Below are 84,945 nucleotides of genomic sequence, written 5' to 3' on the forward strand. Positions count from 1 at the left end.
CGAAGGCTGGAGGCCCGGCCTGGACTTGAACCAGGTTCAAGAGCGTTGCACCGCTCTTCGCGTCGTAGCTTCCGCCACCGGGCCGAGGGTGATCTTACCTCTCACGGCCGCGTGAGCCAGCCCGTGTTTCAGTTAACCCTAATCCAGTTGCTTGATGTTGGCAGTTGCGGCGGGCTGGTCGGCCCACGCGGTCACCCGGTTCCCGTCATCGGCCGAGCCACGAAGGTCATCCGCCAGGGATTGTGGCCGATATTCTTGGGCGCCCGGACGGCGCTGAGGTCGGCCTTCTTCAGTCTCGCCAGGATCTCGGCCTCGCTGTAGTGCTGCAGGCCGACCTTGGTGCGCAGTTGCCGGTAATCCGACAGCGCCGTGGCGACCAGCCCGACCAGGGCATCCTTGAGGAAGCCGTCCCGTGCGGCGAACATCAGCAGCGCGAGCACGTCACGGCCCATGCCAACGTCCGGACGCAGGACGTCGCCGAGGATGAACTTTCCCGACGGCTTCAGCAGCCGCCTGATCACGGCCAGGGCCGCGTCGAATTCCGCCTCGCTCATGTACTGCGCCACGGAGTTCATGACGACGAGGTCGATCGAGCCTTCCTGCATGTTGCGCAGCTCGTCCAGCGACCGCACGCGGATCTTGGTGTTGGGCGCGAAACGCGCGATCAACCGGCCGCGCACGCCCGGCGCCGGCTCGGCCAGGATCAGCGTCATGCATGCGTCGGCGACCTTGGCGGCTGATAAGGCCTCTCCGCAGGAATAGTCGAGAACGACCGCGTCGGGCGAGGGAATATACCCGACGATGTCACGCGCAATCCCCTGGAAGTGCAGGTCGCGATGCAGCTTGCTCGCATAGATCGTGTGCGTGGAATCGTAATAGTCGATCCAGTCGTCCATGGCGTGTTCCGGCAAACACAGTTCCTTGATCGGAACTGGAGGGGTCAGCGAGCGTTAACGGGTCCGATCACCCGTGTCCATCGCTGCTTCTAACAGGAAGGTTAGGCCGTGAGTAAAGCAAAGACCGACAAGACCGCCCCCGAGCTCGATACCCCGACCGATCTGTCGCCGGACGCCGTAAACAAGATCTCGACAGCTTTGAACACGCTGCTTGCCGACGCCTTTGCGCTCTATCTGAAGACCAAGAACTTCCACTGGCACGTCAGCGGACGGCATTTCCATGACTACCATGAGATGCTGGACGAGCAGTCGGACGCGATCTTTGCCACCACGGACCAACTGGCCGAGCGGGTGCGGAAGCTCGGCGGCACCACGCTGAAATCGATCAGCCAGATCAGCAAGCTGCAGACCATCAAGGACAACAACGAGGAGTATGTGCCGCCGCGCGAGATGCTGCGGGAGTTGATGGAGGACAACAAGCACGTCGCGGCTGCGATGCGGAAGGCGCACGGGCTGTGCGACGACAATGACGATCCGGCCACCGCGGGATTGCTGGAGACCTTCATCGACGAGACCGAACGCCGCACCTGGTTCTTGTTCGAAGCGAGCCGCCAGGAAGGCAGCAACGCGGCATAAGCGGGCCCGCGTTGAGTTGAGCTCCGGGCGCGCTGCGAGGACGTGGGGCGCCCGTTCGGCCTCGATGCTGGCTCCGGCTCATATCCACGCCGCACTATCCGGAGTGGCCGAGTGCCGACCAACTCCGATAGATCATGTAAGCCGCCACCACGAACACCACGGTGGCAAACACCTTGTTCAGGGTGCCGCGCGTACTGGACAGGCGAGCGGCCAGCTTCGCACCGACCAGGCCACCGGCGATGCCGGCGACGAGAAAGGTCGCCGCCAGCGCCCAGTCGACCAGTCCCGACAGCGCGTAGTTTGCTGCGGTCGTCAGTCCGAACGCCGTGACGGAGACGAGCGAGGAGCCGATCGCGTAGAGGATCGGCATGCCTGTCGCAAACATCAGAGCCGGAACGATCAGGAAACCGCCGCCGATGCCGAAGAAGCCGGACAGCATTCCCGTGCCGAAGCCGAATGCCACTAGCGGCAACAGATTGTCGCGTGAAAGCTTGACGTCCAGCTGGCTGTCCGTGCCGCGCTTGCGCAGCATCAAGAGGCCGATCACGATCATGACCAGGGCGAACAGCAGCAGCAGCTTCTGGCCGTCAACCATCTTGCCGAGCGTCGAGCCCGCGAAGGCGCCGACCACGCCCGTTGCAGCAAACACCAGCGCGCAACGCCATTTGACGTTGCCGGAGCGGGCATGATTGGCGAGATTGGCCGCCGCGTTGATCGCCACGGCGACCGCGCTCGTGCCGATCGCCACGTGGGGATTGCCGACGCCCACCAGATACACCATGAGCGGCACGGCCAGCACCGATCCGCCCCCGCCGATCAGGCCGAGCGTGAATCCGACGAAAGAGCCGGACAGCGAGCCGAGCGCAAGCTCGGCAGCGGACAACGTCATCCTGTGATGCTCCGGCGTGGCATGCCGCGCCGGGGTGCGTGGACGCGGCCAAATGGGAAAGCCGAGCCGCGACGTCTGCCGCGTGCTCGGCGGGGCGGAGGGGGGTCTTAGAGCGTGTTGAGCGGCACTTTCAGGAAGCGCCGGCCGTCCTGATCGGGCGTCGGCAGCCGTCCCGCCTTCATGTTCACCTGCAACGACGGGATGATCAGCTTGGGCATGTCCAAGGTGCGGTCGCGCGCCTCGCGGGCGGCGACGAACTGATCCTCGGTGATGCCGTCGCGGACGTGGATGTTGTGCGCGCGCTGCTCGGCCACTGTCGTTTCCCAGCGAATGTCGCGGCCGTTTGGACCGTAGTCGTGGCACATGAACAGCCGCGTCGCGTCAGGCAGCTCCAGCACCCGGCGGATCGAGCGATACAGGGTGCGGGCGTCGCCGCCAGGAAAGTCGGCGCGTGCCGAGCCGCCGTCCGGCATGAATAGCGTATCGCCGACGAAGGCGGCGTCTCCGATTACATGAGTCATGCAGGCCGGTGTGTGCCCCGGCGTATGCATGGCGAAGGCAGTCATTGCGCCGATCCGGTAGGTATCGCCATCATGGAACAGGCGGTCGAACTGGCTGCCGTCGCGCTGAAACTCGGTGCCTTCGTTGAAGATCTTGCCGAACGTCTCCTGCACCATCCTGATATTGGCGCCGATGCCGATCCTGCCGCCCAGCCTTGACTGGATGTAGGGCGCCGCCGACAGATGGTCGGCATGGACATGGGTCTCGATCAGCCAGTCCAGTTGCCAGCCGCGATCCTCGATCAGGCGAATGATCTTGTCGGCGGAATGGGGCGCGATGCGACCCGAGGCATAGTCGATGTCCATGACCGAATCGATCACGGCGCAGGCCCGCGAGCCTGGGTCCTTGACCACGTAGCTGACGGTGTTGGTGGCGGGATCGAAGAACGGTGTGACCTCGGGTTTCACCGACAGGTCGACCGGATGTGGAATGCCGGACATTCAAGCCTCCCTCATTCTGAAGCGACCGCGGCGAGCGAGGGCCGGCGGCTCGCGAGAATGCGGGCTGCGGCCATTCCGATCATCATGGCCGTGACAAACAGGACGATGGTAGGCGAGCCGTAGCCGAGCGCTACGAAGGCCGGGCCCGGGCAGATGCCGGCGAGGCCCCAGCCGATGCCAAAGACGGCAGGGCCGGTTGCGATCCGCCAATCCAGCGTCTGCGAGGATGGCAGGTGGAATTGGTCACCGAGGACGGGACGCCGGCGCCGGAAAACCAATCGAAAGCCGGCGAAGGTGACCCCGACCGCTCCAGCCATCACGAGGATCAGGCTCGGATCCCAGCCGCCGGAGCGGATCGCCGCGAAATCGAGGAAGTTGAGCACCTTCTCCGGATTGGACATGCCCGAGAGCAGCAACCCGAGACCGAAGACGAGGCCGACGATGAACTGGATGAAGATGATCATGGCGTCTCACAGCACGTGGCGAACGAGGAAGGTGGTCGCGACCGCGGTGGCCATGAATATCAGCGTGGCGACGATCGAGCGCGGCGACAGGCTGGCGATGCCGCAGACGCCATGACCCGAGGTGCAGCCGTTGCCCCAGACCGCCCCGAAGCCGACCAGCAGTCCGGCTGCAACCATATCTATCGGACCGACCTCCAGCTTCAGCGGCGGCAGGCTCCCGCTCACGATGCGGACTGCAAGGGCGGCCGCGACCAGCCCTCCTATGAAGGCGAGCCGGCCAGCGAGCGCGCCGTCCCAGGGCGGCAACAGCCGCGCGGCAATGCCGCTGACGCCGGCGATGCGGCCGGTCAGGCCCATCAGCATGACGGCTGCAGCGCCGATGAGGGCGCCGCCTGCGAGCGCCGTAACCGCCGTATACTCCGTGATCATATCGTCCCTTGATTCCCTCGTCGGGCGCATGTTGCAATCGGCTATCATGTGCATTATTGCATATATACGAAATTGAAGAAGTAACAATGATGACAACACAGGCCAGGCGCAAAACCCGCGAGACCATGGTGGCGGCGCTCGACGACAAGGCGGAGGAGGCGGCCGGCCTGCTCGCTGCCATGGCGAATTCGAAGCGCCTCATGGTGCTCTGCAACCTCATCGACGGCGAGCGCGCAGTCGGCGATCTCGCCGAGCAGGTCGGGTTGCGACAGGCGGCGCTGTCGCAGCATCTCGCCAAGATGCGCGCGCTCGATCTCGTCGCCACCCGGCGCGATGGCCAGACCATCTACTATCGGCTGGCGAGCCGGGAGGTCCGCGAGATCCTGCAGACGCTGTATCGGCTGTATTGCGCCTGATCAGCGCGCCTGCTGCCACAGGCGCGTGAGTAGGCCACCCGCGCCGAGCATGGGATCGGTCGCGGGCATCGGCACCTCCGGAATGGTTTTCGATGCGCGGGCGTGGTTCTCCGGCGTCGGCCGCGTGATCTGCATCTTCGGTCCGGGCGGATAGGCGCCGACGATGCAGAAATCGCTGCTGGCAGCGATGCATTGATGTCCGGTGCCGGCCGGCAGGATGGCGACGTCGCCGGGCCTGAGCTCCAGCTCCCGACCGCGATCGCCGCCGAAGCGGACACGCGCGGTTCCGCTGGCAACCCCCAGCGCCTCGTGCACCGTCGCATGATAGTGCAGATAGTCGTAGACGCCGTTGCGCCACATGCTGCCCCAGCCACTGGCGGCGGACACGCGCTCGATGTCGGCCGCCGGATCGGCGCCACCCAGATCGATGACGACCTTGTAGACCAGGAACGGCATCGGATTATTGGGCACCAGGCCGTCATCCGCGAACACGATGCTGAGCGGTTCGATCGACTTGACGCGGGGCGAGGGGGCGGCAGGCATGGCGACCTCGGAACAAAGGATGGGGCCTCGCCCTATCAACCGGCCTGCGCGGCCGCCGTTCCAGGCTCAAGCCTTGGGCAGTTCGAACACCAGGCAAGTCGTGGTGGCGTGCGCCAGCAGGCGCCCTTGCGAATCGGCGATGCGTGCCTCGGCGGTCGCGGCGCGGCGTCCGAACGATAGCGTCCTGCCCTCCGTTCTCACGATGCCGGTGGCCTCGGTCATTGCCTTGATGAAGGAGACCTTGAATTCCAGCGTGGTGTAACCGCTGCCCTGCGGGCACATCGTGTGGACGGCGAGCCCCATCGCGGAATCCAGCAGGATCGCGGCGTAGCCGCCATGCACCGAACCGATCGGATTATAATGCCGCAAGGCCGGCACGCTGTGCATGACGACCTGGCCGGGCTCGGCGCTGCAGTCGAACGGCGCGACCGTCTGCATGATCGGCGGCTGCGGCAAAGTCCCGGCAAAGATGCCGCGCACGAAATCGAGCCCGGGCATCGAGGCCAGTGCCGCCAGGGGCACCACGCCGAATTCAGCGCGCGAATCCGTCTCGCTCATGTTGTCGACCTCCAATGAATGATGGTCATCATATGAATACGATGCGAAAAGATCGAGGGCAAAAGAGACGCAGGCGATCACAAGATTGCGGACTAAAAAATGCCCGGGACCAGCCCGGGCAGTTCGCTTCTTCTCAAGCTGCCGGCCTCAGGCCGCGCTACGCTTCTTCTCGCGCATCGAGGGGGCTTGGCAGTTTCGGCTCGACTGCTCAGGTTGACTCGGACTATTTGAACAGATCATCCAGAAAGCCGCCTCCCTTGTTTTTCAACCAAGAGAAAAGCGAATCTCTCGCGACAGAGGCCGTAACGCCGAGAGCTGCTTTTCCAAAGCGGGCAATAAGAATCATCAATGGCTTGACTGCAAATTCCCTAATATAGATCCAGGAAATTTGTGAGTCTTCTTTGAGTCGTTTCGTGACGCTGGCGATTGCATCTTGAACGAATGCCTTTTCCTCTGGGTGAGCAACTGCGTATCCATTGTCGCCGCGCAGTTCCTTAAGAGTGCGCTCCAGCGCTTCAACAGCCGTCTGCTGAAGTTTATCGGTGCGCTCTAGTGGGATCGGAGCCCAAGACTCCTCACCAAAATCGTCTGAAGACGACGCTTCGTCGTCGTCTTCTTGGTCAGTCTGTGTTTGGGCGCTTTTTATCTGCTCACCGATGTTCTCTAGAGCTTTGTGCAGCCAGGAAGCGCGTCCCTCCCCCGCAAGTTTATATCTGTTGAAAACAGTATCTCGTTTTCCAAGTAGTCCATCGAAGTTCGTGTCAAAATCTTCGTGTCTGATGATCAACTGAGGAGCGAATTCGTCAGTTATCAGGCGGACAATGCGCTCCCCTTCAAGGAACTGTAGAGCAGTTTCAATGATGGATTGGTCACTCAGCAAGTAATAATAGTCAGTAAACGAAGATTGTACCTGGCTACTCTCATAAAGATCGTCTAAAGTCAGGGTAGTTCCCGGTGCGACCAGTTTTTGGCAGATATAGCAGGCGTAGTAGGGCAAAGCCCTATTCTGGATCTCAGAGAGAAACATCCAAGCCCCATTTTTCTATTCACTTGCGCTTCTTCTCGCGCATCAGCTCGGCGAAGCGCTGAAACAGATAGTGCGAGTCGCGCGGGCCGGGCGACGCTTCCGGGTGGTACTGCACGGAGAACACCGGCTTGCCCTCGAGCTGGATGCCGCAATTCGAGCCGTCGAACAGCGAGATGTGAGTCTGCGTCGCGCCCGATGGCAGCGTGTCCTGGTCGACCGCGAAGCCATGGTTCATCGAGGTGATCTCGACCTTGCCGGTGGTCTCGTCCTTGACCGGATGATTGGCGCCGTGATGGCCCTGATGCATCTTCTTGGTCTTGGCGCCAACCGCAAGCCCGAGCATCTGATGGCCGAGGCAGATGCCGAAGGTCGGCGTGCCCGACGAAATCACCTGCTGAATGACCGGCACGGCATATTTGCCGGTCGCCGCGGGATCACCCGGTCCGTTCGACAGGAACACGCCGTCCGGCTTCATCGCGAGGATGTCCTCGGCGGGCGTCGTCGCCGGCACTACGGTCACCTTGCAGCCGACGCCGGCGAGCAGGCGCAGGATGTTGCGCTTGATGCCGTAGTCGATCGCGACGACGTTGAATTCCGGATTGGTCTGTTGGCCGAAACCCACGTTCCATACCCAGGGGGTCTCGTCCCAGGTGAAGCGCTGGGCGGAGGTCACCATCGGCACCAGGTCCATGCCCTCCAGGCCCGGCCATTCCCGCGCTTCCTTCTTCAGGGCGTCGAGGTCGAAATTGCCGTCCCTGGCATGCGCGATCACAGCGTTCGGCATGCCCTTGGAGCGGATCAGCGCGGTCAGCGCCCTTGTGTCGATGCCGGACAGCCCGATGATCCCGCGCGCGCGCAGCCACTGGTCGAGATGGCGCGTCGCGCGATAATTTGAGGGGTCGGTGATCGCGGTGCGCAGGATCACCCCGCGCGCGCCCGGCGTCGCCGCCATGTTCACCGTCTCGATATCCTCGTCGTTGGTGCCGACATTGCCGATATGCGGGAAAGTGAAGGTGATGAGCTGGCCGGCATAGGAAGGATCGGTGAGGATCTCCTCGTAGCCGGTCATTGCGGTGTTGAAGCAGACCTCACCCACGGCGTGGCCCTCGGCGCCGAGGCCGTAGCCTTCCAGCACCGTTCCATCGGCGAGCACGAGGAGCGCGGTCGGTTTATGGTCCGGCCAGGCGGCGTCAGTATCGATGTGTGTCATGAGGCCTCTACATAGTGCCCCTGGCGCGCGGCGTCAAAGCGGGAAGCGGCCGATTCACACGCGATATCGGTCAATTTGGCTGGAGTTTCGAGTCATCCGACCGGAACGGATGCGGAACTGTGTTGTTTCGGGTGGGCGAACCGCCTAGACCAGCGCCAATGGATTTGAGAGGGCGAGATCATGCTGCGCGACGACATCAACAATGCGGTCAAGGAGGCGATGAAGGCCAAGGACGAGCGCAAGCTGTCCACCCTTCGCATGGTGAACTCGACCTTGAAGAATGCCGACATCGCGGCGCGCGGCGAAGGCAAGCCGCCCTTGACCGACGCCGACGTGCTCGCCGTGCTGCAGAAGATGATCAAGCAGCGTCAGGAGTCGGTCGAGCTGTATGAAAAGGGCGGCCGCGCCGAACTCGCCGCGGGTGAGCGCGAGGAGATCGCGGTCATCTCGGCCTATCTGCCGAAGCAGATGAGCGACGATGAGGTGAAGTCGGCCATCTCCTCCGCCGTTGCTGAGACCGGCGCCGCCGGCATGAAGGACATGGGCAAGGTGATCGCCGTGCTGAAGGCGAAGTACACGGGACAGATGGATTTTGCCAAGGCGAGCGCACTGGTGAAGGCGGCGCTGTCGGGCTAGGCCGCGCGAAGCGCCGAGCCATCCCCAAATCGTCATGCCCGGGCTTGTCCCGGGCATCCACGTCTTTAAGACTATCATCAAGAGTAAAGACGTGGATGGCCGGGCCGTCGCCGCGCCGGAGGGGCTTCGGCCCCGCAGGCGGGTCTTCGCCCGGCCATGACGGAGAGAACAATGCTCAAGGAAACGTCCGACTACGACCAGCTCACTCGCGACTTCCGCTGGGACATTCCGGCGCAGTTCAACATCGCGGTCGCGACCTGCGATCGCCACGCCGACGGCTCCGCCCGCCTCGCGCTGGTCGTCGTCGAGGAGGACGGCGCCGCCCGGCGCGTCTCATTCGATGAGCTGCGCGATTACTCCTGTCGCTTCGCCAACGTATTGAAGGCCGATGGTCTCGCGCAGGGCGACCGCGTCGCGGTGTTCCTGTCGCAGTCGCTGGAGCTGCCGATCGTCCATCTGGCGGCGTTCCGCGCCGGTCTCGTCTCCGTGCCGCTGTTCACGCTGTTCGGCGAGGACGCGCTGCAATTCCGGCTGCAGAATTCCGGCGCCAAGGTCGTCGTCACCGACGCCACGGGCCTTGCGAAGCTTGCGCGCATTCGCGACCACCTGCCGGAGCTCAAGACGATCTATGTCACTGACGGCGACGGCCTCGGCGCCCGAGCCTTCTGGCCGACGCTGGAGCGCGCCTCGGATCAATTCCCGACTGTCGCCACGTCGAGCGACGACCCTGCCATCATCATCTACACCTCGGGTACGACCGGAAATCCCAAGGGCGCGCTGCACGCCCATCGCGTACTGCTCGGCCACCTGCCCAATGTCGAGATGGTGCACGGCTTCCTGCCGAAGCCCGGCGACGTCATGTGGACGCCGGCGGATTGGGCGTGGATCGGCGGCCTGTTCGACGCGCTGTTTCCCGCATGGTATCACGCGATCCCGGTGATCGGTTATCGCGCCAGGAAATTCGAGCCGCAGGCCGCAATGCAACTGATGGCGGACTACGCCGTCCGCAACGTGTTCCTGCCCCCGACCGCGCTGAAGTTGATGCGCCAGGCCAATGTCAAGCACGAGGGCGTCAAGCTGCGCAGCATCCTCACCGGCGGCGAGTCGCTCGGCGCCGAGCTGCTCGACTGGGTGCGCGCGACCTTCGGCATCGATGCGCACGAGATCTACGGCCAGACCGAATGCAATCTCGTCGTCGGCAACAATGCGAGGCTGTTTCCGATCCGGCCGGGCTCGATGGGCAAGGCGACGCCGGGCTTCCAGGTTCTGATCGTGAACGACAAGGGCGAGGAGCTGCCGCGCGGAGAGAGGGGCATCATCGGCGTGCGCCAGCCCAATCCCTGTACCATGATCGAATACTGGCGCAATCCGGAGGCGACGCAGAAGAAGTTCGCTCGTGACGTGCTGCTGACCGGCGATCTCGGCACCCAGGATGACGACGGCTATTTCTGGTATGCGAGCCGCGAGGACGACGTCATCACGTCGGCCGGCTATCGCATCGGCCCGGCGGAGATCGAGGACACGCTGCTCAAGCACCCGGCAGTCGCGTTGGCGGCCGTCGTCGGCATTCCCGACCCGGTGCGCACCGAGGCCATCAAGGCGTGGATCGTGCTGCGGCCCGGCTTCGTTGCAAATGACACTCTGTCGCGAGACATCCAGGACTTCGTCAAGGTCAAGCTCGCTGCGCATGAATACCCGCGCCACGTTGAATTCACCGACACCCTGCCGATGACGGCGACCGGCAAGGTGCTGAGGCGCGAGTTGCGGGCGCGGGGGTAGGGCGAGCTTGCTGCCGTGCGAGCCCGATGGCGCGGCTTGCGAGGCTCCCCCCGCTCGGTGACGAGCACGAGTCCAACAACATGCGTCGGATGTGGCCGCGCCTGATCCCAGCTCTCGCCCGGTAAGGACGGGGGAGAGGACCTGCGGCGCCGCGCGGCTTCGCATCTCGCCTCACGGGACGCCACGGCTTAGACCCTGTCCGCTGCCTACAAGTTGAAATTGAAATCCTCGCCCTACCGCTGTTAGCATCATCGCCAACAAGAACAGTCAGGAGGGTACGCCGATGACCGCATCCGTCTCGGGACGATCCGATCCCGTGGTGCGCCGCATCACGACGGCCGATATCGCCGAAGCCTTGACGCAAGGCCTCCGTGATTTTCAGGCTCAGCCCATGTTCGGCCTTGCTTTCGGGCTGATCTACGTGCTCGGCGGCATCAGCATCGTGCTGTGCGTCACCGCGTTCGGCATGGTCTACCTGGCCTATCCGCTGGCCGCGGGCTTTGCGCTGATCGGCCCGTTCGTCGCGATCGGTCTCTACGAGGTCAGTCGCCGCCGCGAGCTCGGCCAGCCGATCACCTATGGCGCGATCTGGCGCACGATCACGTCACGCGGCGAGATTGCCTGGATGGCGTTCGTGACGCTATTTTTCTTCATTATCTGGATGTACCAGGTGCGCCTCCTGATCGCGCTGCTGCTCGGGCTCAATGCCTCGTTCTCCAGCATCAAGGAGTTCATGACGGTGGTGCTGACGACCAACGAGGGTCTGCTCTTCCTGGCGATCGGCAATCTCGACGGCGCCGCCCTGTCGCTGGTGCTGTTCTCGCTCACGGTCGTATCGTTTCCGCTGCTGCTGGAGCGCGACGTCGATTTCGTGACGGCGATGATCACCAGCGTGCGCGCGGTCGTGACCAGTCCCGGCCCGATGATCGGCTGGGCCGCCGTCATCACCGTGCTGCTGATCATCTCGGCATTGCCGTACTTCCTGGGGCTGCTGGTCACTGTGCCGGTGCTGGGCCATGCGAGCTGGCATCTGTACCGCCGGATCGTAGCTCCGGCGTAAGGCCAGGACTGCCGCGACGATCGCACGGGTTTGGTTCGAACCGCGGCTCGCCAATGGTCGGCCGGTCCCAATGTCGGAGAAGGATGATGCCGGATAACGTCGCCTTGTTTGCCGCGATCGTCCTATTGCTGCCGATGTTCTATCTGCTGCTGGCCGCGCCGGCGTTCCTGCTGGTGCGGCTCGACATCGTGCCGGTCACCCGGCTCCTGCGCGGCATGTTCGACTCCTACTTCGTGGCGCTTTCGATCGCCGGCGGCATCGGCACACTCGCCGTGCTGGCCGACGGCCGTCCCGTTCTGGGGCTGGGCATTGGCTTGATCGCGGCGTTCGCGCTGGTCTCGCGCCGCTGGTTTCTGCAGCAGATGGACGCGCGCATCCGCGACAGGGATTCCGGCGATACGACGGCCGTGCGCCGGCTGCGGTGGCTGCATTGGGGGGGCATGCTGGGCAATGCGGTCCAGGTCGGCGCCGTCCTCGCCAGCATCCCACAGATCGCCGCGGTGTCGTAGCAGGCCTTGTCGTTTAAGGCACTGCAATCCCCATCGCCTTCAGGGCCGCCAGCATGCGCGTCGGCGGTGTCATCTTCACCGCGAGCGGCTTGCCCGTCTCGAGCACGCTCTTGAGGCTCGACAGGATGGCCGGCCAGCCCTGGCGTCCGCCGGACAGGATGTCGTCGGAGAGCGGCCGCTCGTGCGCTTCAGTCATCGTGAGACGGACGGCGTCGCCGGCCGGTTCGATCTCATAGGTCACGAGCGTGCGGCCCAGTGCCTCGACGAGGCCGGGCCAGTTGACGTCCCACGTGACGATCAGCCGGTGCGGCGGCTCGCAGACGATCACCTGGCTGCTGATGTGTTCGGAGCCGTCCGGCGCGCGCACGATGAAGGCGCCACCCGCCCTCAGCTCGGCTTCAACCGCGAAGCCGAAGAAATATTGCCGGCTGAACTCGGCCGAGGTCAGCGCCTGCCACACCTTCTCAGGGCTGGCGGCGATGTAGATCGTGTAGACGGTGGCGGGCCTGAACTTTGCAAGATCCATCGCTCAGACTCCTTTGCCGAGCGCTGACATCGGGATCGCCAGCGCCGTTCCGGTCTCCAGCAGACTTTTTAGGCCGGACAGGATCGCGGGCCAGCCGTTGGAAACCGCATCGAGCAATCTCCCCGCTCCTTCGAAGCCTTCATGCGTCAGGGTCAGCTTGACGGAGTTGCCGTGCTGTTCGATCGCGAACACGACCTTGGTCGGCTGCTCGTTGCGAAACTCGTCTTTCAGGACGTGCTGGAAAGTGTAGGAGAGCCGGCGTGGCGGATCGAACTCCAGAATCTGGCCGACATCCGTTGTCATCCCGTCGGTCACCAGCGCGAACGGCGAGCCGACGCGCCAGTCGGAATGCAGTTCGGTGCCGAACCAGTAGCGCTTCGCGAATTCGTTTGATGTCAGCGCTTCCCACAATTTCTCGGGCGTCGTCGCGATATACGTGACGTAGACGAATTCGGGCTTACTCATCGCGCTCCTCCAATTGCCGCTTCAACTCGCTGAGCGCGGCGAGCTTGCCGCGCTCGAATTTCTTGATCCAGCGCTCCCCGATGTGATGGATCGGCACCGGATTGAGATAGTGCAGCTTCTCGCGGCCATGCCGGATCGTCGCGACCAGATTGGCCGCTTCCAGAATGGCAAGGTGCTTGGTCACGGCCTGTCGCGTCATCGCGAGGCCGTCGCAGAGCTCGGTCAGGGTTTGCCCGTTCCGCGCGTGGAGCCTGTCGAGCAGGGCGCGTCGTGAGCCGTCCGCAAGCGCCTTGAAGACATCATCCATGATCTCGAGAATAGGCAACCAAATGGTTGCGTGTCAAGCCAGCAGTATTCGGCTTCTATGGTGCTGGAGCGGGGCTTCCATCGGTCGACATGTCGTGCATTAGTGAGCGCCTCATTCGCATCGAGGCGCCTCATGTCCCTGCAAGTCTATCTCGCCTTCGTCGCCGCCTGCATCGGGCTCGCGCTGCTGCCGGGTCCCGTCGTGACGCTGCTGATCGCCAACGGTCTGCGCCACGGGACCCGCGCCGCGCTCATCAATATCGCCGGTGTGCAGACCGGGCTGGCGATCGCGATCGGCATCGTCGCTGTCGGCCTAACGTCGCTGATGGCCACGATGGGCTATTGGTTCGAATGGGTGCGGCTGATCGGTGCGGCCTATCTGGTGTGGCTCGGCATTCAGCTCATCCGCTCGCCGATCGAGGGGATCTCTGCAGGCGAGGCGCCGCCACCGCCGCCGCGCGGCGGCTTTTTCCTGCAGGGGCTGCTGGTGCTGCTCTCGAACCCGAAGGTGATGGTGTTCTTCGGCGCGTTCCTGCCGCAGTTCATGGACATGAGCCGGGATCACGTGCCGCAGGTCGGTTTGCTCGGCGTCACCTTCATGTTGATTGCGGGTCTCACCGACGCGATCTATGCGCTGCTCGCGGGCCGTGCGCGAAAACTGTTCTCGGCCAGGCGGACGCGGCTGGTGTCGCGCATCTCCGGCGGTTTCATGATCGGCGGCGGCGTGTGGCTGGCGCTGACGCGAGCACGGTGAGCACGCGTTTGGCCCCGCGGCCGCATCGCGGTCTGCTGACGCGCGTTACGGGCTGATCGTTCCCTTCACCACCGGCGCGACGTCGCCGCCGATCCAGATCGTCTCGCCGTCCTGCGCGACATGGACGCGGCCGGCGCGGCCGAGAACCGTGCCCTGGGAGGCGACATATTGCTTCGGAGCAATTCCGGCTCCGATCAGCCATTGCGCCAGACTTGCATTGAGGCTGCCCGTCACCGGGTCCTCGCCGCCGCCCCACATGAAGCCGCGGACCTCGTAGTCGGCCTCCGGGCCATCCTGCGCCCGATCCCATGGCGCAACCACGCCGATCGGCTGTTGCGGCAGCGCCGCCGGATTGAAGCGGATGTCGAGCAGCGCGCGGCGCGAGTCGATCAGCACGCCGATCCAGCCCGGGCCGTTGTCGACCCACTGCACGGCGCGCACCGTGCTCGATTGGATGCCGAGCGCTGCTGCGATCTTGCTCGTCAGCTCGGCATCGACGGTGCCGGAGCGCTTGAGCGGCGGGGCTGCGAAGGCGAGCCGGTCTCCGTCACGCTTGATGCGCACGAGACCCGCGCCGCATTCCTGCACCACATGCTCGCCCTTCGGCCTGCCGCCGAGCGCGAGCCATACGTGGCACGAGCCGAGCGTCGGATGGCCTGCAAAAGGCAGCTCGCGCTGCGGGGTGAAGATGCGCACGCGATAATCAGCGCCCGGATTCTGAGCGCGTGACAGGAAGGTCGTCTCGGACAGATTGGTCCAGTTGGCGATCGCCCGCATCGCCGCATCGTCGAGGCCGTCGGCCTCGGCGATCACGGCAAGCGGGTTGCCCTTGAAGGCGACCTTGGAGAACACGTCGACTTGATGGAACGGAAGCATCGGCATGGCTGTGTCCTCCCAGGTCTCGTTGTCAGTCGCGCCAGAACGGCTTGTTGGCCTCTTCCTGGACGATCGCCGGATCAAGGCCGCAATCACGCATCTGTTCGCGATCGAGCATCGCCAGTTCGGACCGCCAGAACAGGCGCTGCAGCCAGAGTTGCGGCACCCCGAGCAAATTGCTCTTTCCATGGGCAACTTGCGGAGTTGCCCAACGCTGCGCCAGGGAATATGCCATGAGTCACCTATTGCTCTTCAATTGCGTTGTTCGAAGAGCAATCGCGCAGTACATATCTCGGTGCAATCGAAACATTGCTCTCGGTGCAATATAGCATGAATGCTTCGTATACGGTCCTGGTGGACGACATCGCCGAGGACATCGCCAACGGCAGGCTGAAGGCCGGCGACCGGCTGCCGCCGCAGCGCCAGTTCGCCTACGAGCGAGGAATTGCCGCCTCCACGGCAGCCCGTGTCTATGCCGAATTGTTGCGCAGGGGCCTGGTCGTGGGCGAGGTCGGGCGCGGCACTTTCGTCGCAGGAGAGGCGGTGCCGGTGCCGTCCTCGCTGCGGCTGGAGCCGTTCGACGGCCGCATCGATCTCGAGTTCAATTTTCCGACACTGCCCGACCAGGCGGCCATGATCGCGAAATCGATGGCGGTCTGGCAGCGGCCGGAGAAGCTCGCGCCGGTGCTGGCGCCGATCACGCAGCGCCGGCTGGCCGAGGCCGGGCGCACCGCCGCGGCCTTCTTCGCGAGCGAGCGCTGGCGCCCGCGCGCGGAGAACTTTGTCTTCGCCGGCAGCGGACGGCAGTCGCTGGCTGCGGCGATCTCGGCGCTGGTGCCGGTCGGTGGCCGGCTCGGCGTCGAGGCCGTGACCTATCCGATGATCAAGGGCATCGCGGCGCGGCTCGGCGTGACCCTGGTGCCGCTCGCGATGGACGGCGAGGGCGTCCGCCCGGACGCGTTGACCAAGGCGCATCGCAGCAGTGCGCTCAACGCGATCTACATCCAGCCGGTGATGCAGAATCCGCTCGGCCTGACGATGAGCGAGGCGAGGCGCGAGGAGATCGTGCGTCTGGTGCGCAAGCACGAGCTGATGATCATCGAGGATCTGGTCTACGGCTTCCTCAGCGATCAGGTCTCGCTGGCGACGCAGGCCGAGGAGCGCGTCGTCGTGGTCGACAGCCTTGCCAAGCGGCTGGCGCCGGGCATCGCCGTCGGCTTCCTGTACGTCCCCTCGACCATGCGCGAGAAATTCGCCGCCACGGTGCGCACCGGGGCGTGGTCGGTGACGTCGCTGGCGCTGGCCGCCGGCATGGGGCTGCTCGCCGACGGCACGGCGGCCGAGATCACCAGGCGCAAGCGTGCCGATGCGCTGGTGCGGCAGGCGATCGTCGCCGAGTGCCTCGCCGGTCATCACATCGAGGCTGATCCGCGCTCCTACCATGTCTGGCTACATCTGCCGGAGGGCTGGCGCGCCGAAGCCTTGACCGCCGTGGCCGCGCGCGCCGGCATCGCGATCACGCCTGCGAGCGCGTTTGCGGTGGCACACGGCCATTCACCGAACGCGGTGCGGCTCGCGCTCGGCCTGCCGAGCCATGACGATCTGCGGACAGCGCTGTGGCGGCTTGCCGGCCTGCTCGCGCATCACGACGCCTCTGACATCACGGAGTAGCGAGCTACGCGAGACCCTTGCTGCGCAGCTCGACCTCTATCTCGCCGAGAATGCGGATCAGCCGCTCGGCCCAGCGCTGCTGGCCCTCGGGCTCGGCGATTTCGTTCTGACGAATCTCGATGCCGGAATTGATCAGCCCGCGCGCCTCGCCATGCACGGGGATGGTGTAGTCGGTGCCGTCGCCGACCGCATAGGGCTGGTTGTCGCCCACCACGAGATCGGGCTCGGCCCGCAGCGCCTTCAACAGCAGCGGCGGCAGCACGCGGTCGTGCTGGTACAGCGTGCCGATGTGCCAGGGCCGCGCGATGCCGGCATAGACTGGCGTGAAGCTGTGCAGCGAGACGAGGATGGTCGGCCGGCCGGCGGCCTTGCGCGCATCGAGCACGTCAGTGATCCGGTCGTGATAGGGATCGAAGATGACGCGCCGCCGCAGGTCGGCGTCCTCATGCGTCAGGCCCTCATTGCCGGGGATCGTGGTGCGCTCGCTGATCATCGGAATCGAGTTCGGCGCCTTCGGTGACCTGTTGCAGTCGATCACCAGACGCGAATAGCGCTGCGCCACCAGATGCGCATCGAGTGCCCGCGATACTTGCTCCGCGACCTCGGCAATGCCGATGTCCCAGGCGATGTGCCGCTCGAGCTCGCTTTCGGGCAGGCCGAGATCGCCGAGTGCGCGCGGCAGCAGGCGGCCGTAGTGATCGCACGTGAAGAACAAGGCCGACGCGCCACCGGCGTTGCGCTCGAGCACAGGCGGAACTTCGTCTGGCTGAAGGAGTAGATGAGTGTTGCTCGTGCCGGACACGGTCATGCTGCCTCTCGTTGCTTCATGAAGCGGCAGACCGATCTCGGATTGGGCAGACAGATGAGGATTTGGCCGGCGGACATCATGATGGTCGCCCAAACGATGCTGATTCTGGCGATCATTCACAAGACAGAAGTTCGCAATCGGCCTACGGTCCGGGCTGGATGAGGCTGGCGCATCGTGCCGCCCGAACGAGGCAGGGAGGCTTCATGCTGATCAAGGTTGGATTCGAGATCGCCTATGCGGCCCCGGCGGCGACGCCGATGGTGATCATGCTGTCGATCCATCCGTCGCGCTTTCCGGACATCGTCGGCACCGAGACGATCACGACAGAGCCGAAGGTGCCGATCAAGTTCTACAACGACAGCTTCGGCAATCTCTGTGGACGCCTGGTGGCGCCGGCCGGCGGGGTCACCTTCCATGGCAGCGCCATCGTCCGCGACAGTGGGCGGCCGGACGCCATCGATCCCGGCGCCCAGCAACTGCCGATCGAACAATTGCCCGATGAGCTTCTGCTGTATCTGATGCCGAGCCGCTATTGCGAGACCGACAAGCTGGCCGAGGTCGCGTGGTCGTTGTTCGGCCGTGCGCCGGCGGGATGGGCGCGCGTGCAGGCGATCTGCGACTTCGTGCACAGCCACGTCACCTTCGGCTATGAGCACGCCCACGCCATGAAGTCGGCGCACGACGTCTATCAGCAGCGCGCCGGCGTCTGCCGCGACTTCGCCCACCTCGCGCTGACCTTCTGCCGCTGCATGGGCATTCCGGCGCGCTATTGCACCGGCTATCTCGGCGACATCGGCGTGCCGCCGGACCCGGTCCCGATGGATTTCTCGGGCTGGTTCGAGGTCTATCTCTCGGGCCGGTGGTACACGTTCGATGCCCGCCACAACGTCCCGCGCATTGGTCGCATCCTGATGGCGACCGGACGGGACGCCGCCGACGTCGCGCTGTCGACCTCGTTTGGCCTGATGACCCTGACCAAATTTCACGTCGTCAGCGACGAGATCATGGCTGCCTGAGCGGAGCAGGGCGCGGCCGGGCGCTTCGCATCACCGGCGATCGCCGCTATAGACGGGCCATGACTGATCTTCTCTTCGTCTACGGCACCCTGATGCGCGGCTTCGACCATCCGATGGCGCGGCTGCTGTCAGCCAATGCCGATTTCGTCGCCGAGGCCAGCTGCCGCGCCCGGCTCTACCGCATCCAGCATTATCCCGGCCTGGTGCTGTCCGATGACGCGGCCGATCTCGTCCATGGCGAGCTGTTCCGGCTGCGCCAGCCCGAGCCGATGCTGCGCGAGTTCGACATGTACGAGGCCTGCGGCGAAGGCTTCGCCGCGCCGACCGAATATCTGCGCCGGTGCCTCGCCGTGACGCTGGCCGACGGCAGCGTCAGCCAAGCCTGGACCTATGTCTACAACTGGGCGGTGGACGAAGCCGGCCGCATCGTCTCGGGGCGCTTCCTGGCGCCGTGACCCGGTCTCTCCACGCGGTCATTCCGGGCTCGCCCTGCGGGCGCCCCGGAATGACCGGAGGATCGATCCGGCCTGTGAATAGCCCGGACAAGCCGGAGGAAGTTCACATTTCGTACGCGGGTGCCTATATGCCTAGGCCTTCACCACAGGACCTCCGCCCCGCTCATGGCCCGCTTCACGCCGGAATTTCTCGATGAGCTGCGCGCCCGGCTTCCGGTCTCGGACGTCGTCGGCAAGCGCGTCAAGCTCAAGAAGGCAGGGCGCGAGTGGAAGGGCCTGTCGCCGTTCCAGCAGGAGAAGACGCCGTCCTTCTACGTCAACGACCAGAAGGGTTTTTATCACGACTTCTCGTCCGGCAAGCACGGCAACATCTTCGACTTCGTGATGGAGACCGAGGGCTGCAGCTTCCCCGAAGCCGTCGAGCGGCTGGCGGGGGTCGCCGGCTTGGCGCTGCCGGCGGTGACGCCCGACGCGGCGCGCCAGGAGCGCCAGCGCAAGACGCTGTATGACGTGATGGAGCTGGCGACGAAGTTCTTTTCTGACACGCTGGCGTCCCGTCATGGCGCGCGCGCCCGCGGCTATCTTGCCGATCGCGCGATCCTGCCGCAGACGCAGCTCCAATTCCGGCTTGGCTACGCGCCGCCGGATCGGTTCGGCTTGAAGGAATATCTCGGCGCCCAGGGCGTGCCGGCGGCCGACATGGTCGAGGCGGGATTGCTGGTCGGTGGCGACGACATTCCGGTGCCCTACGACCGCTTCCGCGACCGCGTGATGTTCCCGATCACCGACCTCCGCGGACGCGTCATCGCCTTCGGCGGCCGCGCGCTGCAGAAGGACGTGCCGGCGAAATATCTCAACTCGCCGGAGACGCCGCTCTTCCACAAGGGCGACAACCTCTACAACCTGCCGAGCGCCCGCCAGGCCGCGCATAATGGCGCGCCGATGATCGTGGTCGAGGGCTATGTCGACGTCATCGCGCTGGTGGCGGCCGGTTTCGCCGGCGCCGTGGCGCCGCTCGGCACCGCGCTGACCGAGAGCCAGCTTTCGCTGATCTGGAAGATGGTCGACGAGCCGATCCTGTGCTTCGACGGCGACCGCGCCGGCCAGAAGGCGGCCTATCGTGCCGCGGACCTTGCTTTGCCGCATCTCAAGCCCGGCAAGAGTCTCCGCTTCGCGCTGCTGCCGGAAGGACAGGATCCCGACGACCTCGTCCGCTCCGGCGGCCGCGGCGCGGTCGAGGAGGTGCTCAAAGTCGCAAAGCCGCTGGCCGAGGTGATCTGGTCGCGCGAGGTCGAGGGCGGCAGCTTCAACACGCCGGAGCGCCGCGCCGCGCTGGAGGCGCGGATCGGCCAGCTCACCGGCGGCATCGCCGACGAGGTGGTACGGCGCTACTACAAGCAGGACCTCAGCGATCGGCTGTACCGGGCGTTCGCCCCAGACGGCGGCCGGGGCTTTGGCCGCGGCTACGGTGCCGAATCAGGACGGCGGTTTAGCCCCCGCAGTCCCGGTTCCGGACAATCGGGGCGGTTATCCACAGGGGGCGGCCGCCGCGGCGGACCGCCATCCACAGGCCCGGCGATGGCCCGCGGCCCCTACCAGGCGGCCAGCCCGCAGCTCGCCATGAGCCCGATCATGCGCGGCCAGCGCTCGGCGATCTCGCGCCGGGAGGCCCTGATCCTGCAGTGCCTGATCAACCACCCTTGGCTCCTGCACGATCACCTGGAGGAGGTCGCCGCGCTGGAGCTGGCCCATCCCGAGGCGCACAAGCTCCGCGCTGCCGTCATCGCCGCCTTCGCCCACGACCACCACCATTCGCCGGACCCGGACGAGCAGGCCGAGAAGATGCGGGCCGATCTGGAGAAGTCTGGCTTTTCTGAGCTTCTTCAACGGGTTGAGCGGGCGATCACGACCGCGGCGGTGTGGGCGACCAAGTCGGGGGCGGCGCGCGATGACGTTCTTGCGACCTGGCATCAGCTCGTTGCCTTGCATCGGCAATGGCACTCCTTACTTAGGGAATTGAAGGATGCCGAGCTGGCGCTGGGCGAGGAGCCGAGCGAGCCGAACATGGGCTGGTTGAGGGACGTGAAGGCCAGGATGGCCGAGATGGACGGCACCGAAGCGCTGATCGAAGGCTTCGGGGAACTGTCCGGACGTACCAACCGCAACGTGTAGACTGGACGCCCGGCGCCCAGTCGCCAGTTGAGCACATTTCGGCCCGGTCCGCCCGCGCGGGGTCCGGTCCGCGCGAAAAGACTCGCCAAATCCATGGTTTGGCTGCAAAAACAGGGTTAATCGAAGTTTAAGAGGTCCGGGGCATTTTCTGCAGCAGATGGGTTGGTTTCGCTGTCGGACACCGCGCTTGCATGTCGGGTGCCGGATTCGATTGCAAAACCGGTATCGCTTTTGCAAGAAACGCGCGCCGGTCCGAAAACGGGACGACACCAGCGACAGACTTCAGGGGGTGGCGACGTTAAAAGTGCGCCGCCCTTTCCGCGTCGAGAACAGTTTGAGTAGAGCAGGCGGGCGCCGCGATGCCAAGGGCGAAGATGCCATGGGCGGAGCGGGCGCGTTTCGGGAGCAATGAATGGCCACGAAGGCAAAGACGCTGCAGGTGAAGGACAAGGAAAAGGACGACAAGGCGGCCGACGCTCCCGAGAAGGACGCCGCCGATGCGCCTTCGCCGTTGCTCGACCTGTCGGACGCCGCCGTCAAGAAGATGATCAAGCAGGCCAAGAAGCGCGGCTTCGTGACCTTTGATCAGCTCAACGAGGTCCTGCCTTCCGACACCACCTCGCCGGAACAGATCGAAGACATCATGTCGATGCTCTCCGACATGGGCATCAACGTGACCGAGGCCGAGGAGGCCGACGACTCCGACGAGAAGGACGACGGCGAGGACGAGACCGACAACGAGCTCGTCGAGATCACCCAGAAGGCCGTCACCGAGGTCAAGAAGTCGGAGCCCGGCGAGCGCACCGACGATCCCGTGCGCATGTATCTGCGCGAGATGGGCACCGTCGAGCTCCTGTCGCGCGAGGGCGAAATCGCCATCGCCAAGCGCATCGAGGCCGGCCGCGAGGCGATGATCGCGGGCCTCTGCGAAAGCCCGCTGACGTTCCAGGCCATCATCATCTGGCGCGACGAGCTCAACGAAGGCAAGATCTTCCTTCGCGACATCATCGATCTCGAAGCCACCTATGCCGGCCCTGAGGCCAAGGGCGGCATGAATCCGCAGATCGCCGCGCCCGTGAATGGCGAGGGCGCTCCGGCCGAGGGCGGCGACGTCCAGGCCGCGGTGGCGCCGCCGGCCGCCCCGCAGCAGCCGACCCCGTTCCGTGCCGCGCCGAACGGCGCGCCCGCCGAGGAGAAGGACCCCGGCGAGGCGGCGGCCGAAGCCGACATGGACGACGACGAATTCGAGAACCAGATGTCGCTCGCCGCCATCGAGGCCGAGCTGAAGCCGAAGGTCGTCGAGACCTTCGACAAGATCGCGTCCGAGTACAAGAAGCTGCGCCGCTTGCAGGAGCAGGACATCGCCAACCAGCTGCAGAGCGAGTCGCTGTCGCCGTCGCAGGAGCGCAAGTACAAGAAGCTCAAGGACGAGATCATCGTCGAGGTGAAGTCGCTGCGCCTCAACCAGGCCCGCATCGACTCGCTGGTCGAGCAGCTCTACGACATCAACAAGAAGCTAGTCTCGTTCGAGAGCCGGCTGATGCGCCTGGCCGACTCCCACGGCGTGGCGCGCGAGGACTTTCTGCGCAACTACCAGGGCTCGGAGCTCGATCCGCGCTGGCTCAACCGCGTCTCCAAGCTCTCCGCCAAGGGCTGGAAGAACTTCGTCCACTACGAGAAGGACCGCATCAAGGACCTGCGCCAGGAGGTGCAGGCCATGGCTGCGCTCACCGGTCTCGAGATCGGCGAGTTCCGCAAGATCGTGCACTCGGTGCAGAAGGGCGAGCGCGAGGCCCGTCAGGCCAAGAAGGAGATGGTGGAAGCCAACCTCCGTCTGGTGATCTCGATCGCCAAGAAGTACACCAACCGCGGCCTGCAGTTCCTTGACCTGATCCAGGAAGGCAACATCGGCCTGATGAAGGCGGTCGACAAGTTCGAGTACCGCCGCGGCTACAAGTTCTCGACCTACGCCACCTGGTGGATCCGGCAGGCGATCACCCGCTCGATCGCCGATCAGGCCCGCACCATCCGCATCCCCGTGCACATGATCGAAACGATCAACAAGATCGTCCGCACCTCGCGCCAGATGCTGAACGAGATCGGCCGCGAGCCGACCCCGGAGGAACTCGCCGAGAAGCTCGGCATGCCGCTCGAGAAGGTGCGCAAGGTCCTGAAGATCGCCAAGGAGCCGCTCTCGCTCGAAACCCCCGTGGGTGACGAGGAGGACTCTCATCTCGGCGACTTCATCGAGGACAAGAACGCGATCCTGCCGATCGACGCCGCGATCCAGTCGAACTTGCGCGAAACCACCACCCGCGTGCTGGCCTCGCTCACCCCGCGCGAGGAACGCGTCCTTCGCATGCGCTTCGGCATCGGCATGAACACCGACCACACGCTGGAAGAAGTCGGCCAGCAGTTCTCGGTGACGCGCGAACGTATCCGTCAGATCGAGGCCAAGGCGCTGCGGAAGCTGAAGCATCCGAGCCGGTCAAGGAAGCTGCGGAGCTTCTTGGATAACTAATTGACGTTCGATCTTTGTCGTCATTGCCGGGCTTGACCCGGCAATCCATAGAGACATCAACGGCGGGCCGAAAGGCCCGTCTTTTTGTTTGTTCTGCTCATGGTTCCAGCGCACGAAAGAAGAGCTTCCGATGTCCTCGACTCTGTTCGCGACCATGCGCCTGCTCGACAAACTCGGCCTTCACTTCTTCATTGAACGAACGCGCCCCGATACGATCCGCCTGTCGGTGACGTTGGTAGGCGAGCGGCTCGAGATCGATGTGTTCGAAGATGGCCATCTCGAATTCAGCCGCTTCCGCGGCGACGAGAGTGTAGAGGGCGGCTACGAAGAGCCGATGCTCTTTTTGCAGTCTCAAGGGGAGTGAGCATGCGCATCCAATTGTCGCTGGACGCGGTGCCCGCGTAGTTCGTGTTGCATACTTTAGTTGTCGGTCATTGCGAGCGAAGCGAAGCAATCCAGGGCTGCGCGCACGACTCTGGATTGCTTCGCTTCGCTCGCAATGACGAAGGGCGGCGTCGAGGTGTCACGGTTGGGCCGACACGACGTGTTGTCCGCAAATGTCCGGATCCTTGCCGCAATTGGCCGAACTTTGCGCACACGGCGTTGGGCGATCGACTGCTAGGAATTGGCGTCTCACCGGAAGCCGATTCCCATGCATGACGACGAGTTTTCATCGGCCGCAGCGCGCGCCAGCGCCGCCGCCATCTGGGTGCCGCTGCGTCCCTTCATCGCCGCTGAAGCACGTCTCGCCGCGCGCGCAGCTGAAACGCCCTCGACCACCTTCCTCTACGAATTCCTCCGCTTCGGCGTGAAGCAGGGCTGGGCCTGCTTGTTTGGCGGCATCGCGGTGGCGCTGATGCTGTTGACGTGGCAGTTCTATCCGGCGACCGCGCCGCTCGCGCGCTATGATTTCCTCTTTCTCTGCATGCTCGGTGTTCAGGCCGCGCTGCTCGCCACAAGGCTCGAGACCTGGGAGGAGGCGAAGATCATCCTGATCTATCACCTCGTCGGGACAGTGATGGAGCTGTTCAAGACCGCGACCGGCTCCTGGATCTATCCCGAGCCGAGCCTGATCCGGCTCGGCGGTGTGCCGCTGTTCTCCGGCTTCATGTATGCCTGCATCGGCAGCTATCTCTGCCGCGTCTGGCGCCTGTTCGACTTCCGCTTCACCGGCCATCCGTCACGGCGTTGGCTGATCGGCTTGAGCGCGGCGGTCTACCTCAACTTCTTCACCGACCATTACGGGCTCGATCTGCGGCTGGTGCTGTTCGGCTGGGCGGCGCTGCTGTTTGCGCCGGCGACGGTTCACTTCAAGGTCTGGCGCGTGCACCGCGCGATGCCGCTGCTGCTCGGGCTTTTCCTGGTGTCGCTGTTCATCTGGCTATCGGAGAACGTCGGCACCTTCACGCGGGTCTGGCTCTATCCGCAGCAGGCGCATGGCTGGACCATGGTGTCGCCGGCCAAGCTCGGCTCGTGGTTTCTGCTGCTGATCATCAGCTACACGCTGGTCAGTCTGATCAACCGGCCGAGGGAGATGGACGCTGGCGACAGCGCTCTGTTGCGGGAGCGCCAGAAGCAAGCGGCATAGCGCACTGCCGTAGGGTGGGCAAAGGCGCTGGCACGGTGGTTAGGCTGGGGACGATGTGGCGCGCCGTGCCCACCGAGTGTCGCGGCAGGCACCTGATGGTGGGCACGCGCTGCGCGCTTTGCCCACCCTACGGCGGCGCGGCTGATCTACTTCTTCTTCGCCCCGACGCGCTCCAGCGACTTGATCTGAAGCGGCGGGCGGCCGGATTTTTCGGCGATGTCGCGGTCCTGCTCCATGATGAAGCCGCGGGCGGGCTCGTCGCCGTCGAGGCCGCCGAGCAGCTCGGCCGGGACGCGGCGGTTGGAGCGCTGCGAGCCGTCCTCGTAGGTCACGTTGAAGAAGGCGAATTCGCCTTTGGGATTGGAGCCGGGTTTTTTCGCCATGGATGGCGCTTTACGGCGGCGGGGCCGGTCCGGTCAATGCCAGAAAATGCTTATCCGCTGCCCGAATTTGACTTTTTTGTCATATGGTTTTCGCGGAATCGGCGGGGCAGCCAGAGCGATCACGGACCGGCCGGCGGGATCCCGAAACTCCTCGATTTTGCCGGATGAAAGTGCGTTCATCGTGGACGTCTCACCCCGCCGCGAATGCAGCCCATGTCGATGCCCCAACTCACCATCTGGTACAACACGCGCTGCCCGGTCTGCGACGCCGGCATCGACTGGCAGCGCAACAAGCTCCTGGCGCTGGTGAAGTCGGGGCGGGTCGCGTTCAAGGACATCAACGAGGAGCCGCAGGCGCTGGCTGAGTTCGGTGTCGACGTCGACGACGTCCGCCGCCGCCTGCACGCCACCGACGAGGAGGGGCAGCTGATCACCGGCGCCGACGTGGCGCTCTTGCTGTGGGCGCTGACGCCGGGCGAGGGCTGGCTGGCGACGTTGTTCGGCAACCGCCTGGTGCGCCCGCTGACGCGCTTCGGCTATGACCGGTTTGCCGATGTGCTGTTCGCCTGGAACAAGCGCAGGGGGCATTGGTGAGGCGACGATTGAGAGGATCTCGCGCCGAGCTCAGCTTTTCACCTCTCCCCGCAAGCGGGGCGAGGGAGCGCACCGTCTGTGCAGCAACAGTTCGACTCTAACGCCGCCGCACCTTGACCTGGGCATGCACCCGGGTGCCGCCGCTCGGACCGTCCTCATCATCACTGCGGCCGAGCGCCATGATGGCGGTGCCCATCGCGGTCGAGCCGAAGGTGACGAAGAACGAGCCGAGCAAGAGGCCGATGGCGACGCCGGGCGAGTGGTCGGCGAAGATCAGGTGACGCAGGCCCCAGGGATCGAGCAGCAGCAATCCGCCGACCAGCACCACGGCCATGCCGAGGCCGAGCGCGAGGTTGATCGCGAGCAGGCGGAACAGAGGGATCTGGAGCAATCGGCGCTGGCGTTGATTGTGCTGCATCGGCGATCTCCCGATGGGATCGTGAACGACAATGATATCGTAGCATCGACGGCGGCAGGCTCAAGGCCCGAGCCGCCTGGGGCGGACATGGCTGTGTCGCGGCGAGGGCGCGTCGTTTCGGGACAGGCAGGCTGACCTCGTCGGGATACGAGCCGTGATCTCACCTCATGCCGTCAATCCGGGACGCTCGCGCCAGCGAGCGAACCCGGAATCTCGAGCTTGGTATGCAGATGCGTTCCTCAGCTCCGGATTCCGGGTTCGCTCTCTCCGCAGCAAATCAGCTTTGCTGATTTGCTGCGGAGAGAGCGCCCCGGAATGACGGAACAAGGCGCCATGCTCAACACCACAGACTCAAATCGACGGCCGTCTCTGTCGCGTAGCCTCGGCCCACCGCAGCCCTCACGCCGCCTCGCCCTCCGCCACGCCATGCTGCCTGGCGATCACGCTCTGCCAGACGCTGGCGATGGCACGTTGCGTCTCCGGCGCGATCAGGCAGTGGCCCTCATTGTCGAAGCCGCAGAAGCGCACCGAGGGATCGTGCCTCACCTCGATCAGCGCCTTGTTGATCATCTCCAGCGACGCCATCACCTGGCCGATGTTCTGCAGCCGCGTGTGATGCAGGATGTCGATCAGGCGGAACATCATGATCGGCGGCTGGCCCATCGCAATGCCCGGCCGGCCGAACTCGAAGAACACGTTCACCGCCGGCAGCGCGCTCTGGATCTGCGCCAGGACCTTCGCCGCATCCTCGACGCTGCAGGCGACGAGATGCGTGCTCTGGGCGGGGAGGGCAGGCGTCGGCGGCGCCTCCGGGCCGAGCCCGAGGCCCGACAGCACCTGATGCTCGATCCAGCGCCGCACCTCCGGTGGCGCCGAGCGGATCTGGTCGGCAGATAGCGTAATCCCGATCATGGCGTCGTCTCCATTTCGGCCGTGGAGCCTAGGGAGTCATGATGGCGCGGTGTTGACGAGGATCAAGCGGGGGTGATGGAAGCTGCAGGCAGGGGGTGATCATGCATCTTGCCGCGTGCGCAGTGTACACCTCCCCGCTTGCGGGGAGGTCGCATCGCATCGGAAGATGCAATGCGGGTGGGGGATTTCCCTCCGCGTGCACCGCCGTTGCGGCTGCCCCACCCCAACCCTCCCCCGCAGGCGGGAGAGGGAGCGCACCGGCTCCGTGATCGGCGCTTTGCGGCACGCCGCCGCAGTTTTGACGCGAGCATTTCGCCCGTGCCATGATCGCGCTGCACTTGGAATCACGAAGCTCTGAACTGACGAAGGATCCCGCATGCTCTTGCGTCGTCTTGCCGTGCTGCTCGCGGCCTCGTTCTCGGCCCTCTCAGCGGCAAGCACCGCGCAGGCGGCGCGCTGCGGCGGCGACTTCAATACCTTCATCGCGGGCGTCTCGGCGGAGGCGCAGAGCGCCGGCGTCTCGGGCGGCACGATCAGCCAGGCGCTGTCGGGCGTGACGCTCGATCCGGCCGTGCTCGCCTTCGACCGCCGCCAGCGCTACACCTTCAACAAGAGCTTCGAGCAGTACGTCTCGACCCGCGTCGGCGCGGGCCGCATCAATGGGGGCCGCGCCATGCTGCAACGGCACGCGGCGCTGCTGTCGCGCATCGAGCAGCAATATGGCGTGCCGCGCCAGATCCTGGTCGCGATCTGGGGGCTGGAGACTGATTTCGGCAAGGGTGACATGGGCAAGCTGCCGGTGATCCGCACGCTCGCGACCTTGGCGCATGACTGCCGCCGCACCGAATTGTTCCAGGGCGAGTTGCTGGCGGCGCTGAAGATCGTCCAGCGCGGCGATCTCACTCTGCGCGACCTCGTCGGCGCGTTCGCCGGCGAGATCGGGCAGACCCAGTTCCTGCCGTCGTCCTACATCAAATACGGCGTCGATTTCGATGGCGACGGCCGCGTCGATCTGCGCCACTCCACCGCCGACGTGCTGGCCTCGACCGCCAACCTGCTGCACAGCAACGGCTTCAAGATGGGCGCGCCCTATGACGAGGGCTCGGCGAATTTCGAGGCGATGCGCGAGTGGAACAGGGCGGTGATCTACCGCAAGACCATCGGCTACTATGCCGATCAGTTGATCGGGCGGTAGCGCTATCCGTCGCTCGCCCCTTGCTCTCAGGTCCCGTGCATGCGCGGTGAGTGACGAGGATCGCTTCAGAGGAGACGGGTCTTGTCGCAATCGTCGCCCCGACCGTTCGCCGCGTTCGATGCCCAGGTCCAGCGCCAGAGCGGGCTGCGCGCTGCGATCACCTCGGCGTATCGCCGCGCCGAGCCGGAATGCATCGCCCCGCTGCTCGATCTCGCCGCGCTGCCGGAGGCAGCGTCGGCGCGGGCTGCCGGTCTGGCGCGGGATCTCGTGCTGCGTCTGCGCGGCAAGGCGCAATCCGGCGGCGTCGAGGCACTGATCCACGAATATTCGCTGTCGAGCCAGGAGGGCGTGGCGCTGATGTGCCTGGCCGAGGCGCTGCTGCGGATTCCGGACACCGCGACGCGCGATGCGTTGATCCGCGACAAGATCGCGACCGGCGACTGGCGCGCCCATATCGGGCACAGCCCGTCGCTGCTGGTGAACGCCGCGACCTGGGGCCTCATCGTCACCGGCACGCTGACGGCCGCTGCCAGCGAGGACAGCCTGGCCTCGGCGCTGACGCGGCTCATCGCCCGCGGCGGCGAGCCGATCATCCGCAAGGCCGTGACGCTCGCCATGCGCCTGTTGGGCGAACAGTTCGTCGCGGGGCAGACCATCGACGAGGCGCTGTCCAACGGCCGGCCGTGGGAAGCGCAGGGCTTCCGCTACTCCTATGACATGCTCGGGGAGGCGGCGACGACGGCGGACGACGCCGCGCGTTACTTCGCGGCCTACGAGACGGCGATCCATGCGATCGGGCGGCACTCGGCCGGTGCCGGCATCTACGAAGGGCCGGGCATCTCGATCAAGCTCTCGGCGCTGCATCCGCGCTATGTCAGCATCAAGCGCGACCGCGTCATGGGCGAGCTGCTGCCGCGGCTGAAGCAGCTGGTGCTGCTCGCGCGGCGCTACGACATCGGCCTCAACATCGACGCCGAGGAAGCTGACCGTCTCGATTTGTCGCTCGATCTGCTCGAGGCGTTCTGCCGCGATCCGGACCTCGCCGGTTGGAACGGCATCGGCTTCGTCATCCAGGCCTATCAGAAGCGCTGCGCCTTCGTCGTCGATTGGCTCATCGACCTCGCGCGGCGCTCGCAGCGCCGGCTGATGGTGCGCCTCGTCAAGGGCGCCTATTGGGACAGCGAGATCAAGCGCGCCCAGGTCGATGGCCTGGAGGACTTCCCGGTCTTCACCCGCAAGAGCCATACCGACGTGTCGTACCTCGCCTGCGCCCGCAAGCTGTTGCGCGCGCCGGACGCCGTGTTCCCACAGTTCGCGACGCATAATGCGCGAACCCTGGCATCGATCGTCGAGATGGCCGGCCCCACCTACGAGCGCGGCCAGTACGAATTCCAGTGCCTGCACGGCATGGGCGAGCCGCTCTATGAGGAGGTCGTCGGGCCGGCACGGCTCGGCCGCCCGTGCCGCATCTACGCCCCGGTCGGCTCGCATGAGACGCTGCTGGCCTATCTGGTGCGCCGGCTGCTGGAGAACGGCGCCAACACCTCCTTCGTCAACCGCATCGCCGATCCCGCCGTCTCCGTCGACGATCTGATCGCAGATCCGGTCGCTGTCGTTCGCAATTCGGAACGTCCGGGCGCAGCCCACGACAAGATCAGGCGTCCGCCCGACCTGTTCGGCCCGGGCCGCGTGAACTCGGCCGGCTTCGATCTCTCCGATCAGCGCGCGCTGGCGCGTCTCGGCGAAGGCCTGGTCACGAGCGCGAGCCTCGATTGGACGGCTGCGGCGCCCGGAGCGACCACCAGCGAAGGCGCGCGCCGCATTCGCAATCCCGCCGATCGCCGTGACGTCGTCGGCGCGGTCAGGGATGCCGCGCCTGCCGAGATCGAGGCGGCGCTGTCGCGTGCGGCGAAGGCCGCGCCGGCCTGGGCCGCGACCAGCCCGCGCGCGCGCGCCGCATGCCTGCGTGCCGCGGCCGAGGCGATGGAGGCGCGTCGTCTCGTCCTCATCGGCTTGATCGTCCGCGAGGCCGGCAAGACCTTTGCGAACGCCGTCGGCGAGGTGCGCGAAGCCGTCGATTTCCTGCGCTATTATGCAAGCGAGATCGAAGCGCTGCCCGACGGCGACATTCCCAGGCCGCTCGGCCCCGTGGTCTGCATCAGCCCGTGGAATTTTCCGCTCGCGATCTTCACCGGCCAGGTCGCAGCCGCACTCGCGGCCGGCAATCCGGTGCTGGCGAAACCTGCCGAGGAGACGCCGCTGATCGCCGCCCAGGCGGTGCGCATCATCCATGAGGCGGGCGTGCCGGCGGATGTCCTGCAATTGCTGCCGGGCGACGGCCGCGTCGGCGCCGCGCTGGTCGGCGATCACAGCGTGCAGGGCGTGATGTTCACGGGATCGACCGACGTCGCGCGGCTGATCCAGAAACAGCTTGCCGAGCGCCTCACCGTCCATGGACAGCCCGTGCCGCTGATCGCCGAGACCGGCGGCCAAAACGCGCTGATCGTGGATTCCTCGGCGCTCGCAGAGCAGGTTGTCGGCGATGTCATCGCTTCCGCCTTCGACTCCGCTGGCCAGCGCTGTTCGGCGCTGCGCATCCTGTGCCTGCAGGACGACGTCGCCGACCGCATCCTGTCGATGCTGCGTGGCGCCATGGCCGAGCTCGAGCTCGGCGATCCGAGCCTGCTGTCCGTCGACGTCGGGCCGGTGATTTCCGACGAGGCACGCGACACCATTTCCGCTCACGTCGCGTCGATGCGCGCCCGCGGTCATGCGGTGGACGAGCTGCCGCTGCCGCCGCAGGCGGCGCACGGGACCTTCGTTGCGCCGACCATCATCGAGATCGCCAACATCTTCGATGTCGAGCGCGAGGTGTTCGGCCCCGTCCTCCACGTGCTGCGCTACCGTCGCGAGCAGCTCGCTGACCTCATCGACGCGATCAATCTCACCGGCTATGGCCTGACCTTCGGCATCCACTCGCGGATCACGGAGACAATTGCGCGGGCGTCGGGCCGCAGCGCGGCGGGCAACATCTACGTCAACCGCAACGTCATCGGCGCGGTGGTCGGCGTGCAGCCATTCGGCGGCTCCGGCCTGTCGGGGACCGGGCCGAAGGCCGGCGGTCCGCTGTATCTGCGCCGGCTGTTCGCGATGCCGCCGCGCCAGCGGCTCATGGCGTCGCAGTCTGACGCGGTCTTGCGCTCTTACCTCGACGGGTTGCGCGCCAGCGGACATGCCGAGGCGGCGCTGGCGTGCGAGGCGCATGGGCCCCAGGTGCTGGCCGGCCTCGAGATCGAGTTGCCAGGACCCGTCGGCGAACAGAACATCTATCGCATCACCGCGCGCGGCGTCGTCGCTGCACTGGCGAGAAGCGAGCAGGCGTTGCTGGTCCAGATCGGCGTCATTCTGATGACCGGAAACGACGCGTTCGTCGAACGCGCCAGCCCTGCTTGTGCCGTGTTGGGACCGCTCACCAGCCGGCTGCGCGGCCGCCTGCGGATCGTCGACAGCTGGCGGGCTCTCCGCGATCTGCAGGCCGTGCTTTCCGACGGCGAGGCGGATGAATTGATCGCGCTCGGCCGCGACCTCGCCACGCGCCCCGGACCGATCGTCCCGCTCGTCACGCCGCGCGCCAGCGACGGCTGCTACGATCTCGACCGGCTGGTCACCGAGGTCAGTCTCTCCACCAACACCGCGGCCGCCGGCGGCAATGCCAGCCTGATGTCGATCGGCTGAGAAGACAGGTATTCCGTCCCGAGCTGGCTCGAGGCCGCAGGACAGGATAGGGGAGAACACCGTCATCGTCGGCCCGCTCCGCCCGCTGACGCACGCTTCGCTCCGATCGAGGACATCCGATGTCGACCATCCTGTTCAAGAATGCCGCTCTGCTCGACCCGCTGCAGCCGGAGCTGCGCGAAGGCCATCACGTGCTGGTCGAGGACCATCTGATCAAGGAGGTGTCTGACAAGCCGCTGCAGACCAGCGTCGACCAGACCATCGATCTCCAAGGCAAGACGCTGATGCCGGGGCTGATCGACCTGCACGTCCATGCGATCGCGGTCGAGCTCAATCTCGCCCAGCAAGTGCAGATGCCGAACGTGCTGGTCACCCTGCGCTCGGCGCTGCTGCTGAAGGGCATGCTGCGGCGGGGTTTTACCACGGTGCGTGATGCCGGCGGCGCGGGCTATCCGTTGAAGCAGGCGGTCGACACCGGCCTCACCGAAGGCCCGCGGCTGTTCGTCTCCGGCCGGGCGCTCAGCCAGACCGGCGGCCATGGCGACATGCGGGCGCGCACGGATTTCCTGTCCGACAACGCGCCCTGTCCCTGCTGCGTGCGCGTCGGTGCGTTGGCCCGGGTGGCCGATGGCGTCGATGCGGTGCGCAAGGCGGTGCGCGAGGAACTGCAGATGGGCGCCGACCAGATCAAGATCATGGCGTCCGGCGGCGTGGCGTCGCCGACCGATCCTGTCGGTGCGTTCGGCTACTCGGAGGACGAGATCCGCGCCATCGTCGCCGAGGCCCGCGCGCGGCAGACCTACGTCCTTGCGCATGCCTACACGGCGGAAGCCATCGCCCGCGCCGTCCATTGCGGCGTGCGCACCATCGAGCATGGCAATCTGGTCGACCTTCCGACCGCGCGCCTGATGGCCGAGAAGGGCGTCTATGTCATCCCGACGCTCGTCACCTATGAGGCGCTCGCCAACGAAGGCGCGCAGTATGGCTTGCCGCCGGAGAGCGTCGCCAAGATCGCCGATGTCCGCGATGCCGGTCTGCGCTCGCTCGGCATCTACCGCGACGCCGGCGTCAAGATGGGCTTCGGCAGCGATCTCCTGGGGCCGTCCCAGCGCCTGCAGAGCGATGAATTCCGGATCCGCGCCGAGATCCTCGGGCCCCGCGAGGTCATTGCCAGCGCGACCGTGATCGGCGCCGAGGTGCTCGGCATGGAAGGCAAGCTCGGCCGGATCGTGCCCGGCGCCTTCGCCGACCTGCTCGTGGTCGCGGGCAATCCGCTGCGCGACGTCTCGTGTCTGCTCGGCCAGGGCGATCACATTCCGCTGGTGATGAAGGCCGGCAAGGTGCACATCGACCGGCTGAACGCCTGAGGCAGTTCGGCGCCGAAATCCATCGGGCCAGTGGTCGACAGTCCTGGCGTCTGTGCGCGCTGTCATGCGGGACGTCCATCGTCTCTGCGCCGCCTCGACGCTGGGGGCGCCGACATCTGCGGCGGGGTGTTTCTGAGAACGCAATCACTCGGCCTCGCGGCGCTCCGTGCGTCCGAGTTGTGCGGGTCGTTTCGCCCTCATCGACGAAGAGGGCGCAGGGAATGCCGGGAGCTGGCCGCCCCCATGGCCCGCCTGCGAAAAAAATGCAGGCGGCAGGTACCACAGGTTCAGCCGAGACATCCCGGCATTCCCCGCGCGATGGTTGGGCGGCTTATACGTCCTCTCCCCGGGGACCGGCTGTCTTGCCCCCGTCACGGACGGATCATCATCCCCGTCCGCTTGGCCTCAGCACCGGGAGGCCAGGACCCTACGATTTCGCCGGCGCATCGGGCTCGTTCGTCCGCACGATTGCTCGCGCTGCGATCCAATGCACCCACCGCATCCCGCACCCACGTCTCGTGACGATCGCGAAGCGCCCCTCATGGCGGGACGGGATGCGCATAGTCAATCATGTTTTTCTGAAAAACGAAAGTAGAATATTTTCCGTGGGGAGGACTGGACAAGGGTGATGTGCTTGAGGCGGTGAGCAAAATCAGATTTTGGGCGCATCGCATCAGAGGTTGACTTGTCGGTCGTGCGCGCCTGGCTCCGGGCCCGCACGAGTCTCGAGAAGCATATCCGCTCAAGCCCAGCAGGCCGACGTCTTTGGCGGCGTCCGGAAGGTCCGAGAAGGGCGAATTGCGGACGTGACAGGGCCGCCGGACCGTACCCTGAATAGCCCCGGAGGCTGCCGACTTGCGGCGCTGCATCAAGTCGGCAACTATCCGAGGTACACCGGCCGTGACGCTAGCTCGTTCGGGACGGCAGCAAGTGACCCAAAGCGGACCTGCCGACAAGGTCCTGCGGCCTCCGGCCGTCTAGCTCTTTTTAACAAAATGACAATACTGGTTGGCAGCACAGAAGGTAGGCGGAAAGCGTGACTTAGCAGTTGGGTGATCTATGTCTCATCAGACGGAGGAACCATATGATGCGCAGATGTGGACGTATCGACAGCATCTCCGCAGCTTGAACCGCCGGCTGGCCGAGGAGTACGCTCTCCAGAACGGTCATCTTATGGTTTCTGCCATCGAGGCGTTGGCTCAGGCTGCGCCAGTTACTCTTGCGATAGCCCAGTTGCACGATGCAATTCGTCGGTCGTCTGCGAAAAATTTCTGGCCCATCATCCGCAAAACGAAGGGAGTGCTATTCGTTCGATCGTCTGACGCCGGGCAGGATTGCCCATCGCCTTGGCGGCGCACACACTCCGGTAACATGCGCTACGAGCTTCCAGGCCATCTGCTTTTTTCGCCGTGGCCTCCGAACGTTCGTCGTAGGGTCCGAAACCGCACAATCCAGCTTCAACAGGTGATCCACAATCTAACAATGCCTAATACAAGCGACTTCCTTTTCGGAATTTTTGCAGGTTCGATCCGGCGTACGACGTGGCAAGCCGCTAGGCTTGTTGAGGAGATAAAGGCGCTGCAGGGGATTGCGATGCCTGACAGCATTGCGGCTCTGGATCGATGGTCAGACGCGTCGTCGTCCGGCTGGAACATTACTTTGCGTATTTCGCGGGGAGTACTTGTTTATCGCAACGGGGCGGACCGTTGCGAGATCGAAATTCCTGCCGCGCTTTCCAGTCCTCTCCGTGTCCCCTCGGGTCCTGGCATCTCGTTAGAAAAGCATTGTGTCCGAGCCGGTGGGCGATCTTACGATCCTTGAGCAATGGTCCGCCACTGGCCCATGGCTGCCGACTTACGGCGCTGCGGCAAGTCGCCTGTTATCTGGGGTACACCGGCCATAGCGCCACCCCATTTCGGAGGACAGCCCATGGCCCGGCAGAGAAAGGCCGTCAGGGCTTTGCCACGTCGGTTATTCGAGGTTGTGCAGAAGAGATCTACTCGGCATGAGAATTTCAGTCTTTGACCCGAAGCGGACGCCGGACGCTTGTGATTTATGGAGCAACCTTGTTGGTGTCGACTGCCTCCCGAATGGCCTTGCGCACGTCTATGAGTAAAAGGTTCTCGGCTTCGTGCGGCTTCTCGGCTTGACCAACAAATGGCATTTTGGGCAAGACAACGGTAAGGGCACGTACGATGGCCGTTTGCTCTTTCTCGTAAATTTCGAGGTCAGGCTCCGCGATTGCGGCCATTTTCTTCATTATCTCCCAGACACCGGGAGAGTAACTCTCTAAGGCCGTGATAGCTTCGAGGATTTGTTCGTCTGTATAGAACGTACCCACGGAATTCCCTTGCCTAGCTATTGCCGGCCCGCACCCTAGCCGCCTAACCGATAACAGAAGGTATTGCGACCCAGAACGGGATTGCAACCCGGATGTCAGCTTCTGGCCCATGGCTGCCGACCTTCGATGTCCGCGCTGACGGTCGCGACCGGAGGTAACCCGGACAGAGTGATCCAGCCCGGTTCGATCGTGAATACCAGCAGCCCTCCACGTCCGTAATGGGCTGAATGCGGACGCACGTAACTCGGTCGCTAAGATCTGCAGTCAGCCAGTGGACAAGCTCGTCAACACGGGTCGGAAGTTAATCTCCTTGATCCGGCCCGCACGGTGAAGCGTCGAGCAGCCACGTGCGGCGAACGTCGCGGACGTCTAACGCCCAAGATCAGCTCGCCGCGACATCTCCGCGGGCGTGCACGCCGCGCGCAAACCGGCCGAAGCGCAGCGCCAGCGTCGGCAGCACCAGCAGGTTGAGCGCCATCGAGGTCAGGAGTCCGCCGAGGATGACCACGGCCATCGGTCCCTCGATCTCGCGGCCCGGCTCGCCGGCGCCGAGCGCGAGCGGCAGCAGGCCGAGGCCGGTCACCAGCGAGGTCATCAGGATCGGCACCAGGCGGTCGGCGGCCCCAGTGATCGCGGTCTCCAGATTCCAGGCGCGGCCTTCGACGACGACCAGATGCTCGTAATGCGAGATCATCAGGATCGAGTTGCGCAGCGCAATCCCGAACAGCGTCACGAAGCCGACCATCGAGCCCAGCGACAGCACGCCGCCGGTCAATGCGACGGCGATGACGCCGCCGACGAAGGCGAACGGCAGGTTGATCAGCACCAGCACCAGGTTGCGCCAGTGCCCGGTGACGAAGGACAGCAGCAGCACGATGCCGATCGCCGCCAGCAGCGAATTCACCAGCAGGTCGCGCCGCGACTTGGCCTGCGCCTCGGCCGCGCCGGTGAACTCGACATGCGCGCCCGGCGGCAGTTTGACCTCCTTGGCGATCTTCCGTTTGGCCGCGGCCACGAAGGATTCGAGATCGCGCTCGGCGACATTGGCGGTCACGGTCTGAACGCGCTGCCCATTGCGATGAAGCACGACGTAGCGCCCCGCGGTGCCGTAGATGTCCGCGACCTGCTTCAGGAGAATGTAAGCGCCGCTCGGCGTGCGGATCGGCATGCTGCCGATCTCGGTCGGGCGGGCGCTCGCATCGGGGTCGAGCTTGACGATGACGTTGAAGACCACGTTGCCTTCATAGGCCTGTCCGACGACGTCGCCCTGATAGGCGGTGCGGATCAATTCCAGCACCTCCACCGCATCCAGGCCCCAGGATTGCAGGTCGGTCGGGCGCAGGGTCACGTTGACCTGCGGCATGCCTGGCGGCGACTGCTGCTGGATGTCGATCGCGCCCCAGACCTCGCCGAGCTCGCGCGCGATGTCGCGCGCCGCACGCTCGAGATCGTCGAGATCGGGGCCGAACACGTTGATGACCACGGCGGCGTTGAAGCCGGACAGGGTCTCCTCGATGCGCTCGGTCAGGTAGGTCTTGATCGACAGGTTGATACCGGCGAAGTTGGCGAGCGCGGCGCGGATGCGCTGTTGCGCCAGCTCCTGCTGTTCGCCGGACAGGCCCGGCTTCAGGTCGACCTCGATCTCGCTCGAATGCGTGCCCGCGGTATCGACGCCGGCTTCGGCGCGGCCGGCATGCTGCGCCACGCTGCGGACCTCCGGCACGCCCTGCAGGGCCTCGGCGATCAGCGTGCCCAGCCGCAGCGATTCGTCGAGTGAGGTGCCTGGCAGCGTCGAGACGTGGAGGATCAGGTGGCCTTCCTTCAGGTCGGGCAGGAAGGTGCCGCCGAAGAACGGCACCAGGCTTGCGCCGGCGGCGGTCACCAGCACGGCCGTCGCCATGACCGATTTGGGAAAGCGGCCGAGCTGCCGCAACAGCGTCTCGTAGGAGCCGCGCGACCAGCGCACCAGTGGCGGCTCGCGTTCCTCGCGCGGCTTCCGGCCGGCCAGCAGCAGCATCGATAGCGCCGGTGTGACCGTCAGCGCGACGATCAGCGAGGCCACCACGGCGAGGATGTAGGCGATGCCGAGCGGCCCGAACAGCCGGCCGGCGAGGCCCGGCAGCGCAAGGATCGGCACGAACACCAGGAGCACGGCGAAAGTCGCATAGGCGACCGCGCTGCGTACCTCGAGCATGGCATCGTAGACCACGTGGGCTTCGCTGCGCGGCGACGGCAGGCCGCGGTTCTCGCGCAGCCGGCGGACCACGTTCTCGACGCCGATCACGGCATCATCGACGACCTCGCCGATCGCGATGGCGAGGCCGCCGAGGGTCATCGTGTCCAGGCTCTGTCCCATCCACTGCAGCGCCAGCACGGCCGATAACAGCGACAGCGGGATCGCGGTGCAACTGATGACGGAGGTGCGCCAGTCATAGAGGAACAGCAACAGCACGATGATGACCAGGGCGCCGCCGATCAGCAGCGCGTACAGCACGTTCTGCGTCGCTGCGTCGATGAAGGTCGCCGGACGAAACAGATCGGCGTGCAGCCTGACCTTCTCGCTGTCGAGCGCCGGGCGCAGCTCCCGCAGCGCGGCCTCGACGCGCGCCGCGACGTTGCGGGTGTTGGCGCCGAACTGCTGGCTGATCATCATCATGATGCCGGGCTGGCCGTTGATCAGCGCGCCCCCGATCGGCGGCTCCGGCGCGTTCACGACCGTCGCGACGTCGCCGAGCACCACGCTGGCGCCGCCCTGGTGCAGCAGGACCGTCCGGGCCAGCTGCTCGGGTGTGAGCGACTGGCCCTGTGTCTGCAGGATGACCCGTTGATTGGCGGTGTCGACGAAGCCGGCACCGCGCACGCCGGTAGCCTTGCGCGCGGCGGCGACGACGTCGTTCATGCCGACGCCGAAGCGGACAAGGTCGTCGGACCGCACCTGCACCTGCAGCGACCGGATGTCCCGGCCATAGGTCGTGACCTGCGCCACGCCCGCGACGGCCAGCAGCCGCCGGCTCACGGTCCAATCGGCGATCGTGCGCAGATCCATCAGCGAGCGCTGCTCGGAGGTCAGCCCGATCGCCAGCACGGTGCCGGCCGCCGGCACCAGCGGCGTCATCGATGGCGCCCGCACGCCCTGTGGCAGGCTGCCGGCAACGACCGCGAGCCGCTCGGTCACCAGTTGCCGCGCCCGGAACACCTCGGTGCCGGGCTGGAAAATGACCGAGATGACCGACAGGCCCTGGATCGACGACGACCTCATGCTCTCGACGCCCGCGAGACCGTTGATCGCGGTTTCGATCGGCTGCGTGACCAGCACCTCGACCTGTTCCGGACTGAGCCCGGGGGCCTCAGTCTGGATCGAGACCTGCGGCGGCGCGAATTCGGGAAAGACCGCATAATTCGCGCCGCCCAGCGAGAAGATGCCATACGCCAGAACAGTGCAGGCCAGCGCCAGCACGATGCCGCGGAAGCGGATGGCAAACGAGATCAGCGCCGCCTGGGGACCGGCTGCGGCGCCGCGAACGCCGTCAATCATCATCGCCGCCGCCGCGAAGCTCGCTCTTGGCCTCCTCCGACAACAGCACCTGCGCGCCGCGCAGGACGATCTCGGAGCCCGACGGAATGTCCTGCACGACATAGTCGTCGTCGGACACCGGCTGGTCGGTGCGGATCGGATGGCGCTTGAAGAGCTCGGGACCGGCGCGCAGATAAACCCACGAGCGGCCCTGCCATTGCACGATCGCCGTGTCCTCGACGAAGACGCCGTCGAACGACTTGCCCGAGGGCACGTAGGCGGTGGTGTTCATCCCCGGCAGCAGCCCGCTGTCGCCGGCGGCGACGAAGTAATAGCTCACGCCCTGGATGCGCGGATCCGTTCGCGGCGCAGCCGACAAATAGCGCAGATCGATGTTGGCGCTGCGGGTGGGCGCCTGCGCCAGCGCGCCGCGCGGCGGCCCGGCCAAGGTCACGCCGGGCGGCAGCGTGACCTGCACCAGCAGCTGCTCGCGTTCGATCAGTTGCACGACCTGCGGCGAACGCTCGATGATGCCCTTTCCGATGACGGCGCCCCACTCCTGCCGCGCCGTCGCCGTCAAGGTTTTCACTTGGGATTCCGCCGCGGCCAGGGAGGCTTGATCAGTCCGGAACGTGCCCTCCGCCGCTTCGGCGTCCTTCCGCGGCATCGCCGCCGACTGCACGAGGTCGCGGGCGCGCTCGAATGCGAGCCTCGCGACGTCGAGTTTCGCTTGCGCCGTCTGCAGCTGCGCCTGGGCATTGGCGTAGTTGTTGGTCAGGTCGGTCAGCCTGGCGACGTCCAGCACCGTGCCGTAGGCGCGAAACTGCTCGGGATGGGATTCCGCCGCCAGGACGGCGGTCTGGAGTCCGATCTGCTTCTGCTGCGTTGCGGAAAGCTTGACCGTTGCCGGCTCCCGGCCTGCTGCGCCGCCAGATTGCGCCTGCGCGCTCGACGACAGGGAAACCAGCGTGAACAGCATGGCACCGCATGCGGCCGCAGCTCTCGTCCGTTGCCTCACCATGCAGTCCCGGCCCATCGATCGGGGAAACGTCTGGACGACGTCGATGTCATTGCGACAACAGCTACTTCAGCTTCGAGGGTGTTTCAAGCAGCGCCGGCCGGGAGCCGCCGCATAGGACCCGGCGACATCCCCGGACTTCGTCGGGCCATCGCGCGCGTCCTGTCCGCGCCGCTTCCGTCGATGCGATCACGGTACCTGCGGAGGGAGCGACGCAGTGCAATGCACGCCGGCACCGATGCTTGTGGCGCCTGTCTCGCAAGCGAGCCGCATGCGCGGCAGGTAAGTGGCCGAACCTGGACTGTAGCCGCGCTGCGGCGGGGAGATCGGGCGTTCGGCATGCGTCCCGATATTTCTTCTTGAGCGTTAGAAGTATTCTTAGACACATTCCAGCGTATTCGTCCGCAACCCAAGCTTGTTGCCGGCCACACGCGCCGCGCTACACGAAAAGCCAAGACCAACAAACTTCTTACGCACGATTTTCCTCATCGAATGACCCGGGATTTTTTCCCGATTCTCCTACGGGAGCGAGAATCGTCACATTCATCTACCTGTCGGGTCATTGATGTGACCTCACTTCGCCATACGCCTCCGCAACGAGTCGGGAGTTCCGTCGACGTTGCAGCGAGGCAAGCTTGTCCACTCTGAACCCACTCTCCGATCGCCCGGCGCACCGTGATCACGCGCAGGGCCATCCTTGTCGGTCAGCCTCTCGCCGCGCTCGTGCCGACGTCGCGGCCGACTTCAGAGAAGGATCTGCGCGATGAGCCAGCTGGTGAATGTGCGGCCCAACGAGGCCGGCGCGGGCGATCGCAAGGCGCAGAACAGTGCAGCCGATCACGGCATGCGGCTGCTTGGTGCTATCGGCGCCGCGGCCCTGGAGCCGCAGTCGCCGACCGACGCCTGGGCGTTCTCGACGAGCGAAGCGCTCGGCACGGGATCGGCCGTCGAGCCGTTGCAGGACGTGCTCGGCAGTCTGACCGAGATCATTCGTGCCGAGGGCTCCCCGGCGGAGCGGCAGCCGGATCATCCATTCGCCGACGATCACGGCTTCACGCTCGACCAGGAGGAGCTGGCGGGTTTGCCGGGCGTGGTGCTCAATACCTTCGATGTCGACGGCCCGGTGTGGCTCGCCGTCGAGGCGCTCGCCGCGACGGAGTCGCCCGCCATCGACGACGATCTCAAAACCTGGGTCGAGCCGTCGTCCGACCCCGACCGTCGTCCATCGCAGCACGAGAGCATCCTGGTCACGGTCGACGAGATCGAGAAGAACCGCCTCACCTTTGCCCGCCACGCACGGCCCGAGGATTTTTCGCCGGCCCCGGCGCTGGGCGCCTGGACTGGACGGCTGCGCCTGGAGCAGCGCCCTGACCTCGTGCAGCGGATCGAGCGCTATATCAGCGGGCCATGGACCGTCTGGGCCGACACCGAGCGCATGCGCCGCCGTACCATGGCGATCCACCAGCAGCTGCGCGACATGGCCGCCGCGATCCGCGCCGATCAGGCGATGGAGGTCCTGTGGGGCATCGCGCTGTCATCGTGGCGGCAGGGCGGGCGCGAATTCGAGTTGCCGCTGTTCGAGCGCGCGGTCGAGATCGAGATCATCGCGCGTCCGGATGCCGAGGTCAGGGTCCGGCCGCGCTTCGTCGGCGCAACCGTCAATTTGAGGGCGCTCGATGCCGTGGCACCGGACGCGGCGCTTGCCGTGCGCGACAGGTCGGACCGCCTGGTCGAGGTGCTGGAGCAGCGCGCAGAGCTGTCGCCATTCACGCCGATCGGCCTCGATCAGATCCTGAGCGCCGCAGGCGTGCAATCCGGTCACAAGCCGTCGCGCAATCCTGTGCCTTCGGACGGCGCGCCGGCGATGGAGGCCGCGGAGGCCACGCTCACGTCGGGACGCTGGGCCATCTCCGCGCGGCGTCGGCCGGAGAGCCTCGCCCTGCGCGACATCGACTGCCTCAAGAACGCGATCGTGCATGCGCCGCAAAGCGAGTGCTGTCTGTCGGAAGCCGTGAGCGCGCTGCTGTCGCAGCCGGATGGACGAGGGCACGCCAATTTGCGCCGGCATCTGTCCAGTGTCGTCGGTGGCCCGATCGACCTTGCGCCTGCGCCCAAGCCTGCCGCCATCGAGCAGGGAGATCTGTTCTTCCCGTTGCCGGCGGTCGTGGAGGATGTCGAAATCGTGCGCGAGCTGTCCCGGTCGGATGGCCTGATGGTCCAGTCCGTCGCACGGGACGATCGGATCACGGCGCTCGCCAACGTCGTCTGCCATCACCTCGCGCTCGGCTCGCGCGTCCTCGTCGTGTCCAGGGACGAGGCTGCACTTTCCCTGCTGCATCAGAAGCTGCCGCCGGCCATTCGCGAGCTGACCGTCAGCTCGACGGGCTCCGACAAGGACGTGCTCAGGAAGGCCGAAGCCCTGGCCGGCCGGCTGCAATCGATCCTGGACGCGACCAATCTGCGCGACCATGTCGGTCAGATCGGCCGGCTCGAGCGCGACATCATCTCGAAGCGCACGCAGATCGCATCGCTGGACGACGAGATCGCCGAGATCGTCGGGCGCAATCTGCGGCTCGGCGGCGGCTTGCCGGAGCTGCCGTTCGATCTGTTCGATGCGCTGATCGGCGAGCAGGCCATTCATGCCTGGTTCACCGACCGGCCGAAGCGCCTGCTCGCGGCTACGGACCCGCTCGTCACGGCGGTCGACAAGGCGCGCGAAGCGCGGCTGCGGCTTGCCACTGATCTCAAGCATATCGATGACGAGTTGCCGGAGCTCGCGGCGCTTCCCGATACCGCCGCGATCCTGCGTCTGCACGCGGAGCTGCAGCACCAGGCAGGGCTGACGTCGGACGCAGGCCGCGACGAGGATCTCGCGCTCGACGCCATCGCGACCTTCGGGCTTGACGCAACCACCCGCCTGGCGGCCGACCTCGATGCGCTGGTAGCCGGCCATCGCGCCATCGCCGAGGAGACCTGGCTCGCGCGGCTGTCGCCGCTCGGTGCCGCAAAGGCTGACGCTCCCGCAGGTCTCGACAAGGTCGTGGGTTGGGCGCGTGATGCCTCGTTCCAACTGTCGCGGAGCGCCGAATTCGCAAGGCGCCAGGTGCAGGCGCCGGTCGAGGCGTTCACCAGGAAGGACGCGATCCGAGTGGTCGAGCGGCTTGCGGCCGGCGAGAAGCCGTTCGCGCGCTTCTCGCCCTCGCGCCGCGCGCTGAAGGCCGCCGTCGAAGCGATCACGGTGGACGGTGCCGCGCCGTCGAAGCCGGCGGACTGGCAATATGTCGGGCGCTTCCTGCTGTGGCGCCACGACCTGCATGCGTTGCGCGCGCGCTGGACGTCGATCGCGGCGCAGATCGATGCACCCGCGCTTCAATTGGAATCGGCGCGGACGTTCGATGACCTCGAGCACATCGTCAAGAGCGTCGAGGCCGCCATCGTGACGGCCGCGCTCGCCGTCCGCAACGTGGCCGATGCCTGCTGCAAGCTGTCGATGCCGGACGGCGAGGTCAGGGCGATGCTGGCGGATGCGCAGCGGCTGGCCGCGTTCGGCGCGGCGATCCGGACCGTCATGACGCGCGTATCGGGACCGCTGGTCGAGCTTGCGCGGCTGGGCGAATTGTTCGCCCGGGCGGGAGAGCTTGCCGTCTCCGTTCAGGATGACGTGCTGTCGCGGGTCGGTGACGCCGAGACGGAGCCCGAGGAGCTCGAGACGCGGTGGACAGGCATTCTCGCGACCATGGAGAAGATCCGCGAGGCCAGCGCGGACTACGAACTCGTCAGGACCGCCTGCCGGATGGCGACTGCAGCGGGCGCGCCGAGTCTGGCGCAGCGGCTGCGGTCCGCGCCGGCCGCGGGCGAGGCGAAGGATGCGGCGACGCTCGCGGAATGGGTGGCGGCCTGGAATTGGGCCGTGCTGATGCGGATCGAAAGTGCGGAGGAGCGGCAGCTGCTGCATGACCTCGCGGCTCAGCGCGCGCGGCTGGAGACGCGGTCGCTGGCCCTGTTCGAAGCGGTGATCGGCGCCCGCATGTCGCTGGGCATCGCGCAGAATGCGGGCGGCGCCGTCAGGCAAGCGGTGAAGCGGTTCAGGGACTCGATGCAGAAGATGGCGTCGGCCTGCTCCGGCCCGACCGCGCGCCGACTTCGGTTTGCCGCGCGCAGGTCTCTGGACGGCTGGCTCGAGGAGATTCCCTGTCACGTGATGCCGGCCTGGCGTGTCGCCGAGTTGCTGCCGGCCCGGATCGGCACCTTCGATCTTCTGGTCATCGACCACGCCTCCCGCTCCGATCTGCGCGAACTGACGGCGATGCTGCGGGCCCGCAAGGTTCTGATCAGCGACGAGCTTCACGACGACGGGGCCGTGGTCGAAGCCGGCCGCAACGATACTGTTGTCAAACGCACCGAGACGAACACGCAGCGCCGCGTTCCGCCGGCGCTGCGGCGGCTGCTGATGCCGGGTGCCTCGCTGCGCGATCTCGCCGAGATCCTCTTTCCCGATCGCAGGATCGAGCTGCGTGCGCGCCCTGCCGGCGTCGGGGCAGCCTCGGTCCCAGCTCCGCTGCTGCCCGCTGATACGTCCAGGCCGGCCGATGCACCGGCCGCCGAGCTGCCGCGGCCGGCCCGCGCGCCGGCGCCGAAGCAGCGGCCGCAGCCACGGCAGGTCATCACGACGCACTCGCTCGAAGAGGAGATCGCCACCGTCGCGAAATATCTGTCGATGGCCCGCCGCTCGGGGACGGACATCGTCACGGCTGCCGCGGCCAAGCCCAGCGCGCCCGCGATACCGCAGCGGGCCGAGAGCCGCGCGGCTGCGCCCAAGCCCTCGCCGGAGGTTCGCGTTCTGCGCCGGCGTCCGCCGCGCGAGCCGGCCGCGGACATGGTGACGCCGGTTGTGACTCCGGCTCCGCCCGAGCTTCCGGCCGTCGCGCAGCCGGCCACGGCCGAGCAGACCCAACCGCGCGCGGCCGCCGTCACTGAAGCGCCGGTCATTGTCGCCGATCGGTTTGCGGTGCCGCAGCGCCCTGCCGAAAAGAAGGTGGTCACGGCGGAGATCGAGGCGGAGTCCACGAGCGCCGCGCCGGCAGAGCCCGTGAAGCCTGGCGTCGTTGCGATACCCGCTGCGGCAGCGGCTTCTGCCACCACTGAGCCCGCCGCCGCTGCTGCGGCTCCAGCCTCTGCTGCGACTTCTGCAGCGCCGGCGACAGAGATCAAGATTCATCCCTCCCTCGTCGAGATGGCGTTCAAGTCGACGGAGAACGCCGCGGCACCACGCCGCCGTCGGCCGAGCCGGCGGGTGATGGCATTTGCCGCGGCCGGACTGCTTGCAGTCGTCGGTGCGGCGGTGTCCTGGGAGCGCGCGTCGGAATGGGTCCAGCTGTCCCTGAGCGGTGCCACGGCAGCGTCGGCTCTGCCGAGCGAACCGGGCGCCCATAAGGTCAATGCAGAGCGGATCACGCCGGAGGCCAAGCCGGTGGTTGTCGCCGCGGCCGAGGAGCATGCCACGGTCGGCATGAGCGTGCCGGTTAGCATACCGGCGCAGGCGTTCCTCTATCATGAGGATCCGCAGGATCCGAAGGGCAAGCGTTATCCGGGCAAGGTCACCTGGTCGATCGAGCAGAGCAAGGGGCCGCGACTCGATGCGGCGCCGGCGATCAAGGGTGAGATCGAGATCGAGAACGGCACCAAGGCCACGATCTCGCTGCGGCGGAACGCCGACATGGAGATGCCGGCGAGCCACGTCATGGAGCTCAAGTTCGACTGGCCGGATCAGTCGGTGAGCGGCCTCAACAGCCTGAGGGGCATCGGCCTGAAGGGCGAGGAGGCCGAGCGCGGGACGGCGCTGGTGATCCAGACCGCCAGGGTGACACCGAAATACTTCATGGTCGCGCTGTCTGCCAACGAGGTCGATACCAAGCGCAATTTGATGCTTCTCAAGGGCAAGCAGTGGTTCGACATTCCGATCGTCTACGAGGGCGGCAACCGGGCGCTGCTGTCGATCGAGAAGGGATCCGACGGCGACCGCGTGTTCAAGGACGTGTTCGCCAGCTGGGGTCAGTGACGGGGTTGGCGGGCATCACGAGCGAGGACAGCATGAGCGAGAGTTCAGCGTTGCAATGGCTGCGGGCTCCCAAGCTTGCCGAGGATGCGCTGCCGGAGGATTCCCGCGCGGTGGCCTGCCGGCGCTGCGGCCGTACGGTGCAGGTCTCGCTCAGCCCGATGCGTCCGCCGAGCTTCCTGCGCGTCGAGGATCAGGTCGAGTGTCCCGAGGTGCAGGAGCGCTGGACCGGCAAGAGCGAAGGCGGGCTGCTGCTGATGATGTGCGGCGCGCTCGAGCAGTCGCTCGACGCCGAATGGGAGATCGCAGAGCCGGAGAGTGCGGCTCGACGAGAACCTGCAGCTATCTCTCCGGTGCGTCCGCGCCCGTCGCTCGCGCCGGCGGCGTCCCTTCCGGACAGATGGGACGACGGCGGCGACGATGATCAGGAGGAGACGGGTGAGGGCGGCCGGCTGAAGGCCCTGTTCGCACCGGCTGCAGGAGCTCGCAAGAAGCTGATCCGTGGAGCGCTCGGCGTCGTGGTCCTCGGCATCGTCTTCCTCGGCGGCGTGCTGCTGCCGCTACGCGAGATCGGGCTGCTGATTCAGGCGCCGCCTGGGTCGGCCGGATCGTCGAGCTCGCAGCGGGAGGCGCAGTCTGCCGCGCCGCTGCCTTCGCCGCGCCGGATCCTGTTGGAAGCCGCCAGCGCGCCCCAGGACGCCTCGCGATCGCCGTCCAGCGCCTTCATCGCGCCGCGCCAGGCGGCTCCGCCCCTCGAGGCGACGCTGGCGCGATCATCCGACACCGCAGCCATCTCGCGGCCCGCGCCGGAAGCCGAGTCGAAGTTGCGCGTGCCTGAGCTGGTCGCGATCGCCGGCGGCAGTTTTGCGATGGGTGGCGACGACGAGTCCGAGCAGCCGGCGCATCAGGTCAGCGTGCGGCCGTTCTCGCTCGGCAAGTATCCCGTCACGATCGGCGAGTGGAGGCAGTGTGTCGCGGCGGCAAGCTGCGCCGACATCGCGACCGGTGCGGATGATCGTCCGGTCACCAACCTGAGCTACGACGACACCCAGGCCTATCTCGGCTGGCTGTCGAAGGCGACCGGCAAGTCGTTCCGGCTGCCGACCGAGGCCGAGTGGGAATACGCCGCGCGCGGCGGCCAGCGCACCCGCTATTGGTGGGGCGATCGCATGCGCCCGGGCATGGCCAGTTGCAGGGGGTGCAACGGCGCCGGCGAGGCCGAGACGGATCAGCCGCCGAAAATCGGCAGCGTCCAGGCCAATCCTTACGGCCTGTTCGACATGGGCGGCGGCGTCGGCCAGTGGGTCGCCGACAATTGGCACAAGAACTACAAGGGCGCGCCGGCGGACGGATCGGCCTGGCTCGAGGAGAGCAGCTATGCCCGCGTCATCCGCTCGGGATCGTGGAAGAACGGCGCCGCCGATGCGCGGGCCGGCAGCCGCGACCGCTATGACGGCCGCATCCGGCATCCGACCCTGGGTTTCCGCGTCGCGCTCTCACCATAGGGGATTTGCATGCTGCCGAGGTCTGCGCGACTCTGCCTCATCCTGACCGCATCGCTCGTGCTCGCGCCGTCATTGGCGCCGGCCAAGGGAACGAAGGCTGCGAAGGATGCCCGCGTCTATTTCATCTCCCCTGCGGACGGGGAGACGGTGACCGGGCCAGTCATCGCTCGCTTCGGACTTCGCAACATGGGCGTTACCCATGCGGGTGACGATTTCGCCGGCAGTGGCCATCATCATCTTCTGGTCGACGTCGACGAGACGATGCAGGCCGGCGAGGAGATTCCGCGTGACAAGAAACACGTTCATTACGCAGCGGGGGAGACGGAGGCGCGGATCGAATTGTCGCCCGGCAAGCACACGCTGCAGCTCGTGCTGGGCGACACCAGGCATCTCAACTTCGATCCGCCGGTGATCTCCGAGAAGATCATGATCACGGTGAGCAAGCCGAACGGAGGCGAGCAGGAGGCGCGTGCGACGCGCAGCGCCAGCGCCCGAAATAGACCGCAGATCCGATCCGTACCAGCCGAGCCGCCGGCCCAGCCCGAGCCGCCGCCGGAGACGACGAAGTCGCCCGAGAGCTCCGACTTCATCAGCCGCGTCTTCTCCGGGACGAAGTGACGATCTCTCCATTCCCGGTGGCCGAGCGCGTTGATGTGCGTCGGCTTACGCGCGACCGTGGGACGCAAGCTCGGTCGCTCCTTGTGGAACCATCGCCGAGGGCGGCGCTTGTCGCTCCATAGCGGCAAGGGCGATCCATCATCATCCTGCCTGCCGCAGCGATGGAATGAAGCATGTCGAAATTCGCGCCAAGGCTCGCGAGGCGTGCCGACGTCGCGGTCCGCAGCGGCGGCGAGAGCAAGGGCAGCTCACCCGGCCGTGGCCGCTCGTCCGGGCGCGATTCCATGGCAGATCCCGACGCGAGCTGGGACGTCGTTGCCGAGGCATCCGACAAGTCGTTTCCCTGCAGCGATCCGCCATCCTGGCCGGTGGTCCGTGTCGGCAAGGGCATCGCCCGCGCCTGAGATCAGGATCGCTTCTTCGGTATACCGCTGTTCGCACGCATGTGCGCTTGACGGTTGGTAGATGCGTGCGCACAGCCGCATTGTCATCGTCCGGTACCGATATCGCTCCGGTCGAGTGAACGATCGCAGCGCTCAGAATATTTTTTTCTGAGGCTTAAGGTCGCAGCCGTGTAGCTGTCTGTTCCTTTCTCGCCTCACCCTGGTCACAGCCGCAATCGGGCAGGAGTGTGGTCCCGCACGCATCGCCAGTGACGCCTTATGCGCGAGGAAGGCGCGTGCGCCTCGCGCCAGTGCTGCTACATCCTTGCGAATCAATATCAGTTGCAACGTACGGGGAACTACGCACGTTGCCGATTCCGGAAAAAGATCAGCAGCCTGCCGACACGGTTCGATCCTGACTGGAACGTATATGAGTTCGCATCTCAGCGACATTGCGGCCGGATGCGGATTGTTTCGAGCCGCGCATGCGTGTTCGAGGCCGTCCGCCGCGGAATGCGATGTCCAAGTTTCGTTGAAATCTCCCTCCCCTTTGTAGCCCGCGCATCGAGCGCTGTTGGCGCCGATGGCGCAGTCTTCGAGGAGGGATTTGATAATGAAGGTCATCAAGATAATGGTTGTGGCATTGGCGGCGGGTCTTGCGTCGGGCTCCGCTGCGCTCGCCGACGGCTACAAGGATTGCACCAAGCTCGACAAGGCGTCGTGGAAGACGACGGCCGAGGCCGAAGCGAAGGCGAAGGCTGCCGGCTACGAGGTCCGCCAGACCAAGATCGAGGGCACCTGCTACGAGGTCTACGGCGTCAAGGGCGGCAAGCTCTATGAGCTGTTCTACAGCCCCGAGGACCTCGCACTGAAGCATACGAAGGCGAAGTGATCTGATGGTCATGCGTGACGCAGGCCGGGCGCAGCGGAGCGTCTCCTCCGAGACGCCGGCGAACTCAAGTTCGGGGACCGTGGCGGTCTGGGATTTTCCGCTGCGCGTCTGGCACTGGTCGCTCGCGGCCTTCGTGCTCGTCGCCTGCGTCACGCCCAACACGTTCGACCGCCTGCATCGGCTGGCGGGCTACGCCGTCATCGGTCTGCTCGCCTTCAGGCTGATCTGGGGATTGATCGGCAGCCGCCATTCGCTGTTCGCGCGGATCAGCCTCAAGCTGCGGGCGGCGCCTCAATACATCGTGGGCATGCTGCGCGGAGAGACGGGACGCTATCTCGGGCTGAACCCGGCAGGCGCCGCGATGCTGGTCGTGATGCTCGCGCTTCTGATCGTCTCGACCATCAGCGGCGTCATGCAGGTCTCGGTCCGGTTCTTCGGCGTCGGCTGGATCGAACAGGCGCATGCGCTGTCGTCCAATGCCATCATCGCCCTGATCGCCGTGCATGTGCTCGGCACGGTGTGGATGAGCGTGCTGCAGCGGGAGAACCTGATGCGCGCGATGGTCACGGGACGCAAGCGCGTGCCCGGAATCGTGCGTGCGGCGGCGGCGCGCAGCGTCGCACGGCAGAACCCGGAGCCCGAGCCGATGGCGAACGAGGAGCACGTATCCGTCGTGCCCGATCTGCCGCCCCTGCGCGTGAATCCGACGCTTGGCGCCGCGAAGCCCGCACGCATGCCGCGGTCCCTCAGCATTCACGACAAGCGGCTGGGGGTCGGCAGGTGAGGCGGCGGGCATCGGTCGTGTGCGCTCGCCGCCGATATGGGCGGGCGGGCTCGCGTCTGATTTCATTTCTGGTGCGCGCAAGGCTTGTCCGCGCACGGCTCGAGCTGGATGGACGCGCACGCACATTTCGGCCCATGCCGCGCGGGACCAGCGCGAGCGCGTTCCTATGCGTGTATCTCGCTCGCAGTCGCCTCGACGAGCCGGCGCATGAGGATCATGCATGTGCTGCGCGCAGCGCGCGCGGTCGATCGTGAGTCTCGTGTGGTTCGCGGGGTGTGCGACCACGCTGCATGACCTGTCGTGTCTCATATCAGCACAGCCGCGATGCGAACCAAGGCGATCATGCTGCTCTCGACCGCAGAAACCGCTGATTTTCGTCGCTGTCATTCGGTGCCGCGCGTCGGCGATGCTCAAGCCGATGCATCTGCGCGGCGCCGCGACGCTACGCAACTAATAAAGTCGCGCGCTTTGTCGCACACAACGATGTTGTCAAATTTGGACACGGCAAATTGCCGCATTCGGGACTTTATAGTCGTTCTATGAAGTGTCGGAGACTCGTCGAAACAGGCGAGCGTCTGGAAGCCGTCCGGCACATTTGGGTGAATTCGGGACAGGGACATACACCATGAATCTCTTTGGGAAGGTACAGGCAGCAGGAGCCGCCGCGCTGTTGATCGCGGCGCTCGCGCTTCCGGCGGGCGCGGCGGAGACCACGATCGAGATATCGGTCAAGGACAACAAGTTTCAGCCGACGGAGATGAAGGCGCCGGCCGACACGCCGATCGTGTTCAAGGTCAAGAATCTGGATGGCGCGCCGGTCGAGTTCGAGAGCGAGCCCCTGGAGTTCGAGACGGTGATCAAGCCGAACATGGAAGGCGTCGTGAAGGTCAAGGCGCAGAAGCCGGGACGCTACGAATTCTTCGACGACTTCCATCAGGGCAACAAGGGCACGCTGATCATCGAGTGATCCGGCCTTCGGCCCCCGCGGCGCCGTGATGCCGGAACGTGTCACGCCGCGGGGGGGGGGCCGCGCTTCGCAGGTTGCCGAACTCGACGGAGACGAGGCTTTTTGGAACGGGCAGCACGAGAGACGGTCGCTTCCAGACGTGGCATCGGTCGCGACGTCTCATGGTGCCAGGAGGAGTCGGTTGCGATCACCGTGCTGCTCGTGACGCTGTTTGGAGCCGCGCCGTCCTACGGTCAGACCGTCGTTCCGGGGAGCCAGGTCAGAGCCTATGCAGATCCCGGGGCCGCCGAGGGTGGGCCGGTGGTGGTCGTGCCGAACCGCCGCCGCCAGCCGGCGCGGCCCGCGAATGGCAATGGACCGCTGGTCATTCCGCAGGTGATCGTTTCGCCTGGCGGCGTCGAGCCGGAGCCCAAGGCGGCAACGCAGGTGGATGGGGCTGCACCGCCGCGGCCCCGGTCTCCGATCGATGCCGGCGCGGGCGCGCTCCCTCAGGCCGCGCGCCGCGAACCGGCGCCGCGTCTGGCTCCGGTTCGAAACGGCTTTTTCGGTGCTCCGTCCGCCGGCCTCCTGGTTGGCGGCTGCTTGTCGACGCCCGGCCGGCTGTCGACGACGAACGTCCCCAATCGCTGTCTGGATGCGCTGGCCTTCGCCGTCAGTCCGCCGCCGGCCACCCGTGGCGTGCTGCCGCGCAACCTGCCGCCGATTCCGCGACAGGATGCGCAGCCGATTCCGCCCGTTCTGGCCGATAAGCCGAAGATGCGGCTGCCGCCGGTGAACAAGGGGCAGAAGCCGCAGGAGCCGCCGGCGCAGCCGCCGATGATGGAGGAGGACCCCTATGAGCCCAAGGGCATCACGGTGGGAAACTTCATCCTGAAGCCTGCGTTCGAAATGTCGTCAGGCTTCGACAGCAATCCCGGCCGTGTACCACAAGGCAAGGGCTCGGCGTTCGTCAGCGTTGCGCCGGTCCTGCTCGTGCGCTCTCAGTTCGAGCGGCATCTGCTCAACGCCGATGTGCGCGTCGGCTACATCGACTATGCGAAGCTCCGGCAGCTCAGCAGGCCTACCGTCGACGCCAAGGTGAATGGACGCTACGACATCACCGATACGTTTGCGCTCAACGGCGAGGGGCACGTTGCCGTCGATGCCGATGATCCCGGCACGCCGCGCTTCGCCGGCCGGTTCGCCAAGATTCCGCTGGCCTCCACCGTCGGCGGCTCGGCCGGCGTCACCAAGCGGTTCGAGGAGGTCGAAATCTCGACCAAGGCCGCCATCGACCGTGTCGCGTTCCAGAACGCGCCGCTGATGGACGGCCAGATCGTCAGCAACGCCGATCGCAACTTCGTCCAATACGGCTCGCAGAGCCGCGTGACCTACAACCTGACCCCGGAGATCCGGCCCTTCGTCGACGTCGCCGTCGACCGCCGCGTTCACGACATCGCGGTCGATGCCGAGGGCTTCCGCCGCGACTCCACCGGCACCGCGGTCGAGGCGGGCGTGACCTTCAACTATGCCGACAAGCTGACCGGCGACGTTGCGGTGGGTTATCTCACGCGCCGCTATCAGGATCCGATGTTGAAACCGGTCAACGGCTTCATCGCCGACGCCAACCTGACCTGGCAGTATGCCAAGGAGACGGCGGTGATGTTCGGCGCCAAGTCGCAGGTCGTGGAGATCACCGAGCCCGGAATCTCCGGCGTGCTCAAGCGCGACGTCACGGTCGGCGTCGAGCACCAGTTCGAGCCGTGGCTGATCGGCACCTTCCTCGCCGGCTTTGGTCAGGACGCCTTCACGGGCACGACGCGGGTCGACGACCGCTACCTGGTCGAGCTCGGCATGCTCTACAAGTTCTCACGCCTGCTGCAGCTCAGGGCCAGCGTCCGGCGCGAGGAGACGCGCTCCAACTTCCGCGAAAACAATCTGTCGGCGACCGTGGTGCAGGTCGGCGCGCGGGTACAGTACTGATCGGCTGCCCGGCAGGCGCCCGCGCGCCGCATCTGCGGTCTTCTGAGCGCGTGCCTGGAGATCACGCCTGCTGTCGTGACGCGGCCACAGTCATTCCGGGGCAGGGCCGCAAGCCTGGAAGCTGGAGTTTCGCGCCGGCTTCGCCATGTAGTATAGCCACCCAGCGACGGGTGGACGCGCGGCGGGAGTGGCTGGCTCCAGTCTCCAAAACGAAATGCAGCGCCCACGAGGTGAGCGCTGCCAACTCCGGATCTGCGTGTCAGTTCGGCCACGACTACTTCTTCTGGTTGAAGTTCACGTCGAGGCTGAAGCTGAACTGATCGTCCGTCAGTCCGGACGGCGGCGCGGGCACCGGGTCGGAGCGACGGATCATCGCAAGCGCGGCATCGTCGAACATCGAGTCGCCGCACGACTGCATGACGGACGCAGACATCACCTTGCCGGCCCGGCTCAGCACCAGCGCGACCTTGACCGTGCCATTGTGCTTCTTGCCTTCCGGATAGCGCTTGTGCAGCTCGAAATAGGCGCTGATCTTGCGACCCCAATCGTTGGTCAGCTTCTGCTTGTCCTTGCCCATTCCCGGATTGGGGGCCTTGGCCGTCTCCGCCGGCGGCGCGGCCTCGTCCAGCGCCTTGCGGGCCGATTCTTCCTGCGCGGCAGACGCGACCGACGCCTCGGCCTGCTGGGTCGCCTGCTGCTGTTCCTCCTTCTCCGGCTTCTTGGGGTCGTTCTGCGTGACGACCCGATCGGCCTCTTCCTCGGTCTCGGTCGGCTTGTCCTTGACGGCGTCGGACTCCTGGACTTCGGCGGTCTGCTGCATCTGCTCCGGCGCAGCTTCGGCCGCGTCGCTGTCGGGACCCGGCGGAAGATCGTTGTCCTCGACCTGGGGCGAGGCCATCTCGAGCGCGAACTCGGCGCCGGCGGCGCCGAGGCCACCTTCCGCATCATTGCCGCTGAGATGGACGACCGCGAGTGCGGCGCCGCCACCGTGCAACATCACGGCGCCAATCGCGGCTGAGATCCACAAGCGGCGCGACGCTCCTTGATACTTGTGTTCGACCATTCTTCGTTTCCGTCGTTTCACTGGTTTCAATGTGCAGCCTGGGTGGCGGCCTGTGAGACGCCTTCGACAGTCACGAGCTTGATCTTCGGATAGCCGCCGGTCCGCAGCAGCTCCATCACGTCCATCAGCTCGCCATAGGCCACGCCCCGGTCGGCGCGCAGGAAGATGAACTTGTCCTTGGCGGCCTCGGGAATGTGCTCGAGCGTGCTGACCAGGCTCGCGCGCTTCACCTGCTCCTCGCCGACGAACAGCGTCAGATCCGGCTTGATGCTGACATAGATCGGCTTGTCCGGCTTCTTCTGCGGCGTGGCGGTCGAGGTTGGAAGATCGACCGGCACGTCGACCGTGGAGAGCGGTGCCGCGACCATGAAGATGATCAGCAGCACCAGGATCACGTCGATGAACGGGGTGACGTTGATGTCGCTGGTCTCGCCGAGATCGTCGTCACCATCACCTTCAGACAGAGAAACGGCCATGACCTACTCCGCTGCGAGCGCCATCGGAGGCGCGGAGTGGACGTGGATCGGCTCGAAGCGCTCGCCGTGATGGCTGTGGTGGCTCTGGCCGCGGTCGAGATCGCGCGACAGCATGCGGGCGGTGGCGCCGGAGGACCGGTTGACGAGCTCCATGTAGCCCTTTGTCACCCGCGTGAAGTGATTATAGATGATCACGGCCGGGATCGCGGCGACGAGGCCGATGGCGGTCGCGAGCAGCGCCTCGGCGATGCCGGGCGCGACCACCGCGAGGTTCGTGGTCTGCGACTTCGAGATGCCGATGAAGCTGTTCATGATGCCCCAGACCGTGCCGAACAGGCCGACGAAGGGCGAGATCGAGCCGATCGTGGCGAGCAGGCCCATGCCGGTCCGGCAACGCCGGCCTTCGGCACGCACGATCTCGGAGAAACTCGACGCCGCGCGCTCGTTGACGCCGTGAGACGGCAGTTCGGACGACATCCTGATCTCGTGCATGGCGGCATCGATCAGTGCTGTCAGCACGTTCTGGCGTGATCCCAGCGCGAGCTTGGCTTCCGACAGCCAGCGTACGTCGTCGACCTTGCGCAGCGCGCTGCTCAGCTTCCGGCGCAGGATGGAGAACTCGATGGTCTTGGCGATGAAGACGGTCCAGGTCGCAAGCGAGGCGAGCGCCAGCCCCATCATCACCGACTTCACGAGAATGTCGGCGGCCAGGAACATCGACCATGGCGACAGATCGTGCGGCACGTGTGATGCCGCCTGCGCACCGCCTTGCGTCGGCTTCTCTGCCTGATCCTTCGCCTTGTCGCCCACCGACGCGTCAGTAACGGTTTCGGCAGCGGTCGACGGCTGGGCGTCGTTCGTTGCGGCTGCCGGCGCCTGGCTCGTTGCGGCGGCCTGCGGCGTGGTGACAGCCGGTGCCGGTGCGGCCGTCGTGGCGGCGCCGCCGGTGGCCGGAGCCGCTACCGTGGGAGCAGGCGCGGCCGTCTGCGGCGCGGGCTGGGCAACAGCGGGGGCCGTCTGCGCCTGTCCGATGGTCACTGGCTTCGGCGCCGCGCTCTGAGCTGCGTGCGCAACGGGAGCCGGCCCACTGGCCGCGGCGGCGTTGACGGGCGCAACGGCAGGCGCCTGCGTGGCGGCCGCTGTCGCCGGAGGCTGAACGGATTTCGCTCCGGTCGCATTCGCCGGATTTGGTGCTGTGGTCTGTGGGGCGGTTGCAGCCTGGCCAGGTCTCGGCGATGTGGCCGGCTGCTCGGCATGCGCCATGGCGCCGGCCGAAACGGCTGCGATCACCGCTCCTATATGAAGAACGATCCTGAACATGTTGCTGCATACCCCTTGGTAGTTATCTTCTCTGTAATGTTTCTAGTCGTAACCCGGCTGTTTTGAGACGGCGCGTTGACTCAAAGCGGGAACATCAAGGTCGGCAGTCACTCCGGTGAGTGCGATGCCAAATGAAAAATCGAATCGTGCGGCCTGTTCATCGGCCATCGATGCCGCACATGACGTCCTAACTCCCTGAAAGTCCTGATGCGAGACGGAGCTAGCCGTGCATGACGCCGCCGATGCGGCCGCGCGTCACGCAATTGCCTCCGTTCGGTCTTCCATCGATTCTAATTAGTCGGCACCGCCGTGATAATCCTGTTCGGTTGGTACGAGGGCATGCCGCGCGGCTTTCGGGACGGGATGCCGTCCGAAAGGAGCTTGAGGGCGTCGATGTCCGAATCAGAATGCCGATGAGATCGGCGTCGTTCAAGAAGCACGCGCCGCACGCCCCTGATCACATCGTGATCAACGGCCATCGCGGTCGCCATGGGGGCTGAGGTTCGCGAAGCGCACGCGCTCACCGCCACGGAAAATCGCAGAGCTCGCCAACGACGATCCGCCAGCGGTCAAAGACATGGATCGACAGCTCCGAGAAACGGACCAGCCGACCGCATGTGAGCTCGGATGGCGGTCTATCGCGAGCGCTGGGGAAAGCGCCTGAACGATGGGGTCATCACCAAAACGAATGAGCCGGGCTGCGTCGCGTGCAACCCGGCTCGTAAACGATCGAACTCAACCAGATCGTTGCGACCGAAGGAGAACCTCTAGTTCTCGGCCCAGTAGCGGATCAGGTTGTGATAGAGGCCGGTCAGCCGCACCATTTCCGGATCGTCGCGCCCCATCCGCTGCGACAATCCCTGGATCGTCGTATCGAGATCGAAGATCATGCTGCGCGCGAGGGGATCGCGGATCATGCTCTGCAGCCAGAAGAACGAGGCGACGCGGACGCCGCGCGTCACCGGGGTGACCATGTGCAGGCTCGAGGAGGGATACAGCACGAGGTCGCCGGCCGGCAGCTTCACCTCGTGCGAGCCGTAGAGATCCTCGATCACCAGCTCGCCGCCGTCGTAATCCTCCGGCTCGGAGAGAAACAGCGTGACCGAGAGGTCGGTGCGGATGCGCAGGCCCGTGAGCTTGTCGCCGCGCACGGCGTTGTCGACGTGGATGCCGAAATGATGACCCGACTCCGCGCTGTAGCGGTTGAACAGCGGCGGGAAGATCTGCTGCGGGATGGCGGCGGCGAGAAAGCGCGGATTGGCGGTCATCGCCGAAATGATGCGGTGGCCGAGCTTGCGCGCCACCTCGCTGTCGGGCGGCAGCTGCTCGTTGCGCTTGACCATGGCGGACTGGGCGCCGGCCGTCGAGCGGCCGTCCTCCCAGTCGCTGGAGTCCATGATGCGGCGAAACTCCGCCACATCGTCTTTGCTCAGAATTCCGGGGACACAGATCAGCATGAACTCATCACTTGATGTGTGCCCCCGGCTGGGTGGTCTGCGATCAGAATCGTCCGGACAGGACGATCGATGCGCTTCGTCCCGGACCGACGAGCACGAACGGCGTGGCGCTCTGATAGAGAGCGTCGTAGTAGAGCTTGTCGAAGATGTTGGCAACAAACACCTTCGCCGTCCAGTTCTTGTCGAGCTTGGCTTCCGCGAACGCATCGAAACGCCAGTAGCTCGGCAACTCCGTGCCCTGGTTCGCCGCCAGCCAAGTGCCGCCGAAGATCTTCGAGCGGTACACGGCCTGGCCGCCGATCTCCCAGGTGTCGTTGATCTGGTACTTCGTCAGCAGGCTGAACGACTGGTGCGCGGTGTTGGCGAGCTGCAGGCCGACATTGCTGGTGAACAGCGCGGTGTTCGCCGGCGGGATGTTCGACTTCGTCACCTCCGACTGCATCAGCACGATGCCGCCGAAGATGCTCCATTTGTCGGTCAGCTTGCCGCCCGCCTGCAGGTCGATGCCGCGGATGCGGTAGGCGGCACCGGCCGAGAGACACGGCACGGAGCCGATGGTGCCTGCCGGATACGGGCAGTCCGCGGTGGCCTGCGCGGCGCTGGTGATGTTGCGCGACTCGCGGGCGTTCTCCTTCTCGGTCTGGAACAGCGCTCCCGTGACCAGCAGGCGACCGTCGAGCAGCTCCCATTTGGTGCCGATCTCGATCGAGGTGTTCTTCTCGGGCCCGAAGATCTGGTTTGCGCCGCCATTGGTGACCGCGGAGAGGCCGCCATATTGCGGGCTGAGACCGTCGAACTCGGCGCCGACCGGATTCGATGACGTGGCGTAGGCCGCATAGAAGCTGGCGTAGGGCACCGGCTTCAATGTCATGCCGACGTTGAAGTTCGGCATGCCGCTGGAGGCCGCCGTCGAGCCCGGCGTGTTGGCGACGCCGTTGACGGTGCCGAAGCCGTCGACCCGGACGTCGTATTTGTCGTAGCGCACGCCGCCGTTGAGGATGACGAGATCGCGGTAGTTGACGCTGTCGAGAGCGTAGACGCTCGCCGAGTCGATCTTCACGTTGGTCGGGAATTGCCCCAGCGACGGAATGCCGAACGGCAGGTTCGTGAATTGCGGGTTGAACACGCTCACGCCCGAGAGCGAACCGCTGCCCGCGAACGCCAGGCCCTGCTGCTCGGAGGTCAGGCCGGTGTAGCTGTTGATGCGCGCCTTTTCCTGCGAGACCTCGAGGCCGGCGAGCACGGTGTGCCTGAAGTTGCCGGTGTTGAACTTGTAGGTCGCCTCGAGCTGGTTGGCGAGCACGTCCGTCTGCTGGAAGCGGCTTTGCGGATTCGCCCTGATGAGCGCGCCGGACGGCGGATTGATGTTGGTCGGGCCTTCCGGCAGCGTGCCGATGTAGTTCAAGGTCGAGCGCGACACCCGGACCTTGTCGGAGATCGTCAGGTCGGGCGTGACCTTCACCTCGGCATTGAACGAGCCGATGTCCTGTCCGACACGCGAGAAGTCGCGGTTGACGAAGCCGTACCAGGCGTTGCGCGGCGAGCCGACCTCGGGGAACGGCGCGCCGGCGGTGAGCGTGCTCGGCCGATAATACGGCACGCCGAAGTCCGGACGGCCGGTCACCTCGTTGTGGATGTAGTTGGCGGACAGGGTGACGGTGTCGAGCGGCGTCCACTTGGTGGCGATGAAGCCGCCGTTGCGGTTGTCGGTGACGTAGTCGCGGCCGGCAACGCCGGCATCCTGGAACAGGCCGCCGACGCGGGCAGCGAAGGTCGGCGTGATCTTCTGGTTGACGTCGATCACCACGCGCTTGGTCCTGTCGGTGCCGAGCGTGGTGTCCATGTTGTAGAAGCTGTTCTCGGTCGTGGCCTGCTTGGTCACGATGTTGATCGCGCCGCCGGTGGTGCCGCGGCCGGCGAACGACGACGCCGGGCCGCGCAGGATCTCGACCTGCTCGGTGAAGAAATTTTCGCGCACGGAGACGCCGGCGTCACGCACGCCGTCGATGAAGACGTCGTTGCGGGCGTCGAAGCCGCGGATGAAGAAGCGGTCGCCGAACGCGTTGCCGCCTTCGCCGGTGCCGAGCGTCACGCCGGCGGTGGAGAGCACGGCGGATTTGAGGCTGGTGGAGTTCTTGTCCGCCAGGATCTCCTTGCTCAGGACGGTGACGGTCTTTGGCGTGTTGAGCAGCTTCTCCGGAAACTTGCCGGAGGCCTGCAGCCGCTCGCCCTTGTAGTCGGAAGCGGGGCTGGAATAGGGGTTGCGGTCGGGCGGCAGATTGCTCTTCGGCGCCGCGGCCTGCTGCTGCTGTTGCTGGCGGGCGGCGCGGCGCATTGCGTCGCGCGCGCGGACCTGGTCCGCGGTCGGGCGCGAGGCGGCCGGCTTGGGGCGCGCCACCGGGGCTTCGACGTTGACGGACGGCAGCGGCGCCTGCTGGGCTTCGGCACTGGAGAACGAGGCAACCGCGATCAGGCTCGCGACCGCCGAGACTTTCACACCGGAAATCTCGGGAGATGGATCCCACTCGTGCCCGCTTGCCCCTCGCAAGCTCCTTGGAAAGATTGCCTTACCCATACTCGACCACCCCATTCGTTACGCAAAACTTTGACTTGGGTTCGTTTGAACGCCCGCAACGGGCGCGGGCCTGTTGCGAATGCAAGTCAAGAAGCGAGGGAAAGCGGTCCAAAGCTGGTTCCGCTGGTGGCCGGAATACGAAAAGTTTCCATCCATTTCTGAAAATGAGACTTGTTCGCAAAATGTCGCCTCACGGCAACAGTTGAAACCTCCTGGGTTGAGCTGATCTCCATCATTCAATTGCTGATGGGAGAGTTGGTGGTCTTTCACGTCGTCTCGCGAGGTGAATCGTGCGCTTGACGATCACTTCGGTCGATCTTCGGTTCGAGCTGCTCCCCGCCGCGTCGCGAGATGCGGCGGGAATCTGGCGAATCTGTTTCCCGATCGGGACGCGTATGCGGCTCAGAACTTCGCCGTGGTGATCAGGTAGAACGCGTGGCCCGGGATTTCGACCGTGAGATCAGCGGCGCTCGGCGATGATCGCGACCGGCCCGCCGCCGTCGGGGCCCTGATGCTCGGCGCCGCCCGAGACGAACAGGTCGGTGAAGCCGAACAGCCCGGCCAGCGCGCCGCCGACGAAGGCGCGGGCGTGGCGGGTCGAAGAGACGTCGCTGTCGTCGAGCATGGTATGCCGCTGGCCGCGCAGCCGGCCGCTCTGCGCCGCCTCCGCCTTGGCGAGCACCGCGGCGATGCGGCTGCGATCGGCGGCCGGCACCTGGCCCGGCACGTTCAGGCCGAGTCGGGCGAGCGCCTGCCGCGCCGGCTCGATGTCGATGGCATCGCCCATGACCGCATGATCGATCGCCAGCGGCCCGCTCCACTTGGCCGACATGCCGGCGACCATGATCTCGTGGTCGAGCAGCTCGACGCCGCCCGATGTCGCCGCGCGCTCGCTGTAGCGCGAGACATCCGTGCAGATCGTCGCATCGGAGAGATCGGCAGCGGCGACCTCGCCGAGCGCGACGGCGACACCGAGCGCCGAGGCGCCGCGGGAAAAGCCCATCGACTTCAGCGTATCGCGCACGGCGGTGCGCTCTCCCCGCGCCTCCACCGCCTCGATCCGCTCCATCGTCAGCAGCGGGCATTTCACCTGCACGTAATGGACGTCGGCGGGATCGCTGATGCCGGCGTCAGCCATCGCCGCGCGCACGCCGGCCGCCACGAGCTCGACCTGCGGCATGCGGCCGAGATGCTCGCCCGCCAGCGCCGCCGTGCGCGCGCGCCCGAGCGCCAGCGATGCCGGGAAAGCGCGCGGCGCCACGGCGTCGCCGCCGTCGCGTGCCTCGAACACGATCATGTGCGGCGACAGCGCGCCCTCGGTGCCGCCGGACATCACCATCGCGATCTGCCGCACGGCGTCGGCCGCGAGATATCGGCCGAGCAGCGCCTCCAGCGAGCGCACGGCGAAGGTGCGGGTGAAATCGTTGACGCAGCCATTGCCCTCGGTCTTGCCGAGAATGGCGACGATGCCGGCGGGATCGATGGCGCCTTGCGCGATCCTGGCCTCGAGCGCGCCGACATCGTCGGGGCTGCGCATCGGCAGGCGGTGAACGTGAGCGCGGCGCAGCGTGGTCGGCATGTCGAGAACTCCTGTCGGCGTCCGGCGACACTAGGCAATCACGAAGCCGCGCGCGACGGTGTTCCGGGATGGTCCGCGTGCTATCCTCCGCAATCCCATCTCGACGACCGGTGATCCATGCCTCTCTGGACCTGCTTTCAATGCGGCGCGCAGTTTCCCGATACGAAGGCGCCGCCCGGCCATTGCGTCGTCTGCGAGGACGAGCGGCAATATGTGAACTGGAAGGGACAGAGCTTCCTCAGCCGCGACGACCTCGCTGGCCGGCATCAGGTCATCTGGCGCGAGGATGACGGCCTGACCGGCCTCGCTTTGGATCCCAGCTTTGCGATCGGCCAGCGCGCGCTGCTTGTTCCCGAGCCGGACGGCTGCGTGATGTGGGACTGCATTCCCTTGGCGACAGACGCAGCCATTGCCCGCGTCCGCTCATTGGGCGGCCTGAAGGCCATCGCGGTGTCGCATCCGCACTACTATGGCGCGGTCGCCGATTGGAGCGAGGCATTCGGCAACGCGCCGGTCTATCTCCATGGCGACGACCGCGCCTTCGTCACCCGGCCGCATCCGGCCATCGTGCCATGGACGGGCGATCGCCTCGCCATCTCGGATGACGTCGTGCTGCTGCGGACCGGCGGGCATTTCGCCGGCGCCACCATCCTGCATTGGCGCAAAGGTGCCGGTGGCAAGGGCGCGCTGTTGACCGGTGACATCGCGATGGTGGCGATGGATCGCCGCCACGTCAGCTTCATGTACTCCTATCCGAACTACATCCCGCTCGGCGCCGCCGCCGTGCGCCGCATCGCCGATGCGGTCGCGCCGCTCGCCTTCGACCGCATCTACGGCGCGTGGTGGCAGAAGAACATCGGCGACGATGCAAAGGCGGCGTTCGATCGCTCGGTGCGGCGTTATCTCCAGGCGATCGCCTGAGCCGCTGGTTCCACGAACCCCCGTAAAGTAACGGGGCATTAGGCACAACCATAAGGTTGTATTTGAGCGTCTTGCAGTCTTTGGTCGGATGGTATCGAAGTATCCCGGGCGGAGTGGGGTACCTCAATGCGTTCGCAATCGTGCTCGTCGGTGACCGGCGCCATCGCGCCGGCCGGCCTCATCCTGCATTCAGATACTCTCCCGGGCCTGCACGATCCGGCGTTCGCGTCCACCGCCAGCCACATGCAGCGGCTCTGGGCCGTGCTGGCGCTCGTGCTCGCCATCGTGCTCGCGCTGCCGTTCCTGCTGGTCGATGTGCCGCCGGTGCTCGACTATCCGAACCACCTCGCGCGCCTGTTCGTGCTGGCGCATCCCGACGATCCCGTGCTGTCGCAGATGTACGCGCCGAACTGGCGCGTCCTGCCCAATCTCGGCATGGATGTGATCGGCGTGGCGCTGCTGCGCTTCACCGACGTTCATGTCGGCGGCCGCATCCTGCTCGCGCTCAGCCTGTTCGCGCCGCTCTTTGGCGTGATCGCCTATCACCGCGCGGTGTTCGGCCGCTTGTCGTTGTGGCCGCTGGCGGCCGGCATCATCGCCTATGACGGCGTCTTCCTGCTCGGCTTCATGAATTTCCAGCTCTCGCTTGGTCTCGCGCTCGGCGGCGCCGCCGGCTGGGTGGCGCTGCGCCGTCGCGGCTGGCTGCCCGCGATCGCGTGGGGAGCCATCGCCGCGGCGGCCGCCTTCCTCTGCCACATCTTCGGCCTGCTGTTCTTCGCGGTCCTGATCGGCGCTGGAGAGGCCGATCGGCTGTGGCGGCTGCGCCGGTCGCCCGGCCTTGCACGGGAGCTGGTGGTCGTCGCCTGCGCGCTCGGCATCACGCTCAGCCCGGCCGTGCTGCTCTACGGGCTCTGTCCGCTGGGTGAGGGCGGGCTGCAACTCGGCGCCTGGATCGGACCGCCGAAGCTGTGGCGCATCATGACGCCGTTCCTGACCACCAGCGCCGAGCTGACGGTCATCACGACCGTCGCGGTGCTGTCGGTGTTGATCCTCGTCCGGCGCCAGATCGTCGTCGCGCCGGGCATTCCGCTGGCGCTGGCGGCGCTGTTCGTCGCCTTCGTCGCGGCGCCATGGAGCGCGCTGGGCGGAACGTTCATCGATATGCGCTTTGCCGCGATGTGCGGCCTGCTGCTGTTCGCCGGCCTGCAGCCGGTCGTGTCCGGCAGGAAGGCGGCGCTCGTCGGCATCGTCCTCGCGGGCCTGACGCTGATTCGGACCGCGGACATCGCATCGGCATGGATCGATCACAGGGTCGACCTCGCCGAACTGCGCGCGGCGATCGCGCATGTGCAGCCCGGCGCGCGCGTCATCGCCGCGCATGGCCATGAGCAGCCCGTCTCCAGCCGGCGCGAGCGGATCCTGCCCGGATTCCGCTATGTCGATTCCCATATGGCGGCGCTGCTCGTGATCGAGCGACGGGCGTTCTGGCCGCTGATGTTCGCCCATCCGAGCCAGCAGCCCGTGGCAGTCCGTCCCTCCTTCGCTCGCCTTGCGCAGCCGCTGGCCGAGCCCGCCGCGTGGCGCTGGCTGCAGCCGGACACGCCGTCCGCCGATGTGCTGCCGCTCGCGCGCTATCTGGCCGGCTGGCGGTCGCACTTCGATGCCGTTCTGCTGCTCGACCCGCCGCTCCCTGAGCAGCCGGTCGCCGGCCTCACGCCGCTCTATCTCGGCAGCTACATCCAACTGTTCCGCGTCGGACAGGGCGGCACCGGCACCACGGCGGTGCAGAAGCCTGAGCCTGCTCCGCGGACGGCCTCACCGTCCTGAGGCCGGAGAGCGCCGGCTGGGCGCTGACCAAGCTGGCCTCCGGCATCCTCGTCTTCAAATGGGGCTTTGCCGCCGTGCAGGGGCCGATGCAGGAAGCGGCCGGCGAGGCCGCGCGCGCCGTCGCCGGCCAGCTCGATCCGGCGAGGCTGCAGCCCAACTTCGGCACCGGGTAGGGCGCGATCCGGGTCATGCTGGGAGTTGCCACCGTAACGTCATCCTCGGCGTCTGGCGGCCGCGGTTCACGAACCTGCCGGATTGAACCAGGCATTCGTCGGACTGCGCTTCCCGAGCCTCCGCCTACTGCGCCGGCCCCGCCGTGCGCTCCTCTCCCCTCTCCGCAAGGGGGAGGGGAGCGCACCCACCCCTGCTCGAGGGGGCGCTTGCGGATTTCACGAAATTTCTCTTGCTATTTTTCCGAAACAATGCTTATCTCCTCCCATCCCACCTTGTGCAGAGGGACGTACGCGTCGTCACGAACGTGGAGGTGGGGTGCGATGGACGTGACGGCTGTGCCAGACGAGCGCAGTCCGGCGCGGACGGCGAAGTCGTGTGGTCCTGGCCTCTCGACGCTGAGGTCAAGTCCGCAAGCGTTGCTTGACGGCACGCGCGGGCGATGGGGGCAAGAAAGCCGATCCCCAGGGAGAGCACGAAGGACACCGTTAAAACCGATCGCGCGGGGGAGGCCGGTTGTCAGGCCCGACCTGTGGTAACTGCCGCCTGCTTTTCTTGTTGCAGGCGGGCCATGGGCCGCGGTCAGCACCCGGCCTTCCCCGCGCCCTCTCATTTTCAGAGGGACGACTGCCGTATCACTCGGGTCCGACGGGCCGCGGGAACGCGACGACGCATGTCGATGATATCCGCAGCAAGACCTCACTCCCGCAACGCATCGCGTTCGATGAGCCGAGCATTTCGATTGGCCATGGGCGACGCCAGCGCCGCGGCGCCGACATCGTCCATGTCGAAGTCAATGTCGAAGCCTTCAGAGCTGCGTCGCCCGCAGCTCGATCGTGAGCGGCACGGTCGTGCGCCTGGCAGCCGGATCGGCCGGCATCTGCAGCACGCGGGCGCGCTGGCCGGCGGCGAGGTCGGTGACCTTGACGATTCGGCCATTGGAGAATTCGAGCGCATCGTGATGTTCGGTCGGCTTGTTGGTGTCGACCTGGCGGAAGCGGGCGAGATGGGCGCCGACCTTGCGGCGGAAGAAGAAGCCCTTGATGCGGACATCGTCTTCGAAGGCGAGCTCCGTGCCCGGCCGCAGGCAGACGGCGGTCAACGGGTCGTCCTTGGTGCAGAAGCCGCGGGTCTCCGTGCCGGGAAATCGACAGGAGACCAGCACGTCGGCAGTTTTGGCATCGCGGGAAGCAACAGTATGGAGGCTGTAGTCACACATGGGGAGCTCCTGAAGGCCGCCAGCACTGAGGCCGCAACGGCGTAGCAGGAGAGTTGTTCCATGTTGTTGCAGCCCCTCTGTTCGAGAACTCCCGCCGCAGGACCGGCCGGCGGCGGGAACTCGCGATCAGGTGAGATGCGCAGCTTCTTCGGCCTCGTCCTCGGCGGCGCCCCAATGCGAGGCGTCCTTGATGGTCGGATCGATGAGCTCGCCGCGCAGCAGCGCCAGCGGCGACTTCCAATACAGCGCGATGTTGTGGAACGGGTCGGTCAACACCTTGAAGGCCCAGATCAGGCCCGTCGAGACATCCTGCATTGCAAACAGCTGGATGACGCGAAACAGACCGCCGCCGATGCCGACCGCGAGCCAGAGCAGGCCGACGTGGCGGACGAAGTCCATCCGGCTGGCCGGCTCGGCGAACAGGCCGAACAGCGTCGGAAACGCGAACAGCGCCACCGGCACCAGACCCCACACCGTCAGCAGCACGATCTTGCGGGTCTGATTGTAGCCGACCTTGACCGCCTCCTTGTAGTCGTTGCTGACGCCGTTGACGTGGTCATAGCCGTTCGGTTCGAAGAAGAAGTGCCCGGTCTGCCGCGTCAGCATCGCGAGCCAGCCGACCAGGCCGGCCATCGCCGGATCCTTGAACAGCAGCGCATAGCACACGAGGAAGATCACGGCGCTGATCAGGTGCAGCGTCTGATTGATCCGGCTCTGATGATAGTAGCGATAGTCGTCGAAGCGCTGCGTCTGCAGCGTCTTGTAGTAGCGCGACATGCGAATCCCCGTGCCGTTGTGGAACGAGGCGAAGACGTAGAGGCCTTCAGTGAAGGTGGCGTGACATTATGATGTTGTCACAATGAAACCGACCGGGAGCGGATCGGGAGCCGCAATGTGCGCAAGCGCAAGCGAGCGGACTCTGCGCCGGCGCACGACTCGCCGGCTGCTCTCTCTGTCTGCCGCAGAATGCGGAGAAACGGCTTTGATCCGGATCAAAGCCGGCTGCCGATGTGACGTGTTGCGGCCTGCATCAGCCGGCGGGCGACCTTGCCAGCCGGATCGCCTCGCTCAGGATCGCGCGGTCACCGATATGGTTGGCGAGCAGCAGCACCAGCCTAGCGTTCATGCGCAGCGCCTCGTCCTCGCTGAGGTCGCGCTGGCCGCCGATCAGCTCGGCATAGAAGTCGTCGGGATCGCTGATGTTCGGGGTGAGGGTCAGGCTCATGCCGCAAGCTCCTGCTGGACCGCGCCGCGCCTGCCGCAGGCGCGCCGGACCGCGTCCGTGATCGCGTTCTCGTCAAACTGCGGCCAGCGGGCGGTGACATATTGATCGGGACGGAACAGATAGGTCGTGCCGGGCGAGGCACCGTATCGTGCCGCGAGCAGGCCCTTGGCATCAGCGATGTCGCGGCCGACGACGATCACCCGCGCCGTGATGCCGTCGATGCTGAGCTGCTCGGCCGTGACGGCGTTGTCGAAGGTGACCACCGTGAAGCCGGAGCCGAGGCAGTTCAGCAACCAGCCGGGCTGTCCCGCGATCGTCACCGGCGCATCGGCGGCATTGGTGCCAGGCGTCATCGTCCCGGGGACGCTCCCGCCGTCAGGCGTGTTCAGCAACGACGCGACATAGGGCGTCGGCGTCGACAGCCGGCCGCTGTTGACCAGCGGCCGCGCAAAGCTGTGATTCTGTGCGAGGTCGAGCACGGCGTCGCGATAAAGGCGGCTGGCTTGCGTCTTCGGCGTGATGAAGTCGGTCGCCCGTGTCGAGTTCAGGATATTGTCGTCGGCGGCAAAGGCGCGCTCCTCGTGATAGCTGTCGATCAGGCTCTCCGGCGCCTCGCCGCGCAGCACCAGCGCCAGCTTCCAGGCGAGGTTGTCGATGTCCTGCACGCCGGTGTTGGCGCCGCGGGCGCCGAACGGCGACACCTGGTGCGCCGCATCGCCCGCGAAGAGGACGCGGCCGTGACGGAAATTGTCGATCCGGCGGCAGGCGAACTGATAGATCGACACCCATTCCAGCTCGAATTCGGTGGTCTCGCCGAGCATCGCCCGGATGCGTGGGATCACGCGCTCGGGCTTTTTCTCTTCGTCCGGATTGGCGTCCCAGCCGAGCTGGAAGTCGATGCGCCAGATGTTGTCGGACTGGCGATGCAGCAGCACCGACTGCCCCGGATGGAACGGCGGATCGAACCAGAACCAGCGCTCGGTCGGATACTCCGCCTTCATCCTGACATCGGCGATCAAAAAGCGGTCCTGGAAGAACTGGCCCTTGAACTCAGCGCCGACCATGCGCCGCGTATCGGAATTGGCGCCGTCGCAGGCGATCACCCATTGCGCCTCCATGGTGAAGATGCCGTCCGGCGTCTCCACCGCGAGATCAGCGCAGTCGTCGGTCTGCTTCAGGCTGACCAGCCGATGCTTCCAGCGCAGGTCGATCAGCGGCGTCCTGTTGCAGGCATCGACCAGAATCTCCTCGAGATAGTATTGTTGCAGGTTGATCATTGCCGGCCAGCGATGGTCGGGCTCGGGCAGCAAATCGAATTGATAAGAGAGCTGGTCGCGGAAGAAAACCTTGCCGATGTTCCAACTGACGCCCTTCTCGACCATCGGCGCGGCGCAACCGAGCCGATCCCAGATCTCGAGCGGGCGTTTAGCGTAGCACACGGCGCGGGAGCCGATGCTGACGGTATCGTTGTCATCGAGCACGACGACGGGCTGGCCGCGGGCGGCGAGATCGAGCGCCGCCGTCAGGCCGATCGGCCCGGCGCCGATCACGACGATCGGATGGCGGCGGGTCTCGCCGCTGCGCTGCTCCGCCGAGCAGACATAGGGAAATCGCGGATAGACATAGTTGCTCATGGCTGCCTCGCCTGGCGCGTTGCGGTCGGGACTGTCGGGACGAGCAATCGCTCAGTCGCTGCCTGCGAATTCCTTCTCGTGCATCCAGGCGGTGTGCCGCGGCGGCTTCTTGGTGGTCGCCCATTCGTCCACCATGGCGTGGGCGACCGACTTCATCCGCGCGATCTGGTCGGGCGTCGCGGTCCAGGCCGCGATCTCCAGCCGGTGGCCGCTCGGATCATGGAAATAGATCGACTTGAAGATGGTGTGGTCAGTGATCCCGACGACGTCGAGGCCGGCGGTCTCCGCGCGCGCCTTCGCTTCCTCGAGCTCCGCCATGTCCTTGACCTGGAAGGCGATGTGCTGGGTCCATTCCGGGGTGTTGGGATCGCGCCCCATCGGCGGCGAGTTCGGCAGCTCGAAGAAGGCGAGGATGTTGCCGTTCCCGGCATCGAGGAAGATGTGCATGTACGGATCTGGCGCCTTGGTCGAGGGCACCTTGTCCTCGGCGATGGCGCCGAGCAGGTCCATGTTGAGGACCTTCTTGTAGAAGTCGACGGTGGCCTTGGCGTCGGCGCAGCGATAGGCGACGTGATGGATCTTCTCGATCTGCATGATTGTCCTCCCATGTTCGTGGTTGGCAAGATGGTAACGGATGATACGATCTGGTCGCTTTGATCCAGATCAACCCGATTGGGATCGGATTGAGGTCGCCAGGGGCGAGCGCCTGGAACGGATGAGGGCAGAGGACGCGATGACGAAGCTGGCCAGCGAGATGCGGGACCGGAGGGACGGCGAGGGGACCACCGAGCGCGAGCTCCGGCTGCAGCGCTATTTTCCCTATCGGCTGGCCCGCCTCGCCGAGCAGGTGTCGCTGGCGGTGGCGGAGGTCTATGCCGACCGGTTCGCGCTGTCGCGCCAGGAATGGCGGATCCTGGCGGCGCTCGGCGAGCAGCCGCGGTTGCCGACCAAGGAGATTGGCCGGCTGACGACGCTCGACAAGATGAACGTCAGCCGCGCCATGCAGAGCCTGGAGGCACGCGGCATCGTCAGCCGCAGCCGCGATCCCGCGGATGGACGGGAGCGGATCGTAGCGCTGACGGCCGCCGGCAGGGCGCTGTACCGCAGAATCGTGCCCCATGCGCTGGCGCGCGAGGCCGATCTGCTGAGCGTGCTTTCGGCCGCCGAGATCGCCACCCTGGACGCGGTCATCGACAAGCTGCTCGCGGCCGCCGAACGATCGGCCGGTGATCCCCCCGGTCGGAAGGCTTGATCGGTGCCGCCGCCGCGCTATATCGACGGTCTCTCTCCACCCTTGATAGCATGGGCCAACGCACGACGATGACCGACACCGCGACCGTTAGCCATTCCTTCCAGGCCGAAGTCTCCGAGCTGCTCCATCTGATGGTGCATTCGGTCTATTCCGAGACCGACATTTTCCTGCGCGAGCTGATTTCGAACGCCTCCGACGCCTGTGACAAGCTGCGTTACGAGGCGATCGCCAGGCCCGACCTGATCGGCGAGGGCGAGCCGCCGCAGATCCGCATCATTCCGAACAAGGCGGCGGATACGCTGACCATCGCCGACAGCGGCATCGGCATGGAGCGCCAGGAACTGATCGACCATCTCGGCACCATCGCCCGCTCCGGCACCAAGGCGTTCGTGCAGAAGCTGGCCGAGGCCAAGGACGGCACCGGCCTGATCGGCCAGTTCGGCGTCGGCTTCTACTCGGCCTTCATGGTCGCCGACCGCATCGTCGTCATCAGCCGGCGCGCCGGCGAGAACGACGTCTGGACCTGGACCTCCTCCGGCGGCGCCGGCTTCGAGGTCGCACCCGCGTCCGAGGAGGACGCCAAGCGGGTGGCGCGCGGCACGGAGATCGTGCTGCATCTGAAGGACGACGCCAAGAAATATCTCGAAGCTTTCGAGATCGAGCGCATCGTCACCGCCTATTCCGACAACATCCAGTTCCCGATCATGCTGGTGGCGGAGGAGGGCGAGTCGCGCCAGATCAACTCCGCCAGCGCCCTATGGCAGCGCTCGAAGTCCGAGCTGACGTCCGAGGATTACAGCAAGGCCTACAAGTCGATTGCGCACGCGTTCGACGAGCCGGCAATGACGCTGCACTACCGCGCCGAGGGCCGCTATTCCTATGCGGTGCTGCTGTTCGCGCCGTCGACCAAGCCGTTCGACCTGTTCGAGCCGGCGCGCAAGGGCAAGGTCAAGCTCTATGTCCGCCGCGTCTTCATCACCGACGACGCCGACCTGATGCCGGCCTATCTGCGCTTCATCCGCGGCGTGATCGACAGCGAGGACCTGCCGCTCAATTTGTCGCGCGAGATGCTGCAGAACAATCCGCAGCTGGCCCAGATTCGCAAGGCGGTGACGACGCGGGTGATCAGCGAATTGGAGCAACTCGCCGACAAGGACGCCGAGAACTTCGACAAGGTCTGGGATTCGTTCGGCGCCGTCATCAAGGAAGGCCTGTACGAGGATTTCGAGCGCCGCGACAAGCTGCTGGCCCTGGCGCGCTTCACCACGACATCAGGCGAGAAGCGCTCGCTGAAGCAGTATGTCGAGGGGCTCAAGGAGAATCAGACCGAGATCTATTTCCTGGTCGGTGACAGCATCGAGCGGCTGAAGTCCAATCCGCGGCTCGAGGCCGCCAAGGCGCGCGGCGTCGAGGTGCTGCTGCTCACCGATCCGGTCGATGCGTTCTGGACCTCGGCGAGGCTCGAATATGACGGCAAGCCGCTGAAGTCGCTGAGCCAGGGCGACATCAACTTCGATCCGATCCCGGTGACCGAGCCGAAGCCCGAGGACGAGGCACAGCCGGCCGCCGACGAGGCCAACACGATCGCGCTGATCAAGGCAAGCCTCGGCGACCACGTCACCGACGTGAAGGTCTCGACCCGGCTTACCACCAGTGCCTCGTGTCTGGTCGCCGGCAGCCATGGTCCCGATCGCGAGCTGGAGCGCATCCTGTCGCAGCAGGCGCGCGGCGCCCGCACCAAGCCGATTCTGGAGATCAATCTGCGCCATCCGCTGGTCGTCGCGGTCGCGAAGGCCGCCGCCGACAAGGCCAAGGTCGACGACCTGTCGTTCCTGCTGCTCGAGCAGGCGCAGATTCTCGACGGCGAACTGCCGGAGGATCCGGCCGCGTTCGCGGCCCGGCTCAACCGGCTGGTGCTGCAGGGCGTCGCGGCGGCCTGAGGCAGGCGGGTCGCCGGGCGCGGAGGTCAGTTCTTCGCGCTCACCTGTGGGACCAGCTTGCGCCAGTGCATGATCTCGGCGCGGTAGGTCGCGGTATAGACGCCGACGTCGCCGGTGAGCGGCGTGGCGCCGACCTCCGCGAACTGCCTGCTGATGTCGGGATCGGCCAGCGCGGCGTTGATCTCGCGGTTGAGCAGCTCAACGATGGCTTCCGGCGTGCCGTGCGGTACTGCGACGCCATAGAAGCCGGAGGTTTCGAACGCCGGCAGCACGTCGGCGACCGGCGGCAGATCGGGGAAGGCGGCGGCGCGCTCGCGGGTCGACACCGCCAGCGCCCGGACCTTGCCGCTGCGCAACAGGTCGACGGCGGAAGCGGCGTTGTCGAACATCGCGTGGATGTGGCCGGAGGCGAGGTCGGTCAAGGCCGGCCCCGAGCCACGATAGTGCACGGTGGACCAGGTGATGCCGCCGAGGGTCCGGAACAGCTCGGCCGACAGCAGTTGCACGGTGCCGGGGCCGGCGGAGCCGACGCTGAGCGTGCCCGGGTTGGCCTTGGCATAGGCCAGGAATTCGGGCAGCGTCTTGACCGGCAGCTGCCGGCTGACCAACAGCAGCAGCGGCATGCGCGCCATGCCGGCGACCGGCGTGAGACCTCCGTCGGCGCTCGGCGAGCCGTCGATCGAGGCCGTGATGACGTTGGCGGTCGAGGTCGCAAGGATCGTGTAACCGTCCGGCGGAGCGCTCGCGACGTTCTTGGTGGCGGTCGCGCCGCCCGCACCCGGCCGGTGATCGAGCACGAAGGGCTGGCCCAGTCGGCGGGTCAGCCGGTCGCAGATCAAGAGCGACAGCCGGCCGGTGGCCCCACCCGGAGCAAACGGAATGACCCAGGTGACAGGCTGAGCCGGATAGGGCGCATCAACTCCGGCGAACGCCGTGGTCGAAGTCATGGCTGCAACGCTGCTCCAGGCGGCGCAGCGCAGCAATGCGCGTCGTGTCATCGTGTCCTTGGGCATGCCGGCCTTCGCGTTGGCATGTTCTGGGAGCGGTACGCTAACCGGCATTTCCGAGAACTTCGTAAAGGATCGCATTCGCATCAACAGCGACGCACTCTCGGCCGGTTAACCCTCCCGGTTAACGGCTGGTCAGGCCACCCGGCCTATAAGCACGCCGAATTGGGGTGAGGGCGTTCATGAACTCCGGGCAGTCGGATCGATCTGTGGAACTCAGCACGTCCCCTCGAAGGCCGTCGGCGGCAAAGATCTGGCTGAAGGCGATCGAGCTGACCTCGCGCATCGAGGCAGAGCCGGCGCGGCTGTTCGCCGACGTGGTGGACGACTGGGCTGCGAAGCAGCCCGAACGGCCGGCGCTGGTCTCCGATCGCGAGACGCTGAGCTATTCCGCCCTGTCTGCGCGCATCAACCGATACGCCCGCTGGGCGCTGGCCAACGGCATCGGGCCTGGCCACACGGTCGCTTTGATGATGCCGAGTCGGCCCGACTACCTGGCCGCCTGGCTTGGGGTCAGCCGCGTCGGCGGCGTGGTTGCGCTCATCAACACCAATCTCATCGGACCGTCGCTCGCGCATTGCATCAATGTGGCTCGGCCAGTCCATGTGATCGTCTCCAAGGACTTCCACGAAGCCTATACGGAGGTTGCGCCGGTGATCGCGGGCGGGCCGCGTGTCTGGGTTGCCGATGGCGGCGATCTCGACGTCGCGGTCGCCGCGATGGATACGCACGCGCTCGACGCAACTGAGCGCCGCGCCGTGACGATCAACGACCGCGCGCTGCTGATCTACACCTCCGGCACGACGGGCCTGCCCAAGGCCGCCAGCATCAGCCATCGCCGCATCATGAACTGGGGCGGCTGGTTTGCCGGCCTCACCGGTGCAGGTCCCGACGATCGCCTTTATGACTGTCTGCCTGTCTATCATTCCGTCGGCGGCATCGTCGCGCCCTGCAGCATGCTGCGCGCCGGCGGTGCGGCGGTGCTCGCCGAGAAATTCTCGGCGAGCAATTTTTGGCGCGACATCGTTCGTCACGATTGCACGCTGGTGCAATATATCGGCGAGCTCTGCCGCTACCTGCTGGCCGCCGCGCCATCCGATTTCGACAGCGCCCATCGGCTGCGGCTCGCCTGCGGCAACGGAATGCGCGGTGACGTCTGGGAGGCGTTCCAGGCGCGCTTCGTCATTCCCCAGGTGCTGGAATTCTATGCCGCGACCGAAGGCAACTTCTCACTCTACAATGTCGAGGGCAGGGTGGGATCGATCGGGCGCGTGCCGTCGCTGCTCGCGCATCGCTTTCCCGCCGAAATCATCAAGCTGGACGCTGACCAGCGCGCACCCTTGCGCGGACCCGACGGGCGGTGCCTGGTCTGCACGCGCGGCGAGATCGGCGAGGCCATTGGCCGCATCGGTACGGCGGACCAGGGAGGCGGCCGCTTCGAGGGCTATACCGACACGGGCGAGACGGAGAAGAAGATCCTGCGCGACGTCTTCGCCAAGGGCGATGCCTGGTTCCGCACCGGCGACCTGATGCGCCAGGATGACCAAGGCTTCTTCTATTTCGTCGATCGCGTCGGCGACACCTTCCGCTGGAAGGGCGAGAACGTTGCGACCAGCGAGGTGAACGAGGCGATCCTGCAATGTCCCGGCGTGTTGGAAGCATCGACCTATGGGGTCGTCGTGCCGGGCAGCGATGGACGCGCCGGCATGGCGGCGCTCGTCGTCGGCGAGAGCTTCGATCTCGATCGCCTCTCCGTAGAACTTGCCTGCCGGTTGCCGCCCTATGCGCGGCCGGTGGCGCTCCGCATCACGTCGTCGCTGCAGTCGACCGAAACATTCAAGCAGAAGAAGCAGGAGCTGATGCGCGACGGCTTCGATCCGTCGATCGTGCACGAGCCGCTCTACGTGCGGGACGCCGGGACGGGTGCCTATTGCCCGCTCGATCGGGCTCTCCATGCGCGGATCCTCGCCGGCGAGGTTCGTTTGTAGATGATTTTAATCATAGGCCATGATGGGTATTTACCAACGGTCCCGAAAGATGGCTGGGAAGTCCGGCTTCCTTCACCTTCTCGTCCTATGGTCGGTTTCATCGTTTGAACAGTGAGCGGATTGGCCCATGTCGGTACGGTTAAGAATCATTGCAGCGATCAAGCAGATTGCGGACGAGCAGAAGGTCAAGCTGCCGCCGCTGACCGACGAGCTGACGTTGCACGAGACCGGCTTCGACTCGCTCGCTTTTGCCATCCTGGTCGCCCGTCTCGAGGACGATCTCGGCGTCGATCCATTCACACTGTCCGAGGACGTGACGTTCCCCAACACGATAGGCGACTTCATCGGGGCCTATGAGAATGTCCCCGCGTGAGATCTTCGCTCTTCGCGACCATCTCGGGACCGCGCTGACCGAGCGGACGATCTCCGATCCGCGTCACGTCCTATCGCTCGCCGAGCTCTCGCGTGGAAGCTGCCTCGGCGGCCGCACCAAAGAGCTCAACGGACGTTCGGTGCTGCTGGCGACCTCCGGCCAGTTGCTCGCCGGCCTCGCGTTGATCGAGATCGACGGCGTCGCGCGGCGCCTGCTGTTGTGTCCGCCGGATCTCAAGGGCGAGCATCTCGCCAGCATCATCGCCGATGCGGACATCGACGTCATTGTGACCGATGAGGTCCAGCGTTTCGACGCCTGCGGCGTGGATCTCGTGATCGAGGTCGCCCTGCCGCAACCTTCTGTCGAGGTGGTGCAGACGGTGCGCGCCACCGAATGGCTGATGCTGACATCAGGCACATCGGGCGTGCCGAAGATTGTCGGGCATACGCTCGAGGGCCTGTGCGGCGCGATCATCGGCGACCGTCCGGGTCCTGGCGAAGCGATGCCGGTGTGGGCGACCTTCTACGACATTCGCCGCTATGGCGGCCTGCAGATCTTCCTGCGTGCCATCGTCGGCGGCGGCTCGATGGTGCTGTCGGATCCGGGCGAGGGGCTCACGGACCACATCGCGCGTCTCAACGCACGCGGCGTCACTCACATGTCCGGAACGCCGTCGCATTGGCGCAAGCTGCTGATGAGCGGATCGGTCGACGGCTTTGCGCCGCGCTATGTGCGTCTCTCAGGCGAGATCGCCGACCAGGCCGTGCTCGACGGATTGAAGCAGGCATTTCCCGACGCTTCGATCGGTCATGCCTACGCCTCGACGGAGGCCGGCGTCGGCTTCGCGGTCAATGATGGGCTGGAGGGTTTTCCTGCGACGCTGCTCGGCGAAGGCCGCGGTGCCGTCGACATGAAGGTCGTCGACGGCTCGCTGCGCATCCGCTCCAGGCGCGCGGCGCACGCCTATGTCGGACGCGCTGCGGCTGCCCTGACCGATACGGACGGCTATGTCGACACCGGCGACATGGTCGAGCTGCGCGGCGATCGCTACTACTTCGTCGGGCGCCGCAACGGCATCATCAATGTCGGCGGGCTCAAGGTCCATCCCGAAGAGATCGAAGCCGTGATCAATGGCCATCCCGAGGTGCGGATGTCGCGCGCCAAGTCGCGACGCAGCCCGATCACCGGCGGCATCGTCGTCGCCGAGGTCGTGCTGACGGCGGATGCCGATCCGGCGCGGAGTAAGACGGTTCGCAATGAGATCCTCGCCGCGTGTCGCGCGCGTCTCGCGGCTCACAAGGTGCCGGCGATGATCCGCGTCGTGCCAGCGCTCGACGTCACACCGGCCGGCAAGCTGGCGCGCGCCGATGCATAATGTTCTCGTCACCGGCGGCAGCCGTGGCATCGGGCTCGCCATCGCGCGCAGGCTCGCGGGAGCGGGCTATGACGTCATCGCGGTGGCCCGCCGGGAGAGCGACGAACTGCGCGCCGCGATGGCCGAGTTCAGCGCCAGCAGCGCCGGCATTCATTTCCGCGCCTGCGACCTCAGCGTCGTTGACGACCTTCCGGCCTTCGTGAAGTCGGTCCGCGACGAGTTCGGTCCGCTCTATGGTCTCGTCAACAATGCCGGTCTCGGCACTGAAGGGCTGCTCGCGACCATGCACAATTCGGAGATCGAGGCGCTGGTGCGGCTCAACGTGCTGGCGCCGATGATCCTGACGAAATACGTCGTTCGCCACATGATGGCCGCGGGCGAGGGGCGGGTGATCAACATCTCCTCGATCATCGCCTCTACCGGCTACAACGGCCTGTCCGTCTACGGCGCGACCAAGGCGGCCGCCAACGGCTTCACGCGCTCGCTGGCGCGCGAGGTCGGCAAGGTCGGCATCACCGTGAACGCGATCGCGCCGGGCTTCATCGCCACCGAGCTGACGCAGAGCATGGACGAGGAGCAACAGCGGCGCATCGCCGGCCGGAGCGCGTTGCGGCGGCTGCCGGAAACCGATGACGTGGCCGCGATGGTTGAATTCCTGCTCGGCGACGGCGGGCGCAATGTCACCGGCACCGTGCTGACGGTCGACGCAGGCAATACCGCCTGAGGCCATTTGCGGCGATCGGTCGCTCTTGCCGTTGATTTCGCTCAAGCGTCCGACGCGCGGCAGCAGCGATAGTGCCGGCGCAATCCGGAACCGGTATCCATGTTCGAGCGCATTCTGCGGTGGAGCCTCGTCGCAATCGCAATCGCGGGCCTCGCCGCGGGCGGGCTCGCGCATGTGGTCGGTCGCCCCGATCTTGCCGGGATCGCGTTCACGGCCTCGACCGTTCCTGTTATCCTCGGGCTGATCGTCTCGATCGTCCGCGATTTCCTGGCCGGCCGCATCGGCGTCGACGCGATTGCGCTGGTGTCGATGAGCGCGGCAATCATCCTCGGCGAGCCGCTGGCCGGCGCTGTCGTGGCGCTGATGTATGCTGGCGGCAACGTGCTGGAAGACATTGCCGTCGCCCGCGCTGAGCACGATCTGCGCGCGCTGGTCGATCGCGCGCCGCGCGAGGCGCATCGCCGCCGTGGCGACGACATCGACAACGTTCCGATCGCCAGCGTCGCGGTCGGTGATCGCCTGATGGTCCGCGCCGGCGAAATCATCCCGGTCGATGGCATGGTCGAAGCGACGATCGCCGTCGTCGACGAGTCGGCGCTCACGGGTGAGCCGATCCCGGTGTCGAAGACGCGCGGGATGGCGATCCTTTCGGGATCGGTGAACGCCGGCGACACGTTCGAAATGGTGGTCACGGCCACCGCGGGCGAAAGCACCTATGCCGGCATCGTCAAGCTGGTGACGACGGCCCAGACCGCGAAGGCGCCGTTCGTGCGGCTTGCCGACCGCTATGCCCTGATCTTTCTGCCCGTCAGCCTCGCCATTGCGGCGGCCGCCTGGTTCGCCTCGGGCGATCTGATCCGGAGCCTCGCGGTGCTGGTCGCCGCGACGCCCTGCCCGTTGATCCTAGCCGCACCCGTGGCCTTCATCGCGGGGGTCGCGCAGGCCGCGCGCAGCGGCATCCTGGTCAAGGGCGGCGGCAAGCTGGAGGCGCTCGCGCGTGCCCATACCGTGCTGTTCGACAAGACGGGCACGCTGACCGTCGGCGGCGCGCGGCTGCTCTCGGTCGACGCGGCACCGGGCGAGGACGCCGATGCGGTACTGCTGCTCTGCGCATCGCTCGAGCAGGCCTCGCACCACGTGGTGGCGCACGCGATCGTTCAGGCCGGCCAGGCCCGCGGGCTGAAGCTGAAGGTGCCCGAACAGGTCAGGGAGACCATGGGCTCGGGCCTCGAAGGGCTGATCGATGGCCGCCCTGTGATGGCCGGCTCGCGCGACCTCGTGCTCGGCAGCCGCACGCCGCCGGCTTGGGCGGCGCGCGCGATCCGCCGGGCGTCATGGCGTTCAGCCCTGATCGTCTTCGTTGCCGTCGAGGGGCGCCCGATCGGGGCGCTGCTGCTGGCCGACGAGCTGCGCGCGGATACGCCGCGGGCGATCCGCTGGCTGCGCGAGGCCGGCATCGCGCGCATGGTCATGGTGACCGGGGACCGCGCCGCGGCCGCGCAGGCGATCGGCGCGGCGCTCGACCTCGACGCCGTGCTGGCGGACCGTGTCCCCTCCGACAAGGTGGAGGCGGTCAAGACCGAGCAGCGGCTGCATCCCACGATCATGGTCGGCGACGGCATCAACGATGCCCCTGCGCTGGCCTCCGCCGATGTCGGCATCGCGCTCGGCGCCCGCGGCGCCAGCGCCTCGTCGGAAGCCGCCGACGTGGTCATTCTCGCCGACCGGCTCGATCGGGTGGGCGAGGCGATCGTGATCGCGCAGCGCGCCCGGCGCATCGCCCTGGAGAGCATCTTCGTCGGCATGGGCCTGTCGTTTGTCGCGATGGGGGCCGCCGCCTTCGGCCTGCTGCAGCCGGTGCCTGCCGCCCTGGCCCAGGAGGCCATCGACGTCGCCGTCATCCTGAACGCGCTCCGCGCTTTGTTCCCGGCTGGCCGCAGCAAGGCCGGCCGGATCACGGCCGAAGACGGCCGCGGGCTCAGGCATGATCACCAGGCGTTGCTGCGCGGCCTCGACCGCCTGCGCTCGATCGTCGATGCGCTCGACGAGGCCTCGCCCGACAGCGCCGTGGCGCTGATCATGGAGGCGAACGGCCTGGTGCAGGACAAGGTCGTGGCGCATGAGCGCGACGACGAAGGCTCGGTCTATCCGAAGCTCGCGCGGCTCCTGCAGGAGAGCCATGGCCTGTCGGCGATGAGCCGGGCGCATCGCGAGATCCTGCATCTGGCGCGGCTGCTCGGCCGGCTGGTCGAGGATCTGCCGTCCGAGCATGTGGACCGCTATCTGATCCGCGATGCGCAACGGGTGATCGAGGCGATCGAGACGCTGGTGCGCATGCACACGGCGCAGGAGGACGACATCTACGAGGCCGTGGTGGCGCGCTCGGCCGCCTGAGCCGTTCGCGTCAGCCCGGATGCCGCGGCAGGTCGATCCGCTCGTTGGCAAATTCCGCAGGACCTTCGATCAGGCGGCGAATCCGCCGCTGGCGCTCGTCGGCCGCCAGGTTCGGGTCGAGCATCCGATCGATCAGCCGGATCGCATTCTGCTCGATGGCGAGGGGATCCCGCGACGTGAGCTGCCCTGTTGCTGCCGGCCGCGATGCATGCAGGCCGATCGTGAGCAATTGGCCGATGGCGTCGGAGCGTGTCATCTGGTGGGCCTCCGCCCAGGCGTCGATCTCGGCGGTGAGCTCCTGGGACAGCTTCACCGCACTCACCGCATCATGCCCCAGCCGGACGGCCGGGCTGTGATCCCTGCGGACGTCGGAGAATGGCGTCATGTGTTTGCCGGACGTCATCTGCCTGTTGATCATATTAGCCTAAAATATGCGGGAGGGACTGGGATTTGATTTCGATCAAGGACGTCCTAAGAAAGCGGCTTCTCGCGGCGGTTCCGCCGCCGGATGCCACGCGTGTCTCTGCCGCCAGGCGGGCCACGGAGCACAATACCGCAGACAGTCGGCAAGCCCATGCGATTCCTCCACACCTTCCAGGTCTATGATTTCCTCGATACGCTCGTCAGCCTGTTCGCAGCTTTCGTGCTGGGGACGCTGATCGGCGCCGAGCGGCAATACCGGCAGCGCAGCGCCGGGCTGCGCACCAATGTGCTGGTGGCCGTCGGCGCGGCCGCCTTCGTCGACCTCGGCAACCGCCTCACCGGCGCCGACGGCGCGGTGCGGATCATCGCCTATGTGGTGTCGGGGATCGGCTTCCTCGGCGCCGGCACGATCATGAAGGAGGGTATGAACGTCCGCGGGCTCAACACCGCCGCGACGCTGTGGGCGTCCGCCGCGGTCGGCGCCTGCGCCGGCGCCGACCTGATCGCGCAATCGGTGGCGCTGACCGTGTTCGTGCTGGCCGGCAACACGCTGCTGCGGCCGCTGGTCAACGCGATCGATCGCATCCCGCTCAATGCGCAGACCTCGGAGGCGCACTACGAGATCGTCCTGACCACCGACGGGCTGCGCGCCGCCGAGCTGCGCGAGGCGCTCGACGAGCGGCTGGAGGCGGCCAAATACCCGGTGCGCGAGACCGAGGTCGTCTATCGGTCGGAGGACATCGTCGAGATCGTCGCGACGCTGGTGCCGCTCGCGGTCGATACGGTCGATCTCGACCGCGTCGTGTCCGAGCTGGCGAAGCTCGCCGGGGTCCGTCATGCGACCTGGAACGTCAGAGCGCTGGTGTGACGGCATTGGTGGACCAGCATCGCCGCACCGGCGGCGGGGCGCTCGCCACACCTCGTGGCTGCCGGCCGCCGGCGGTCGTCGCAAGCTCCCCACCCACGTCATGGTTCGACATCCCCCGCATCGCTCATCGCGCCCATGCGAAAGTTCCATGTCGCGCCTGAACCATCGCTGAATGCAACGCCCTCGGTCGCCCGGCGTGCGGCAGCTCCATCGTCAGTGCCCGCCGCGGGCGAAGATCTCGTAGAAGCCGAGCACGATCTCGCTGGCGATCAGGATGACGACGATCACCTCGAGCCGCAGCGAGCGCTTGGTGTCGATGATGTCGGCGAGCGTGGTCGCCGTCTCGGCGATCACCGCGAGCTTGCGGTTGAGGGTTTCCTCCCGTTCCTTCAGCTCATACTCGTCCTCGAGCCGCGCATAGAGCCGCTCCAGATCGGGCCGGTCCCACAACACGTCCGGCTTCTCGCCGACCGCCACGCGGCCGGAGACCCGGTGCTGCACCAGCAGCGCCTCGCCGAGCAGCTTGAGCATCGCCACCCGGCTCTTCGAGGTTCGCCCCAGCATCGCCAGCTCGCGCGCGAACGGCTCGATGGTGTCGAACACGTTGGCGATCTCGCGCTCGCTGCGGCCGAGCACGACGCTTTTCGCCAGCGCATCGGCGACGATGAGCAGTCGCTCCAGCGACAATTCCTTGACCAGGACCGGGCCGCCGACCGGGATCGGCTCGTCGGATTCGCGCGCGACCTGGACCTTGGCCGTCTCTTCCTCGTGCGGCGCGATCGGGCCGAACAGCCGCGCGCTCAGCCGGTCGAGGAAGTTGATCTCCTCGGCCACCGACAGGCCGATGAAGACGACGACGCCATAGCGGAAGACCACGGCGACTCCCGTCTCGCCGATGCGGACCGCAAGCGGCGTCGCCGACAGCACCTGGCCTTCGAAGCCGGCGGTATTGATGCGGTCCGCGATCTGGAGCGCGCGGGCGGCGAGTTGTGGAACGGGTGAGGTGTCGGCCATGATGGCGAAAGGCTAGCACGTCATTGCCGATGGAACGATAACGCGGCGCAATCCGTCTGGCGACACGTCCGCTGCCGAATATCGTTGCGTGAACCCGCTTGACAGGAATGAACGTAGCTCCTCATTGGACGCGCACCCCGGACGGATGCCTCTCGATGTCGAAGACCAGCGCTGCGGACTACTATGCCTCGATTCCGGTGTTTCGCGGCTTTGCGCGCCTGATGGAGCCGCAGCTCTACCAGCCGGTGCCGGATGATTGGCTGATCGGCACGGCCGACATCGTCGAGTCGACCAAGGCGATCGCCGACAAGCGCTACAAGGCGGTCAACATGGCCGGGGCGGCGGTCATCGCCGCGGTCACCAATGCCTTGGAGGGGCGCGAATTCCCGTTCGTGTTCGGGGGCGATGGCGCCAGCTTCGCCGTCAGCCCGGATGACGAAGCGGCCGCGCGCGAAGCCCTTGCCGCCACCGCGACCTGGGTCAGGGAGGATCTCGCTCTCGCGATGCGCGTCGCGCTGGTGCCCGTGACGGCCATCCGCGCGCAGGGGCTCGACGTCCGCGTGGCGCGCTACGGTCCATCGGCCAATCTGTCCTATGCGATGTTCGCGGGCGGCGGATTGGGCTGGGCCGAGGCTGCGATGAAGCGGGGCGAGTTCGCGATTCCGCCGGCGCCGTCCGGTGCGCAGCCCGATCTGTCCGGACTCTCGTGCCGCTTCGAGGAGATTCCGGCGGCGCGTGGGGTTATTCTGTCGGTGCTGGTGCTGCCGGCCCTGGGCGCGGATGCGCAGGCCTATCGCAAGGTGATCGAGGAGATCATCACGCTCACCGAGCGCAGCCCCGATGCCGGGCGGCCGGTGCCGGCCGGAGCGCCGGCGTTGCGATGGCCGCCGCAGGGATTTGGCTACGAGGTCCGCGCCGCGCGCGGACCGCTGTTTTCGCGCTGGGCCCGCGTGCTCGGACGTACGCTGTTCGTCTATGCCGTGATGCGGTTCAACATCAGCATCGGCGGCTTCGTGCCGGATCTCTACAAGCAGCAGGTGGTCGAGAATTCCGACTTCCGCAAATATGACGATGCGCTGCGCATGATCCTCGACTGCACCGACGAGCTCGCGCAGGAGCTGGAGCGCCGGCTCGGCGCGGCGGCCTCGCGCGGCATCGTCCGCTACGGGCTGCATCGGCAGGATGCCGCGATGATGACCTGCTTCACGCCGTCCGCGATCCGGCCCGATCACGTCCACTTCATCGACGGCGCACGAGGCGGCTACGCGTCGGCTGCGACCGCGTTGAAAGCCGCGGTCGCCTGAGCGCGGATCAGCGGGAACGGGTCCAGGTCTCGCCGCCGCAAAGCGATCCGACGCAGCCTTCCACCTTCAGCGTATCCGGGCCGGAAACGGAGATGTGGCTGGTGTAGCTCTGGCCGTCATCGGCGTTGTAGATCTTGCCGGACCATTTGTTCGGCCCCTCCGGGTGAACGCCTTCGAACAGTTGCAGCCCGATGATCGGGCGGTTGGCCAGCGAGCGATTCGGATTCTTGTTGTCGACGGCCGGCTTGCCGGTGTCGGTGTCCATCGGCTCCTTCAGCCACACGACGGTGCCGCAAAGATTGGCGCCGCATTTGGCGACCTTGATCCTGGCGTCGCCCGCTTGGGTCAGCCAGGTGCCGGTCGGATCATCGGCGGCCAAGGCGGGCTGCGCCATCACGACGGTCGCCAGCGCAAGACCAGCCAAACGCAATTTCCAAATCATCTTACCCCCCGTTGAAGCCGCGTTTCCATAACAGCAAACGGCGCAGTTGCAATCGTCGAGGTGCGGTTGTCCAAGGCATGATCATCACGATCAGGTGCATTGCCGACGGGCCGTCTCAATCCGTTGTTCGATTGTCTCATGGCATGTGCCGGGAAATGGTTTTGACTGCCGCAACAAACTCCGCTGTCGTCCCGGCCCTTGAGCCGGGACCCATACCCCCAGGGAGCGGTTTGAGGCACGCCGGCCATTGGCTTTTCGCATCTCACGTCCGCCGCGGCGTATGGGTCCCGGATCGGCGCCATGCTGCGCTGGCGCGCGTCACGGCTTGTCCGGGACGACGACGGCGGGTGAGGCGGTTTCACGGTTCAAACAGCGATGGACATAGCTTTGCAGTCTCGCGGCCCTTCACGCCCGAGGTCTGCGATCATCGTGGCCCTTGCAAAAATGCAGAGGGCGCAGGGAATGCCGGGTGAAGGCCTCACCCATGGCCCGCCTGCTGAAAAAATGCAGGCGGCAGGTA

At 66.1% G+C, this 84,945-nt stretch carries 74 protein-coding genes and 1 tRNA gene; 37 read left to right on the plus strand and 38 right to left on the minus strand.

Annotated features, from left to right (window positions below; translation table 11 throughout):
* Positions 1-7: 7 nt before the first annotated feature.
* Positions 8-84 (minus strand) — tRNA-OTHER (locus tag QX121_RS20695).
* Positions 85-191: 107 nt separating this feature from the next.
* The gene (locus QX121_RS20700; protein WP_315736374.1) at positions 192-896 is read right to left on the minus strand and encodes a class I SAM-dependent methyltransferase; all 705 of its coding nucleotides are present in this window, start codon (positions 894-896) and stop codon (positions 192-194) included.
* 108 nt (positions 897-1,004) lie between these two features.
* Here QX121_RS20700 and QX121_RS20705 point away from each other — a divergent pair, with 108 nt between their 5' ends.
* Positions 1,005-1,532: a DNA starvation/stationary phase protection protein gene (locus QX121_RS20705; protein WP_315717516.1), complete on the plus strand. Its 528-nt coding sequence runs from the start codon at positions 1,005-1,007 to the stop codon at positions 1,530-1,532.
* A gap of 94 nt (positions 1,533-1,626) precedes the next feature.
* Here the strand turns inward: QX121_RS20705 and QX121_RS20710 are convergent, their stop codons facing one another.
* The 4 genes from QX121_RS20710 to QX121_RS20725 form a co-directional block, all read right to left on the minus strand.
* Positions 1,627-2,421, minus strand: coding sequence for a sulfite exporter TauE/SafE family protein (locus tag QX121_RS20710; RefSeq protein ID WP_315736376.1), 795 nt, complete (start codon positions 2,419-2,421; stop codon positions 1,627-1,629).
* Between the two features lie 107 nt (positions 2,422-2,528).
* Complete coding sequence (locus QX121_RS20715) at positions 2,529-3,422, minus strand: MBL fold metallo-hydrolase (protein ID WP_315772347.1); 894 nt, start codon at positions 3,420-3,422, stop codon at positions 2,529-2,531.
* Positions 3,423-3,433: 11 nt separating this feature from the next.
* A complete protein-coding gene (locus tag QX121_RS20720) occupies positions 3,434-3,886 on the minus strand; it encodes a DUF6691 family protein (RefSeq protein ID WP_315777721.1) in 453 nt (150 codons plus the stop codon).
* A gap of 6 nt (positions 3,887-3,892) precedes the next feature.
* Positions 3,893-4,315, minus strand: coding sequence for a YeeE/YedE family protein (locus QX121_RS20725; RefSeq protein ID WP_315736379.1), 423 nt, complete (start codon positions 4,313-4,315; stop codon positions 3,893-3,895).
* Positions 4,316-4,404: 89 nt separating this feature from the next.
* On the opposite strand from QX121_RS20725, the gene QX121_RS20730 reads away from it, so the two are divergent.
* The gene (locus QX121_RS20730) at positions 4,405-4,731 is read left to right on the plus strand and encodes a metalloregulator ArsR/SmtB family transcription factor (RefSeq protein WP_315758820.1); all 327 of its coding nucleotides are present in this window, start codon (positions 4,405-4,407) and stop codon (positions 4,729-4,731) included.
* Here the strand turns inward: QX121_RS20730 and QX121_RS20735 are convergent, their stop codons facing one another.
* The 4 genes from QX121_RS20735 to carA form a co-directional block, all read right to left on the minus strand.
* The gene (locus QX121_RS20735) at positions 4,732-5,274 is read right to left on the minus strand and encodes a cupin domain-containing protein (protein ID WP_315812904.1); all 543 of its coding nucleotides are present in this window, start codon (positions 5,272-5,274) and stop codon (positions 4,732-4,734) included.
* A 66-nt stretch (positions 5,275-5,340) separates the two neighbouring features.
* Positions 5,341-5,832, minus strand: coding sequence for a PaaI family thioesterase (locus QX121_RS20740; RefSeq protein WP_315812905.1), 492 nt, complete (start codon positions 5,830-5,832; stop codon positions 5,341-5,343).
* Between the two features lie 223 nt (positions 5,833-6,055).
* Complete coding sequence (locus tag QX121_RS20745) at positions 6,056-6,829, minus strand: hypothetical protein (RefSeq protein ID WP_315812906.1); 774 nt, start codon at positions 6,827-6,829, stop codon at positions 6,056-6,058.
* A 49-nt stretch (positions 6,830-6,878) separates the two neighbouring features.
* Positions 6,879-8,069: a glutamine-hydrolyzing carbamoyl-phosphate synthase small subunit gene (gene carA / locus QX121_RS20750; RefSeq protein WP_315812907.1), complete on the minus strand. Its 1,191-nt coding sequence runs from the start codon at positions 8,067-8,069 to the stop codon at positions 6,879-6,881.
* A gap of 180 nt (positions 8,070-8,249) precedes the next feature.
* Here carA and QX121_RS20755 point away from each other — a divergent pair, with 180 nt between their 5' ends.
* The 4 genes from QX121_RS20755 (at position 8,250) to QX121_RS20770 (ending at position 12,053) form a co-directional block, all read left to right on the plus strand.
* A complete protein-coding gene (locus QX121_RS20755; protein WP_315777716.1) occupies positions 8,250-8,705 on the plus strand; it encodes a GatB/YqeY domain-containing protein in 456 nt (151 codons plus the stop codon).
* Between the two features lie 171 nt (positions 8,706-8,876).
* Entirely contained in the window at positions 8,877-10,484 is a 1,608-nt protein-coding gene (locus QX121_RS20760; protein ID WP_315777715.1) for an acyl-CoA synthetase, read from the plus strand.
* Between the two features lie 283 nt (positions 10,485-10,767).
* Positions 10,768-11,544: a DUF2189 domain-containing protein gene (locus QX121_RS20765; RefSeq protein ID WP_315736385.1), complete on the plus strand. Its 777-nt coding sequence runs from the start codon at positions 10,768-10,770 to the stop codon at positions 11,542-11,544.
* Positions 11,545-11,630: 86 nt separating this feature from the next.
* Positions 11,631-12,053 carry a hypothetical protein gene (locus QX121_RS20770; RefSeq protein WP_315736386.1) on the plus strand — a complete coding sequence of 141 codons (423 nt, stop codon included), beginning with the start codon at positions 11,631-11,633 and terminating at the stop codon, positions 12,051-12,053.
* 13 nt (positions 12,054-12,066) lie between these two features.
* Here QX121_RS20770 and QX121_RS20775 read toward each other — a convergent pair whose 3' ends face one another.
* From QX121_RS20775 to QX121_RS20785, 3 genes are read right to left on the minus strand one after another with little or no spacing between them, the layout of a single operon-like run.
* Positions 12,067-12,579, minus strand: coding sequence for an SRPBCC family protein (locus tag QX121_RS20775; protein WP_315777714.1), 513 nt, complete (start codon positions 12,577-12,579; stop codon positions 12,067-12,069).
* Between the two features lie 3 nt (positions 12,580-12,582).
* Positions 12,583-13,044, minus strand: coding sequence for an SRPBCC family protein (locus QX121_RS20780; protein ID WP_315777713.1), 462 nt, complete (start codon positions 13,042-13,044; stop codon positions 12,583-12,585).
* Positions 13,037-13,351 carry a helix-turn-helix domain-containing protein gene (locus tag QX121_RS20785; protein ID WP_315717502.1) on the minus strand — a complete coding sequence of 105 codons (315 nt, stop codon included), beginning with the start codon at positions 13,349-13,351 and terminating at the stop codon, positions 13,037-13,039. Before QX121_RS20785 ends, QX121_RS20780 begins: the two co-directional genes overlap by 8 nt.
* Positions 13,352-13,483: 132 nt before the next feature.
* Here QX121_RS20785 and QX121_RS20790 point away from each other — a divergent pair, with 132 nt between their 5' ends.
* Entirely contained in the window at positions 13,484-14,104 is a 621-nt protein-coding gene (locus tag QX121_RS20790) for a LysE family translocator (RefSeq protein ID WP_315736389.1), read from the plus strand.
* A gap of 45 nt (positions 14,105-14,149) precedes the next feature.
* On the opposite strand, the gene QX121_RS20795 is transcribed toward QX121_RS20790, so the two are convergent.
* Positions 14,150-14,986 (minus strand): PhzF family phenazine biosynthesis protein, encoded by an 837-nt coding sequence (locus tag QX121_RS20795; protein WP_315812908.1) that lies wholly within the window; start codon positions 14,984-14,986, stop codon positions 14,150-14,152.
* Between the two features lie 25 nt (positions 14,987-15,011).
* Positions 15,012-15,215: a hypothetical protein gene (locus QX121_RS20800; protein WP_315758782.1), complete on the minus strand. Its 204-nt coding sequence runs from the start codon at positions 15,213-15,215 to the stop codon at positions 15,012-15,014.
* A 26-nt stretch (positions 15,216-15,241) separates the two neighbouring features.
* Between QX121_RS20800 and QX121_RS20805 the strand changes: the two genes are divergently transcribed.
* On the plus strand, positions 15,242-16,651 hold the full coding sequence (locus tag QX121_RS20805; protein WP_315812909.1) for a PLP-dependent aminotransferase family protein: 1,410 nt from the start codon (positions 15,242-15,244) through the stop codon (positions 16,649-16,651).
* A 4-nt stretch (positions 16,652-16,655) separates the two neighbouring features.
* Here the strand turns inward: QX121_RS20805 and QX121_RS20810 are convergent, their stop codons facing one another.
* On the minus strand, positions 16,656-17,459 hold the full coding sequence (locus QX121_RS20810; RefSeq protein WP_315812910.1) for an N-formylglutamate amidohydrolase: 804 nt from the start codon (positions 17,457-17,459) through the stop codon (positions 16,656-16,658).
* A 203-nt stretch (positions 17,460-17,662) separates the two neighbouring features.
* On the opposite strand from QX121_RS20810, the gene QX121_RS20815 reads away from it, so the two are divergent.
* The 6 genes from QX121_RS20815 to QX121_RS20840 all read left to right on the plus strand — a co-directional run bounded on the left by QX121_RS20815 (position 17,663) and on the right by QX121_RS20840 (position 25,211).
* Positions 17,663-18,475: a transglutaminase family protein gene (locus QX121_RS20815; RefSeq protein WP_315736393.1), complete on the plus strand. Its 813-nt coding sequence runs from the start codon at positions 17,663-17,665 to the stop codon at positions 18,473-18,475.
* A gap of 59 nt (positions 18,476-18,534) precedes the next feature.
* Positions 18,535-18,930: a gamma-glutamylcyclotransferase family protein gene (locus QX121_RS20820; RefSeq protein WP_315812911.1), complete on the plus strand. Its 396-nt coding sequence runs from the start codon at positions 18,535-18,537 to the stop codon at positions 18,928-18,930.
* A gap of 165 nt (positions 18,931-19,095) precedes the next feature.
* Positions 19,096-21,102, plus strand: a complete 2,007-nt coding sequence (dnaG, locus tag QX121_RS20825) for a DNA primase (RefSeq protein ID WP_315812912.1) — start codon at positions 19,096-19,098, stop codon at positions 21,100-21,102.
* Between the two features lie 412 nt (positions 21,103-21,514).
* Positions 21,515-23,623 (plus strand): RNA polymerase sigma factor RpoD, encoded by a 2,109-nt coding sequence (rpoD, locus tag QX121_RS20830; RefSeq protein WP_315736396.1) that lies wholly within the window; start codon positions 21,515-21,517, stop codon positions 23,621-23,623.
* A gap of 130 nt (positions 23,624-23,753) precedes the next feature.
* Complete coding sequence (locus QX121_RS20835) at positions 23,754-23,987, plus strand: hypothetical protein (protein WP_315779248.1); 234 nt, start codon at positions 23,754-23,756, stop codon at positions 23,985-23,987.
* A gap of 288 nt (positions 23,988-24,275) precedes the next feature.
* Positions 24,276-25,211, plus strand: a complete 936-nt coding sequence (locus QX121_RS20840; RefSeq protein WP_315812913.1) for a DUF817 domain-containing protein — start codon at positions 24,276-24,278, stop codon at positions 25,209-25,211.
* A 146-nt stretch (positions 25,212-25,357) separates the two neighbouring features.
* Here the strand turns inward: QX121_RS20840 and QX121_RS20845 are convergent, their stop codons facing one another.
* Positions 25,358-25,594: a hypothetical protein gene (locus QX121_RS20845; RefSeq protein WP_008963614.1), complete on the minus strand. Its 237-nt coding sequence runs from the start codon at positions 25,592-25,594 to the stop codon at positions 25,358-25,360.
* Between the two features lie 219 nt (positions 25,595-25,813).
* Between QX121_RS20845 and QX121_RS20850 the strand changes: the two genes are divergently transcribed.
* Positions 25,814-26,188, plus strand: a complete 375-nt coding sequence (locus QX121_RS20850; protein ID WP_315779389.1) for a thiol-disulfide oxidoreductase DCC family protein — start codon at positions 25,814-25,816, stop codon at positions 26,186-26,188.
* A 97-nt stretch (positions 26,189-26,285) separates the two neighbouring features.
* Here the strand turns inward: QX121_RS20850 and QX121_RS20855 are convergent, their stop codons facing one another.
* A complete protein-coding gene (locus tag QX121_RS20855) occupies positions 26,286-26,606 on the minus strand; it encodes a hypothetical protein (RefSeq protein ID WP_315736399.1) in 321 nt (106 codons plus the stop codon).
* A 399-nt stretch (positions 26,607-27,005) separates the two neighbouring features.
* Positions 27,006-27,518, minus strand: coding sequence for a hypothetical protein (locus QX121_RS20860; RefSeq protein WP_315777704.1), 513 nt, complete (start codon positions 27,516-27,518; stop codon positions 27,006-27,008).
* 376 nt (positions 27,519-27,894) lie between these two features.
* Between QX121_RS20860 and QX121_RS20865 the strand changes: the two genes are divergently transcribed.
* The 3 genes from QX121_RS20865 (at position 27,895) to QX121_RS20875 (ending at position 33,815) form a co-directional block, all read left to right on the plus strand.
* A complete protein-coding gene (locus tag QX121_RS20865) occupies positions 27,895-28,713 on the plus strand; it encodes a lytic murein transglycosylase (protein ID WP_315779244.1) in 819 nt (272 codons plus the stop codon).
* A gap of 81 nt (positions 28,714-28,794) precedes the next feature.
* Complete coding sequence (gene putA / locus QX121_RS20870; protein WP_315812914.1) at positions 28,795-32,448, plus strand: trifunctional transcriptional regulator/proline dehydrogenase/L-glutamate gamma-semialdehyde dehydrogenase; 3,654 nt, start codon at positions 28,795-28,797, stop codon at positions 32,446-32,448.
* A 119-nt stretch (positions 32,449-32,567) separates the two neighbouring features.
* Positions 32,568-33,815: an amidohydrolase family protein gene (locus QX121_RS20875; protein ID WP_315812915.1), complete on the plus strand. Its 1,248-nt coding sequence runs from the start codon at positions 32,568-32,570 to the stop codon at positions 33,813-33,815.
* A 2,053-nt stretch (positions 33,816-35,868) separates the two neighbouring features.
* On the opposite strand, the gene QX121_RS20880 is transcribed toward QX121_RS20875, so the two are convergent.
* The 3 genes from QX121_RS20880 to QX121_RS20890 all read right to left on the minus strand — a co-directional run bounded on the left by QX121_RS20880 (position 35,869) and on the right by QX121_RS20890 (position 40,691).
* Positions 35,869-36,156, minus strand: coding sequence for a hypothetical protein (locus tag QX121_RS20880; protein ID WP_315812916.1), 288 nt, complete (start codon positions 36,154-36,156; stop codon positions 35,869-35,871).
* Between the two features lie 382 nt (positions 36,157-36,538).
* Positions 36,539-39,691 carry an efflux RND transporter permease subunit gene (locus QX121_RS20885; protein WP_315812930.1) on the minus strand — a complete coding sequence of 1,051 codons (3,153 nt, stop codon included), beginning with the start codon at positions 39,689-39,691 and terminating at the stop codon, positions 36,539-36,541.
* Positions 39,684-40,691 (minus strand): efflux RND transporter periplasmic adaptor subunit, encoded by a 1,008-nt coding sequence (locus QX121_RS20890; protein WP_409998130.1) that lies wholly within the window; start codon positions 40,689-40,691, stop codon positions 39,684-39,686. The genes QX121_RS20885 and QX121_RS20890 overlap by 8 nt, the downstream gene beginning before the upstream one ends.
* Before the next feature lie 760 nt (positions 40,692-41,451).
* On the opposite strand from QX121_RS20890, the gene QX121_RS20895 reads away from it, so the two are divergent.
* The 8 genes from QX121_RS20895 to QX121_RS20930 all read left to right on the plus strand — a co-directional run bounded on the left by QX121_RS20895 (position 41,452) and on the right by QX121_RS20930 (position 53,854).
* Positions 41,452-46,746 carry an AAA family ATPase gene (locus tag QX121_RS20895; protein ID WP_315812917.1) on the plus strand — a complete coding sequence of 1,765 codons (5,295 nt, stop codon included), beginning with the start codon at positions 41,452-41,454 and terminating at the stop codon, positions 46,744-46,746.
* A 32-nt stretch (positions 46,747-46,778) separates the two neighbouring features.
* Positions 46,779-48,248, plus strand: coding sequence for a formylglycine-generating enzyme family protein (locus tag QX121_RS20900; protein WP_315772358.1), 1,470 nt, complete (start codon positions 46,779-46,781; stop codon positions 48,246-48,248).
* Between the two features lie 9 nt (positions 48,249-48,257).
* On the plus strand, positions 48,258-48,866 hold the full coding sequence (locus tag QX121_RS20905) for a DUF4399 domain-containing protein (RefSeq protein ID WP_315772359.1): 609 nt from the start codon (positions 48,258-48,260) through the stop codon (positions 48,864-48,866).
* Between the two features lie 173 nt (positions 48,867-49,039).
* The gene (locus QX121_RS20910) at positions 49,040-49,270 is read left to right on the plus strand and encodes a hypothetical protein (protein WP_315772360.1); all 231 of its coding nucleotides are present in this window, start codon (positions 49,040-49,042) and stop codon (positions 49,268-49,270) included.
* 592 nt (positions 49,271-49,862) lie between these two features.
* Positions 49,863-50,141 (plus strand): PepSY domain-containing protein, encoded by a 279-nt coding sequence (locus QX121_RS20915; RefSeq protein ID WP_315736410.1) that lies wholly within the window; start codon positions 49,863-49,865, stop codon positions 50,139-50,141.
* A gap of 10 nt (positions 50,142-50,151) precedes the next feature.
* On the plus strand, positions 50,152-50,925 hold the full coding sequence (locus QX121_RS20920) for a cytochrome b/b6 domain-containing protein (protein ID WP_315772417.1): 774 nt from the start codon (positions 50,152-50,154) through the stop codon (positions 50,923-50,925).
* A gap of 625 nt (positions 50,926-51,550) precedes the next feature.
* On the plus strand, positions 51,551-51,892 hold the full coding sequence (locus tag QX121_RS20925) for a cupredoxin domain-containing protein (RefSeq protein ID WP_315736411.1): 342 nt from the start codon (positions 51,551-51,553) through the stop codon (positions 51,890-51,892).
* 102 nt (positions 51,893-51,994) lie between these two features.
* Positions 51,995-53,854, plus strand: coding sequence for an outer membrane beta-barrel protein (locus QX121_RS20930; RefSeq protein WP_315736412.1), 1,860 nt, complete (start codon positions 51,995-51,997; stop codon positions 53,852-53,854).
* 274 nt (positions 53,855-54,128) lie between these two features.
* Here QX121_RS20930 and QX121_RS20935 read toward each other — a convergent pair whose 3' ends face one another.
* From QX121_RS20935 to QX121_RS20965, 7 genes are all read right to left on the minus strand, one after another.
* Positions 54,129-54,917: a TonB family protein gene (locus QX121_RS20935; protein WP_315777691.1), complete on the minus strand. Its 789-nt coding sequence runs from the start codon at positions 54,915-54,917 to the stop codon at positions 54,129-54,131.
* A 26-nt stretch (positions 54,918-54,943) separates the two neighbouring features.
* On the minus strand, positions 54,944-55,393 hold the full coding sequence (exbD, locus tag QX121_RS20940; protein WP_315777690.1) for a TonB system transport protein ExbD: 450 nt from the start codon (positions 55,391-55,393) through the stop codon (positions 54,944-54,946).
* 3 nt (positions 55,394-55,396) lie between these two features.
* On the minus strand, positions 55,397-56,431 hold the full coding sequence (gene exbB / locus QX121_RS20945; RefSeq protein ID WP_409998129.1) for a tonB-system energizer ExbB: 1,035 nt from the start codon (positions 56,429-56,431) through the stop codon (positions 55,397-55,399).
* Between the two features lie 324 nt (positions 56,432-56,755).
* A complete protein-coding gene (locus QX121_RS20950) occupies positions 56,756-56,881 on the minus strand; it encodes a hypothetical protein (protein WP_315777688.1) in 126 nt (41 codons plus the stop codon).
* A 599-nt stretch (positions 56,882-57,480) separates the two neighbouring features.
* Entirely contained in the window at positions 57,481-58,170 is a 690-nt protein-coding gene (locus QX121_RS20955; RefSeq protein ID WP_315758759.1) for a Fe2+-dependent dioxygenase, read from the minus strand.
* A gap of 43 nt (positions 58,171-58,213) precedes the next feature.
* Positions 58,214-60,745, minus strand: coding sequence for a TonB-dependent receptor (locus tag QX121_RS20960; RefSeq protein ID WP_315777687.1), 2,532 nt, complete (start codon positions 60,743-60,745; stop codon positions 58,214-58,216).
* A 460-nt stretch (positions 60,746-61,205) separates the two neighbouring features.
* Positions 61,206-62,324, minus strand: a complete 1,119-nt coding sequence (locus QX121_RS20965) for a ring-opening amidohydrolase (protein ID WP_315812918.1) — start codon at positions 62,322-62,324, stop codon at positions 61,206-61,208.
* A gap of 117 nt (positions 62,325-62,441) precedes the next feature.
* Here QX121_RS20965 and QX121_RS20970 point away from each other — a divergent pair, with 117 nt between their 5' ends.
* On the plus strand, positions 62,442-63,245 hold the full coding sequence (locus QX121_RS20970) for an MBL fold metallo-hydrolase (RefSeq protein ID WP_315812919.1): 804 nt from the start codon (positions 62,442-62,444) through the stop codon (positions 63,243-63,245).
* Positions 63,246-63,371: 126 nt separating this feature from the next.
* A complete protein-coding gene (locus tag QX121_RS20975; protein ID WP_315777684.1) occupies positions 63,372-65,072 on the plus strand; it encodes a hypothetical protein in 1,701 nt (566 codons plus the stop codon).
* Positions 65,073-66,051: 979 nt separating this feature from the next.
* On the opposite strand, the gene QX121_RS20980 is transcribed toward QX121_RS20975, so the two are convergent.
* From QX121_RS20980 to QX121_RS21000, 5 genes are all read right to left on the minus strand, one after another.
* Positions 66,052-66,462 (minus strand): hypothetical protein, encoded by a 411-nt coding sequence (locus QX121_RS20980; protein ID WP_315777683.1) that lies wholly within the window; start codon positions 66,460-66,462, stop codon positions 66,052-66,054.
* 126 nt (positions 66,463-66,588) lie between these two features.
* Positions 66,589-67,239, minus strand: coding sequence for an Mpo1-like protein (locus tag QX121_RS20985; RefSeq protein WP_315777682.1), 651 nt, complete (start codon positions 67,237-67,239; stop codon positions 66,589-66,591).
* A 253-nt stretch (positions 67,240-67,492) separates the two neighbouring features.
* Complete coding sequence (locus QX121_RS20990) at positions 67,493-67,687, minus strand: DUF2783 domain-containing protein (protein ID WP_315736424.1); 195 nt, start codon at positions 67,685-67,687, stop codon at positions 67,493-67,495.
* Positions 67,684-69,321 carry an FAD-dependent oxidoreductase gene (locus QX121_RS20995; RefSeq protein ID WP_315777681.1) on the minus strand — a complete coding sequence of 546 codons (1,638 nt, stop codon included), beginning with the start codon at positions 69,319-69,321 and terminating at the stop codon, positions 67,684-67,686. The genes QX121_RS20990 and QX121_RS20995 overlap by 4 nt, the downstream gene beginning before the upstream one ends.
* Before the next feature lie 51 nt (positions 69,322-69,372).
* Positions 69,373-69,915 carry a VOC family protein gene (locus tag QX121_RS21000; protein WP_315795884.1) on the minus strand — a complete coding sequence of 181 codons (543 nt, stop codon included), beginning with the start codon at positions 69,913-69,915 and terminating at the stop codon, positions 69,373-69,375.
* 139 nt (positions 69,916-70,054) lie between these two features.
* Here QX121_RS21000 and QX121_RS21005 point away from each other — a divergent pair, with 139 nt between their 5' ends.
* On the plus strand, positions 70,055-70,573 hold the full coding sequence (locus QX121_RS21005; RefSeq protein ID WP_315812920.1) for a MarR family winged helix-turn-helix transcriptional regulator: 519 nt from the start codon (positions 70,055-70,057) through the stop codon (positions 70,571-70,573).
* 68 nt (positions 70,574-70,641) lie between these two features.
* Positions 70,642-72,513, plus strand: a complete 1,872-nt coding sequence (gene htpG / locus QX121_RS21010) for a molecular chaperone HtpG (protein WP_315812921.1) — start codon at positions 70,642-70,644, stop codon at positions 72,511-72,513.
* Positions 72,514-72,539: 26 nt separating this feature from the next.
* Here htpG and QX121_RS21015 read toward each other — a convergent pair whose 3' ends face one another.
* A complete protein-coding gene (locus QX121_RS21015) occupies positions 72,540-73,526 on the minus strand; it encodes a tripartite tricarboxylate transporter substrate binding protein (protein WP_315812922.1) in 987 nt (328 codons plus the stop codon).
* A 176-nt stretch (positions 73,527-73,702) separates the two neighbouring features.
* Between QX121_RS21015 and QX121_RS21020 the strand changes: the two genes are divergently transcribed.
* The 5 genes from QX121_RS21020 (at position 73,703) to QX121_RS21040 (ending at position 80,374) form a co-directional block, all read left to right on the plus strand.
* Positions 73,703-75,508, plus strand: coding sequence for a long-chain-acyl-CoA synthetase (locus QX121_RS21020; protein ID WP_315812923.1), 1,806 nt, complete (start codon positions 73,703-73,705; stop codon positions 75,506-75,508).
* 127 nt (positions 75,509-75,635) lie between these two features.
* Entirely contained in the window at positions 75,636-75,881 is a 246-nt protein-coding gene (locus QX121_RS21025) for an acyl carrier protein (RefSeq protein WP_315716519.1), read from the plus strand.
* The gene (locus tag QX121_RS21030; RefSeq protein ID WP_315812924.1) at positions 75,868-77,256 is read left to right on the plus strand and encodes an AMP-binding protein; all 1,389 of its coding nucleotides are present in this window, start codon (positions 75,868-75,870) and stop codon (positions 77,254-77,256) included. The genes QX121_RS21025 and QX121_RS21030 overlap by 14 nt, the downstream gene beginning before the upstream one ends.
* Positions 77,249-77,980, plus strand: coding sequence for an SDR family NAD(P)-dependent oxidoreductase (locus tag QX121_RS21035; protein ID WP_315736432.1), 732 nt, complete (start codon positions 77,249-77,251; stop codon positions 77,978-77,980). Before QX121_RS21030 ends, QX121_RS21035 begins: the two co-directional genes overlap by 8 nt.
* Positions 77,981-78,079: 99 nt before the next feature.
* Positions 78,080-80,374: a heavy metal translocating P-type ATPase gene (locus tag QX121_RS21040; protein ID WP_315812925.1), complete on the plus strand. Its 2,295-nt coding sequence runs from the start codon at positions 78,080-78,082 to the stop codon at positions 80,372-80,374.
* A gap of 10 nt (positions 80,375-80,384) precedes the next feature.
* On the opposite strand, the gene QX121_RS21045 is transcribed toward QX121_RS21040, so the two are convergent.
* Complete coding sequence (locus tag QX121_RS21045) at positions 80,385-80,792, minus strand: hypothetical protein (protein ID WP_315777673.1); 408 nt, start codon at positions 80,790-80,792, stop codon at positions 80,385-80,387.
* A gap of 156 nt (positions 80,793-80,948) precedes the next feature.
* Between QX121_RS21045 and QX121_RS21050 the strand changes: the two genes are divergently transcribed.
* Complete coding sequence (locus QX121_RS21050) at positions 80,949-81,665, plus strand: MgtC/SapB family protein (protein ID WP_315772367.1); 717 nt, start codon at positions 80,949-80,951, stop codon at positions 81,663-81,665.
* Between the two features lie 213 nt (positions 81,666-81,878).
* Here the strand turns inward: QX121_RS21050 and QX121_RS21055 are convergent, their stop codons facing one another.
* Positions 81,879-82,679: an RMD1 family protein gene (locus QX121_RS21055; RefSeq protein ID WP_315736436.1), complete on the minus strand. Its 801-nt coding sequence runs from the start codon at positions 82,677-82,679 to the stop codon at positions 81,879-81,881.
* A 155-nt stretch (positions 82,680-82,834) separates the two neighbouring features.
* On the opposite strand from QX121_RS21055, the gene QX121_RS21060 reads away from it, so the two are divergent.
* A complete protein-coding gene (locus QX121_RS21060; protein WP_315736437.1) occupies positions 82,835-83,983 on the plus strand; it encodes a DUF3095 domain-containing protein in 1,149 nt (382 codons plus the stop codon).
* Between the two features lie 7 nt (positions 83,984-83,990).
* Here the strand turns inward: QX121_RS21060 and QX121_RS21065 are convergent, their stop codons facing one another.
* On the minus strand, positions 83,991-84,425 hold the full coding sequence (locus QX121_RS21065; RefSeq protein ID WP_315736438.1) for a DUF2147 domain-containing protein: 435 nt from the start codon (positions 84,423-84,425) through the stop codon (positions 83,991-83,993).
* Positions 84,426-84,945 lie beyond the last annotated feature (520 nt).

This window comes from Bradyrhizobium sp. SZCCHNR2028 (assembly GCF_032380995.1).
GTDB lineage: Bacteria > Pseudomonadota > Alphaproteobacteria > Rhizobiales > Xanthobacteraceae > Bradyrhizobium.

Excerpts from the sequence above, each read along its gene's own strand:
- QX121_RS20700 (WP_315736374.1), bottom strand. The coding sequence starts at position 896 with ATGGACGACTGGATCGACTATTACGATTCCACGCACACGATCTATGCG.
- QX121_RS20710 (WP_315736376.1), bottom strand. The coding sequence starts at position 2,421 with ATGACGTTGTCCGCTGCCGAGCTTGCGCTCGGCTCGCTGTCCGGCTCT.
- QX121_RS20715 (WP_315772347.1), bottom strand. The coding sequence starts at position 3,422 with ATGTCCGGCATTCCACATCCGGTCGACCTGTCGGTGAAACCCGAGGTC.
- QX121_RS20720 (WP_315777721.1), bottom strand. The coding sequence starts at position 3,886 with ATGATCATCTTCATCCAGTTCATCGTCGGCCTCGTCTTCGGTCTCGGG.
- QX121_RS20725 (WP_315736379.1), bottom strand. The coding sequence starts at position 4,315 with ATGATCACGGAGTATACGGCGGTTACGGCGCTCGCAGGCGGCGCCCTC.
- QX121_RS20730 (WP_315758820.1), top strand. The coding sequence starts at position 4,405 with ATGACAACACAGGCCAGGCGCAAAACCCGCGAGACCATGGTGGCGGCG.
- QX121_RS20735 (WP_315812904.1), bottom strand. The coding sequence starts at position 5,274 with ATGCCTGCCGCCCCCTCGCCCCGCGTCAAGTCGATCGAACCGCTCAGC.
- QX121_RS20740 (WP_315812905.1), bottom strand. The coding sequence starts at position 5,832 with ATGAGCGAGACGGATTCGCGCGCTGAATTCGGCGTGGTGCCCCTGGCG.
- carA (WP_315812907.1), bottom strand. The coding sequence starts at position 8,069 with ATGACACACATCGATACTGACGCCGCCTGGCCGGACCATAAACCGACC.
- QX121_RS20755 (WP_315777716.1), top strand. The coding sequence starts at position 8,250 with ATGCTGCGCGACGACATCAACAATGCGGTCAAGGAGGCGATGAAGGCC.
- QX121_RS20760 (WP_315777715.1), top strand. The coding sequence starts at position 8,877 with ATGCTCAAGGAAACGTCCGACTACGACCAGCTCACTCGCGACTTCCGC.
- QX121_RS20765 (WP_315736385.1), top strand. The coding sequence starts at position 10,768 with ATGACCGCATCCGTCTCGGGACGATCCGATCCCGTGGTGCGCCGCATC.
- QX121_RS20770 (WP_315736386.1), top strand. The coding sequence starts at position 11,631 with ATGCCGGATAACGTCGCCTTGTTTGCCGCGATCGTCCTATTGCTGCCG.
- QX121_RS20775 (WP_315777714.1), bottom strand. The coding sequence starts at position 12,579 with ATGGATCTTGCAAAGTTCAGGCCCGCCACCGTCTACACGATCTACATC.
- QX121_RS20780 (WP_315777713.1), bottom strand. The coding sequence starts at position 13,044 with ATGAGTAAGCCCGAATTCGTCTACGTCACGTATATCGCGACGACGCCC.
- QX121_RS20785 (WP_315717502.1), bottom strand. The coding sequence starts at position 13,351 with ATGGATGATGTCTTCAAGGCGCTTGCGGACGGCTCACGACGCGCCCTG.
- QX121_RS20790 (WP_315736389.1), top strand. The coding sequence starts at position 13,484 with ATGTCCCTGCAAGTCTATCTCGCCTTCGTCGCCGCCTGCATCGGGCTC.
- QX121_RS20795 (WP_315812908.1), bottom strand. The coding sequence starts at position 14,986 with ATGCCGATGCTTCCGTTCCATCAAGTCGACGTGTTCTCCAAGGTCGCC.
- QX121_RS20800 (WP_315758782.1), bottom strand. The coding sequence starts at position 15,215 with ATGGCATATTCCCTGGCGCAGCGTTGGGCAACTCCGCAAGTTGCCCAT.
- QX121_RS20810 (WP_315812910.1), bottom strand. The coding sequence starts at position 17,459 with ATGACCGTGTCCGGCACGAGCAACACTCATCTACTCCTTCAGCCAGAC.
- QX121_RS20815 (WP_315736393.1), top strand. The coding sequence starts at position 17,663 with ATGCTGATCAAGGTTGGATTCGAGATCGCCTATGCGGCCCCGGCGGCG.
- QX121_RS20820 (WP_315812911.1), top strand. The coding sequence starts at position 18,535 with ATGACTGATCTTCTCTTCGTCTACGGCACCCTGATGCGCGGCTTCGAC.
- dnaG (WP_315812912.1), top strand. The coding sequence starts at position 19,096 with ATGGCCCGCTTCACGCCGGAATTTCTCGATGAGCTGCGCGCCCGGCTT.
- rpoD (WP_315736396.1), top strand. The coding sequence starts at position 21,515 with ATGGCCACGAAGGCAAAGACGCTGCAGGTGAAGGACAAGGAAAAGGAC.
- QX121_RS20835 (WP_315779248.1), top strand. The coding sequence starts at position 23,754 with ATGTCCTCGACTCTGTTCGCGACCATGCGCCTGCTCGACAAACTCGGC.
- QX121_RS20840 (WP_315812913.1), top strand. The coding sequence starts at position 24,276 with ATGCATGACGACGAGTTTTCATCGGCCGCAGCGCGCGCCAGCGCCGCC.
- QX121_RS20845 (WP_008963614.1), bottom strand. The coding sequence starts at position 25,594 with ATGGCGAAAAAACCCGGCTCCAATCCCAAAGGCGAATTCGCCTTCTTC.
- QX121_RS20850 (WP_315779389.1), top strand. The coding sequence starts at position 25,814 with ATGCCCCAACTCACCATCTGGTACAACACGCGCTGCCCGGTCTGCGAC.
- QX121_RS20855 (WP_315736399.1), bottom strand. The coding sequence starts at position 26,606 with ATGCAGCACAATCAACGCCAGCGCCGATTGCTCCAGATCCCTCTGTTC.
- QX121_RS20860 (WP_315777704.1), bottom strand. The coding sequence starts at position 27,518 with ATGATCGGGATTACGCTATCTGCCGACCAGATCCGCTCGGCGCCACCG.
- QX121_RS20865 (WP_315779244.1), top strand. The coding sequence starts at position 27,895 with ATGCTCTTGCGTCGTCTTGCCGTGCTGCTCGCGGCCTCGTTCTCGGCC.
- QX121_RS20875 (WP_315812915.1), top strand. The coding sequence starts at position 32,568 with ATGTCGACCATCCTGTTCAAGAATGCCGCTCTGCTCGACCCGCTGCAG.
- QX121_RS20885 (WP_315812930.1), bottom strand. The coding sequence starts at position 39,691 with ATGATTGACGGCGTTCGCGGCGCCGCAGCCGGTCCCCAGGCGGCGCTG.
- QX121_RS20890 (WP_409998130.1), bottom strand. The coding sequence starts at position 40,691 with ATGGTGAGGCAACGGACGAGAGCTGCGGCCGCATGCGGTGCCATGCTG.
- QX121_RS20895 (WP_315812917.1), top strand. The coding sequence starts at position 41,452 with ATGAGCCAGCTGGTGAATGTGCGGCCCAACGAGGCCGGCGCGGGCGAT.
- QX121_RS20900 (WP_315772358.1), top strand. The coding sequence starts at position 46,779 with ATGAGCGAGAGTTCAGCGTTGCAATGGCTGCGGGCTCCCAAGCTTGCC.
- QX121_RS20905 (WP_315772359.1), top strand. The coding sequence starts at position 48,258 with ATGCTGCCGAGGTCTGCGCGACTCTGCCTCATCCTGACCGCATCGCTC.
- QX121_RS20910 (WP_315772360.1), top strand. The coding sequence starts at position 49,040 with ATGTCGAAATTCGCGCCAAGGCTCGCGAGGCGTGCCGACGTCGCGGTC.
- QX121_RS20915 (WP_315736410.1), top strand. The coding sequence starts at position 49,863 with ATGAAGGTCATCAAGATAATGGTTGTGGCATTGGCGGCGGGTCTTGCG.
- QX121_RS20920 (WP_315772417.1), top strand. The coding sequence starts at position 50,152 with ATGCGTGACGCAGGCCGGGCGCAGCGGAGCGTCTCCTCCGAGACGCCG.
- QX121_RS20925 (WP_315736411.1), top strand. The coding sequence starts at position 51,551 with ATGAATCTCTTTGGGAAGGTACAGGCAGCAGGAGCCGCCGCGCTGTTG.
- QX121_RS20935 (WP_315777691.1), bottom strand. The coding sequence starts at position 54,917 with ATGGTCGAACACAAGTATCAAGGAGCGTCGCGCCGCTTGTGGATCTCA.
- exbD (WP_315777690.1), bottom strand. The coding sequence starts at position 55,393 with ATGGCCGTTTCTCTGTCTGAAGGTGATGGTGACGACGATCTCGGCGAG.
- QX121_RS20950 (WP_315777688.1), bottom strand. The coding sequence starts at position 56,881 with ATGGCCGATGAACAGGCCGCACGATTCGATTTTTCATTTGGCATCGCA.
- QX121_RS20955 (WP_315758759.1), bottom strand. The coding sequence starts at position 58,170 with ATGCTGATCTGTGTCCCCGGAATTCTGAGCAAAGACGATGTGGCGGAG.
- QX121_RS20960 (WP_315777687.1), bottom strand. The coding sequence starts at position 60,745 with ATGGGTAAGGCAATCTTTCCAAGGAGCTTGCGAGGGGCAAGCGGGCAC.
- QX121_RS20965 (WP_315812918.1), bottom strand. The coding sequence starts at position 62,324 with ATGCCGACCACGCTGCGCCGCGCTCACGTTCACCGCCTGCCGATGCGC.
- QX121_RS20970 (WP_315812919.1), top strand. The coding sequence starts at position 62,442 with ATGCCTCTCTGGACCTGCTTTCAATGCGGCGCGCAGTTTCCCGATACG.
- QX121_RS20975 (WP_315777684.1), top strand. The coding sequence starts at position 63,372 with ATGCGTTCGCAATCGTGCTCGTCGGTGACCGGCGCCATCGCGCCGGCC.
- QX121_RS20980 (WP_315777683.1), bottom strand. The coding sequence starts at position 66,462 with ATGTGTGACTACAGCCTCCATACTGTTGCTTCCCGCGATGCCAAAACT.
- QX121_RS20985 (WP_315777682.1), bottom strand. The coding sequence starts at position 67,239 with ATGTCGCGCTACTACAAGACGCTGCAGACGCAGCGCTTCGACGACTAT.
- QX121_RS20990 (WP_315736424.1), bottom strand. The coding sequence starts at position 67,687 with ATGAGCCTGACCCTCACCCCGAACATCAGCGATCCCGACGACTTCTAT.
- QX121_RS20995 (WP_315777681.1), bottom strand. The coding sequence starts at position 69,321 with ATGAGCAACTATGTCTATCCGCGATTTCCCTATGTCTGCTCGGCGGAG.
- QX121_RS21000 (WP_315795884.1), bottom strand. The coding sequence starts at position 69,915 with ATGCAGATCGAGAAGATCCATCACGTCGCCTATCGCTGCGCCGACGCC.
- QX121_RS21005 (WP_315812920.1), top strand. The coding sequence starts at position 70,055 with ATGACGAAGCTGGCCAGCGAGATGCGGGACCGGAGGGACGGCGAGGGG.
- htpG (WP_315812921.1), top strand. The coding sequence starts at position 70,642 with ATGACCGACACCGCGACCGTTAGCCATTCCTTCCAGGCCGAAGTCTCC.
- QX121_RS21015 (WP_315812922.1), bottom strand. The coding sequence starts at position 73,526 with ATGCCCAAGGACACGATGACACGACGCGCATTGCTGCGCTGCGCCGCC.
- QX121_RS21020 (WP_315812923.1), top strand. The coding sequence starts at position 73,703 with ATGAACTCCGGGCAGTCGGATCGATCTGTGGAACTCAGCACGTCCCCT.
- QX121_RS21025 (WP_315716519.1), top strand. The coding sequence starts at position 75,636 with ATGTCGGTACGGTTAAGAATCATTGCAGCGATCAAGCAGATTGCGGAC.
- QX121_RS21030 (WP_315812924.1), top strand. The coding sequence starts at position 75,868 with ATGTCCCCGCGTGAGATCTTCGCTCTTCGCGACCATCTCGGGACCGCG.
- QX121_RS21035 (WP_315736432.1), top strand. The coding sequence starts at position 77,249 with ATGCATAATGTTCTCGTCACCGGCGGCAGCCGTGGCATCGGGCTCGCC.
- QX121_RS21040 (WP_315812925.1), top strand. The coding sequence starts at position 78,080 with ATGTTCGAGCGCATTCTGCGGTGGAGCCTCGTCGCAATCGCAATCGCG.
- QX121_RS21045 (WP_315777673.1), bottom strand. The coding sequence starts at position 80,792 with ATGATCAACAGGCAGATGACGTCCGGCAAACACATGACGCCATTCTCC.
- QX121_RS21050 (WP_315772367.1), top strand. The coding sequence starts at position 80,949 with ATGCGATTCCTCCACACCTTCCAGGTCTATGATTTCCTCGATACGCTC.
- QX121_RS21055 (WP_315736436.1), bottom strand. The coding sequence starts at position 82,679 with ATGGCCGACACCTCACCCGTTCCACAACTCGCCGCCCGCGCGCTCCAG.
- QX121_RS21060 (WP_315736437.1), top strand. The coding sequence starts at position 82,835 with ATGTCGAAGACCAGCGCTGCGGACTACTATGCCTCGATTCCGGTGTTT.
- QX121_RS21065 (WP_315736438.1), bottom strand. The coding sequence starts at position 84,425 with ATGATTTGGAAATTGCGTTTGGCTGGTCTTGCGCTGGCGACCGTCGTG.